General features: G+C 71.9%; 96 protein-coding genes and 5 pseudogenes (2 of these 101 only partly in view). 40 read left to right on the top strand and 61 right to left on the bottom strand.

Annotation, left to right across the window (positions count from 1 at the left end; genetic code table 11):
* Together ACFZBB_RS06485 and ACFZBB_RS06480 are read left to right on the top strand one after the other, a co-directional pair.
* On the top strand, nt 1-248 hold the final stretch of the coding sequence (locus ACFZBB_RS06485; RefSeq protein ID WP_391118410.1) for a ricin-type beta-trefoil lectin domain protein. 1,066 nt of this gene lie to the left of the window's left edge; the window shows 248 of its 1,314 coding nt (coding positions 1,067-1,314); its start codon lies off the left edge, out of view; the stop codon is at nt 246-248.
* 455 nt (nt 249-703) lie between these two features.
* Entirely contained in the window at nt 704-1,858 is a 1,155-nt protein-coding gene (locus ACFZBB_RS06480; protein WP_391118408.1) for a cytochrome P450, read from the top strand.
* A gap of 58 nt (nt 1,859-1,916) precedes the next feature.
* On the opposite strand, the gene ACFZBB_RS06475 is transcribed toward ACFZBB_RS06480, so the two are convergent.
* Together ACFZBB_RS06475 and ACFZBB_RS06470 are read right to left on the bottom strand one after the other, a co-directional pair.
* Entirely contained in the window at nt 1,917-3,284 is a 1,368-nt protein-coding gene (locus ACFZBB_RS06475; protein ID WP_391118406.1) for an ATP-binding protein, read from the bottom strand.
* The gene (locus tag ACFZBB_RS06470) at nt 3,281-3,979 is read right to left on the bottom strand and encodes a response regulator transcription factor (RefSeq protein ID WP_355348469.1); all 699 of its coding nucleotides are present in this window, start codon (nt 3,977-3,979) and stop codon (nt 3,281-3,283) included. Before ACFZBB_RS06470 ends, ACFZBB_RS06475 begins: the two co-directional genes overlap by 4 nt.
* A gap of 35 nt (nt 3,980-4,014) precedes the next feature.
* Here ACFZBB_RS06470 and ACFZBB_RS06465 point away from each other — a divergent pair, with 35 nt between their 5' ends.
* Together ACFZBB_RS06465 and ACFZBB_RS06460 are read left to right on the top strand one after the other, a co-directional pair.
* The gene (locus ACFZBB_RS06465) at nt 4,015-4,578 is read left to right on the top strand and encodes a hypothetical protein (protein WP_391118404.1); all 564 of its coding nucleotides are present in this window, start codon (nt 4,015-4,017) and stop codon (nt 4,576-4,578) included.
* Between the two features lie 275 nt (nt 4,579-4,853).
* Nucleotides 4,854-5,636 (top strand): CAP domain-containing protein, encoded by a 783-nt coding sequence (locus ACFZBB_RS06460; RefSeq protein WP_391118402.1) that lies wholly within the window; start codon nt 4,854-4,856, stop codon nt 5,634-5,636.
* Nucleotides 5,637-5,777: 141 nt separating this feature from the next.
* Here ACFZBB_RS06460 and ACFZBB_RS06455 read toward each other — a convergent pair whose 3' ends face one another.
* From ACFZBB_RS06455 to ACFZBB_RS06435, 5 genes are all read right to left on the bottom strand, one after another.
* The gene (locus ACFZBB_RS06455; RefSeq protein ID WP_391118400.1) at nt 5,778-6,317 is read right to left on the bottom strand and encodes an FAD-dependent oxidoreductase; all 540 of its coding nucleotides are present in this window, start codon (nt 6,315-6,317) and stop codon (nt 5,778-5,780) included.
* 176 nt (nt 6,318-6,493) lie between these two features.
* Entirely contained in the window at nt 6,494-8,650 is a 2,157-nt protein-coding gene (locus tag ACFZBB_RS06450) for an ATP-binding protein (RefSeq protein ID WP_391118398.1), read from the bottom strand.
* Between the two features lie 154 nt (nt 8,651-8,804).
* Entirely contained in the window at nt 8,805-9,944 is a 1,140-nt protein-coding gene (locus ACFZBB_RS06445; protein WP_391118396.1) for a glycosyl hydrolase family 18 protein, read from the bottom strand.
* Nucleotides 9,945-10,039: 95 nt separating this feature from the next.
* Nucleotides 10,040-10,873, bottom strand: a complete 834-nt coding sequence (locus ACFZBB_RS06440; protein WP_391118394.1) for a UTRA domain-containing protein — start codon at nt 10,871-10,873, stop codon at nt 10,040-10,042.
* A gap of 163 nt (nt 10,874-11,036) precedes the next feature.
* Nucleotides 11,037-11,429 carry a DUF5997 family protein gene (locus tag ACFZBB_RS06435; RefSeq protein ID WP_391118392.1) on the bottom strand — a complete coding sequence of 131 codons (393 nt, stop codon included), beginning with the start codon at nt 11,427-11,429 and terminating at the stop codon, nt 11,037-11,039.
* Nucleotides 11,430-11,488: 59 nt separating this feature from the next.
* Between ACFZBB_RS06435 and ACFZBB_RS06430 the strand changes: the two genes are divergently transcribed.
* Nucleotides 11,489-12,295: a LysR substrate-binding domain-containing protein gene (locus tag ACFZBB_RS06430; RefSeq protein ID WP_391118390.1), complete on the top strand. Its 807-nt coding sequence runs from the start codon at nt 11,489-11,491 to the stop codon at nt 12,293-12,295.
* 105 nt (nt 12,296-12,400) lie between these two features.
* Here ACFZBB_RS06430 and ACFZBB_RS06425 read toward each other — a convergent pair whose 3' ends face one another.
* Entirely contained in the window at nt 12,401-13,009 is a 609-nt protein-coding gene (locus ACFZBB_RS06425) for a malectin domain-containing carbohydrate-binding protein (protein ID WP_391118388.1), read from the bottom strand.
* A gap of 190 nt (nt 13,010-13,199) precedes the next feature.
* Here ACFZBB_RS06425 and ACFZBB_RS06420 point away from each other — a divergent pair.
* Nucleotides 13,200-13,519 (top strand): annotated as a pseudogene (locus ACFZBB_RS06420) (DUF6191 domain-containing protein).
* Between the two features lie 28 nt (nt 13,520-13,547).
* Here the strand turns inward: ACFZBB_RS06420 and ACFZBB_RS06415 are convergent.
* The 10 genes from ACFZBB_RS06415 to ACFZBB_RS06370 all read right to left on the bottom strand — a co-directional run bounded on the left by ACFZBB_RS06415 (nt 13,548) and on the right by ACFZBB_RS06370 (nt 26,280).
* Nucleotides 13,548-14,447, bottom strand: a complete 900-nt coding sequence (locus ACFZBB_RS06415; RefSeq protein WP_391118386.1) for an aldo/keto reductase — start codon at nt 14,445-14,447, stop codon at nt 13,548-13,550.
* Nucleotides 14,448-14,495: 48 nt separating this feature from the next.
* Nucleotides 14,496-15,710, bottom strand: a complete 1,215-nt coding sequence (locus ACFZBB_RS06410; RefSeq protein WP_391118384.1) for an amidohydrolase family protein — start codon at nt 15,708-15,710, stop codon at nt 14,496-14,498.
* A gap of 60 nt (nt 15,711-15,770) precedes the next feature.
* Nucleotides 15,771-16,757 (bottom strand): succinylglutamate desuccinylase/aspartoacylase family protein, encoded by a 987-nt coding sequence (locus ACFZBB_RS06405; RefSeq protein WP_391118382.1) that lies wholly within the window; start codon nt 16,755-16,757, stop codon nt 15,771-15,773.
* 100 nt (nt 16,758-16,857) lie between these two features.
* Nucleotides 16,858-17,637, bottom strand: a complete 780-nt coding sequence (locus ACFZBB_RS06400) for an IclR family transcriptional regulator (RefSeq protein ID WP_188284723.1) — start codon at nt 17,635-17,637, stop codon at nt 16,858-16,860.
* 62 nt (nt 17,638-17,699) lie between these two features.
* Nucleotides 17,700-19,349: a gamma-glutamyltransferase gene (locus ACFZBB_RS06395; RefSeq protein ID WP_391118379.1), complete on the bottom strand. Its 1,650-nt coding sequence runs from the start codon at nt 19,347-19,349 to the stop codon at nt 17,700-17,702.
* Nucleotides 19,346-20,941, bottom strand: coding sequence for a DUF885 family protein (locus ACFZBB_RS06390; RefSeq protein ID WP_391118377.1), 1,596 nt, complete (start codon nt 20,939-20,941; stop codon nt 19,346-19,348). The genes ACFZBB_RS06395 and ACFZBB_RS06390 overlap by 4 nt, the downstream gene beginning before the upstream one ends.
* 88 nt (nt 20,942-21,029) lie before the next feature.
* Nucleotides 21,030-22,823, bottom strand: a complete 1,794-nt coding sequence (locus tag ACFZBB_RS06385) for an ABC transporter permease subunit (protein ID WP_391118375.1) — start codon at nt 22,821-22,823, stop codon at nt 21,030-21,032.
* A gap of 132 nt (nt 22,824-22,955) precedes the next feature.
* Entirely contained in the window at nt 22,956-24,137 is a 1,182-nt protein-coding gene (locus tag ACFZBB_RS06380; protein ID WP_391118373.1) for an extracellular solute-binding protein, read from the bottom strand.
* Nucleotides 24,138-24,236: 99 nt separating this feature from the next.
* Nucleotides 24,237-25,313 (bottom strand): ABC transporter ATP-binding protein, encoded by a 1,077-nt coding sequence (locus tag ACFZBB_RS06375; protein WP_355348415.1) that lies wholly within the window; start codon nt 25,311-25,313, stop codon nt 24,237-24,239.
* Between the two features lie 313 nt (nt 25,314-25,626).
* On the bottom strand, nt 25,627-26,280 hold the full coding sequence (locus ACFZBB_RS06370) for an FCD domain-containing protein (protein WP_391118371.1): 654 nt from the start codon (nt 26,278-26,280) through the stop codon (nt 25,627-25,629).
* Nucleotides 26,281-26,720: 440 nt separating this feature from the next.
* Between ACFZBB_RS06370 and ACFZBB_RS06365 the strand changes: the two genes are divergently transcribed.
* The 5 genes from ACFZBB_RS06365 to ACFZBB_RS06345 all read left to right on the top strand — a co-directional run bounded on the left by ACFZBB_RS06365 (nt 26,721) and on the right by ACFZBB_RS06345 (nt 31,695).
* Nucleotides 26,721-27,629 (top strand): dihydrodipicolinate synthase family protein, encoded by a 909-nt coding sequence (locus ACFZBB_RS06365; RefSeq protein WP_391118369.1) that lies wholly within the window; start codon nt 26,721-26,723, stop codon nt 27,627-27,629.
* A complete protein-coding gene (locus tag ACFZBB_RS06360) occupies nt 27,626-28,627 on the top strand; it encodes a proline racemase family protein (protein ID WP_391118366.1) in 1,002 nt (333 codons plus the stop codon). The genes ACFZBB_RS06365 and ACFZBB_RS06360 overlap by 4 nt, the downstream gene beginning before the upstream one ends.
* Nucleotides 28,628-28,707: 80 nt before the next feature.
* The gene (locus ACFZBB_RS06355) at nt 28,708-29,949 is read left to right on the top strand and encodes an FAD-dependent oxidoreductase (RefSeq protein WP_391118364.1); all 1,242 of its coding nucleotides are present in this window, start codon (nt 28,708-28,710) and stop codon (nt 29,947-29,949) included.
* The gene (locus ACFZBB_RS06350; RefSeq protein ID WP_391118361.1) at nt 29,933-30,229 is read left to right on the top strand and encodes a 2Fe-2S iron-sulfur cluster-binding protein; all 297 of its coding nucleotides are present in this window, start codon (nt 29,933-29,935) and stop codon (nt 30,227-30,229) included. The genes ACFZBB_RS06355 and ACFZBB_RS06350 overlap by 17 nt, the downstream gene beginning before the upstream one ends.
* Entirely contained in the window at nt 30,226-31,695 is a 1,470-nt protein-coding gene (locus ACFZBB_RS06345; RefSeq protein WP_391118359.1) for an FAD-dependent oxidoreductase, read from the top strand. The genes ACFZBB_RS06350 and ACFZBB_RS06345 overlap by 4 nt, the downstream gene beginning before the upstream one ends.
* Nucleotides 31,696-31,761: 66 nt before the next feature.
* Here ACFZBB_RS06345 and ACFZBB_RS06340 read toward each other — a convergent pair whose 3' ends face one another.
* Nucleotides 31,762-32,724, bottom strand: coding sequence for a helix-turn-helix domain-containing protein (locus tag ACFZBB_RS06340; protein ID WP_391118357.1), 963 nt, complete (start codon nt 32,722-32,724; stop codon nt 31,762-31,764).
* A gap of 119 nt (nt 32,725-32,843) precedes the next feature.
* Nucleotides 32,844-34,355, bottom strand: coding sequence for a glycoside hydrolase family 3 N-terminal domain-containing protein (locus tag ACFZBB_RS06335; protein ID WP_391118355.1), 1,512 nt, complete (start codon nt 34,353-34,355; stop codon nt 32,844-32,846).
* A gap of 569 nt (nt 34,356-34,924) precedes the next feature.
* Between ACFZBB_RS06335 and ACFZBB_RS06330 the strand changes: the two genes are divergently transcribed.
* From ACFZBB_RS06330 to ACFZBB_RS06305, 6 genes are read left to right on the top strand one after another with little or no spacing between them, the layout of a single operon-like run.
* On the top strand, nt 34,925-35,986 hold the full coding sequence (locus tag ACFZBB_RS06330) for a phytanoyl-CoA dioxygenase family protein (protein WP_391118353.1): 1,062 nt from the start codon (nt 34,925-34,927) through the stop codon (nt 35,984-35,986).
* Nucleotides 35,968-37,287, top strand: a complete 1,320-nt coding sequence (locus ACFZBB_RS06325; RefSeq protein WP_391118351.1) for a DUF6271 family protein — start codon at nt 35,968-35,970, stop codon at nt 37,285-37,287. The genes ACFZBB_RS06330 and ACFZBB_RS06325 overlap by 19 nt, the downstream gene beginning before the upstream one ends.
* Before the next feature lie 8 nt (nt 37,288-37,295).
* Nucleotides 37,296-38,507: an alanine racemase gene (locus ACFZBB_RS06320; protein ID WP_391118349.1), complete on the top strand. Its 1,212-nt coding sequence runs from the start codon at nt 37,296-37,298 to the stop codon at nt 38,505-38,507.
* Complete coding sequence (locus ACFZBB_RS06315) at nt 38,504-39,106, top strand: GNAT family N-acetyltransferase (RefSeq protein WP_391118346.1); 603 nt, start codon at nt 38,504-38,506, stop codon at nt 39,104-39,106. Before ACFZBB_RS06320 ends, ACFZBB_RS06315 begins: the two co-directional genes overlap by 4 nt.
* 5 nt (nt 39,107-39,111) lie before the next feature.
* Nucleotides 39,112-40,329: an MFS transporter gene (locus tag ACFZBB_RS06310; RefSeq protein WP_391118344.1), complete on the top strand. Its 1,218-nt coding sequence runs from the start codon at nt 39,112-39,114 to the stop codon at nt 40,327-40,329.
* 60 nt (nt 40,330-40,389) lie between these two features.
* The gene (locus ACFZBB_RS06305; protein WP_391118342.1) at nt 40,390-40,830 is read left to right on the top strand and encodes a GNAT family N-acetyltransferase; all 441 of its coding nucleotides are present in this window, start codon (nt 40,390-40,392) and stop codon (nt 40,828-40,830) included.
* Here the strand turns inward: ACFZBB_RS06305 and ACFZBB_RS06300 are convergent.
* Nucleotides 40,806-41,402, bottom strand: a complete 597-nt coding sequence (locus ACFZBB_RS06300) for a GNAT family N-acetyltransferase (protein WP_391118340.1) — start codon at nt 41,400-41,402, stop codon at nt 40,806-40,808. The genes ACFZBB_RS06305 and ACFZBB_RS06300 overlap by 25 nt on opposite strands.
* Nucleotides 41,403-41,551: 149 nt before the next feature.
* Here ACFZBB_RS06300 and ACFZBB_RS06295 point away from each other — a divergent pair, with 149 nt between their 5' ends.
* The gene (locus tag ACFZBB_RS06295) at nt 41,552-42,454 is read left to right on the top strand and encodes an oxygenase MpaB family protein (protein WP_391118338.1); all 903 of its coding nucleotides are present in this window, start codon (nt 41,552-41,554) and stop codon (nt 42,452-42,454) included.
* Nucleotides 42,455-42,529: 75 nt separating this feature from the next.
* Here the strand turns inward: ACFZBB_RS06295 and ACFZBB_RS06290 are convergent, their stop codons facing one another.
* The 8 genes from ACFZBB_RS06290 to ACFZBB_RS06255 form a co-directional block, all read right to left on the bottom strand.
* The gene (locus ACFZBB_RS06290; RefSeq protein ID WP_391118336.1) at nt 42,530-43,786 is read right to left on the bottom strand and encodes a peptidase S8; all 1,257 of its coding nucleotides are present in this window, start codon (nt 43,784-43,786) and stop codon (nt 42,530-42,532) included.
* 264 nt (nt 43,787-44,050) lie between these two features.
* On the bottom strand, nt 44,051-47,002 hold the full coding sequence (locus ACFZBB_RS06285) for a trehalase family glycosidase (RefSeq protein ID WP_391118333.1): 2,952 nt from the start codon (nt 47,000-47,002) through the stop codon (nt 44,051-44,053).
* 348 nt (nt 47,003-47,350) lie between these two features.
* Nucleotides 47,351-47,533: a hypothetical protein gene (locus tag ACFZBB_RS06280; RefSeq protein WP_391118331.1), complete on the bottom strand. Its 183-nt coding sequence runs from the start codon at nt 47,531-47,533 to the stop codon at nt 47,351-47,353.
* A 131-nt stretch (nt 47,534-47,664) separates the two neighbouring features.
* On the bottom strand, nt 47,665-47,925 hold the full coding sequence (locus ACFZBB_RS06275) for a DUF5133 domain-containing protein (RefSeq protein WP_355349105.1): 261 nt from the start codon (nt 47,923-47,925) through the stop codon (nt 47,665-47,667).
* Nucleotides 47,926-48,050: 125 nt separating this feature from the next.
* Nucleotides 48,051-48,788 (bottom strand): GPP34 family phosphoprotein, encoded by a 738-nt coding sequence (locus ACFZBB_RS06270; RefSeq protein WP_391118328.1) that lies wholly within the window; start codon nt 48,786-48,788, stop codon nt 48,051-48,053.
* Nucleotides 48,789-49,035: 247 nt separating this feature from the next.
* Nucleotides 49,036-49,776, bottom strand: a complete 741-nt coding sequence (locus ACFZBB_RS06265; protein ID WP_391118326.1) for a hypothetical protein — start codon at nt 49,774-49,776, stop codon at nt 49,036-49,038.
* Between the two features lie 521 nt (nt 49,777-50,297).
* Nucleotides 50,298-51,224 carry a hypothetical protein gene (locus ACFZBB_RS06260; protein WP_391118324.1) on the bottom strand — a complete coding sequence of 309 codons (927 nt, stop codon included), beginning with the start codon at nt 51,222-51,224 and terminating at the stop codon, nt 50,298-50,300.
* A 204-nt stretch (nt 51,225-51,428) separates the two neighbouring features.
* The gene (locus tag ACFZBB_RS06255; protein ID WP_391118322.1) at nt 51,429-51,671 is read right to left on the bottom strand and encodes a hypothetical protein; all 243 of its coding nucleotides are present in this window, start codon (nt 51,669-51,671) and stop codon (nt 51,429-51,431) included.
* A gap of 773 nt (nt 51,672-52,444) precedes the next feature.
* Between ACFZBB_RS06255 and ACFZBB_RS06250 the strand changes: the two genes are divergently transcribed.
* The 3 genes from ACFZBB_RS06250 (at nt 52,445) to ACFZBB_RS06240 (ending at nt 54,706) form a co-directional block, all read left to right on the top strand.
* Complete coding sequence (locus ACFZBB_RS06250; protein ID WP_391118320.1) at nt 52,445-52,810, top strand: alpha-L-rhamnosidase C-terminal domain-containing protein; 366 nt, start codon at nt 52,445-52,447, stop codon at nt 52,808-52,810.
* A gap of 127 nt (nt 52,811-52,937) precedes the next feature.
* Nucleotides 52,938-53,975: an alcohol dehydrogenase catalytic domain-containing protein gene (locus ACFZBB_RS06245; protein WP_391118318.1), complete on the top strand. Its 1,038-nt coding sequence runs from the start codon at nt 52,938-52,940 to the stop codon at nt 53,973-53,975.
* A 278-nt stretch (nt 53,976-54,253) separates the two neighbouring features.
* A complete protein-coding gene (locus tag ACFZBB_RS06240) occupies nt 54,254-54,706 on the top strand; it encodes an aldo/keto reductase (RefSeq protein WP_391118507.1) in 453 nt (150 codons plus the stop codon).
* Between the two features lie 48 nt (nt 54,707-54,754).
* On the opposite strand, the pseudogene ACFZBB_RS06235 reads toward ACFZBB_RS06240, so the two are convergent.
* Nucleotides 54,755-55,126 (bottom strand): annotated as a pseudogene (locus tag ACFZBB_RS06235) (DUF2255 family protein).
* A gap of 412 nt (nt 55,127-55,538) precedes the next feature.
* Between ACFZBB_RS06235 and ACFZBB_RS06230 the strand changes: the two are divergent.
* The 3 genes from ACFZBB_RS06230 (at nt 55,539) to glgX (ACFZBB_RS06220) (ending at nt 62,612) form a co-directional block, all read left to right on the top strand.
* Nucleotides 55,539-59,174, top strand: coding sequence for an alpha-N-acetylglucosaminidase TIM-barrel domain-containing protein (locus ACFZBB_RS06230; RefSeq protein WP_391118316.1), 3,636 nt, complete (start codon nt 55,539-55,541; stop codon nt 59,172-59,174).
* 93 nt (nt 59,175-59,267) lie between these two features.
* Complete coding sequence (locus ACFZBB_RS06225) at nt 59,268-60,311, top strand: alcohol dehydrogenase catalytic domain-containing protein (RefSeq protein ID WP_391118313.1); 1,044 nt, start codon at nt 59,268-59,270, stop codon at nt 60,309-60,311.
* Nucleotides 60,312-60,497: 186 nt separating this feature from the next.
* Nucleotides 60,498-62,612, top strand: coding sequence for a glycogen debranching protein GlgX (gene glgX, locus ACFZBB_RS06220; protein ID WP_391118311.1), 2,115 nt, complete (start codon nt 60,498-60,500; stop codon nt 62,610-62,612).
* 101 nt (nt 62,613-62,713) lie between these two features.
* On the opposite strand, the gene ACFZBB_RS06215 is transcribed toward glgX (ACFZBB_RS06220), so the two are convergent.
* Nucleotides 62,714-64,243, bottom strand: coding sequence for an AMP-binding protein (locus ACFZBB_RS06215; RefSeq protein WP_391118309.1), 1,530 nt, complete (start codon nt 64,241-64,243; stop codon nt 62,714-62,716).
* Between the two features lie 294 nt (nt 64,244-64,537).
* Here ACFZBB_RS06215 and ACFZBB_RS06210 point away from each other — a divergent pair, with 294 nt between their 5' ends.
* The 4 genes from ACFZBB_RS06210 (at nt 64,538) to ACFZBB_RS06195 (ending at nt 70,085) form a co-directional block, all read left to right on the top strand.
* Nucleotides 64,538-66,223 carry an NAD(P)-binding domain-containing protein gene (locus ACFZBB_RS06210; RefSeq protein ID WP_391118307.1) on the top strand — a complete coding sequence of 562 codons (1,686 nt, stop codon included), beginning with the start codon at nt 64,538-64,540 and terminating at the stop codon, nt 66,221-66,223.
* Nucleotides 66,220-67,299: an alpha-hydroxy-acid oxidizing protein gene (locus ACFZBB_RS06205; protein ID WP_391118305.1), complete on the top strand. Its 1,080-nt coding sequence runs from the start codon at nt 66,220-66,222 to the stop codon at nt 67,297-67,299. The genes ACFZBB_RS06210 and ACFZBB_RS06205 overlap by 4 nt, the downstream gene beginning before the upstream one ends.
* On the top strand, nt 67,293-68,735 hold the full coding sequence (locus tag ACFZBB_RS06200) for a cytochrome P450 (RefSeq protein WP_391118303.1): 1,443 nt from the start codon (nt 67,293-67,295) through the stop codon (nt 68,733-68,735). Before ACFZBB_RS06205 ends, ACFZBB_RS06200 begins: the two co-directional genes overlap by 7 nt.
* A 63-nt stretch (nt 68,736-68,798) precedes the next feature.
* A complete protein-coding gene (locus ACFZBB_RS06195; protein ID WP_391118295.1) occupies nt 68,799-70,085 on the top strand; it encodes a cation:proton antiporter in 1,287 nt (428 codons plus the stop codon).
* A 36-nt stretch (nt 70,086-70,121) separates the two neighbouring features.
* Here the strand turns inward: ACFZBB_RS06195 and ACFZBB_RS06190 are convergent, their stop codons facing one another.
* Nucleotides 70,122-71,594 carry a serine hydrolase gene (locus ACFZBB_RS06190; protein ID WP_391118293.1) on the bottom strand — a complete coding sequence of 491 codons (1,473 nt, stop codon included), beginning with the start codon at nt 71,592-71,594 and terminating at the stop codon, nt 70,122-70,124.
* A gap of 848 nt (nt 71,595-72,442) precedes the next feature.
* Nucleotides 72,443-73,321 carry an SMP-30/gluconolactonase/LRE family protein gene (locus ACFZBB_RS06185; RefSeq protein WP_391118291.1) on the bottom strand — a complete coding sequence of 293 codons (879 nt, stop codon included), beginning with the start codon at nt 73,319-73,321 and terminating at the stop codon, nt 72,443-72,445.
* A gap of 564 nt (nt 73,322-73,885) precedes the next feature.
* Between ACFZBB_RS06185 and ACFZBB_RS06180 the strand changes: the two are divergent.
* Nucleotides 73,886-74,970, top strand: a pseudogene (locus ACFZBB_RS06180) (UxaA family hydrolase).
* 21 nt (nt 74,971-74,991) lie between these two features.
* Here ACFZBB_RS06180 and ACFZBB_RS06175 read toward each other — a convergent pair.
* The 6 genes from ACFZBB_RS06175 to ACFZBB_RS06150 all read right to left on the bottom strand — a co-directional run bounded on the left by ACFZBB_RS06175 (nt 74,992) and on the right by ACFZBB_RS06150 (nt 81,212).
* Nucleotides 74,992-75,393 (bottom strand): MarR family transcriptional regulator, encoded by a 402-nt coding sequence (locus ACFZBB_RS06175; protein ID WP_391118289.1) that lies wholly within the window; start codon nt 75,391-75,393, stop codon nt 74,992-74,994.
* 133 nt (nt 75,394-75,526) lie between these two features.
* The gene (locus ACFZBB_RS06170) at nt 75,527-76,429 is read right to left on the bottom strand and encodes an STM4011 family radical SAM protein (protein ID WP_391118287.1); all 903 of its coding nucleotides are present in this window, start codon (nt 76,427-76,429) and stop codon (nt 75,527-75,529) included.
* A 10-nt stretch (nt 76,430-76,439) separates the two neighbouring features.
* Nucleotides 76,440-77,927, bottom strand: coding sequence for an STM4012 family radical SAM protein (locus tag ACFZBB_RS06165; RefSeq protein WP_391118285.1), 1,488 nt, complete (start codon nt 77,925-77,927; stop codon nt 76,440-76,442).
* On the bottom strand, nt 77,924-78,730 hold the full coding sequence (locus ACFZBB_RS06160) for an STM4013/SEN3800 family hydrolase (RefSeq protein WP_391118283.1): 807 nt from the start codon (nt 78,728-78,730) through the stop codon (nt 77,924-77,926). The genes ACFZBB_RS06165 and ACFZBB_RS06160 overlap by 4 nt, the downstream gene beginning before the upstream one ends.
* A gap of 40 nt (nt 78,731-78,770) precedes the next feature.
* Nucleotides 78,771-80,132: an STM4014 family protein gene (locus tag ACFZBB_RS06155; protein ID WP_391118281.1), complete on the bottom strand. Its 1,362-nt coding sequence runs from the start codon at nt 80,130-80,132 to the stop codon at nt 78,771-78,773.
* A 117-nt stretch (nt 80,133-80,249) separates the two neighbouring features.
* Entirely contained in the window at nt 80,250-81,212 is a 963-nt protein-coding gene (locus ACFZBB_RS06150; protein WP_391118279.1) for an STM4015 family protein, read from the bottom strand.
* A gap of 195 nt (nt 81,213-81,407) precedes the next feature.
* Here ACFZBB_RS06150 and ACFZBB_RS06145 point away from each other — a divergent pair, with 195 nt between their 5' ends.
* Both ACFZBB_RS06145 and ACFZBB_RS06140 read left to right on the top strand, forming a co-directional pair.
* Nucleotides 81,408-81,734 (top strand): hypothetical protein, encoded by a 327-nt coding sequence (locus ACFZBB_RS06145; protein ID WP_188280697.1) that lies wholly within the window; start codon nt 81,408-81,410, stop codon nt 81,732-81,734.
* Between the two features lie 91 nt (nt 81,735-81,825).
* Nucleotides 81,826-82,848, top strand: coding sequence for a DUF6745 domain-containing protein (locus ACFZBB_RS06140; protein ID WP_391118505.1), 1,023 nt, complete (start codon nt 81,826-81,828; stop codon nt 82,846-82,848).
* A gap of 14 nt (nt 82,849-82,862) precedes the next feature.
* On the opposite strand, the gene ACFZBB_RS06135 is transcribed toward ACFZBB_RS06140, so the two are convergent.
* A complete protein-coding gene (locus ACFZBB_RS06135; protein ID WP_391118277.1) occupies nt 82,863-83,273 on the bottom strand; it encodes an SsgA family sporulation/cell division regulator in 411 nt (136 codons plus the stop codon).
* Between the two features lie 201 nt (nt 83,274-83,474).
* On the opposite strand from ACFZBB_RS06135, the gene ACFZBB_RS06130 reads away from it, so the two are divergent.
* Nucleotides 83,475-83,852: an MmcQ/YjbR family DNA-binding protein gene (locus ACFZBB_RS06130; RefSeq protein ID WP_391118275.1), complete on the top strand. Its 378-nt coding sequence runs from the start codon at nt 83,475-83,477 to the stop codon at nt 83,850-83,852.
* Between the two features lie 41 nt (nt 83,853-83,893).
* On the opposite strand, the gene ACFZBB_RS06125 is transcribed toward ACFZBB_RS06130, so the two are convergent.
* The gene (locus ACFZBB_RS06125; protein ID WP_188283018.1) at nt 83,894-84,085 is read right to left on the bottom strand and encodes a DUF4236 domain-containing protein; all 192 of its coding nucleotides are present in this window, start codon (nt 84,083-84,085) and stop codon (nt 83,894-83,896) included.
* A 335-nt stretch (nt 84,086-84,420) separates the two neighbouring features.
* Between ACFZBB_RS06125 and ACFZBB_RS06120 the strand changes: the two genes are divergently transcribed.
* From ACFZBB_RS06120 to ACFZBB_RS06110, 3 genes are all read left to right on the top strand, one after another.
* Entirely contained in the window at nt 84,421-84,768 is a 348-nt protein-coding gene (locus ACFZBB_RS06120; RefSeq protein WP_391118273.1) for a chaplin family protein, read from the top strand.
* A gap of 319 nt (nt 84,769-85,087) precedes the next feature.
* Nucleotides 85,088-85,354, top strand: coding sequence for a GlsB/YeaQ/YmgE family stress response membrane protein (locus ACFZBB_RS06115; protein WP_391118271.1), 267 nt, complete (start codon nt 85,088-85,090; stop codon nt 85,352-85,354).
* 228 nt (nt 85,355-85,582) lie between these two features.
* Nucleotides 85,583-87,454 (top strand): RecQ family ATP-dependent DNA helicase, encoded by a 1,872-nt coding sequence (locus ACFZBB_RS06110; protein ID WP_391118269.1) that lies wholly within the window; start codon nt 85,583-85,585, stop codon nt 87,452-87,454.
* Here the strand turns inward: ACFZBB_RS06110 and ACFZBB_RS06105 are convergent.
* A complete protein-coding gene (locus ACFZBB_RS06105) occupies nt 87,435-87,734 on the bottom strand; it encodes a WhiB family transcriptional regulator (protein WP_391118267.1) in 300 nt (99 codons plus the stop codon). The genes ACFZBB_RS06110 and ACFZBB_RS06105 overlap by 20 nt on opposite strands.
* A 344-nt stretch (nt 87,735-88,078) precedes the next feature.
* Between ACFZBB_RS06105 and ACFZBB_RS06100 the strand changes: the two genes are divergently transcribed.
* A complete protein-coding gene (locus ACFZBB_RS06100; RefSeq protein WP_355348990.1) occupies nt 88,079-88,474 on the top strand; it encodes a YkvA family protein in 396 nt (131 codons plus the stop codon).
* A 126-nt stretch (nt 88,475-88,600) separates the two neighbouring features.
* Here ACFZBB_RS06100 and ACFZBB_RS06095 read toward each other — a convergent pair whose 3' ends face one another.
* Both ACFZBB_RS06095 and ACFZBB_RS06090 read right to left on the bottom strand, forming a co-directional pair.
* Nucleotides 88,601-89,686, bottom strand: a complete 1,086-nt coding sequence (locus ACFZBB_RS06095; protein ID WP_391118265.1) for a substrate-binding domain-containing protein — start codon at nt 89,684-89,686, stop codon at nt 88,601-88,603.
* Between the two features lie 312 nt (nt 89,687-89,998).
* Entirely contained in the window at nt 89,999-90,274 is a 276-nt protein-coding gene (locus ACFZBB_RS06090; protein ID WP_391049864.1) for a GlsB/YeaQ/YmgE family stress response membrane protein, read from the bottom strand.
* Nucleotides 90,275-90,595: 321 nt separating this feature from the next.
* Between ACFZBB_RS06090 and ACFZBB_RS06085 the strand changes: the two genes are divergently transcribed.
* The gene (locus ACFZBB_RS06085; RefSeq protein ID WP_391118263.1) at nt 90,596-91,879 is read left to right on the top strand and encodes a glycosyltransferase; all 1,284 of its coding nucleotides are present in this window, start codon (nt 90,596-90,598) and stop codon (nt 91,877-91,879) included.
* Nucleotides 91,880-91,969: 90 nt separating this feature from the next.
* On the opposite strand, the gene ACFZBB_RS06080 is transcribed toward ACFZBB_RS06085, so the two are convergent.
* The 6 genes and pseudogenes from ACFZBB_RS06080 to ACFZBB_RS06055 all read right to left on the bottom strand — a co-directional run bounded on the left by ACFZBB_RS06080 (nt 91,970) and on the right by ACFZBB_RS06055 (nt 99,429).
* Nucleotides 91,970-93,088, bottom strand: a complete 1,119-nt coding sequence (locus tag ACFZBB_RS06080) for a P1 family peptidase (RefSeq protein ID WP_391118261.1) — start codon at nt 93,086-93,088, stop codon at nt 91,970-91,972.
* 227 nt (nt 93,089-93,315) lie between these two features.
* Entirely contained in the window at nt 93,316-95,493 is a 2,178-nt protein-coding gene (gene glgX / locus ACFZBB_RS06075) for a glycogen debranching protein GlgX (RefSeq protein WP_391118259.1), read from the bottom strand.
* Between the two features lie 246 nt (nt 95,494-95,739).
* On the bottom strand, nt 95,740-96,231 hold the full coding sequence (locus ACFZBB_RS06070; protein ID WP_391118257.1) for a DUF5709 domain-containing protein: 492 nt from the start codon (nt 96,229-96,231) through the stop codon (nt 95,740-95,742).
* Nucleotides 96,232-96,354: 123 nt separating this feature from the next.
* Complete coding sequence (locus tag ACFZBB_RS06065; RefSeq protein ID WP_391118255.1) at nt 96,355-97,395, bottom strand: alpha/beta fold hydrolase; 1,041 nt, start codon at nt 97,393-97,395, stop codon at nt 96,355-96,357.
* Between the two features lie 171 nt (nt 97,396-97,566).
* Nucleotides 97,567-97,855, bottom strand: a pseudogene (locus ACFZBB_RS06060) (YfcC family protein); the annotation flags it as partial.
* Between the two features lie 218 nt (nt 97,856-98,073).
* Nucleotides 98,074-99,429 (bottom strand): M20/M25/M40 family metallo-hydrolase, encoded by a 1,356-nt coding sequence (locus tag ACFZBB_RS06055; RefSeq protein ID WP_391118253.1) that lies wholly within the window; start codon nt 99,427-99,429, stop codon nt 98,074-98,076.
* 535 nt (nt 99,430-99,964) lie between these two features.
* Here ACFZBB_RS06055 and ACFZBB_RS06050 point away from each other — a divergent pair.
* Nucleotides 99,965-101,791: a glycoside hydrolase family 76 protein gene (locus ACFZBB_RS06050; protein WP_391118251.1), complete on the top strand. Its 1,827-nt coding sequence runs from the start codon at nt 99,965-99,967 to the stop codon at nt 101,789-101,791.
* 47 nt (nt 101,792-101,838) lie between these two features.
* Here the strand turns inward: ACFZBB_RS06050 and ACFZBB_RS06045 are convergent, their stop codons facing one another.
* Nucleotides 101,839-102,078 carry a nuclear transport factor 2 family protein gene (locus tag ACFZBB_RS06045; RefSeq protein WP_391118249.1) on the bottom strand — a complete coding sequence of 80 codons (240 nt, stop codon included), beginning with the start codon at nt 102,076-102,078 and terminating at the stop codon, nt 101,839-101,841.
* 336 nt (nt 102,079-102,414) lie between these two features.
* On the opposite strand from ACFZBB_RS06045, the gene ACFZBB_RS06040 reads away from it, so the two are divergent.
* Nucleotides 102,415-103,545: a nitric oxide synthase oxygenase gene (locus ACFZBB_RS06040; RefSeq protein ID WP_391118247.1), complete on the top strand. Its 1,131-nt coding sequence runs from the start codon at nt 102,415-102,417 to the stop codon at nt 103,543-103,545.
* A gap of 7 nt (nt 103,546-103,552) precedes the next feature.
* Here the strand turns inward: ACFZBB_RS06040 and ACFZBB_RS06035 are convergent, their stop codons facing one another.
* The 6 genes from ACFZBB_RS06035 to ACFZBB_RS06010 form a co-directional block, all read right to left on the bottom strand.
* On the bottom strand, nt 103,553-104,299 hold the full coding sequence (locus ACFZBB_RS06035; protein ID WP_391118245.1) for an RNase H family protein: 747 nt from the start codon (nt 104,297-104,299) through the stop codon (nt 103,553-103,555).
* A gap of 64 nt (nt 104,300-104,363) precedes the next feature.
* The gene (locus tag ACFZBB_RS06030) at nt 104,364-104,867 is read right to left on the bottom strand and encodes an N-acetyltransferase (RefSeq protein WP_391118243.1); all 504 of its coding nucleotides are present in this window, start codon (nt 104,865-104,867) and stop codon (nt 104,364-104,366) included.
* Between the two features lie 93 nt (nt 104,868-104,960).
* Nucleotides 104,961-105,539: a hypothetical protein gene (locus ACFZBB_RS06025; RefSeq protein WP_391118241.1), complete on the bottom strand. Its 579-nt coding sequence runs from the start codon at nt 105,537-105,539 to the stop codon at nt 104,961-104,963.
* 130 nt (nt 105,540-105,669) lie between these two features.
* Nucleotides 105,670-105,987, bottom strand: a complete 318-nt coding sequence (locus ACFZBB_RS06020) for a hypothetical protein (RefSeq protein ID WP_391118239.1) — start codon at nt 105,985-105,987, stop codon at nt 105,670-105,672.
* A 353-nt stretch (nt 105,988-106,340) separates the two neighbouring features.
* Nucleotides 106,341-107,105 (bottom strand): G1 family glutamic endopeptidase, encoded by a 765-nt coding sequence (locus tag ACFZBB_RS06015; RefSeq protein ID WP_391118237.1) that lies wholly within the window; start codon nt 107,103-107,105, stop codon nt 106,341-106,343.
* 299 nt (nt 107,106-107,404) lie between these two features.
* Nucleotides 107,405-110,131, bottom strand: a complete 2,727-nt coding sequence (locus ACFZBB_RS06010; protein WP_391118235.1) for a ricin-type beta-trefoil lectin domain protein — start codon at nt 110,129-110,131, stop codon at nt 107,405-107,407.
* 443 nt (nt 110,132-110,574) lie between these two features.
* Between ACFZBB_RS06010 and ACFZBB_RS06005 the strand changes: the two genes are divergently transcribed.
* The gene (locus ACFZBB_RS06005; protein ID WP_391118233.1) at nt 110,575-111,468 is read left to right on the top strand and encodes a helix-turn-helix domain-containing protein; all 894 of its coding nucleotides are present in this window, start codon (nt 110,575-110,577) and stop codon (nt 111,466-111,468) included.
* 31 nt (nt 111,469-111,499) lie between these two features.
* On the opposite strand, the pseudogene ACFZBB_RS06000 reads toward ACFZBB_RS06005, so the two are convergent.
* From ACFZBB_RS06000 to ACFZBB_RS05985, 4 genes and pseudogenes are all read right to left on the bottom strand, one after another.
* Nucleotides 111,500-111,784, bottom strand: a pseudogene (locus ACFZBB_RS06000) (transcriptional regulator); the annotation flags it as partial.
* Nucleotides 111,785-111,908: 124 nt separating this feature from the next.
* Nucleotides 111,909-112,250, bottom strand: coding sequence for a DUF5713 family protein (locus tag ACFZBB_RS05995; RefSeq protein ID WP_391118231.1), 342 nt, complete (start codon nt 112,248-112,250; stop codon nt 111,909-111,911).
* A gap of 316 nt (nt 112,251-112,566) precedes the next feature.
* Entirely contained in the window at nt 112,567-113,595 is a 1,029-nt protein-coding gene (locus ACFZBB_RS05990; protein ID WP_391118229.1) for a polysaccharide deacetylase family protein, read from the bottom strand.
* A gap of 121 nt (nt 113,596-113,716) precedes the next feature.
* Nucleotides 113,717-113,875: the final stretch of a glycoside hydrolase family 11 protein gene (locus tag ACFZBB_RS05985; RefSeq protein ID WP_391118503.1), read on the bottom strand. Its footprint extends 861 nt past the window's final position; 159 of the gene's 1,020 nt are visible here — the last part of the coding sequence; its start codon lies off the right edge, out of view; the stop codon is at nt 113,717-113,719.

The raw sequence follows: 113,875 nt of genomic DNA, 5'->3' as shown, positions 1-113,875 counted from the left end.
GGACGGTACGGGCGCTGGGCAAGTGCCTCGACGTGGACGGCGGTTCGACGGCGGACGGCGCGGCCGTGCAGCTCTACACGTGCAACGGCACCAAGGCGCAGCAGTGGAAGTACACCGACGCCCACGACCTGACGAACACGGGCGCGGACAAGTGCCTTGACGCGAAGGACAATTCGTCGGCGGACGGGACGCGGTTGCAGACGTGGACGTGCGGCGGGGCCGCCAACCAGAAGTGGATCTTCGGCTGACCCCTGGTCCGACGGCGTGGGGCGTGCCCGGTCCACCGGGCGCGCCCCGCGCCGTCTTTGGCCGGTTTCGGCGGTTCGCCCGGTTCGCTCGTGGGAGTACCGTCACATTCCGGGAGCACCGACCGACAAGGAGTACGCCATGTCATGGGTGACCAGCGGCCTTCGGGCGCTCAGCGGCGAGATGCGCGCACGGTGGCACGGGTACTTCGTCGGCTACGGGCAGCAGGACTGACGCCCGCAGCCGGACCGGGCACCACTCGGACCGACAAGGAGGACGGCCGCGATGTCATGGATCGTCAGGAGCCTTCGCGCGCTCAGCGGGGAGGCGCGTGCGCGGCGCAACCAGTACGGCGACAGGTACGGGCACAACGCCTGACGTCTTCTCCGCGCGGGGGCGGGACGGGCGGCCGTAGGCGGCGCGCGTTCCGTCCCGTTTCCTATAAGGCGGGCGACCCGTGTTCCTCGACAGGAAGAGTCTGTGGCCGGACCTGCGGCGGTGGGAGGAGCAGGCGGCGGGCCGTGACGGGCCGTTCCGGCTGCGCTTCGGCACCCTGTTCGTGGCCGACGCCGAGGCCGCCCGTGACGTGCTGGTCGAGCAGGCGGGCGACTATCTGTCCCAGTCCGGATTCTTCCGCCTCGGGCCGGAGTCCCTGCCCCCGGCGGTCAGGGGCGAAGCCTCGCGTGAACTGCTCAAGGTCCTGGCCCGGCACGATCCCGCCTCGTCCTTCGACCTCGGCGCGGCCCTCGGCGAGGTCCGTGACGGTCGCGGCCGTCTGCGGCACCAGCGCTGGGGCGTCGAGGTGGTCCGGCGGTACTTCGCCCCCGTCATCGCGGACCGGAGCCGCACCGCGATCAACGCGCTCGTCGACACGTATGTGACGTCGAGTGTGGTCGCCGACGACATCGTGGGCCATGTGCTGAGACGCTCGCACCGCACGGTGCCCGCCGTCCGGGCCGGGCTCGCCGAACAGTTCGGGCGGCTGTCCGCTCAGGAGGACGGAGCGCGGGATCTGGTCGACCTCGTGCTGGGGCTGCCCGGCGAGCTGTCGACGGCCGATTGCGCGCAGGTACTGCAACGCCTCGTGCTGTCCACGGTCGGCTTCACCGGCGTGACGCTCGAATGGGTGGTGCTGCTCGGTGTCCGGCACGGCTACAACACCCCGACGGTGCGGCGGGAGCAGGTCCACCACCTGGTCAGGGAAGCGCTGCGCCTGTATCCGACCGCCTGGCGGCTGATGAGAGTGGCCGCCGCGGACCACGAGATCGCCGGGGCCGAGGTCCGCGAGGGCGAGCACGTCCTGATCGGCACGCACGCGATCCACCGGTCGGCGGCCGTCTGGGAGGCGCCGCTGGACTTCCGCCCCTCGCGCTGGGAGCGGCCGACCGATGAACAGCGGCGGTCCTACCTGCCGTTCGGCAAGGGCGAGGGCATGTGTCCCGCGAACGGCTTCGCCGTCAGGGCGCTCGAACACCTCGGCCACCTCATCCTGAGCGGCTACCGGGGCGAGGTGCGGCTCCGCGCGCGCAGGCCGCATGTCCGTACGCTTCTGGCGCCGCCCGCCGGCTGGACCCGGCTCACCGCGCGGGCTGGACCGGCTCCCGAGCGCTGAATCGGCCACCGCGGCCCACGCCCTCGGCCGCGGGCAGGACTCCTTCGTGGCCGCCGCGTCAGACCGGCGACTTGCGCAGGCGGGCCCGCCTGCGGTGCAGCGGTCCGCGTTTGGGCGGCGGTGAGGCGAGGCCGAAGCGGACGGCGACGCGGGTGCCGCCCATCGGTCCGCGGTCGATGTCCAGCGCGCCGCGGGTCGCGGCGGCGGCGCGGCGGGCGATGTCGAGGCCGAGGCCGGTGGACGCGGTGCTGGCGCCGCGGACGAGGGCGTCGTCGGGGTCCGGGATGCCGGGGCCCGCGTCCTCGACGGTGAGGGTGACGGACTGGGCGGCGCGCACCAGGCGCAGCGCGAAGGCGGTGCCGGGCGCGGTGTGCCGGAAGACGTTGCCGACGAGCGCGTCGATGACGGCGGCGAGGTCGTCCTCCGGCAGGTCGATCAGGGCGTCCTCGCCGGTCACTTCCACCAGGCAGGGGCGGCCCTGCTGTTCCGCGAGCGTCGTCCAGAATCCGGCGCGGCGGCGGACGATCACCGTGGCGGCGCACAACACCTGCTCGGGCCGGGCGAGTTGGGGTGCGCCCATGTGTCCGACGGCCAGCGGTGTACGGGCCGCGGTGATGACGGCGTGCAGTTGTGTTTCGAGCTGGGCGACCGCGGCGGCCACGGGGGCGGCGTCCGGTCCCGTACCCATGCGTTCGGTGGCCAGTTGGAGGGCGGTCAGGGGTGTCCTGAGGCGGTGGGACAGGTCGGCGACCAATTCCCGCTCGACGGCGAGGAGTTCCAGCATGCGTTCGGCCATGGCGTTGAACGCCTGCCCGGCTTCGCGCAGTTCCGGCGGTCCCATGGGGTCGACGCGGGACTCCAGATCGCCGCGGCCGAGCGCGTTGGCGGCGCAGGAGAGGTTGCGGGAGGACCGTACGACGCGGGAGGCGAGGCGGTCGGCGACCAGGACGGAGCCGACGACCAGGCCGACGGCGAGCAGCGCCATCACGGTCAGCGACGCGTTCACCCCGCGGTTCAGTTCGGCTTCGGGGACGAATTCCTCGACGACGGCGACGCGGCCCTGCGGCAGCACGACCGGCTGGAGGTAGACCCAGCCGCCGCCCGGCAGGTCCTGCGCCAGTGACTCGCCGTCGTGCTGTGCGCGCACCAGCAGGGAGTGGGGTGCGTGGCCGGCGCCGATGGAGCGGCCGTCGGGCTGGTGGACCGCCAGGTTTCCCGACGGGTCGAGGCCCGAGACGGCCTGCCGTACGGCGGCCGGGTCGTCGGTGAGCGTGAGGACCGGCGCCAGCGCGGCGGCGCGCTGCTCGGCGGCGGTGATCGCCTGGTTGCGGGCCTCGGAGCGGACCAGCAGGCCCAGCGGGATGAGGAAGGACAGGGCCACCATCGAGGTGACGGCCAGGGCGACCCTGGCCAGGGTCCCTCTCACCGCGGCGTCACCAGTTTGATGCCGACGCCGCGCACCGTACGCAGCAGGCTCGGTGCCGCCGCGCTCTCGCCGAGTTTGCGGCGCAGGGAGGACAGGTGGACGTCGATGGTCTGGTCCTCGACGTAGGGGTCGCGCCAGACCTCGGTGAGGATGTGGCGTTTGGACACGACGGTGTCGGCGTTGGCGGCGAGGAAGGACAGCAGGTCGAACTCGCGGCGGGTCAGGGGGACTTCGTGTCCGTGCAGATGGACGGTGCGGGGTCCGGGGTCGATGCGCAGCGGCCCGAGGGTGACGGGCTCGCGCAGATTGGGGGCGCCGGTCCTGCCGTCGGGGCCCGCGGAGCGGCGCAGGACGGCGCCGAGGCGGGCGGTGAGCTGTCCGCCGGAGAAGGGTTTGACCAGGTAGTCGTCGGCGCCCGCGTTGAGGAGCCGGATGATCTCGGCTTCGTCGTCCCTGGCGGTGACGATCAGGACCGGTACGCGGGAGATGCCGCGGATCATGCGCAGCGCGTCGCCGCCGTCGAGGTCGGGCAGTCCGAGGTCGAGGATCACCGCGTCCAACGGCGTTCTGGTCGCCTCGCGCAATCCGCTGAATCCGTCGGCGGCGCTGCGGACTTCGTGCCCGTCGCGGGTGAGTATCCCGATCAGTTCGGCACGTATGCCGGGATCGTCTTCTACGACAAGGACGCTCGCCATGCGGCACACCGTAACGGATCGGCCATGATGGCCCGGTGCCCCGGTCCTTGCGCCATTTCCTGATCTGGCTGTCGTGCACGGTCCTCACCGTCACGGCGGTGTCGTTGACCGTGCGCTTCGTGGTGGGTTCGACGGCGCCGCTGCCGCCGTCCGCGCGGGATGTGGCGGCCGGGATCGCCACCAACTCGCCCAGTTCCGTGGTGATCGGCTCGCCGACGGCCACGCCCCGGCAGTCGCCGACGCGGACCCGCAAGCCCGCGGTGTCGCCGTCCCCCTCGACTCGTCGCCCGACGGCGACCGCGACCAGCCCGTCCTCCGCGCCGGCCCCGCCGCCGTCGACCGCCTCCCGGCCGCCGGACTGCGAAGGGGGCGCCGGGACGCACAGTTTCGAGTCGACCGGTGGTCAGGCGTCGATACGGTTCGGCGCGGACGCGGTGTGCCTGGTCTCGGCGGTGCCCGCGATCGGCTTCACCACGAGCACCCGGCAGAGCGCGCCGGACACCCTCACCATCACCTTCACCGGGGCGCGCCACCGCTCGGAGCTGACGGCGACGCTGCGTCCGCAGGCCAAGGAGGTCACCAGCGAGGTGTCCTGGTGAGGCGCGGTGTCCGCGGTCCTTCGCCGGCCCGGCCGGGGGCGGGGCTCAGCGGAATCTGCGGCTTTCCTTAGGGGAACGTGAAGTTGGGCTCGGGCGGCGGATCGGGCGGCTCCGGCCGCCTAGGGTCGTGCCCGCCGGACCGTTCCTGTGAGCGGGTCCCCCTCACGACACGTCTCCCCCACCACGAGGTGCCAGCGATGAGTTCGTCCCGCCGTGCCCACTCCCGTAATGCCGCCCATGGCCAGCACAGGGCGAGGCGCAAGCCGCGGATACGCATGGCGGTGACCGGAGCCGCGGCCCTGGCCGTACTCGGTGGTGGCACCGCCTTCGCCTGCCTCGGGGCGCCGCATCAGGGGTCGCCCACCGCCGGACACAGCGACTCCGGCTCCGGCTCCGGCTCCGGCGACCCGAGCGCGTCGGCCGGGCACAGGCCCGGCGGCAAGCCGGCCGGTTTCCGGCCCACCGCGCCCGCCGCGACCATCTCCACCACGCACCGCCCGCGCCCCGGACGGCCGAGCCCCAAGCCGACGGCCACGCCAACCGGCGCCCCGGTGACCACCGCGCCCACGGCGGCGGCGCCCAGCCCCTCGGCGACGACTCCCGCGCCGCCCGCCACGACGAACCCGCCGAGCGCCGGGGACGCCGTGCAGCAGGTGCTCGACCTGATCAACCGCAACCGCGCCGCCGAGGGCCTCGCCCCGTACACGCTGCTCGAAGGGCTCAACAAGAGCGCCGCCGCGCACAATCAGGTGATGGCGTCCGGCTGCGGCCTGTCCCACCAGTGCCCGGGCGAACCGGCCTTCGGTGACCGCGAGACGGCCGCCGGGGTGCACTGGACGTCGGCGGGCGAGAACATCGGCGAGGGCGGCGGCGTGGGCTCCTCCGCCTCCGCGATCGCCGCGAGCGCCGTCGGTCTGACGCAGATGATGCTGGACGAGAAGGCCCCCGACGACGGCCACCGCCGCAACATCCTCAGCAGCGGCTACACGCACATCGGCATAGATGTCCACCGCGACGGTTCCGGCACGGTCTGGATGACGCAGGACTTCTCCAACTGACCGTCGCCGCCGCGTACTTCCTTCCCGCCCGGTGCCGCGAACCCCACAGCGCGGCACGTTCCCGTCGGCCGGGGCCGACCTCCCCCCGGCCCCGGCCGACGGATGTCCGGCCGGCGGCGCCGTTCCCTCGCGGGCCTCCTCTCAGCCCAGGACGGTGCCGGTCGTGGCGGTGGGCGGCCGTTCGCGGGAGAAGGCGCCCAGATCGATGACATGACCGGTGTGTTCGCGGGTGGGCCGGACCGGCGCCGTGTCGTGGGTGTGGCCCGCCTCCACCCGGTGCAGCAGGTCCGCCATGAGGCGGCCGACGAGCGGGGCGTTCTTGAACTGGTTGCCGCTCGTGCCGATCGCGACGTAAAAGCCGCCGAGGTCGGTGCGGTCGTACAGCGGGGTCCAGTCGTCGGCCACGTCGTACACGCCCGCGACGCCGCTGGGGCGGCTCGGGACGCGCAGTCCCGGCAGGCGGCGGGCGGCGCGGCTCACCTGGGCGGTGAAGCGGGGCACCGCGGCGCGCGGGTCGGCCGCCTCCGGCGCGTCGAGCCATTCGAGGGGGTCGCACTCCGGCTCGGTGCCGCCGACGAGCAGGAAGTCCCGGCCCTCGGGGCGTAGGTAGGTGCCGAGGTCGAGGTCGGCGATGACCGGGCCGGGACCGCCCGCGCGGCGGTAGCCGGCCGGGGCGGCCACTTGATGGACCTCCTGGCGCACCGGTGATCTATCCGCACGGGCACGGGGTCCGGACGTATGCGGCGCAGATCGACTTCCTCACCCGGGTGATGGACTGGTTCGAGCGCCACATGCCCGCGGTGTGACGGCCGAGGTCCGCGCCGCGCGAGGGTCTCCGGCAGGGGTGAACGGGCCGCTCACGCGGTGTGGTTGTCCGGCTGGAGGGCGGCGGCCAGGGCGGTCGGGCCGTGGGCGGTGGACCCTTGGGTGTACGCGGCGGCGTACGCCTGGTCGCCGAGCGCCGCGCGGGCCGTCTCCTCGCAGCGCTCACGCACCAGTTGGAGTTCCGGAGCGCCGCGCTGCGGGTGGCCGACGCTGCGCCAATAGGCGCCGCCGGTGCCGTAGACCGACGCGGCCTGCTCGGCCCGGCCCTCGGCCGCCAGGGCCGCGGCAAGCAGGTCCAGGCCGAGCGCGATGCCGAAGGCGTCCCCGATGAGGCGTTTGCTCTCCAGCATGGTGCGGGCGTAGCCGATGGCCTCGGTGGGGGCGCCGGAGAAGAGGGCGACGACGGAGAGCTGGTAGTCCAGGTAGGAGCGGGTCCAGACCTCGCCGGTGCGTACGCAGTGCTCGCGCAGTTCGAGGGCCCGCTCGCGGCCTTCGGCGAAGTCCCCGAGGGCGGTGAGGGAGAGCACTTCGACGAGGTTGCAGCGCAGCCGGTCCGGGGAGTCGAAGGCGAAGCCGGGCGCGGCGCCGAGCGCCGCGCGTACCGCGTCCAGTGCCTTGCGCGGCTGGCCCATGAGCAGGCCGAGCAGGCCGGTGAGGCAGGCTGCGGCGATCCGCTCCTCCTGGTCGCCGCCCGCTTCGGCCGCGGCCTCCACCTCGGCGCTGATCTCGGTGGCCAGGGCGTAGTCCCCTTGGAGGGTGACGGTGGCCCCGAGGCCGGTGAGCGCGCGGGCGCGGGCCCGGTCCTGCGCGGTGTGCAGTTCCAGGGCGCGCTCCAGATAGGAGCGGGCTTCTTTGAGGTGGCCGCAGCAGGTCCAGAAGTAGACCAGCAGCCCGGCGAGTTCGGCGGCCTGCGCCGGGTCGTGGACGAGCAAGTGGTCGAGGGCGGAGCGCAGGTCGGGGTGGGTGTCCTCGATCACCCGGTAGCCGAGGAGCTGGCCGGGGCTCGACCAACTCGCGTCCGCCCAGCGGGCGAGGCCGGTGAAGTAGTCGGCGTGACGGCGGGCGGTCGCGGCGGACTCGCCCAGTTCGCGCAGCCACTCGGCGCCGTACTCGCGGATCGTGTCGAGCATGCGGTAGCGCTCGCGGTGTCCTGCGCCGCTCGCCGCGTCGTCGGCGGTGCCCGTCCTGATGATCACCGACTGGGTGACCAGCCGTTCCAGGGTCGGCGCGACGTCAGCGGCGCGCAGCGGGCCGCCGGTGGCGACCGCTTCCGCGGCGGCCAGGTCGAAGGCGCCGCGAAAGACGCTGAGCCGGGCCCAGAGCAGCCGTTCCTGCGGGGTGCACAGCTCGTGGCTCCAGCCGATCGCGGTGCGCAGCGTCTGGTGGCGCCGGGGCCAGACGAAGCCGGTGCGGGACAGGACGTCGAAGCGTGAGCCGAGGCGGTCGGCGATGTCGGCGACGGTGGCGGGGCCGACCTGGGCCGCGGCCAGTTCGATGGCCAGCGGTATCCCTTCGAGGCGGCGGCAGATGGTCGCCGCGGCCTCCGCCGCGCCCGGCTCCGCGAGCGGGGTGTGGCCGAGGCGGCCGGTGACTCGCTGGTTGAAGAGCGCGAGTGCGTCCTGTCCTTCGGCCGACAGCGGTGCGACGTCGATCAGTTCCTCCACGGCGGAGGCCAACGGGCGGCGGCTGGTGGCCAGTACGGTCAGGCCGGGCGCGGCCGTCAGCAATTCACCGACGAGGTGGGTGCACGCCTCGATCAGGTGCTCGCAGGAGTCGAGCACGAGTAACAGGCGCTTGTCGGCGAGCCATTCGCACAGCGCCTCGACGGGCATCCGCGGTGAGTGGTCGGCGAGGTCGACGGCGTCGCTGACGGTGGCGAGCAGCAGGTGCGGGCTGTCGAGGGTGGCGAGGTCGGCCCACCAGGTGCCGTCGGGGAAGCGGGAGGAGTCGGTGTCTTCCGCAGAACCGATTCGCCGGTCCGCGCTCGGCTCCTGTTCCGCGGCGACTTCCACGGCGACGCGGCCGACCGACGCGCGCGCCGCCGCCCGCAGCGCGAGCCGTGTCTTGCCGACTCCGCCGGGCCCGGTGAGGGTGATCAGCCGGCGGTGTGCCAACGCCATGTCCAGCCGCGCGAGTTCCGCCGTACGGCCGACGAAACTCGTTGTCTCCTGCGGAATGTGCCCCTTCATGGCCACAGCCTGACACCGACCGACCGCGGAGGGAAACGGGCCGTCGTGGTGAAGCTCGGCGCGAGCGCCTTATGAGGGCGCGTCAGGCGGCGTACGCGGGACCGGACTCGGGCCGGTCCCGCGGGTCGCGCGCTTCACCTGTACTGACGGAGAGTCACCCGGTGAACCAGGGGTTCCCGCCGCCGAGGGACCAGACCGAGACTTTGGTGACGCCCAGTGAGGTCAGCACCGCCAGCTTGGAGTTGAGCGCGGTGCTGTCCACGTAGTCGTAGAGCTTCCCTCCGGAGACCCAGCGAATCTCTCCGGAGGAGGCGTCGCGACGGGCCGCGATCGTGCTCGGGTCGGTGGAGAAGCCAGGGCTGTGCTTCATGTCGCTGAACTGGATGTTGCCGGTGACCGCGTCCAGGTCGCACGGGTCGGGCGCGCTGATGCCGTACGAGGGCAGGGCGATGACCAGCCGCGACGGGTCCGGGATCTTGCTCTGCGCGTACCGCGTGACCTGCTTGAGCCAGGCGAGCGGGGTGATCGGCAGGCAGCGGCTGCCGGGCGCGGTGTCGAACTCCTCGTCGTACGCCATGATGTCCAGTTCGTCGACGCCCTTGGCGCTGACGGCCGCGTAGTCGTAGAAGGCGGCGTCCTCGGTCATCGCGGGCGCGTCGACCACGAGTTTCTTGCCCTGCGCGTGCAGGGAGGTCGCGAGCTGGCCGAGGAAGGTCTTGTAGTTGGTGAAGTCGGCGGCGCTCCAGGACCAGTAGTCCTCCATGTCGACGTCCACGCCGGTGAGTTGGTTGGTCACCACGAAGGAGGTGAGCTGCGAGACGGCGGCGCTTCGGTTGGTACTGCTGCTGACCAGGGCGTGGACGTCGGCCGTGGTCATGCCGGAGACGGTCGGGTACTGGTAGGCGGAGTGCGCCTTGAGGTCGGCGACGTTGGCGGCGCTGTAGGTGTTGCAGAGCCCGGCGGCCGTGGTCTCCAGGGTGACCTTGCCCTTGCTGGTGACGCTCCAGTACTCGGGTTTGAGCGCGCCGTTCCTGACCCTGTTGTCGGCGTATTCGCTCGGCGCGGTGCAGGTGGAGTCGCCTGCGGAGCCGGGGTAGAGCCAGGTCTGTAGCTGTACGGCGGAGGCGGCGGTACGGGCGGCGGGCTGCCGGTGGGCGGCGCCGCTCGACGCGGCGGCCGACGTACCGGGGCCGGTCGTACCGCTGTCGGTCGTCATGGCGCCCGCGGCCATGGCACCGGCGAGGGCGGCCGAACAGGCGGCGGCCGTGGCGAGGATGAGCCTGCGACGAAGCATGATCCGTCCCTTCGGGGCGTGGAGGTGCACCGCGTCGGCCGGGGGCGGCGGCGCGGGGTGGGGGGTGACGGAGGAGTCGTAGGTGGGCGCGGGGGCTACCCGTTGTCGTTCCAGTAGGGGTCGAGGACCAGGGTGTCGGCGCCCGGTACGCGCGAGGCCGCCGACCAGGAGCCGCCCAGGACGCGTCCGCTGTCGGGCTCGGGGGCGAGCGACAGTTCGGTGAGGATGCGGTACCGGTCGCCCCGGTAGACGGAGCGGGTGAACTCCACGACGCGCCCGTCCGCGTCCCTGGCGGCGCGTTCGAAGAGCAGGGCCGGGGTGTGGACGGGCACGCCGAGCAGTTCGGCCTCGGCCTCGTCCACCACGGTCGGTTCGATGAGCTGTGAGGCGCGGGTGAGCAGGATGCCGTACCGGCTGCCGAGCATGCGGTAGAAGGAGTCGGTCTCCAGGTCGTGGGCGGTGAGGCCGGGGACCAGCGCCAGCGGCACGTGCAGCGTCTCGACGCACATCGGGTCGCCGTCGACCAGCCGCAGCCGGGCGATGCGCAGGATCCGGTCGGCCGGGGCGGTGCCGAGGCGGCGGCCGATCCTGGGTCCGGCGGCCATGGCGGTGAACTCCACGGTGCGGCTGGTCCACGCGCCGTCCACACCGCCGACGCCCATGCTCGGTCCCGGCCCCGCGGCCGGACCCAGGCGCTGGGCGACCTTGTCCTCGGCGACGAAGGCGCCGCGCCCGTGGGCCCGGATCAGCAGTCCGTCGCGCACCAGGTCGTCCATCACCGAGCGCAGCGTCGGGCGGGAGACCTCAAGGGTCTCGCAGAGCTGGCGCTCACCGGGCAGCGGTCGGCCGGTCGCGGTCTCCTCGACGAGGTCGAGGAGGTGCGTACGGATCCGCTGCCGCTTCTCCCAGCGGCTCTCGCTGCTGACCATGGGCCCACCAGTCCTGTCCGCGCGGGGCGGGTGCCGGTGTCTCGGCGTCCGGACGCCGAGGTGTTCGGCGACGCACCGATGATGGACCCCGTTCTTACCACTGGTCAATATGTGGTCAACGAATCCGCGCCGGAGTCAGCGGATAAAGGTCCGCGGACAATGGTCAGCGGGTACGGGCGGCGCGCTCCGCGTTCTTCTCCTTGATCCGCACCGCTTCCTTGCGGACCTCCGCCTGCACGGCGCGCTCCTCGACCAGCCACTGCGGCTGGTCCTGCTTCAGCGCCTCGATCTCCTCGGTGGTGAGCGCCTCGGTCACGCCGCCGCGCGCGAGACCCGCGATGGACACGCCGAGCTTGGACGCGACGACGGGGCGGGGGTGCGGTCCCTTGTGCCGCAGTTCCACCAGCCACTCGGGGGGATCGGCCTGGAGCGCGTTGAGCTCGGTGCGCGAGACGACACCCTCCTGGAACTCGGCGGGTGTGGCCTGGAGGTACACACCCAGCTTCTTCGCCGCTGTCGCGGGCTTCATGGTCTGGGCGGTCTGCTGCGACGTCATGCCCTCAAGGGTAACGAGCGCGTGCGCCACCTCCGACCACCAGCGGATAACCTGCTGGGGTGACAGGTTCGGAAGTATCTCCTTCGTTCCGGCTCGCATACGTTCCGGGCGTGATGCCGACCAAGTGGGTGCGGATCTGGAACGAGCGACTGCCGGAGGTCCCGCTCACCCTGGTGCCGGTGCCCGCCGCCGAGGCGTTCGGCGCGCTGCGGGACGACGGCGGGTCCGGCGCGGACGCCGGATTCGTACGGCTACCGGTCGACGGCGCGGATCTCAGCGCGATCCCGCTCTACACGGAGACGACGGTGGTCGTCGTCCCCAAGGACCACGCGGTCGCGGCGGTCGACGAGGTGTCGCTGGCCGACCTCGCGGACGACATCGTGCTGCGTCCCCTGGACGACACCCTCATCTGGGAGACGCCGCCGGGGCAGCCCGCGAAGGAGCGGCCCGCCACCACGGCGGACGCCGTGGAACTCGTCGCGGCGGGTGTGGGCCTGCTGATCGTCCCCCAGTCGCTCGCGCGACTGCACCACCGCAGGGACCTCACCTACCGGCCGGTCCCGGACGCGCCCGAGTCCCGCGTCGCCCTGTCCTGGCCGCAGGAGGAGACCACGGATCTGGTGGAACACCTCATCGGCATCGTGCGCGGTCGCACCGTCAACAGCACGCGCGGCCGGCCGCTCCCGGAGCGGACCGCACCGGGGGCGAAGGCCGCGAAGGCCAAGGACAAGGCGAAGGACAAGCGCCCGGACAGGGCATCGGAGGCGCGCCGCAAGCCCGCGCCGGGCCGGGGTTCCGGAGGCAAGAGCGGCAAGAGCGGCGGTACGGGTGGCGCGAAGCGCGGCAAGCCTCGCCGTCGCCCGTAGCCGGACCGGGGTCCCGGTCCCCCCGTACCGCAGCGCGGTCGGCCGGACGGCAGCACCGTCCGGCCGACCGCGGTCACGTAGAAGATGCGCGCCGGAGGCGGGTCGTCAGCTCGCGGGCGTCACGACGACAGCGTTGACCTGGGCCTGGTTGGCGGAGCCGCGAGTGAAGTCGAGGGAGACGGTGCCGGAGGCGTCCACGGTGACGGGGAAGTCCTTCTCGACGCCGAAGGCTTCCTGGCCGTCCGCGCCCGCCGCCACGGCCGTGCCGATGATGTCGAAGTCGGTCAGGACCTTGGTGCCGTCGATCGTGACGTCGAATTCACGCTGGCCGGAGTGGGTGTAGTACCAGTCCATGAAGTAGAGGCGGACCTGGTAGTCGGCGCCCGGGGTGAGACCGGGGATGCTGTAGGAGGAGTCCCCGACGCGTGAGGTGTTCCAGATGTCGGCGGGGATCGGGTGGGTGACGGTCCGTCCCCAGTTCGGGAAGCTGGGAGCGCCCGCGGGAATGGTGTCGGGCCTGCCGCCGGTGCCGGTGTCCGCGATGAAGTCGCCGCCGCCCGCGCCGCCGAGGTCGATCGACACCCCTGGCGCCACGTCGGCGTGAGCGGTCCCCGCGGTCACGAGACCGCCCAGCACCATGCTCAGCACGAGGGCCGCGGCGGCGGCCATGCGTGTCCACACCGACGTGGACAGGCCGTTCAGCCTTGAGTTCATGCGTTCTCCCAGGTGTCCGGAGGCCGCTTGGAGAGCGCTCTCCAAGCATCGATCAGTGTCATGTACTCACCACCCTCCGTCAAGGGAGCCTCCCGCCGGGCGCCTTGCGCGGCCGACGCGGTGGCGCGCGGGCCGGACCGGCCCCTGTCGGCCCATGGCTCACCGGCGCCCGGACGACGATACGGGGGGCATGACGTTCGTCGTTTTCATGACCCTGCCCGGTCTGGTCATCCTGCTGACCCTGGTGGCCTTCGCCGATCAGATGCTCATGCGGGCCGGGCGGGCCGGAATCCTGCCGCGGCGCGGTCCTGGCCGCCAGGGGCAGATCTCGTCCACCGGCTTCGAGATGCTGCACGCGAGTTTCTCGCCGGGCAAGCAGAACGAGTTGAAGGAGCGGCAGTCCGCCCCCGTGCTGCGGGACGACGAGGAGGACGGCGCGCCCGCGAACCGTACGACCGTCGATCTCCAGCGGGGACCGCGGTCGTACGGATGGCGCGGCCCCACTCCTGAGGCGCGGCCTTTTCGGAACACCTCTCCCCTAGGACGGCACGCGGCGCGCGACCGCCGCGTCCAGTCGCCTCACTTCGTCCTCCCCCAGGTGCAGTTCGGCGGCGCGGGCGGAGTCGAGGATCGTCTCGGGGCGGCGGGCGCCCGGAATGGGGATGAGAGCCGGGCTGGTGGACAACAGCCAGGACAGCGCGGTGCGTTGCGGGCTGGCGTCGTGGGCGCGGCCGATCTCGGTGAAGGCGGCGGTGAGTTCGTCGTCCTTCGTGCCGATGGTGCCCAACGGCCGCCAGGCCAGGAACGCCAGGCCGAGTTCCTCCGCGCGGCGCAGTACCGCGCGGTGCTGTACGGCGCTGGGTGAGAACTCGTTCTGCACGGCGACGAGGGCGTCACCCAACAGCTCGTGTGCCTGGTCGAGTTCGGCGACGGTGACGTTGGAGACACCGACCGAGGTGACGGTCCCGTCCGCGACCAGCCGGAGCAGCGCCGTCAGCGAGTCGGCGATCGGCACCACCGGGTCGGGGGCGTGCAGGAAGAACAGCTCGATACGGTCCAGGCGGAGCCGGTCGCGGGACGCGGCGGCCGAGCGGACGAGGTGGTCGGGGCTGCTGTCGGTGAGCCACCGCCCGTCGCCCGGTCTGACCCGGCCCGCCTTCGTCACCACCGTGACTCCGGAGGCGTCGCCGTCCCAGCTCTCCAGCGCGTCGGCGATCAGCGTCTCGTTGTGCCCTACTTCGTCGGCACCTGTGTGGTACGCGGAGGCGGAGTCGATGAGGGTCACTCCGGCGTCGAGCGCGGTGTGGATCGTCGCCGTGGCGCGGGCGCGGTCCGGGCGCCCTTCGATGGACAGCAGCATGCCGCCCAGGCCGACCGGGAAGACCTTCGAACTCCCGCACGCGCGGGTCGGGTTGGTGAGGTGCGGTGGGTGGTGCATACGGCTCCCTGTCTCGTGTGATGGTGCTGCCGCGTGCGGCGCCGGGGCCTAGCGGCGTACCGCGAGGCGGCCTCGTGAGAAGACGGCGGCGACCTCGGCCTCCGGGTCCGCCAGCCGCTCGACGTGGACAGCGGGGTTGTGGCGGGTCAGGACGATGTCGCCGCGGGCGCCGGGCGCGAGAACACCGAGTTCACCGGCCGCACCGAGCAGCCGGGCGCCGGTGGTGGTGGCGCTGCGCAGCACCGCCCAGCCCGGCTGCACCCTGGCCCGCAGCGCGAACTCCCGCGACTGGTGGACGTGCATCGCGCCGAGCAGGTCGGTGCCGAAGGCGATCGGGGCGTCGGCGGCGTGGGCGTGGGCCAGCGCGGTGAGGCCGCTGTCCCGGACGGCCGCGACCTTGGCGGTGCTCGCGGGCGGGAGCCCGTGGAGCGGACCCTCCTGCGCCAGCACCGTGTACGTCACCAGCGTCGGCACGTAGTACGCGTCGTGCTCGGCGAACAGGCGGGCCTCGTCCGGGCCGATCAGATTGCCGTGCTCGATGGTGCGTACGCCCAGGCGCAGCGCGCGGGCCACCGCCTCCGGGGTGTAGGCGTGCCCGGCGCAGTAGACGCCCGCCCGCGCGGCCTCGTCGACCGCCGCGCGGATCTCTTCCTCGCTGTACTGCGGCGTGTCGATCCGGTCGGTGGGGCTGGAGATCCCGCCGGAGAGCATGAGTTTCACGAACGACGCCCCGGACCGTACGCCTTCGCGTACGGCGGTGCGCAGTGCGTCGGGTCCATCGACGATCCGGCCGATGCCGGGCACGGCCGGATGGTCGTCGGCGTGGTAGCGGCCACGGGGGCGCAGGTCGCCATGGCCCCCGGTCTGCGACAGCGCCTTGCCGCACACGTACAGCCGGGGTCCGGGCGCCAGCCCCTCGTCCAGGGCGTCGGCCAGCCCGGCGTCGGCGCCGCCCGCGTCCCGGACGGTGGTGAAGCCGCGTTCGAGCATCGCGCGCAGTTCCCGTAGCGCGTGGGCGGTGACGTAACTGGGCGCCATCCCGGTGTCGGCCCACTCGTCGGCGGTCACCGAGGTGACGTGCACGTGGCAGTCGATGAAGCCGGGGACCGCGTACAGGTCGGTGCCGTCCACGTCGCCGGGCGCGAGTGGGTCGGGGGTGTCGGCCGCGACGGCGGTGATCCGGTCTCCTTCCAGGGTGATCCGCCGGTCCCTGAGGATCTGTTCGCTCTCGGGGTCCACCACGTGGACGTGTCTGATGTCCATGCCGGTACGCCGCTCCTCGTCTCCGCTACGCCGGTCGCCTGCTGGCTCGCGCCCCCGCGCTCAGGCGCCGAACAGCTCGTCGACGGTGGTCGTGGTGCCGGCGTTGCCGACCATGAAGCCGTAGTCGCCCGGCGCGGTGCGGGAGTAGCCCTCGCGGCTGAGCACCAGGATGTTGGAGTCGTACGGCGCGACGAGTTGTTCCAGCGTCTCGAAGGTGTACGGGTCCACGACCTCGCCCAGCACCGTGCCGCCCTTGATGACCTCGCCGAGCCGGTCAGGGGTGAAGTGGGAGATCATCGTGCCACCCCTGGTCGGGCGCAGCGTGACGAGTTCGGTCATCACCGTCTGCTGCTCGACGATCGCCTCGGGGGCGCCTTCCAGCATGCCGATGCCCTTGAGCATGTTGCGGCCCTGGCGTACGGCCTTGTCGAGGAAGGCGTCGGTGAGCTGCCCGCCGCCGCCCAATTCGCAGACGGTCGAGGAGATGCCATTCTTGATCGCCCACGCGTTGGAGGTGCCCTCGTAGGGCTCGTGGTGGTAGAGCAGCGCGGCGCCGAAGGACGTGGCCATCTCCCGGCCGTCGTCCATGATGTAGGAGTACTCGACCGTGGAGTACAGGCCGCTGGAGTGGAAGTCCACGAAGTAGTCGGCCTGGAGCATGATCTCGGCAAGCACGGCGGCCAGTTGCTCGGTGACCGAGCCGTTGCGGTCGCCGGGGAAGATGCGGTTGAGGTTGAGGCCGTCCTGCGGGGTGAAGCGGGACATCGCCGCGTACGCGTACGGGTTGGCCACCGGTACGGCGACGATCGTGCCCGCCAGCTCGGCGGGGTCGACCGAGGAGACGAACCTGCGGATCTCCTCGGGTCCCATGGCCTCGTCGCCGTGGACACCGCCGAAGGCGACCAGGGTGGGCCCCGGCCGGGCGCCGGTCAGGCGGTGGACGGTGAGCGCGAGGTCGTGCCCGTTGTCCACGCGGGTGACGGGGACGGTCTCGACGGTGTGGCCGGGCTGCGCGGCCGGGGTACCGGTGGCTGTGGTGTCGCTCATCCGCTGTGTCTCCTTGCTGATACGGGTACTGGTACGGGTACTGGTGCTCGGGTTCTTGTCGTCGCCGGGGCCGGGGACGGTGTCCCCGGCCCCGGCGCGGTCACCGCATGTCGCCGATCGCGGACGCCTCCTGGCGCAGCGCGGGAACGGCTCCTTCGGCGAGGTCGAGGGTGAAGCGGGCGGCGGGTCCGCTGATGGAGAGTCCTGCGACCGCGACGCCGTCGGGGCCTACGACGGCGGCGGCCCGGCAGCGCAGGCCCACGCTGTAGGTCTCCTCGTCCACGGCGTAGCCGCGCCGCCTGGCCTCCTCCAGCTCCGGCTGCATCTTCTCCAGCGTGGCCTCGGGGTCCGCCACGTCGGCGCCGCGCAGCAGCGCGAGCTGCCGGGCGCGGGGCAGCCGGGACATGATGGCCTTGCCGAGCGCGGAGTTGTCGGGCGGTATGAACTCGCCGATGCGGTTCACCGCGCGCAGCGGCTGCTCGGACTCGGTGCGGGCGATGATGAACATGCTGTTCCCGACGATGCGTCCGGCGGTCGTGCTCTCGCCGGTGACGCCGGTGAGCAGCCGGGTGGCCTGCTGGAGGCGGTCGTTGCTGTAGAGGTGTTCGCTGACGGCCGCGGCCATGGCGGCGAGCCGTCGGCCGGGCACGAAGCGGTGCGAGGTGGTCTCGTTGAGGAAGCCCCAGGTGACGAGCTGGGCCGTCAGCCGGGACACGGTGGACAGCGGCGCGTCGGCCGCCGCCGCCAGTTCGGTGAGGGTCAGCGGTGCGCCCTCGGCGACCACGGACTGCTCCAGCAAGTTGAGGATGCGCCCCATGTAGCTGGGTGACTTGGTGTTCTCGGTGGGGGCCGGTACGGGGACTTCGGTGTCCTCTGCCATGGGTACGTGCGTCTCCTGTCGTCCCAAGTCGGTTGCGTTGGGCGGCTGTTCGGGCGGGTCGGTCACCATCCCGTGGCCCGTCCCGGGCGCCGCGGGTCGCAGTATCCGTGGCGGTGGCCGTCCGCGTCGACTTCCACCGCGTGGACGGATCCGAAGTGCCAGAAGTAGGGGGTGGTCAGTCGTACGTCGGCGCCGTAGCGGGTGGCGAGCGCGTCGAGTACCCGCGGGTCGATCCGTGCCTCGACGGTGAACGGCTGGTCGGTCTGGGCGCCTTGGAAGCGCGGCGCGTCGATCGACTCGGCCAGGTCGAGGCCGTATCCGAGGTGGTTGGCCAGGACGATCGCGGTGGCGCGCGCGGACAGGCCCGGTGACCCGAGGGCGAGGTGCGGGGTTCCGTCGCGGGCGACCATGGTGGGCGGGAAGGGCGACAGGACGCGCCGCCCTTCGCCGTCGCCGGTGCCGGGGAAGCTGTTGCCGCTGTTGACGTGGATGCCGTCCACGACCAGGCCGGTGCCGAAGGTGGTGCCGTAGACGCTGTGGGTGAGCGACGCCATGTTGCCCGCGCCGTCCACCGCCACGACGTGGTCGGTGTTGTTGGTGTGCGGCGCGCCGGGCGACCGGACCGTACCGCCGCTCGCGGGCACCGGGTCGCGTCGGGTGTTGCCGCGGATCAGCGCGGCCAGCGACGCCGTGAAGTCGGGCGAGAGGAGTTCGTCCACCGGGACGTCGAAGGACAGCGGGTCCTTCACGAAGCGCTCGGTGAAGAATTCGGCGAACGCCATGGCGCGTCGCAGCACTTCGAGGGCTTCGGCGTCGCGGGTGTAGTGGCCCAGGGCGGGCAGGTCGAAGTGTTCCAGGATGCCGAGCACGAGGCCGATGAGGACGCCCGCGGACGACGGGGGCGGGGCGCCGACGATCTCGTGGTCCCGGTAGGCGCGCCGCACCGGCCGGCTCGCGCGGGCGGTGTAGTCGTCGAGGTCGCGGGCGGTCACGGTGCCGCCGGTCTCGCGGACCGCGGCCACGAAGCGCGACGCCCACGCGCCGCGGTAGACGTGGTCGGGGCCGTCGGCGGCGATCCGCCGCATCGTCTCGGCCAGCGCCGGGCGGACCAGCCGCTCCCCCACGGGCGGTACGTGGCCGTCGGGCAGGAATTCGGCGCGGCCCGAGGGGTGCGCGGCCAACCGGCCCGCGGCGGCCTCGAAGGCCTCGCCGTATAGGAAGGAGTACATCGGGAAGCCGGCGGCGGCGACCTCGACGGCGGGTGCGAAGTAGTCGGCCCAGGGGATGCTGCCGTGGCGTTCCATGGCCAGGTGCATGCCCGCGACCGCGCCGGGGACCGCGACGCGGCGGCCGGAGGAGGCGCCCAGGGCGCCGTCCACCGTCACGTAGTGGTCCCAGGTGGCGGAGACCGGCGGGCTGTCGCGGGTGTGGTCGAGTTCGCCGTCGATGTAGTCGAAAGTGCGCCGGGCGGCGTCGTAGTAGAGCACGGACATGCCACCGGCCAGGGTGGTCATCTGCGGTTCGACCACGCCTTGCAGGGGGACGGCCGTGAGCACCGCGTCCATGGCGTTGCCGCCGCGCCGCAGGACGTCGAGCATCGCGTCGGCGACGGCCGGGTGCATGGCGGAGACCATGGCGGTGCCGCCGTGGGCGGAGTCCTTCCGCCCCTGTTCGAGTGCCTGGTCCACGACCGGCCGCTGGCCCGCCGTCATGCCGGTCCGCTCCCCTGGTCCGCCGGTGCGCCCGCACCCGGCTGCGGGAGCGGCGCCGGGCCGATGCCCATCGCGGAGGCCACCAGGCCGACCGGCGGGGAGCCGAAGGCCATCAGCTCACGGTGGAAGCGTGGCAGCGTGAAGCCGCTGCCCCACGCGGTCTTCGCCTGGTCGCGCAGCCGCCGCATGAGGACCTTGCCCCAGGTGTAGCGGATGTACGTCGGCTCCCACACACCGCGCAGCGCTTCGGCCCGCGCGGCCGGTCCCGCCAGGAACGCCTTGCGTTCGAAGAGGGCGATGGCGTCGTCGAGGGTGAGGGCGCCGGTGTGGATGCCGAGCGCGGCCTGGACGCGGACGACCCGCATCATGGCTTCCTGCGCCATGCCGAACTGGTAGAGGGGGCTGTCGTCCTGGTAGCCCTCCTCCCACATCATCTCCTCGGCGTAGTGCGCCCATCCCTCGAAGAACAGCTCGGACCAGAGCGTCTTGCGGACCGGCCGGTCGACCTTGCCCATCATCAGGGCGTGGCTGCAGTGGCCGGGCCCGATCTCGTGGACGGCCATCACGGCCATCGCGGGCCGGTTGAACCGGGACAGCCACGCGCGGTGGTCGTCGAGCGACCAGTGCGGCGAGGGCCCGGTCACATGGAAGAGCGAGTGGCCGCGCGTCTCCCACGGCGCGGTCCAGCTCACCCGGCCCGCCGCCCAACTCCGCGCGGGCGGGCTGGGTTCGATGACGCACGCCTCGTCGACGATGGGCACCAGTTCGCGCTCGCGCACGAAGCGCGCGGCCAGCGCGACCTGGGCCTGGGTGTCGGCGAGGATCCGCGGGAAGTCGCCGTGGTCGGCGCGCACCCGGGCGCTGAGCCGCCGGGTCCTGGCGGCCGGGTCGTCGGCGCCCGCGGGGTCGAGCCGGGCCGCGGCGTCGTCCAGGATGTCGCTCATCCGCGCGTACTCGCTGTCGGCCATGGCGGCCAGTTCGTCCAGGTCCACCGGGACGCGGTCCTCGCAGCCGAGGAGCGCGGTGAGGTCGGCCCTGCCGAGTCCCGCTGCCGGAGCGGCCTCGCGCGCCGCGCGTTCGAGGTGGGCGGTCAGCCGTTCCAGCGCGGCCAGGGCACGTACGCCGTCCTCGCCGTCGTCGGCGCGGACCTCGGCGGCCATTCCGCGCGCCGCGGGCAGGAACATCCCGGCGACGGAGGACGACAGTTCGTCCAGCGCCTCGATCGCGTTGTCGACGGCGTCCGGCCAGAGCCGCAGGTGGCGGCGCCTGGCCCGCACGCGTACCGCGTCGTCGTCGTAGGGCCGGTCGTACGGCGACAGGTCCAGTGCCTCGATGTGGACCCACGGGTCCCAGCGGTGCTGGCGGATACGGCCGAACCGGGTCCGCATCGCGTTCTCCGTGGCGGCGAGCTGTGCTTCGTCGTGCGCGTCGTCCAGCGCGGGACCGCCCAGCGCGGCCAGTGCCGAGACCACCCCGGCAGGCGACAGGTCGACGATCGTGCCGTCGTACTCGTCGTGCAGTCCTGAGTATTCGCGCAGGTAGGCGGCGTCCAGGTCGCAGACGTGGCGCAGCCGTGGGAACAGCTCAGCCATCGGGGGTCTCCTTGGTGGTACGAAGGCGGGTGGTGTGCGGGTACGCGGACGCGGGTGCGCCGTCGCCCGATGCGGTGGTGGCGGTGGGTCACAACTCCAGTCGTCGGCCGCGCTGGACGACACGCAGGAGCAGCGCGCCGAGTCCGACGACGAGCACCGAGAGCGCGGTCATGATCGTGGACAGGGCCGCGGGGGTCGGGTCCTGGTAGTTGTTGAGGTAGCCGTACATCCACACCGGCAGGGTCTGCTGGTCGGAGGTGAGCAGGAAGATCGACAGGTCGATCTCGTTGAAGCTGACGAGGAAGGCGAAGACGCCGCTGATGAGCAGGGCGGGCGCGATCTGCGGCAGCGTCGTGCGCAGGAAGGCGCGCAGCGGCGAGGCGCCGAGGTCGATCGCCGCGTAGTCCAGGGTGCGGTCGGCCCGGGTCAGGGCGGCGGACAGCAGCACGATCACGAACGGCACGGTCGCCACGGTGTGGGCGAGGACCACCGCCCACCGGCCGGAGGGCAGACCCGCCCGGGCGAGCAGCATGAACACGGCGAAGCCGAAGGCGATCTTGGGCACCACGACGGGCGAGAAGAGCGCCGACTGCACCACCCCGCTGCCCCGGAAGCGGTAGCGGACCAGGGCGACCGCGCCGGCGGAGCCGAGCAGGACGGCGAGCACCGCGACCAGCGCCCCGATCCACAGGCTGCCGACGAAGGCGTCCATGACGCCGTCCTGGTGGTAGAGGTTGGTGTACCAGCGGGTGGAGAAGCCGGGCGGCGGCCATACCCCGTAGGAGACCGACGACAGCGAGCTGATCACGACGATCGCGGCGGGCACGAGCTGGAAGGCGTACAGCACGGCCATCCACACGCCGAGTCCGCGGATGCCACGGGGCGGCGAGGGGCTGATGGTGACTCCGCCCTGGTCGGCCTCGGCGAACCGGCGCTGGAGGAGGACGAACGCTCCGGTGGAGACCAGGGCCAGGATCAGCAGCACCAGGGCGCAGACGGAGGCGCCCGGATAGTCCGTGGTGCCGACCAGGGAGTAGATGCTGGTGGACAGGGTCGCGACCCGCCCGCCGCCGAGGAGGCTGGGGGCGGTGAAGCTGGAGATGGTCAGGGCGAAGGTGAGCTGGCATCCGGCGATCAGGCCCGGCGCGCTCAGCGGCAGGGTGATCGAGCGGAAGGTGCGCCAGCGGGAGGCGCCGAAGTCGTCGGCCGCGTCGGCGAGGGTGCCGTCGATCTGCCGGAAGGTGCTGCTGATCGGCAGGACCATCAGCGGCAGCAGGGTGTGCACGAGGGCGATGACGACGGCGCTGCGCTCGTAGAGCAGATGGACGGGGCCGATGCCGAACAGGCCGAGCGCGGAGTTGAGGAAACCCTCCTGGCCGAGCAGCAGTTGCCAGGCGTAGACGCTCGCGATGCCGGAGAAGACCAGCGAGGAGAAGACCACCGCGTATCCGGCGTTGCGCCAGCCGGTCCGCTTGGTGTGGTGCAGTGCCAGGGCGGTGAGGTAGCCGACGACCGCGGTGATCGCGGTGACCAGCAGACCGACGAGTACGGTCTGCCAGATCACCGACCAGTAGTAGGAGCTGGTGAGGACTTTCGTCCACGTGGCCAGAGTGTTGGTGGTGTTGACGCCACCGGGTTGGTACTTCTGCAGGGAGTACTCGACGAGCGACTCCATGGCGAAGGCGAACACCGCGAGCAGCAGCACGATGCTGGGCGCGAGCAGGAGCAGTGCGGTGCGCCGGTCGCGGCCCTTGCCGGTGAAGGCTTTGGGCTGTCCTCGGCGGGGTCCCGGCTTCTCCGGGGCCGGGCGCTCCGCCGTGGCCGTCGCCGCCCCGCTCACCGGGGCGGCTTCTCGTATGCCGCCTGGAGGGTTGTCCGCCATCGTGCAGGTCCTTCCGGTCGTGGGTGGACGTCGTCGGGGCTGAGCCGTGAGAACTGGGCTGTGGGAACCGGTCCGTGAGAGCTGAGCCGTAAGAACTGGAGCCGTCAGAACTGAGTCGTACGAACGGGGCCGTCAGATCTTGGAGACGACTTCCTCGTTCCACCGCGCGGTCCAGGCGGCCATGTTCTTGCCGACGGTGTCCCAGTCGACGTCCACGAACTTCTGGTCGGGGCCGGCGGCGATGGCCGGGATGGCCTGGAGCTTCGGGGTCAGCTTCGAGGTGCTGGAGGCGGGGATCTCGACCGAGGTGTCCACCCAGCGCTGGTTCCACTTGGGCTGGAGCATCTCGTTGACGATGTCGTAGCAGACCTCGAGCTGGTCGTCGGAGGAACCGGAGTTGATGTTGACGCCGACCGGGTCGAAGAAGGCGCCCTCGGTGGGACGGCTGAAGCCCAGCGGCGCGCCCTGGGCGTGCCAGGCCGTCGAGGTGCCCAGGTAGTGCGAGGTCAGCGGGGCCTCGCTGGTGGAGAGCACGTTGAGGAACTGGGGGTTGGCCGTCACGATCGTGCGGATGTTCTTGGCGTGCTCGATCCACAGCTTGAAACCGGGGTCCATGTTGTCCCAGCCGCCGCCGTTGAGCTTGGCGGCCATGCCGATGGCCCACCAGGGGATGGTGAAGAAACAGAGCTTTCCGCGCTGGTCGGGCGACCACAGGTCGGTCCAGGACGCGAAGCCCTTGGGGTAGGTCTTGGTGTTGTAGACCAGCCCCATCTGGTCGGCGCCGAACACCACACCGCAGTGGTCGCGCTCGACGAACTGGGCATGCAGTTGTGAGGTGTTGGGGATCTTGCTGTAGTCCAGCTTGAGGTACATACCGGTGGCCTTGCCGGTGGCCGTCGCACCGCCGTTGGAGAAGACCAGGTTGTTCAGCGGCTTGTGCGGATTCGCCTGGTAGGCGGCGGTCTGCTTGGCGAGGTTGAGCGTGTCGTCGATCTTGATCTGTACGTTGGGGTGCTTGTCCTGGTACTCCTTGGCGAACTCCCTGGGCATGAGGCCGAGATCGGCGCCCGCGAAGGGGGTCATGGTGATGGTGAGCTTCTTGCCCGCTCCCTTGCCCGCGCCCGAACTCGTCGACGTGCCGGGCTGCTTGTTCGAGGCGCAGGCGGCCAGGAACAGTCCGGCCGCCACCGCGCCGCCGCCGGTCAGCAGCGAGCGCCGCGACACCGGGGTACGGCCGGTGCCTTCCCCTGCGGGCGACGCGGCTCCGGCCGCCGCCGCCTTGTCCCCGTTCGATCTGCCCGTGTTGCTGTGCATGGTCTCTCCCTGGGTGGTCACAGCACTTCTGGTGGTGGGCCCGCGCTCGGCCAGGACTGTCGCGCGGACAGGCCCTGTGGCCCGTCGCGCGGACGAGTCCTAGGAGTCGGCGCCGAGCATGACGGCGGCGTCAGACGGCCAGCCGATCTCGACCTCGTCCCCTGTGGCGATCCCCCGTGCATCCTTGGCGGGGAGTTGTACGACCAGTTCCTGCCTGGAGTCGGCCACGGCCACCTGGAAGCGGATGCTCGCTCCCTGGAAGGTCAGGTCCGTGACGCGGGCGGTGAAGCGGTTGTCGAAGTCGCTGGTCAGCCGGGGCCGCATGGCGATGGCCTCGGGCCGGACCGACAGCGCCGTGCCGGGCCCCGGCGTGCGGCAGGTGAAGCCGTCCGCGCGCAGCACCCGGTCGGCGACGGCGCCGCGGATGATGTTGGTGTCGCCGAGGAACGTGGCGACGAATTCGGTGGCGGGGCGGTCGTAGAGCTCGTCGGGCCGGCCGACCTGCTCGACACGGCCCTGGTTCATCAGGGCGATCCGGTCGGAGATGGTGAACGCCTCGGTCTGGTCGTGGGTGACGAAGACGAAGGTGGTCCCTGACTCCTGCTGGATCTGCTTCAGGGCGCGCTGCATCTGCACCCGCAGCCGCAGGTCCAGCGCGCCCAGGGGTTCGTCGAGCAGCAGTACGGCGGGCTTGTTGGCCAGGGCGCGGGCGATCGCCACCCGCTGCTGCTGGCCGCCGGACAACTGGGCGGGTTTGCGGTTGGCGTAACCCGCGAGGTCGACCAGGTCCAGCATGTCGGTGACGGTCGACCGGATCTCCGCCCGTGACTGGCGGCGTATCTTCGGACCGAAAGCGATGTTTTCGGCCACGGTGAGGTGCGGGAAGAGCGCCAGTCTCTGGAAGATCAGGTTGGTCGGCCGCTTGTTGGGCGGCACTCCGGTCATGTCCTTGCCCGCGATGGCGACGGTGCCTTCCGTGGGCTGTTCGAGACCGGCGAGTATCCGCAGCGTGGTGGACTTGCCGCATCCCGACGGTCCCAGGAGCGAGAAGAACTCGCCTCGCCTGACACCGAGGTTCATGCTGGTCACCGCGGTCTCGCCGCCGGGATAGGTCTTGCTGACATTGGTCAATCGGGCGTCGAGGGCCGACGGATCGTCCGGGTTCACAGCGTTCACCTGAACTTCCATTCATTGGAACTTGGCTTCCACTGGGGTGAGCAGGACGCTAAGTGAGTGACAAGGGTGCGGTCAACGGTCGATCACGAAGTTCTTGAATCGGCGACGACGCACAGGGCACTGTTCAAGCCATCCGACCGGGCTCGCGAGCGGGTCGGGAAATCGTCGCCCGGGCGCTCAACACCCGCCCGCCACCTGCGAGTTGACTCCCCGGGCCGCACGGGGCCGAGCCCGCGCGGAGCGCCGCGGGGGCGGGGAGAAAATTTCGTCCGATCCGCCCGGTAAAACCTGTGTTACGCGGACGGAAGGGACGTCAGCGCGCCGCCCAGAGCCCCCGGACGTGCCCGATGTGCCGGTGCATCATCAGCTCGGCGCCCACCGCGTCGCCGTACTCCACGAAGTCCGTGAGCTGGTGGTGCTCCATCGCCGACTCGACGAGGCTGCCGTCGGCGAGCAGCGGCGCGAGGCCCAGCAGCCGGGTCCGCGCGCGCAGACCCGCGACGACGTTCACCAGGTGCCGGTTGCCGGTGTAGCCCAGCAGTGTGAGGTGGAAGATCCGGTCGGCCTCGATGTATCCGACCAGGTCACCGGCGCGCGCGGCGACGACGATGTGCTCGGCGAGCGTGCGCAGCAGGGGCAGGTCGGCGGCGGGGACCAGCGGGACGACGGCGCGTACGGCGGGCGGTTCGATCAGCAGGCGGACGGCGGTGATCTGGTCCAGGTCCTGGTCGGAGACCTCGGTGATCCGGAAGCCCTTGTTGGGCTGGGCCACCGCGAGCCCTTCCTTGACCAGGTCGAGCATGGCCTCCCGCACCGGGGTGGAGGACACGCCGAAGCGCGCCGCCAGGCTGGGAGCGGAGTAGACCGCGCCCGGGATCAGGTCCCCGGAGACCACGGCGGCGCGCAGCTCGTTGCGCACCCGGTCCCGCTGCGTCTCCCGGCCGTCGGCGCTCTGCCCACCGCTCACGTGCCCCGCCCTTCGGCTCTCCCGCACCCCGCCGCTCGGCCGGCGCATCGTCTGTCCGGGGTCAGGATGACAGCCGGGCGGGGCGCGGCGGCGACAGGGCGGAGGGTCAATGAGGTTTCATTGTGCGGCGCAATGATATCCACGGATGCGCGAGCCGGGAATGAAAGGGGCAAAGGCGCACGTCCCCGCGCTGTTCGCTCGAAGATCCGTCGGGGTCTGGCGTCAGTGCCATTGCACAGCTACTGTGACAGCGCAGCGCCCGCGGTCCCGGCGGCCGGTCCGTAGCCCGTTGCGCACCACCGATCCGGGCTCCCGCAGCGGCGCCCCCGTCAGCTCCAGGCGCCCAACGCGCGGCCCGCGAGCCCTCGTTCGCCCGCCGGGCCCCCGTCGTCCTCGCACCGCCGAGGCGGCGCGTCCGCCCTTCCCGTGAGGAGAACCGCATGCCCGACACCCAGGCGCAGCCCTGGCGCGGGGTCTACGTCGCCACCGCGCTCCCGTTCCGCCACGACGGTTCGGTCGACCTCGACGCGTACGGCGAGCACGTCCGGTTCCTGGCCGACGGCGGCTGCCACGGCGTGTGCCCCAACGGTTCGCTCGGCGAGTACCAGACCCTCAGCATCGACGAGCGGACCCGCGTGATGCGGACCGCGATCGAGGCGGCCCCCGAGGGGTTCGGGGTGATGCCCGGCGTGGCCGCGTACGGGTCACGGGAGGTCTGCGGGTGGATCGAGCGAGCGGCGGAGGCCGGCGCCGCCTCCGTCCTGCTGCTGCCGCCCAACTCCTACCGAGCCTCGCGCTCCGACGTCGTCGCCCACTACCGCGAGGCCGCGCGGGTCGGACTGCCCGTGGTCGCGTACAACAACCCCATCGACACCAAGGTCGACCTCACCCCCGACCTGCTCGCCGAACTGCACGCCGAGAATCTGATCGTGGCGGTCAAGGAGTTCAGCGGCGATCCGCGCCGCGCCTATCTGCTGGCCGAGTCCGCGCCGGGCCTGGACCTGATCGTCGGCGCCGACGACATGGTGCTGGAGCTGGGGCTCGCGGGCGCGGTCGGCTGGATCGCGGGCTACACCAACGCCTTCCCGGCCACCACCGTCGAGATGTTCCGTCTGATCACGTCGGACGACCCCGCCGACGTACCGGCCGGAATCGCCCTCTACCGCTCGCTGCACGCGCTACTGCGCTGGGACTCCAAGACGGAATTCGTCCAGGCCATCAAGCTGTCCATGGATATGGCCGGACGGTACGGCGGCCCCTGCCGTCCGCCGCGCGGTCCGCTGCCCGACGACGTCGCCGCGCGGATCACCGAGCTGACGAAGGCCGCGATCGCGGAGGGCTGCCGATGAGGGCGCGGCGCGTCTTCCACGCCGTCGACTCCCACACCGAGGGCATGCCGACCCGTGTGATCACCGGCGGCGTGGGCGTCCTGCCGGGCAGCACCATGGCCGAGCGGCGTACGTGGTTCATGGCCAACAAGGACGATCTGCGCACCCTGCTGATGTACGAACCGCGCGGGCACGCCGCGATGAGCGGTGCGATCCTCCAGCCCCCGACCCGGCCCGACGCCGACTGGGGTGTGCTGTTCATCGAGGTGTCCGGGGTGCTGCCCATGTGCGGCCACGGCACCATCGGGGTGGCGACCGTGCTGGTCGAGACCGGCATGGTGGAGGTCCGCGAACCGGTCACCGTGATCCGGCTGGACACCCCGGCGGGGCTGGTCACCGTGGAGGTGGCGGTCGAGGACGGCGCCGCCAGGTCGGTGACGCTGCGCAATGTCGCCTCCTACGCGCACGCGCTGGACCGGACCGTCACCGTGCCCGGCCTCGGCGAGGTGGGCTACGACCTCGCCTTCGGCGGCAACTTCTACGCCGTCGTCGACCTGGAGCGGATCGGACTGCCCTTCGACCGGCGGGAGGGCGGACGGCTGCTGGAGGCGGGCCTGGCCGTCATGGCGGCGATCAACGAGGCCGACGAGCCGGTCCATCCGGAGCGCCCTGACATCCGCGGCTGCCACCACGTCTATCTCACCGCGCCCGGCTCCACCGCCCGCCACTCCCGGCACGCCATGGCCATCCACCCCGGCTGGTTCGACCGCTCCCCGTGCGGTACGGGGACCAGCGCGCGGATGGCGCAGTTGCACGCCCGCGGGGAGCTTGCGCTGAACACCGACTTCGTGAACGAGTCGTTCATCGGCACCCGCTTCGTCGGCCGTCTGGTGGAGGAGACCGAGGTCGGCGGCGTCCCCGCGGTGGTACCGACCGTCACCGGGCGGGCATGGATCACCGGTACCGCCCAGTACATGCTCGACCCCGACGACCCCTTTCCCGCGGGATTCCTCCTGTAGTGCCCTGCCGGTGGACCCCGCGTCCACACCCGCCGGTGGACCCCACGCCCCGCCCCTGACCTGCGACCGGGAAGGCCGCCATGCGCACACCGCACCCGCCCGCGTCGCGAACGGCGCCGCGCCCGGCCACGGCGTCCGACACCGCGGACCTCGTCGTCATCGGCGCGGGCGTGATCGGGGCCGCCGCCGCGTACTTCGCGGCGCGCGCCGGTCTCGACGTCACGGTCCTGGACCGCGGTCCGCTGGCGGGCGGCACCTCCAGCGCGGGCGAGGGCAATCTGCTGGTCTCCGACAAGGAGCCGGGCCCCGAACTCGATCTGGCCCTGCTCTCGCTGCGCGTGTGGCGTGACGACCTCGCGGAACACGCCGGCCTGTGGGAGTACGAGCCCAAGGGCGGTCTCGTCGTGGCCGCCACCGCGGAGGGTTCGGGGACCCTGGCCACGCTCGTACGGCATCAGCGCACCCTCGGCGTCGAGGCGGTCGAGGTGTCCGGCGACGAACTGCCCGGCTACGAACCGCTGCTGTCACGGGAGCTGGTCTCCGGCGCGTTCTACCCGCAGGACGCCCAGGTGCAGCCCGTGCTCGTCGTCGCGCACCTGCTGCGCCTGGCCCGTGAGGCGGGCGCGCGGGTCAGGACCGGCACGGAGGTCACCGGTTTCCGCACGTCCGGGGAACGGATCACCGGCGTCGACACCCACCGCGGTCCGGTGCACGCCCCGGCCGTGCTCAACGCGGCGGGCCCGTGGGCGGGCGACGTGGCGGCGCTGGCCGGAGTACGGGTGCCGGTGCTCCCCCGGCGCGGCGCCGTCCTGGTCACCCGGCCGCTCCCCCTCGTCATCCGGCACAAGGTCTACGCCGCCGAGTACGTCGCCGATGTGGCCAGCGGCGACGCCGCACTCCAGACGTCGCCCGTCGTGGAGGGCACCCGCGCGGGCACCGTCCTGATCGGCTCCTCGCGCGAACGCGTCGGCTTCGACCGGCAGCTCTCCCCCGCTGTCCCCGCGGCGCTGGCCCGCAAGGCCATCGCGCTCTTCCCGTTCCTGGCCTCGGTCCCGGCGCTGCGCTCCTACGTCGGCTTCCGCCCCTACTGCCCCGACCACCTGCCGGTGATCGGGCCCGACCCGCGGGCTCCGGGGCTGTGGCACGCCTGCGGGCACGAGGGCGCCGGGATCGGTCTGTCGGCGGGCACGGCCAGCCTGCTCATCGGTGCGCTGACCGGCCAGGCCGTACCGCTGGATCTCGCGCCCTTCGCCCCCGAGCGCTTCGACACGAGCCCGCCCACCGAGGAACCGCAGGAGGAACCCCGTGCCCCCTCACGCTGACGACCTCGCGGCGCCCTGCACCGTGTTCCTCGACGGCCGGCCGGTCCCGGCGCGCGAGGGCCGGAGCGTCGGCTCCGCTCTGATGGCGGCGGGCATCGTCGCCTGGCGGTCGACCCGCGTCGAGGGCCGACCGCGCGGCCTGTTCTGCGGGATCGGCGTCTGCTTCGACTGCCTGATCACCGTGGACGGCCACCGCGACCAGCGCGCCTGCCAGGTGCCCGCGGCCGACGGCATGCGGCTGGAGACGGCGCCCGCCACGTACGAAGGCACCGACCGATGACGCGCGGCGCCACGACGGCGGAAACCGAGGTCGCGCGGGCCGAGGTCGCGGTGGTCGGCGCGGGTCCCGCGGGGCTGGCCGCGGCGGTGACCGCCGCCGAGGCCGGGCTGAGCGTCGTCCTGGTCGACGCGGCGGCGCGCCCCGGCGGCCAGTTCTGGCGGCACGGACCGGCGGGACCGCGCGCCGACGAGGGACACCACCACCTGAGCACGTACGCGGACTTGACGGAGCGGCTGTCCCGAGCCGGGGTACGGACGCTGTACGGCCGGCAGGTCTGGCGGGCCGAGCGCGGGGCCGACGGCTTCACTCTCAGGACCCGGCCCGCGCACGACACGGCCCGCGCACCGGCCGTGACGGTGGCCGCGCGCGCCCAGGTGCTCTGTCCGGGCGGATACGACCGCCAACTACCCATTCCCGGCTGGGACTTGCCCGGTGTCATGGCGGCGGGCGGCGTGCAGGCGCTGCTCAAGGCGGACGGCACCCTGGCCGGGCGGCGCGCGGTGGTGGCCGGGACCGGCCCCTTCCTGCTCCCGGTGGCGACGGGCCTCGCCGCGGCCGGGGCGGAGGTACCCCTGGTCTGCGAGGCGAACGCGCTGCGCGGCTGGCTGCGCGAGGCCGGCGGCGCGGCGCGGGAACCGGCCAAGGCGGTGGAGGCGGCGCGGTACGCGGCGCTGCTGGCGCGCCACCGTATCCCGTACCGGACGAGGACCGTCGTCACCCACATCCTCGGCGGGACGCGCGTCCGCGCGGTCCGGGTGGCGCCGCTGGGTCGCGACGGCCGCCCCGTCACCGCGCGCGCCACCGAGGTCGCGGCGGATCTGGTGGCGCTCGGCTGGGGTTTCACCCCCGCTCTCGAACTGCCGCTGGCACTGGGCGCACGGACGCGGGTGGACGTGGACGGCTCACTGGTCGCGGTGGTGGACGCGTGGCAGCGCGCGAGCGTGCCCGGCGTCTACCTCGCCGGGGAGTGCACCGGGGTCGGGGGCGCCGCGCTCGCCTTGCGCGAGGGCCGGTTGAGCGGCCTCGCCGTGGCCGCCGACCTGGGCCGGTCCTACGACCGCGGCGCCGTACGCCGTCTGCGGTCGGGCATCCGTCGAGGTCGCCGCTTCGCCGCGGCGATGCACACCGCCCATCCGGTCCCGGCGCACTGGACGGCGTGGCTCACGCCCGACACGGTCGTCTGTCGCTGCGAGGAGGTCACCTTCGCGGCGCTCGACGAGGCCCACCGCACGCTGGGCGCGGACGACCCGCGCACCCTCAAGCAGCTCGCCCGCCCCGGTATGGGCATGTGCCAGGGCCGCGTGTGCGGCTTCGCGACCACCGCGATCAGCGCCGCCCTCACCGGCCGCCCCGCCACCGCCGCCGACCACCGCGGCCTGGCCGCCCGCCCGCTGGCCTTCCCCGTGCCGCTGGGCGAGATCGCGGCGGCGGACGGGGACGGCGACGGGAACAGTCCTCACGCGTAAGAGGCGCGCTCAGCCATGGCGTACTCAGGGCATGCGGCACGACATGGTGCCGCCGAGCCCAGCCGTTTACGGTTCGCCGCTCCCCGTCGCGTGGCGGTAGTCGCGGGGCGAGAGGTGGTAGGCGGTGCGGAAGGAGCGGGTGAAGGTGGAGTGGTCCTTGAATCCCCAGCGGGCGGCTATGCGGTGAATGGGGATGTCCTGGAGGGCGGGGTCGCGCAGGTCCCGGCGGGCGCGCTCCAGGCGGAGGCGGCGGATCCAGGCGGCGAGGGTGGTCTCGCGCGTGGTGAAGAGCCGGTGGAGGTAGCCGACGGAGACGTGCAGGGCGTCGGCGATGCGGCTCGGCGAGAGGTCGGGGTCGTGCAGATGCTGCTGGACGAAGGCTTCGACGCTCAGCAGGAGTGTGCGTCGGCGTGAGTCCTCGCGGAGGGCGGCTTCCGCGTCGAGATGGTGGGCGACGACGGCGGTGAGCAGGTCCTCGGATATACGGGCCAGCCGCCCGAGGTCGTCGGGGCGGTAGGCCGCCTGCGTGGTCAGGCCGGTGAGGAAGTGCACGAGCATGCCCGCGAATCCGGCCTGTCCCGGCAGGGGCCGGGCCAGCAGGCGTTCGATCCGGTCGGCGGGCTGTCCGAGCTGTGCGCGCGGGATGTGGACACGTACGAGTGTGGTGGGCTCGCCGCCCGCGCCGAGTTGGAGTCCGAAGGGGCGCGAGCTGTCGTAGAGGGCGATGTCCGTCGCCTCCAGGACCGCCTCGCGGCCGAGCTGGCTCATGACGAGCTTGCCCGTCGCCGCCATGGCCAGGCAGAGGAGTTCCGGATCCGCCTGCCGCACCATCTTCGGCGTGCGGACGACCTGCGAGGGCGAGACCCTCAGCTCGACCACGTTCACCGCCGCGAGGTCGACGGTCCTGGCCGACGCCCCGAAGTCCGCCGCCTCCCGGCTGGACAGGCTCATCGGGTGCTCGCTGGTGACGAACAGCTCATTGAGGGCCGCCAGCCGGTCCGGCGGCGACAGATCGTCACGATCGAACATCGTCCGCATCATGGCTCCCCCTCGGACCGCGGTGACCGCGTCCCGGAGTCTCCGGCCGCGGACCACCTCGGGCCAAGTATCCCCCGGTGGTCGTCGGACCCCGCCGGGGCCCGGCCCGACTACCGCGCGCCCACCAGGACTTCCGCCGCGGCGACTCCGGAGGCGGCCGTCGCGCCGTGGGTGAAGATCTGCGCGGCGCCCTGGACGGAGTCGCCCGGCAGGCCCATCTCGACGACGATCGCGTCCGGGCGTGCCCCGGCGAGTTCGTCGAGCGCGCGGCCCATCCACTTGTTGCGGGAGGCGTCCCTGACGACGACGACCAGCGGGCGCCCGGCGGCGGGCGCGAGCGCGTACGACTCCAGGAGGGCGGCGTCGGCGGCGAGTTCCTGGTGGTGGACGCGGACGAAGGTGGTGCCGGGCAGCCGCTCGCGCAGCGGGGCCGCGACGCCCCACGGGGTCTCCTTGCCGATGGCCAGGTTGGTGGACGGCACCAGTTCGACCACGTGCGGGGGCGCGGTCAGCGGGAGGACGTCGCCCGCGGAGCCGCCGAGGCGTATGGCGCGGCGGGCGGCGACGTAACCGATGTCGCCGCTGACCGGATTGACCGGAACCGCTCGCGCCAGGCCGGTCGACCACTCGGCGAAGGCGCGGACCCGCTCGGACGCCTCCTCCAGCCGCGCCTGCGTGAGGTCGCCCGACCGTACGGCGTCGGCGAGCGCGTCGGTGAGCAGGTCGACGGTGTCGGCCCCGGAGTTCTCGCCGCCGACGCAGACCGCGTCGCAGCCCGCGACGACGGCCTTCACCGTGGCGCCGTCGATGCCGTAGCGGTCGGTCACGGCCCCCATCTCGATGGCGTCGGTGACGATCAGGCCGTCGAAGCCGAGTTCCTTGCGGAGCAGCCCGTCGAGGATGCGGCTGCTGAGGGTGGCCGGAACGTGCGGGTCGTAGGCGGGAACGAGGAGGTGACCGCTCATCACGGCGCGCACGCCCGCGCGGACGGCGGCCTCGAAGGGCGGCAGGGCCTGGGCGGCGATGGTCGCGAGGTCGGCGTCATAGCTGGGCAGGCCGTGGTGGGAGTCGACGGCGACGTCCCCGTGACCGGGGAAGTGCTTGGCGCAGGCGGCGACTCCGGCCGACTGGAGGCCCTGGATCCAGGCGCCCGCGTGCCGGGCGACCAGACCGGCGTCGACGCCGAAGGAGCGCACCCCGATGATCGGGTTGTCCGGGTTGGAGTTGACGTCCACGCTGGGCGCGTAGTTGAGGCTGACGCCGGCGGCGTGCAGTTGGCGCCCGAGGTCGCGGGCGACGGACTCGGTGAGGTCGGGGTCGTCCACGGCGCCGAGCGCGAAGTTGCCGGGCCGGGTGGAGCCGGTCGAGGACTCGATACGGGTGACGTCCCCGGCTTCCTCGTCGATCGCGATGATCAACGCGGGGTTCTCGGCGCGCAGTTGCGCGGTCAGCCGGGCCACCTGCTGGGGCGAGGCGATGTTGCGCGAGAAGAGGACGACGGAGGCCAGGCCGTCACCGATGGCCCGCAGCACCCACTCCGGCGCCTCCGTCCCCACGAAGCCGGGCTGGAGAACGGAGAGCGCGAGTCGTCGCAGCTCCTTGTCGGGCGTGCTGGAGGACATCAACTGGGCCTTCCACGTAGAGCCAACGCATTTGTGACACGGCGGACATTGGTACAGACCATCCGGATACTCGCCCAGCGTGATCTGGGGTGTCAAGTGCCTGACGCGCGCACACCGGCCGCATCGGCCGGGGCGTCCGGGAGACCGCGCCTGACCTGATCCGTCGCCGCCGGGAAGGCCACGTCACCCGTGGTAGGGCCCGGATCGCGCACGGCGACGAGGCGGCCGAATCGCCACCTCCGGACGCCGCGACACGTCAACTCCACGGTTGACATGGGCGGTTGGTCTAATCCATTTTAGTGGGACGCGAGTTCAGCGAGCGACAAGCGCGGCGTAGTGCCATGAATGATGGGCAAGTTGCGAACGTCCGTTGCCGTACGCATCCACTCGCCCACCGACGGCAACGCACGGTTCCGCCGTGCTTTGGCGTAGGCACATGTAGTGGCGGTCGCCCAGAACCACTCTCGGCACCGGACGCGATTGCCTGTCCCCACACGGCCGATCCGTCCCGGCCGAAGGAAAGCCCGGGGGCGATCCGCGTCAGAGAACCGAACCCTGGAGCGACTGCTTTGTCGGCGCCTGATCATTCTTTTCGAGCCTCCTCCGAACGCCCGTACTTCAGCTCGGACGGCGAGACCTACCTCACACCGACTCCGCTGCGGAACCTCCGCAAGACACAGAAACTCCGTGTGCTGTCGGAAGAGGACTTCGCTTTCTGGCAGACCTACGGATACGTCGTGGTGCGGCAGGCGATACCCGCCGTCGCGGCGGACGAGCTGCTGGAATTCGCCTGGAATTTCCAGGGACTTGATCCGGCGCGCCCGGACACCTGGTACGAGGAGCGGGAGTTCCGCTCGGATCTCGACAGGGAACTGCACATCTACGGTTTCGTCGAGGCCTACCAGCACCAGCTCATGTGGGACAGCCGGCAGTCGCAGCGCGTCTATGACGCCTTCGTCGACGTATGGGACTGCGAAGAGCTGTGGGTGACGCTGGACCGGCTCAACCTCAACCCGCCCAACATCAAGAACCGGGACCGCGCCCACATCGCGCCGACCGAGCGCGGCTTCGACATCAAGCTGCACTGGGACATCGACACCACGCTGGAGGTGCTCCCGCAGCGCGTCCAGGGAATCATCGCGCTCAACGACACCAAGCCCGACCAGGGCGGCTTCCAGTGCGCGCCCGACCTCTTCCACCGGTTCGAGGAGTGGAAGGCGCTCCAGCCGGAGGACCGCGACCCGATCCGGCCGAGCGTCGACCACGCCGAATACCCCGTCATCCAGCCCGACCTCAAGGCCGGTGACCTGCTGATCTGGAACGGGCTGCTCGCGCACGGCGTCGCGCCCAACACCTCGGACAGCGGCGTCCGCGCCGCCCAGTACCTCTCGATGATGCCCGCCCTGGAGTCGCACCAGGAGCTGCGGGACTCGCGCGTCAACTCCTGGCGGACGCTCAGCACTCCGGAGTGGAACGGCACGCTGGTCGGCGACGCCACCCGGCACGAGTCCCTGCGGTACGGACCCGCGGAGCTGACCGACCTGGGCGCCAAGCTGCTGGGCCGCGACTCCTGGAAGCAGCCGTCCGCGGACCAGGGGACCGGGGAGCGGACATGCGCCGAATCTGCCTGACGCTTCCCACCAACAGGCCCTGCGCGACAACGATATCGGCGGTGCACGAGGAGGCGGCCCACGCCGCCACGCACTTCGAGGTCGAGGTGCGTCTGCTGGTCCTGGACTCCTCCGACGCCGGAGCCCGCGAGCAGCACGCGCGGGTCGTGCGCGGTCTGCCGGCCGTACCGGGCGTCGTCGTGCACCACCTCGGCGAGGCGGAGCAGCGCGACTTCCTGCGGCGGGTCATCGAGCGGGCCGCGCCTGACAAGCCCGAGTTGATGCTCGATCTGATGCTGCCCGCCGGGCTCTCGTACGGCGCCTGCACCAACCGCGCGTTCCTGCTCGCCGCGGCGCTGGGCTGCGAGTCCGTGCACCGCAGGGACTCCGACAGCCGCTACCAGTCCGTGGACGGTCTGCCGGTCTTCCCCGTCCACCATGAGCTGTTGTCGCTCGGCAAGCGGGCGCGCGACGCGGCGGCCGGGGTGACCGAGACCGATCTGGCGGACGCGCACACCGGCAAGACCGTCTCCATGGTGGGCAGTTCCTTCATCGGCGAGATGTCCGTCGACATCGAGGAGATGCACCGGCTCGACCGCGACGCCTACTACGACGTGGTCGGGCTGTGGGCGCCGGTCCACTGGTCGTCGCGGAAGAAGCGCGAACTGGTCGACGAGTCCTTCAAGGGCGCGGGGCACGAGCCCTTCGCGGGCGACCACTCGACGCTCACCCTGGTCGACCCGATGCGGGTCGACATGTGCAACATCGCCTTCCACGGGGTCCACGAGCAGGTCCCGTTGATGCCCGCGACGGACACGATCGGCAGCGACTACTTCCTGATCCACCTCGTCCACGACGCGACGCTGCCCGGTGTCCTGCACAACCGGAACATCGTCAACTACTACACCGGTGAGCGGAAGACGGACGCCGGGTTCATGGCGTATCAATTGCGCTTCGCCAAATTCTTCCTGTCGATGCTGTATCTCAACGCCGTGTACGACCGGATGGCCGAGGCCGGTTCCGCGCTGCTGGACGACGACCATCGGATACGGGTGGCCGCGGTCGCCGAATTGCTGCGGGACAGCGCCTTGTTGGACCGTGCGGAGAATGTGGAGCGGCTGGACATCCTCGACCGGTCCTACCGCAAGCTCGGCGGCAGGTACGCGGAATTCGCGGACTCGCTCACGGAACGGCGCGAGCGGTTGCTGGACGAGGCCCGCGGGGACATCGAGGAATACGCCCTGTTGACGGAAACGTGGTCGGCGATGATTCGGGCGAGCAGAGAAACGGGTCTCGACACACTCCAGCGGCTGCCTGGCTGACGCCGCACATGACGCACGAGAACGCCTCACTGTTCGCCGCTCTTTCGGCCAGCGCCGAGGACCGGATCGTCTTCGATCTCAGCGGTATCGAGGAACGCTACGATTCCCTGCTGCGCGAGCTGCCGGGAGTCGCGGTGCGCTTCGCCATGAAATCCTGTCCCGTGGACGAAGTGCTCGCCTGTCTTGTCGCGAAAGGCAGCGGATTCGACGCGGCGAGTATCAACGAGATCGAGCAGGCCGTACGCTCCGGCGTCGCGGTCGGGAGAATTCATTACGGCAACACCGTCAAGTCGGACCGGGACATCGCGGCGGCCTATCGCCTCGGTGTCAGGGACTTCGCCACCGACAGCCTGGAGGACGTCGCCGCCGTCGCGGCGCACGCCCCCGGCTCGCGGGTGTTCTGCCGGTTGGCGACCGACGGTGACGGAGCGCTCTGGGGGCTGAGCAACAAATTCGGCTGCTCGGCCGAGGACGCCGTGGCCGTGCTGGAGAAGGCGCGGGAGTCCGGGCTGCGGCCGGCCGGGCTCTCCGTGCACGTCGGTTCGCAGCAGATGACGGCCGAAGCGTGGCAGCGGGCGTTCGAGCAACTGGTCGACACGCTGACCGTGCTCGGCGAGCGCGGTATGCCGCCGCGGTACGTCAATCTGGGCGGAGGCCTGCCCGCGCTCGGCTATCTCGACAAGCGCGGCAGGCCGCTCGACCCGCCGATCGACAAGATCTTCGCCGTCATCCGCGAGGGCATGCAGCGGTGCCGGGAGGCGGCGGGCGACGGCCTGGGTTTCGTGATGGAGCCGGGCCGCCATCTGGTCGCCGACCACGGGGCCGTCCGGGCGCATGTCTCCCGGCTGTCCACCCGGTACACGGCGGACGGCACGGCCCACCGCTGGCTCTACCTGAGCTGCGGGAAGTTCAACGGCCTGTACGAGATGGACGAGTTGCAGTACCGGCTGGTCTTCCCCACCCACCCCGACACCCCGCGCGTCGAGGCCACCGTGGCCGGTCCGACCTGTGACAGCGACGACGCCTATTCGCGCGAGCACAGCCTGGTCCCGGTACCCGAGTCGGTCGAGTCGGGCGACCCGGTGTGGGTGCTGTCCAGCGGTGCCTACGCCGTCAGTTACATGACCCAGGGGTTCAACGGCTTCAGCCCGCTGCCGTACGTGTGCGTACGCGGCGCGGGCGACGGGCCGGCCCGCCCGCGGAAGGAGCACGACAGGTGAGCGACCGCGAGACACCCCGGCGCGCGGTGACGGATCACGCGCGCGTCCGCCCTGTCGGCGACGGCGACTGGGCGGACCTCGTCGCGCTTGAGGCCGCCGCCTACACCTCCCTCGGTCTGTCCGAGGGGCGGGCCGCGCTGGAGTCGAAGGCGTGGGCGTCGCCGACGACGTGCTTCGTCCTCGACGTCGAACAGCGGCTCGCCGGTTACCTGTTGGCGCTGCCGTACCCGGTCTCGCAGGCGCCCGACCTCGCCCGCGGCGAGGAGGTGGTCTTCCGCTCGCGCAATCTGCATGTGCACGACCTCGTCATCGCCGAGGATCTGCGCGGCCGGGGCCTGGGCAAACGCCTGCTGCACCACCTCACCGGGCGGGCGCTCCAGCAGGGGTACGAGCAGATGTCGCTGGTCGCGGTCGGCGGCAGTCACACCTTCTGGGCGGCGAACGGCTTCGCCGCCCAGAAGGAGGTCGTGAACTCCGAGAGCTACGGGGCCGGTTCGGTGTACATGTCCATGGCGCTGCCGACCGCGCCGAACCTCGAGAGTCCGACGCCGACCAGCGGCCTGCTGAGCGGGGCACCAACGCGAAACGAAGTGGGATAACGCCTGTGTTGCACGTTCACGATCCGTTCCGGCGCGGGCAGTTGGCGATCGGGGCGCTCTTCTTCTCGCTGGGCTTCCAGTACGCCACCTGGGCGTCGCGGCTGCCCGCGATCAAGGCGCATCTGGACCTGACCGCCGCGCAGGTGGGGCTGCTGCTGATGGCCACCGGCATAGGCGCCGCCGCCGCTTTCCCGCTGGTGGCGATGCTGATGCGGCGGCTGGGCTCGCGGCTGCTGTCGCTGCTCTCGGCCGTCGGCCTGACGCTGCTGCTCATTCCGCTGTCCGTCATGCCGAACTACCCGGTCGCGCTGCTCATCATGGGCTGTGACGGTGTGCTCGTGGCCTGCCTCAATGTGGCGATGAACGCGCAGGGCGCCGCGCTGGAGGCCGTCCACCGGCGCAACGCCATGGCCAAGCTGCACGCGACCTTCAGCAGCGGCTCGCTCGGCGCGGCCCTGCTCGCCTCCGGCATGAACACCGTCACCTCCACGATGGCGGTGCACTTCGGCGCCGCCGCCGTCCTGTTGCTCCTGCTGACCGCTTACGCCAGGACCGGGCTGCTGACGCGGGAGCAGGTCGCGGTCAAGGACGAGGCGGCCGAGGCGCAGGAGCAGAAGGAGGACGTGGACGCGGTCGCGGTCGCGAAGGAGCGGGGTGCCAAGAGCCGCGGCAAGTGGACGCTGCCCGCCCGTATGACCCTGTGGATGGGCTGCGCGATGGCCTTCGGCACGGTCACCGAGGGTGCGATGAACGACTGGTCGGCGATCTATATGAAGGACGTCGCCAAGGCCTCGGCCGAACTGGCGCCCATGGGCATCGCCGTCGTCTCGGTCATGATGGTGCTCGCCCGGCTCTTCGCCGACGGCTGGCGCAGCCGCTGGGGTGACGGCCTGATCGTCCGCGCGGGCAGCGCCCTGGCCGCGGCGGGTCTGGCCCTCGCGCTGCTCAGCGGCGGCGTGGTCCCGGCGCTGATCGGCTTCGCCGCGGTCGGCCTGGGCATCGCCGCCGTGACGCCGTGCGTGTACGTGGCGGCGGCCGGTCAGGGCTCGGACGCGCTGACGCTGGTCGCGACGATGGGCACGACGGGGCTGCTCGCGGGGCCGCCGGTGATCGGCTTCATCGCCAACGCGACCGGTCTGGTCTGGGGCCTGGCCGCCGTGGCCGCCTCGGCGCTGGTCGTGTCCCTGTGCAGCACGCAGATCCGCTGGACGTCGACCGCCTGAGCCGCGGGCGCACCCCGAATCACGGTTGACGCCTCGGGGCGCGCGCGCTTCGCTGTGCCGGTGAGCACACTTCGCATCGAACGCGTGCGCCCCGACGCCTTCGTCCAGGACTGGCGCGCCGTCCACAACACGGTCGTCCCCACGCATCCGCTGTCCCTGGACGACGTCCGGGAGCGCAGCGGGCGCCACCTCCTGGAGGTCGCCTACCTCGGCGACGTCCTCGTCGGAAACATGACGGTACGGCCACCCACGGAAGACGAGCCGGTGGTCACGGTCATCGCGCGGGTCCTCGCCGCACACCGAGGGCGGGGCTTCGGCCGGGAGCTGTACGCGCGCGGGCTCGCGCACGCGCGGGAGCTGCGGCCGGGCGGCGTCGAGACGGTGGTGCTGGAGTCCAATGAGGACGGGCTGCGCTTCGCGCTCAAGCGGGGCTTCGTCGAGGTCGAGCGGTATCTGCTGCCGGGCGACACGATCCGTTACGTGACGCTGCGACTGCCCTGAGCGGCGTTCTCCGCGCCGCCGCCGTGGCGGCCGGGGCGCAGGTCGAGCATGTGGAACACCTTGTCGTAGCGGCGCGGCCCGACCGCCACGAAGTCCGGCAGGCGGCCGTACTCGCGAAAGCCCAGTGATTTGTAGAGGCCGATGGCGCGGGTGTTGTCGCTACGGGCGTCGAGGGTGAGCACTTCGATCCCGGCCCGCCGGGCGTCGGCGATGAGCGCCGCGGTCAGGGCGCGGCCGATGCCGTGGCCGTGGGCGGCGCCGTCCACGGCGAGCCGCTCCAGGTCGGCGTGGGGGCGGTGGGTGGGGCGGGTGTACCGCAGCCAGTAGCCGAAGCCGACCAGGTCCCCGCCGAGATACGCGGCGCGCAGCGACCCGTCACCGGCCCGTACCGCGGTCAGGACCCGGTCGAGGAGGGCCGTGACCTCGTCGGGGCCGGGCGGCTCCAGCCAGCCGAGCGGAGCCCCGCCCTGGACCAGCGGGGCCAGCAGCGCGTGCGCCGCTGCGGGGTCCAGTGCGCGCGCCCGCTCGATGCGCAGCTCGTCCCCGAGCGCGCCCGCCTCAGCCGTCGTCATCGCGTTCCGCCTCTCCCGCGCAGGTGCTTGCCTCCGTGGGCCGCCGCGCCCGGGTACCGCCGCCCGTTCCCTCCCACATCATCTCCGGCGGGGCTCCGCCGACACCTCCCTGCGGGACCGTGTTCACGCCCGAGTCGTACAGTGGCGATATGGCCGTCAGCATTCTGGACATTCCCGGCGTCGCAGCCGTGCGGCAGCGGTTGCGCGCGGAATTGCTGGCGCGGGTGGCGGGGCCCTCGGGGCCGGAGAACCGGGCGCGGATCCAGGACGCGCGGGGGCCGCGGTGGTTCGGTCCCGAGCGGCCGATCCGTGTGGTGCACGGTGACGCGTCGATGTTCATCGGCGGCTTGCGTGCGCTGCTGTTGCAGTCGCTGCATCCGCTGGCGATGGCCGCGGTGGCCGCGCACTCCGGCTACCGGGGAGATCCGTGGGGCCGTCTCCAGCGCACCAGCACCTTTCTCGCGGTCACGACCTTCGGCACCGCCGAGGACGCCCGGCAGGCCGTCGAGCAGGTACGGGCGGTGCACGCGCGCGTCAGCGGCACGACCGCGGACGGGGAGCCGTACCGGGCGTCGGATCCGCATCTGCTGGGCTGGGTGCACGTCGCCGAGGTGGACAGTTTCCTGCGCGCTCATCAGCGGTACGGGGCGCGGCCGTTGGACGCGGCGGGCTGCGACGCCTACGTGGCGGACACCGCGCGGGTCGCGGAGGCCCTCGGTGTTCTCGACCCGCCGCGCGACCAGGCGGCGCTGACCGCCCGGCTCGCCGCCTACCGGCCGGAGTTGCGGTCCACGGCCGAGGCGCGGGACGCCGCGCGTTTCCTGCTGCTCGACCCGCCGCTGCCGTGGGCCGCCCGCGGCCCGTACGCGATCCTGGCCGCGGGCGCGGTGGGGCTGCTTCCTTCGTGGGCCCGCAGCCCGCTGCGGCTGCCGTATCTGCCGATCACCGAGGCGACCGGCGTCCGGCTCGCGGGGCACGGTCTGACCAGGACGATCCGCTGGGCTATGGCTCCGGAGGCGGCCTGGCGGTCCGACGGGCCGTCAGAAGGCTGACGGGCGGGGCCTGAAGACGGCGCACGGGCGGGGCGGACCGCTGTCGGTCCGCCCCGCCCGCGAGGAACGGGAGGGTCAGCCCGCGAAGGCCGTCGTCCCGATCGGGGTGCCGAGACCGGTAGGACCGTCGTAGCCGGCCTTGCCGGTGCACAGGTAGCTGCCGGAGCAGCTTCCGTTGGAACCGCTGGTCACGTCGTTGAGCGCCGTGGTGTGGGCGTACGGGAAGGACGTCGGGTACGAGCCGGAGGACGGGTTGCCCGCCAGCGCGTAGACCGAGGCGATGATCGGCGAGGAGACGCTGGTGCCGCCGAAGGTGTACCAGCCGGCCGTGACGCCGTAGGAGTCGTAGACCGCGACACCGGTGGCCGGGTCGGCGACCGCCGAGACATCGGCGATGGTCCGCTTGGAGCAGCCGGTGTCCTTCTGCCAGGACTGCTTGGCGTCGTAGGCCGAGCAGCCGGAGCCGGAGCCGGACCAGACCGTCTCCGTCCAACCGCGGGTCGTGGACGACTTCTTGAGGTTGGTGCCGCCGACCGCGGTCACGTACTTCGAGGCCGCGGGGTACTCGGCGCCGTAGCCGGAGTCACCGGCGCTGACGGTGATCGCGACACCGGGGTGGTTGAAGTACGAGGAGTCGTAGCTGGTGTCGGAGGACGACTCGGAACCGCCGTAGCTGTTCGAGACGAACTTCGCGCCCAGGGCGACCGCCTCGTTGACCGACTTGCCGAGGTTGGCCATGGAGGCGGAACTGGCCTCGACCAGAAGGATGTTGCACTTCGGGCAGATGGCGCTGGCCATGTCCAGGTCGAGCGAGATCTCCTCGGCCCAGCCCGAGTCGGCGCTGGGCAGGGACGTGGTGGACCCGGTCTGGCTCACCTTCTTGAAGCAGCCGCTGGCCACCGTGCAGGCGGGCAGACCGTAGTACGACCGGTAGGCGGCCAGGTCACTGGCGGCGTTGGGGTCGTCGTACGCGTCGACGATCGCGACCGTCTCGCCGCTGCCGTTGGTGGACGCCGCCGAAGTGAGGCCGTAGGCGGCGCGCAGGTCGGTGGGACCGTAGCCCGACGGCGTGGCGGCGGTGGCCGCGTCCGGCGAGACCGTGGTGGTCCGCGCGGCGTGCACGGTGCCGCTGGTGACGCGCAGCGCCTTACAGGCCATGTCGCCCGCCTTGGCGGGCGTGGCACAGGCCCGCGCGGTGTGGACGGGCTGCGCGGCGGCCGGCGTCTGCGCGACGGCGGACGGGGTGAGGGCCAGCGCGGAAGCGGCCAGAGCGGCGACCGCTGTGAGGGGTAGACCGGCGTGACGTATCGCCGGATTCAGGGTGATGCGCAACGAACTGCCTCCTGTGGTGGGTTACCTGGGGGCCTGCGGATGCAGTGGTGCCTGCGGTGCCAGGTGGGGTGACTGAGGCACCGAACCGCCACTATGGGTGACGCGGTCACGTCAATACAGGGACGGGGCGAAGTCTCTACCTCCGCTTTGCCTTCGTCAGTTCGCCTTGGGGAAGACGTGGTCGAGAAATGACCGCGCAGGATGCATGGATTCCACTTGCGTGGTTTCGCAACTCCCCTGCGCGGTCCGCCGCTTGGGTTCGCCCTACGAGGTCAGGTAGCAGGATTTGGCGACGTTCGGGATCGGGTCACCGCCGCCGAAGGCCGCGGTGGTGCAGGGCGTGCCCCCGGTGAACGTCGCGTAGAGGTAGTCGCCCGCCGCCCCGTACGCCACGGTCCTGCGGCCGGTGAAGGCGCAACTGCCGTTCTCCGCCGAGCAGATCGCCGGATAGCCGGGCGGGGCGCCCGCGTACGTGTAGCAGCTCTTGGCCACGCCGAAGACCGGGTCGACCCCCATCGTGTCGTTGCCGCAGGTCGTCGCGCCGTTGGAGCGGCCGGTCCAGAACGCGCCCGCGGCGCCGTACGCGACGGGTTGCGATCCGGTGGCCGCGCAGACGGACTTCTCGGCCGCACACTGCGTCCAGTTGCCCGCGGGCGGCCCGGTCGGGGCGGCCCAGCAGCTCTTCGCCGTGTTGTACAACGGGTCGGTGCCGAAGGCGTCGTTGGTGCAGGCGACGCTGCCGGTGACCACCTGGAAGCGGAAGGCGCCGTTCGCGCCGTAGGCGACCTCCCGGGTGCCGCTGACCGCGCAGGTCCCCTTCTCAGCCGCGCACGAGGTGTAGCCCGCGGGGCCGCCGGTTGGGGCGAGATAGCAGGACTTCAGTACACCGTAGGCCGGGTCGGCGCCGCCGAAGGCGGAGGCGGCGCAGAGCGTCGCGCCGCTGACGGACCGGTAGGCGTACGTGCCCGCGCCGTAGGCCATGACCTGGCTGCCGGACGGGGTGCAGGTGCCGCCCTCGACGGCGCACAGGGTGTAGCCGGCCGGCAGCGTCGTGCCCGCGACCGAGGTGGCGAAGGGCACGGGGGCGCCGAGGCCGGTGGCGGACACCGCGTACGTCCCGGCGGGGACGCCCGTGAGATAGACGTAACGGCCGTCGCTCGACCCGCCGTTGATGCCCGCGCCCGCGTGGAAGGCGCCACCGCTCCACACCGTGGCGCCGTTGACGGTGACGGTGGCGTCGGCGGAGCCGTTGGTGGGTACGCCGATCCGGCCGGTGGTCCCCGCCGGGCTCGTCAGCGACTCGGTCAGGGTGCCCGCGGCCGTGTCGCGGTCCCAGGAGCCCGTCACCGTGCCCTGCGGCATGGTGACGGTGCCCTCGGTGTGGGCGAGGTCGCCGGGGTGCGGCACGAAGTCGTAGGCCGCGGTGCCGGTCGGGGACAGGCCCAGCAGATAGAAGGTGAGGGCGGAGGTCGGTCCGGTCCCCCAGCCGTGCGCCAGGCTCATGTACGTGCCGCCGTAGTCGAAGGACCCGTCGGAGCGGAACCCCTCCCAGAACGTACTTCCCGTGCCCGTGGGGCTGCCCAGCATGTAGCCCCACTCGCGGCGGATCAGGGCCAGCGCGTTGATGTCGTCGTCGGCCGCGAAGTGGGCCTGGACCTCCATCGATCCGGGGAAGGTGCCGATGGCGCCGCCGTCCTTCTCTGGGCTGGCCGCGCCGTGGTCGTTCCACCGGGCGGCGAGCGCGTGCGCGATGGCGGTGTCCTTGTCCGCGCCGTCGGTCAGCCCGTACCAGACCGCGAGCGAGTTGCCGTCCTGCGGATAGAGCGTGCTGGTCGGATTGTCGCGGTAGAGGCCGACCGCGCCGTTCCAGAGCCGCTGGTTGACGGCGGACTTCACGGTGGCCGCTCGCTGACGCCAGGCGGTGGCGTCCGCCGTGTCCCCCTCGACGGACGCGAGCGTCGCGCCGCTGGTGAGGGCCGCGTAGAGCAGCGCGTTGGCCTCGATGTTCTCGCCGCCCTGGCCGCCGCGCGCCCAGTCGTTGGTCCCGGTGACGTTCAGCAGGCCGTTGCCGTCGATCTTCGCGGTGATGAAGGACATGCCGAGCCGGTAGCGGCTCCACACCGAGTCCAGCCACGCCTTGTCGGCGGAGTAGGTGTAGTACGACGCCGACCCGATGAGCGTCCACGTGTGATAGGTGTCGGAGCCGTAGAAGTTGACGGCCGGGCCGCCGTACTCCAGCTCCCCGGTCGAGGAATTCTGGTGCTGGTAGAGGCTGTTGAGAGCGTTCTTGGTGGACGCGATGTCATGGGTCGAGACGTATTCGGTGGGCGTCGACACACCGAGGTCGCCGGGCCAGACCGCGCGGTCGCGCTTGGCGCCGTCGCTGAGGATGCCCGCTCCCGTGCCGATCACGGCGTTGTTCTCCCACCCGGAGGCGGGCGGCGGATAGGCGCGGCCGGTGTCGGGCGCGATCGTGTCCATCTGGACGGTGTAGGCCCCGGCGTACCAGATCCTGTTCAGCAGCGGGTCGCTCGAATAGAAGTAGTTGGTGTACGCGGCGGGGTCGCTCATCCCGGCCGCGCCGGTGAACGCCAGCGAGACCCCGTTGAGGTCCACCCAGCCGGACGTCCCCATGAAGACCGTCAAGTAGCGGAAGCCGCCGCGCAGTTTGTCGGTCGGCATGGTGTACGTGCCCGCGCCGTCGACGGTCGCGGTCAGCGCGCCGTCGGTGCCGGAACCGGAGTACACGGTGCCGCTGCTCAGATCGCTGACCGGGCCGACGTACAGCGACGACTCGCTGAAGGCCAGGCCGACCCGCTGCCCGCTGCCGCTCGCCCCGGCGAATCTCAGCGTCACCAGCCCGCCGACCTCCTTGCCGAAGTCGAGGACCAGATACGCGTTCGTCCCGGAGATGCGGGTCGAGGCGCCCGACAGCACATTCCCCGGTGAGGTGACGGACCCGGACGTGCCCTTGATCGCGACCGGGGCGAGCGTCCTGCTGTGCGGGGCGTAGATGTACGCGTCGCCCGCCGACCGGCCGGCGAGCCCGGTGGGGGCGGCGGCGGTAGGGGCATCGGAGGTGCGGGCATCGGCGGACGCGGGCGGCGTGGTCGACAGGCCGACGGCGGCGCACAAGGTCGCGAGGAACAGCGCGACCCTGAAGCGGCGGGACGCGGATAAGGGCGATCGTCGCCCCGGCGGGTGGGGGAAGGACATGGCTCCGGCCTCCGTGCGAGGTGGGGGGTGACTCAACGGCAGACGCGAGTGAATCGTTTCATTCGGACGGTGCGTGGGGAACATATGAGAGCGCTCTCCCGCGCGTCAAGGGATCGGACACGGGGGCGGGCGCGGCCGTCGCGTCAGGGGGTGGCCGCGAGCGTCACGTCAGGGGCGGGCCGGGCTCGTATCGCGGTGGGCAGGACGGCATGGCGGGGCGGGCTGGCGGCCTCCTGATCGGCGCGCGGCATGCCAGGACGCGCGGGCGGCGGCCTGAGACCGCCTTGTCGGCACGCCGGGACGCGGGGGGGGCGGAGCGGGAGGTCCGGGCAGCGCGCCGGCGGCCCTTCACTCCTCGCTGTCGGCCGGGTCCTCGGGGGCCGTGCCGGTGAAGTACGCCATCGCCTCGGGTGCGCCCGGCCGCGGCTCGGTGTCGAAGCATGCCCACGAGCAGAAGGTCGTGGGGTTCCAGTCGCTGGTGCGCCCGCATTCGGCGCAGTCCATCACCGGGTCGTCGTCAAGATCAGCCATGCGGTGAGTGTGCCCCGTCGGGCCGGTTCACAACGGGTTTGGAGCTGGTATGTGCCGGTCCGCGTACCGCCGCCCGTGGGCGCGGGAGGTGACGTGAGGTTCTGGAGGTGACGTGGGGTTCAGGAGGGGCCCTAAGCCGCCGCTTCGAGGGCGGTGGTCGCGTCTCCGGCCTCGTCGTCCAGCGCCTCGGTGTCCCCGGCTTCGGCGAGCAGGGCGCGGGCGGCGGCCAGCGCGGCGCCGATCTCGCCGGTGCCGGTCGCCACGCACAGTGTGTAGGCGGTGTCACGCAGGAGGTCGCGAATCCGCGGCTCGGAGCGGACCTCGGGGCTCTGGGAATTCAAGTGCTCGTACCGCTCGACCAGTTCACGCAGCGCGGCAGGGTGGGCCGACATCGTCACAGCCTCTCGTGGAAAATTGCTCACCCCGTGTCACGGGGCAAGAGTCGCCTACCCCGTAACAGCCCGTCCACTCCCCCGAATCGTGATTGATCGGGAGCGGGTGACCGACCGTCAGACCGTCAGTAACCGCGGCTGCGGTAGGTGGCGTTGGCGCGGTCGAGTCGGGTGGTGCGCAGACGGCGCTCCTCGGCCAACTCCTCGACGGCGTGCCGGAGTGCGCGCAGCACCACCCGCGACGGACTGCCCGTGGGGACCTCGTCCGGCGGCGGCTCGTCGCCCTTGACCCCGATGAGGGTGGCGAGCGCCCTGAGGACCGGCGCGTCCGACGCCCAGTGCTGGGCCGCCCGGCGCCGACCCGGCGTGTCGGCGAGGACGCGTCGGCTGGTGGGGAGCAGGCCCCAGCGCCGGTGCCGCTCGGGAACCAGCGTGCCGTCCTCTTCGAGCGCGGCGATGTACGCGGTCGGCAGGCCCCGGCCCCGGCGCCACAGCCAGTCCTCGACGCGCTCCCCCGAATCGTCGTCCGTGCCGCTCTCCGCGGCCGGTGCCGCCTGCTTGCCCGTCGGCCTGTCCGCCGCCTTATCCGTCGGCCTGTCCGGGTCGCGGTCGGCGGCCTCCGCGGAGCGCGTCGCCGTCTCGTACGCCGTCAGCGCCTCCTCCAGCAGCCGGTCCGCGGTGCGCCGCTCGCCCTCCGGCCGGGGTACGGGCACCACCCGGTCGCCGCGCAGCGTCAGCTCCTTCGCCGCGATGAGGTCGATCAGCTCGGCCCCGGCCAGGGCGAGGGAGAGGTCGCCGCGGTCCACGAGGAGGTCGGGCGGCACGTCCATGGCGACGACGATCAGGTCTCGTGGTGTGGTCATCGCGCGGCTCCGCATCGTGGGCGGCGCGGCCGGGCCGCCGGACGGCGGTCGCCGGCCCGGAGGCGGTCCGGCCTGGACCGCTGTGAAGGACGTGCCACAAAACTACCCAACGCGACCGCGCCCCGGCGGGTACTCCCGCGGCGGGGCTCTCAAGGACACCCGATAGGGGCGAGGGCCCGCGTCGGCGCGACCGCCGCGTCCGCCCCGACTGTCATGTCCGTCCGGGACGTCACCGCCGCCGGGCCCGCTACTTCTGCCCCTTCATCACATTGCGCACCGTGGCGATCAGCGCGGGCTGGTACGCCCGCAGGTCGGTCTCGGAGGTGCTGTCGCCCTGCTGCCCGTCCACGCTGGTGGCGAGGTAGTTGTAGCCGTTGAGGGTGATGGTGAACACCGCGCCGCCGTCGAGGACTTTGAGCTGCTGCGACCCCGCGTTGATGGTGAGGAAGTACGCCTTGTCCCCGAGGTCGGGGACGGATTCGGTGGTCGTGACGGGGATGAGGTCGGCTGTGTCGAGATCGCGCTGGTCCTCGAATTCGGCGGCCGGGTCGGTCGCCTTGTGCAGGTCGATGCCGACGACCACCTCGTAACGCGCCGTGCCGCCGTGCAGCGGAATCGGTGACGTGGTCTCGATCGTGCAGCGGATCTGGTCGAGCGCGGGGCCGAGGTGGACCACCGCGGGTGAGACGGTCTGGGTGTCGGTGGCCTTGAGCGCGTCGGTGAGCGGCTTGAGGGTGAGTCCCGCGCACGGGCTGCCGTGCAGGACGTAGCCGTGCATGTCCGGTGCGCCGCTGTGCCGCGGGCCGTACGCGTACAGGCCGCCCGCCCACGCGGCGGACGCGACGAGGGCGCCGCCGAGGCCGACCGCCCACAGGCGCCTGCCGCCCGGGCCGAAGAGGGCCGGCCGAGGGGCGGGGTCCCCGTCGGAGACCATGTCCGCGGGCGTGGGCTCGTCGAGTCCGCCCGTCAGTTCCGGCTCGGATATCACGGCTGCTCCTCGCGGTGCGCCCGGTCGTGCGTCCGGCGGTGCGCGTTGGTGTGGCCCGTCGTGCGCTGCACACGTCGATCGCCTGGTCAGCAGATTGTCGCCGCCGCCCCGCTCGGCGCACCAGTGACCGTACGCCCTGTCGTGCCCCGGCAACGCCCGAATCGTCCAGGCGGCGCGGGAGGACGGGGAGGACGGGGCGCGGCGGGGGCGCGTGACGGGGCCCGGCGGGGGCCGGGGCGGCAGCACGATGCCCCGGCGCGGGGGCCGGGGCAGGGGTGTGTCGGTTCGTACGCGTATGCGGAGGACGTGCGTCCGCACAGGGCGCGTCCGAGGGCCGTGACGTCGCGTCGCGGGACCCTCGGCACGGACAAGCAAAGGCCCCGCAGCCGGGGGGGGGTGGCTGCGGGACCTCTCCTACCTTGGCACACGTGGCGGCGGCACGCACGCCGACGGGCGAATGACCGCCGCCATTCGTGGCGGCACCGGCCGGGCGTCAGCCCTCTGGCACCGCCTGCGGGCCGTCAGGCGTCGGTCGCGGCGACTGCGGGCTTGTGCCTGCGGAGCAGAGCGGAGCCCGCCAGGGCCGCCGCCACCGCGGCGCAGGCCAGCACCGTTGTGGTGGACCCGGCGAAGGACCGGCCGAGGCTGTCCCTGAGCAGGTGCACGGGCCCGAAGCCGGCGGCGAGCGAGTGGAGCACCACCGTGCCCACGGCCGCGGTCGCGCTGGCCGCCCACGTCCAGACCGTGTCCTGCACGGTCAGCATGACCGCCAGGACCAGGCAGAGGACGGTGATGGCCAGGGATACACCCGCCGCGAGGTCGCCGGCGCGCAGGCCCGCGATGTCGGTGGGCAGGTGGATCGCGGCGACCGCGAGGAGCGCGACGGCGGCGGGCCAGCGCAGGACGGAGGCCAGGGCGGGCGCCGCCCGGCGGGTCCGCGCGGGGCCCGAGCCGGGGCGGCGCCCGGCGAGGCGGCCCGCGCCTGCGCCCGCGGCGGGCGGCTCGTCGGGCCCCTGCCCCTCCCCCTCGGGTCGCTGTTCCGGCCAGGCGTGCCCTGACGTGTCGGGGCCGGTCGGCTCCGGGCCGCGGATCGGCGAGCCGTCGCTCTCCGGGCCGAAGATGGTGACCAGGTGGGCGACGTCCTCGATGGGACGGCCCGTCGCCGCCGCGCGCAGGGTCGTACCGGCCTCGCCGTCCGCGTGCGGCGGTTCGTTGAGCAGGACGACCAACTGCCGTACCTCGTCGACCGGTCGGGACACGGCGGCCAGCCGCAGTGCCTCGTCGGCCGGACTCGGCGACTCGCCGTTCTGCTTGAGGAGGTTGACCAGACTGGCCACTTCGGCCAGTGGGCGGGTGGTCGCCGCGGTGCGGAGCAGGGTGTGCCTGGGCTCGTCGCGCGTGGCTATGGGAGATCGCTCGTCGGGGGATGAGCTGGGATCAGATGACATGGTGCGTATTCCTTTGCCGAACTACCAGGGGTGAGACTTCCCCGGCGGTCGCTGTGCGTCACGAGAGACACACGCTTAGTACCATGACATCCGATATGTCCATATTGCGCCATTTGGGACCGTCCCGGAGCCCGCCGCAGCCGACTTCCAGCACGCTGTTTTCCCAGCTCAGTGGCGGTGCGAACGGTTTCCGCCGGGCTCCCGCTACGGCTTCCAGTACGGGGCGAGCGTGCACTGCATGTAGTGCGTCTGCGCCCAGCGCTGCCAGACCCGCGCGTGGACGGTGCCGGGTCCGGCCGCGTACTTGCCGCATTCGGGGCAGTCGGGCAGGGGTTCCGGCTTGGCGTCGTGGTCGTCGAGCTGGTGAGTGGCCCAACCGTAAAGATACGCACCGGGGTTGACGGTCGACGGATCCCTGAACCGGGCCTCCAGCTCCGCGCACCGCACGCACTCTTCTTGCTCAACACCCGTCAGCCGACTCACGTGTTCGAGACTACGTTCCGCACTGCGGCTCGCGCACGTTTTCCAGGTCGATGTCCCCTGACCGCGTCCGGCGTGCGAATCCGCGAGCGCGGCGCGACGGCGCTGGTCGGCGGCGAGCGCCCCTGCCGGACCCGGCCGCCGCCGCTTCCCGTTCCGTACCGCCCGCGGGCAGGTGTTCCCGGCATCATGGGGCGCGCACCGCTGCGAGCCGCCCCGACTGGCGGGCTCGTGCGCCAGAGCCGGCCGAGGAGGACCCGATTCCCCGCCGGCCGCCCACATGCTCGGTGTCCCCGCGCCCCGGTCATCCGCCCGCCGCCGCCCCGTCGTTGTGTGAGCGCGGCAGCGCGGCCGGGGCGCGGGCATGACGGCCGCGGCGGCCCCGCCGCGGGCCGTGGGCGCGGCGGAGGTCGAGGCACCGACCGTCGAACACCGTCGCGAGCCGTTCGGGACCGGCGAGAGTCGCCCGCGGCTGAGCTGGCGGACGGTCACCGAGCGCCCGGACCGGACGCAGAGCGGATACGAGATCGGGGTCGTCGAGCCCGGCACCCCCCGCGCGGGTGTCGCCGCCCCGACCGCGTACCGCCGCTCGTGGTGCCCGAAGCGCTGCCCGCGGACTTCCCGTCCGACGGGAAGTCCGCGCTGTGGGGCGATGTGGCGGTGCTGCTGCCGTGGACGCCGTATCAGCGGTTCGGCGACGCGGCGTTGCTGCGCGCACGGTGTGGGAGCACTGGGACTCCATGCTTCCGGACGGCTCCGTCAATCCGGGCGGGATGACGTCGTTCAACCACTACGCGCTCGGCGCCGTCGCCGACTGGCTGCACCGCACGGTCGCCGGGCTCGCCACCGCCTCCCCCGGCTGGCGGCACATCCGCCTCGCGCCCGTGCCAGGCGCCGGTCTCACCTGGGCCCCCGCCGCGCACGAGACGCCGTACGGAAGGGCGGAGGCCGGCTGGCGGACCGAGGGCGGCGCCCTCACCGTCACGGCCGTGGTCCCGCCGAACACCCGCGCCGAGGTACGCCTCCCAGACGGCCGGGCGCCCTTCGGCGTGGCTCGGGACGCCATGAGTTCTCGCTCCCGTACTCCCCCCGCGCCCCGGCCATGACCGCTCCCGGCCCTAGGGGGGAGAGATCTCTCCCTGGGCCCGTCCGCGCGTGGGTGCGACGCTGAAAGGGACCTGATCAGCAGGTCTGCGAATGCACCCTTCCAGGCAGAGAGCGAGACGTACCCCCATGCGGGCAACGTTCATGTACAAGGCCGGGGACGTGCGCGTGCAGGACGCGCCGGACCCGACGATCGAGCAGCCCACCGACGCCGTCGTACGCGTCGTCCGTTCCTGTGTGTGCGGCAGTGACCTGCACCCCTTCCACAGCCTGTCCGCCACGGACGGCCCGGTCCCCATGGGACACGAGTTCCTGGGCGTCGTCGAGGACCTGGGCGCCGAGGTCTCGGGACTGAGCGTGGGCGACCTGGTGGTCTCCCCGTTCGCCTTCGCCGACAACACCTGCGAATTCTGCCGCGCGGGCCTGCACACCTCGTGCCCGCACGGCGGCTTCTTCGCGGCGGGCGGCGTCGGCGGCGCCCAGGCCGAGGCGGTCCGCGTACCGCAGGCCCAGGGCACCCTGGTCAAGCTGCCCACCGGAGTCGACACCGCGCTGCTGCCGTCGCTGCTGACGCTGGCCGACGTGTACGGCACCGGCCATCACGCCGCCAAGCAGGCGCGGGTACGTCCCGGCGACAGCGTCACCGTCATCGGTGACGGGGCCGTGGGCCTGCTCGCGGTGCTGTCCGCCAGACGGCTCGGCGCCGAGCGCGTCATCCTGATGGGCCGCCACAAGGTCCGCACCGACCTGGGCCGTGAATTCGGCGCCACCGACGTCGTCGCCGAGCGCGGCGAGGAGGGGATCGCCAAGGTCCGCGAACTGACCGGCGGACACGGCACCCGCGCCGTCCTGGAGGCGGTCGGCCACATGCCCGCGTACGAGACGGCCGTCGGGGTCGTCCGCCCCGGCGGAGTGATCAGCCGGGTCGGCGTCCCGCAGTACGCGAACGCACCGGTCGGTTTCGGCAGCCTCTTCGGCCCCAATGTCACCCTGACCGGTGGCCCGGCTCCCGTGCGCGCCTACATCGAGGAGCTGCTGCCCGGGGTGCTGGACGGCACGGTCGACCCCGGCCGGGTCTTCGACCGGACCGTGTCGCTGGAGGACGTACCCGAGGCGTACCGGGCCATGGACGAGCGCACCGCGCTCAAATCGCTCGTCATCCCGTAGCCGCTCCCCCGCGGGAGCGATGCGGGAGGGACGGAGGGAGGCCGTGTCACGGCCTCCCTCTTCACGTGCTCCGGGTATTCGATGGACCCATGGAGTACACGAACCTGGGAAGCTCAGGACCCAAGATCAGCCGTATCACCCTGGGGTGCAGAGCTTCGGGCGGTCGGGCACCGGCCGCGGCTGGGCGTTGGACGGCCCCGAGGCCTCGATGTGGGCGTGGCAGTTCTCGAAGATGCAGTAACACGGCGCGGGCGCACGGGTGGACGCCGTTCGTGTCCATGCAGGACCAGTACAGCCTGATCGCGCGTGAGGAAGAGCGTGAGATATTCCCGCTGCTGGCCGACGAGGGCGTGGGCTGCCTGCCCTGGTCGCCGCTCGCCGGGGGTCTGGTCACCCGGCCGTGGGGCGACCGGAGCACGACCCGCGGCGGGCAGAACCCGACCACCGACTCCTCGGGCAGGCCGCTGTTCCTCGACAGCGACAAGGGCACGGTCGACGCCGTGCAGACCATCGCCGAGTCCCGCGGCATCTCGATGGCGCAGGTCGCGATGGCCTGGGTCCTGCACAACCCGGTGGTGACCTCGCCGATCGTCGGCGCCACCAAGCCCCACCACCTCACCGACGCGGCCGCCGCGCTCGACGTCCACCTCACCGACGAGGAGGTCACGGCGCTGGAGGAGCACTACACGCTGCGCGAGCCGACGTACTACGGCTCGGCCTCGGGCTACTGAGCCGGAACAGCGTCTCGTGCGAGGCGAGGGCGAGTGCCGGTGGGCCGCTCAGCGCGGTTCGAGGATGAGGGTGGAGGCGCGGGCCCGGTCGGTCAGTACGTGCTCGACGATGCTCGCGAAGTGCCCGTGCTTTTGCCGGTAGGCGGCGTCCACCTCCGCGTACTCGCCGGATTCCGCCTCGTGGAAGGTGACGTCCCTGCGTACGCCACCGGCGTCGATACGGCCCTGGTGCCGGGCCTGGGTCCCCCGGTATCACGGGCCGTCGGTGCCCTTGACCGAGCGGACGTACAGCCGGTCGCCCGAGCGGACCACCCACATGGTCACCGGATCGCGCAGGGCGCCGTCGGCCCGTTCGGAGGCGAGGTTCAGCTCCTCGGCCTCGGCGATCTTCGTCAGATCCGACGCGTTCCAGTCCGCCATCGTCGTTCCCTCTCCGTCACGTCGAGCCGCGCGCCGGTGCTCGGTCCGGCCGAGTCGCCGGCCGTCACGTTCACCGTTCACCGCGCGCGAGGAGCACGCCATCCGAGGAGGGCGCCCGGTCGGACCGACGGGTGCGGGGACGCGCGCCACTGTGGCCCCGCCTCGCCCGCGCCAGGAAGGCCGAGATCTGCCGGGGGACGGCCAGCGGGGGTGCGACAGGGCTCCCCTCCAAGCGCGTGTCACAGCGGCGGGGGAGAGAGACCGGCGACATGGCTCCTGAGCGGCCGTCGCCTACGGCGCGTCAGATCAGCTCCCTGTGACGGAAGTGGTACCTGTTGACGGACGGGCGGGTGGGGAGTTCACTCTGCGAGCGGTTTGCCTACGGTTCCGGTCCTCGACAGGAAAGAGATCCGTGTCCACACGTCTCTTCGCCCCGCGTGCCGTCAGCGGCCGATCCTTACGCGCCAGGGCGTTCCTCACCGTCCTGGCAACCCTCCTGGCCCTCGTGACGGGCGCCGTCGTGGCAGGACCCGCCGCGTCCGCCGGAACGAGCGGGCCGAACGCGTCGAACGGGCCCAGGGAGCTTCCGACCGGGAGTGACGCGACGACGGGGAAGGTCCGGACGGCGACACTCGCCGTGCCCTCCGCCGTCGACACCTCGGTCGCCGAAGCCGCCGTCACGCGGCTGCTCGGCCCCGATCTCGCGCGCCAGATCGACCTGCGGGGCATCGCCGCAGGGTCGGGCCAGGACCGCTATCTGATCGAGGCGGCGGGCGGGCGGGTGCGGATCAGCGGCACCACTCCGGGCACGCTCCTCGCCGGACTCGGCCAGTACCTGCGCGTCGTCGCCCACGCCGACATCTCGCTCAACGGGGAGCAACTGCGGCTGCCCGACCAGCTGCCGCTGCCGTCCTCCCCCATCGGCCGGTCCGCGAACGTCGTCCACCGTTTCGCCCTCAACGACACCGACGAGGGGTACGCGGGCGCGTATCTGACCTGGCAGCAGTGGCAGCGGCGGATCGACGTGCTGGCGCTCGACGGGATCAACGAGATGCTGGTCTACGAGGGGCAGGAGGCCGTCTACGACAAGACCTTCCAGCGCTTCGGCTACTCCGACGCCGAGATGCGCGCCTGGATCCCGCAGCCCGGCCACCAGCCGTGGTGGCTGCTCCAGAACATGTGCTGCGAGAACGGCCCGATCAGCGCGCAGCTCCTCGACCAGCGGGTGACGCTCGGCCGCCGGATGACCGGCTATCTGCGGCAGCTCGGCCTCACTCCGGTGCTGCCCGGCTACTTCGGCACCGTCCCGCCGGGCTTCGCCGCGAAGAACGCGGGAGCCCATGTGATCGCGCAGGGAACCTGGAACGGCTTTCCCCGGTCCGACTGGCTGGACCCGACGACGGCGCTGTTCGGCCAGGTCGCCGACGCGTTCTACAGCGAGCAGAGCAAGCTGTTCGGCGACAGCTCGATGTACAAGATGGACCTGCTGCACGAGGGCGGCCAGGCGGGCGACGTCAACATCGGCGACGCCTCCCGGGCCGTACAGAACGCCCTCGACCGGGCCCACCCCGGAGCGATCTGGGCCATCCTCGGCTGGGAGAGCAACCCGCGCGAGGAGACCCTTCGGGCCGTCGACACCTCCCGCATGCTCGTCCTCGACGGCAACTCCGACACCACGGGCGCGACCGACCGCGATCAGGACTACCTCGGCACCCCGTACGCCTTCGGCACGATCTGGAACTTCGGCGGCAACACCAACATGGGCGCGAGCATGGCGCTGTGGAACACGAAGTTCCATGCGTGGCTCGCCAAGCCCGGCACGGCCCTGAGCGGTATCGCGTTGATGCCGGAGGCGATCGACAACAATCCGGTGGCCGTGGAGTTCTTCGCCGATCTGGCGTGGGAGTCGTCGGCGGTCGACATGGACACCTGGATGGCCGCGTACGCCACGGCGCGCTACGGGGCCGCCGACCCGCACGCGGTGGCGGCCTGGCAGATCCTGGGCCGTACGGCGTACTCGTGGCCGGGCGACACCGGGACCAGGCACACCAGCAGCATCTTCTCGGTCCAGCCCGGTCTGTCCGCGACGGCGGGTTCGGTCCCGTACGACCCGAAGGACGTCCAGCGCGCGTTCGGCGAACTCCTCCAGGTGGGACAGCCGTCGCGCGGCAGCACCGCGTACACGTACGACCTCGTGGACCTCGGCCGTCAGGTGCTGTCCAACGACACCCGGACGCTGCTGCCGCGGATCCGCCAGGCGTACACCGCCCGCGACACGGCCGCCTTCGACGCGCTCAGCGGGCAGTGGATGACCGAGCTGAATCTGCTGGACGCGCTGCTGGGCGCCGACGGCACGTCGCTGTTCGGCGTCTGGCAGAAGGAGGCCGCCGCGCAGGCGCCGACTCCCGCGGAGGCCAAGCGCCTCGAGTACGACCTGCGCACGCTGGTCAGCGACTGGACGGAGACCCATCCGATCCAGGACTACGCGGGGCGCGAGTGGAACGGCCTGGTCGGTGACTACTACGGGGCGCGCTGGCGGACGTTCTTCGACTCGCTTCGCACCGCGCTCAGCACCGGCGGTCCGCCGCGGGCCGTCGACTGGCGCGCCGTCGCCTCGACATGGGTCCACAAGGTGGCGCGCTATCGGAGCACGCCCACCGACGACGCCTATCAGCAGGCGCGGAAGGTCGCCGCGTACCCGGCGGGGCACGTGGACCTGGCAGCGGACCCGAAGGCCGGGCCGCCCGGCGCGACCGTACGGCTGGCCGCGGCCTTCACCAACGACAACGCCCTGTGGCCCACCGGCACCGCGAGCTTCGCGCTGACCGCGCCGGGCGGCTACACCGTCCGCCCGGTCGGCGGTTCCACGCCGTCGGTGCCCGCGGGCGGAACGGTCACCGCCGCCTGGGACGTGACGATTCCGAGTGGCGCCGCACCCGCCGATCTGGCGCGTCTGACGGCGACCGTGCGCTGGTCGTCGGGCGGATCCGACAACGCGGTGTCGGCGACCGCGACCGACACGACCGACGTCCTGGTGTCAGGACCGGTGGCAGAGCCGTATCGCACGGCGTCCTCCGCTGCCTCCGCGTCGATCGCCTTCGCCCAGCACGGCGACGTGTTCGGCATGGCAGGGGGCGGCGCGGACATCGGCGCGTCCACCGACCAGTACGGCGCCGTCTACCGCCCGCGGTGGCTGACGCCCGGGCAGGCCGTCGGCACGGAGGTGCTGGAGCAGGACGACAGCGGCCCCTGGGCGCGGGCCGGACTCGTCGTGCGCGCGGACCTCGCGCGGCCGGGAAGCCCCGGCTACGCCGATCTGGCCGTCACGCCGGAGCACGGCTGCGTGTTCATGTGGGACGCCGACGGCAACGGAACCCTTGAGCACTCCGCGTCGAGCGGCGGATTCACCGGCCCAGTCCACCTGCGGATCAGCCGCGAAGGCGACACCTTCACCGGCTGGTGCAGCCAGGACGGCACCGACTGGACCCGGGTGGGATCGGCGCCGCTGCCCGGCGCCGCGCCCGCCGAGGACGCCGGTCTGCTCTTCTCCGCGGTCAACGCGTCCACCCACCGCCAGGGCGCCGCGCGCTTCGACGGGCTGACGCTGGCACCGTTCACCGCACGGGACACCTCGGGCGACACCGTACTGAGCCTCGGCAGGCCGACGACCGCCCTGTCCTACGAGGCGGGCAGCCCGCCCTCCGCGGCGGTCGACGGCGACCGCACCAACAAGACGTACTGGGCGAGCGCGATGGCCGGCGGCGACACCTGGTGGCAGGTCGACCTCGGCGCGGCCCACGACCTGTCGTCGGTCAACGTCCGCAATTACGTGGACGGCAAGCGCGCCTACACCTATACGTTGGCCGGCAGCGTGGACGGCGTCCACTGGTTCGCCCTCGGTGGCAAGAACACCGCCGCGGTCGCCACGGACGCCGGTGACACGTTCTCTCTCACCGCCGCGGCGCGCTACATCCGTGTCGACGGACTCAGCAACACCGCCAACACCTCCTTCCACCTCACCGAGGTCACCGTCACCGGCGCGGCCTGACGCCCACGGGGTGCGGCGAGGTGCGGCCGTGCGCGAGGGTAGGGCGGAACGGCAGGGCGGAACGACTGATGTGACGGCAAGGTGGTGGCGGGCGTGCGGGCTGTGGTGTTCGAGGAATTCGGGCGGGTGCCGGAGGTTCGGGAGGTGGCCGATCCGGCATGTCCGCCCGACGGGGTGGTCGTACGGGTGGAGGCGACGGGGCTGTGCCGCAGCGACTGGCACGGGTGGCTCGGGCATGACGACGGGATCACGCTGCCGCATGTGCCGGGTCATGAATTCGCGGGCCGGATCGAGGAGGTGGGTCCCGGGGTGAGCCGGTGGCGGGTCGGCGACCGGGTGACCGTGCCGTTCGTCTGCGCCTGCGGGAGCTGCGGCGCCTGCGCCCGCGGGGATCAGCAGGTGTGCGAGCGGCAGGAGCAGCCGGGCTTCACCTACTGGGGCTCCTTCGCGGAGTACGTCGCCGTCCCGCACGCGGACGTCAACCTGGTGGGGCTGCCCGACGCCATGGCGTACGCGACCGCCGCGTCCCTCGGCTGCCGCTTCGCCACCGCGTACCGCGCGGTGGTCGCGCAAGGCCGTACGCGGCCGGGCGAGTGGGTGGCGGTGATCGGCTGCGGCGGGGTCGGCCTGTCGGCGGTGATGATCGCGGTGGCCTGCGGGGCACGCGTGGTGGCGGTGGACACCTCGGCCCAAGCCCTCGGCCTGGCACGGAAGTTCGGTGCCTCGGTGGGTGTCGACGCCTCGCGGTCCGATGTCGACACGGCGGAGGCGGTCCGCGCGGCGACCGACGGCGGGGCGCATGTCTCGGTCGACGCGCTCGGCTCCCCCGGCACCTGTGCGGCCTCCGTGGCGGGGCTGCGGCGGCGGGGCAGGCATGTGCAGGTCGGGTTGCTGCCGTCGGGCGGTGTCGCCGTCCCCATGGACCGGGTGCTCGCGCTCGAACTGGAGATTCTGGGCAGCCACGGCATGGCCGCGCACGCGTATCCGGAGATGATGCGGCTGGTCGCGGCCGGGACGCTCCGCCCCGATCTGCTGGTCGGCTCGGTCATCGGCCTGGACGCGGCGCCGGGCGCGCTGGCCGCCCTCAGCGACGGGTCGGCCGGCGGCGTCACCGTGATCACGCCACAGAAGAAGTGAGCGCGGACGCGGTGGGCCCGGGCTCGGCGGGTAAGGGCGCGACGCTATAGGCACGGGCTCGGCGGAATAGGCGCGGGCGCGGGCTCATAAGCGCGGGCTCGGCGTTATGGGCGCAGGCGCGGTGTCACCCGTACGGACGCGGCGTGCGTCGGCGCCGTCGTGCCGCGGAGCGGTTAGCTTCGGCGAATGCAGAAATGGTCCGGACTTCCGTATCCCCTGGGCGCGACCTATGACGGCTCAGGCACCAATTTCGCCCTCTTCTCGGAAGTGGCGGAGAAAGTCGATCTGGCCGTCATCGACGCGCGCGGGCGTGAACAACGCACCCCTCTGGCGTCGGTGGACGGATCGGTCTGGCACGCGTATCTGCCGGGCGTCGGTCCCGGCCAGGCGTACGGATATCGCGTGCACGGCCCGTACCGGCCGGACAGCGGGCACCGGTGCAATCCGGCGAAGCTGCTGGTGGACCCGTACGCGAAGGCCATCGACGGCCAGCCCGACAGCCACCGGTCGCTGCTCGGTTACCGCGACGACGGCTCGGACGAGCCCGACACCGCCGACAGCCTCGGCCACACCATGCTCTCGGTGGTCGCCGACCCGGCGTTCGACTGGGGCGAGGACCATCTGCCGAAGCGGCCGTACCACGAGTCGGTGCTGTACGAGGCGCACGTCAAGGGCCTGACGGTACGTCACCCGGCGCTGCCGGAGAAGCTGCGCGGCACATACGCGGGAATGGCGCATCCGGCGATCGTGGAGCACCTGACCGAACTGGGGGTCACCGCCGTCGAATTGATGCCGGTGCACCAATTCGTGCAGGACGGCCATCTGCGCGACCGTGGCCTGTCGAACTACTGGGGCTACAACACCATCGGCTTCTTCGCGCCGCACAACGCCTACTCCTCCAGTGGCACACGCGGTCAACAGGTCACCGAATTCAAGGAGATGGTCAAGGCACTTCACCAGGCGGGCATCGAGGTGATCCTCGATGTGGTGTACAACCACACCGCCGAGGGCAGCGAACTCGGCCCCACGCTCTCCTTCCGCGGTATCGACAACGCCTCGTACTACCGGCTGGTGGACGACGACCCTCGGCACTGCTTCGACACGACGGGCACCGGCAACAGCCTGCTGATGCGGCACCCCAATGTGCTGCAACTCATCATGGACTCGCTGCGCTATTGGGTGACCGAGATGCACGTCGACGGTTTCCGGTTCGACCTGGCGTCCGCGCTGGCCCGGCAGTTCCACGAGGTGGACCGGCTGTCCGCCTTCTTCGACCTGGTGCAGCAGGACCCGGTGATCAGCCGCGTCAAGCTCATCGCCGAGCCCTGGGACGTCGGCGACGGCGGGTACCAGGTGGGCAACTTCCCCGCCCTGTGGAGCGAGTGGAACGGCAAATACCGGGACTCGGTACGGGACTTCTGGCGCGGCGCCCCTTCCACCCTGCCGGAGTTCGCCTCCCGGCTGACCGGTTCCTCCGACCTGTACGAGGGCAGCCGCCGTCGCCCGCGCGCCAGCGTCAACTTCGTCACCGCCCACGACGGTTTCACGCTGCGCGACCTGGTCTCGTACAACGACAAGCACAATGAGGCCAACGGCGAGAACGGCAACGACGGGGACAGCAACAACCGTTCGTGGAACTGCGGCGCCGAGGGCCGGACGGAGGACAAGGAGATCCTGGCCCTGCGGGCCCGGCAGCAACGCAATCTCCTCGCCACGCTCTTCGTGTCCCAGGGCGTGCCGATGCTGGCCCACGGCGACGAGTTGGGACGCACCCAGCTCGGCAACAACAACGTCTACTGCCAGGACAACGAGATCGCCTGGGTGGACTGGGACCTGGACGAGCCCCGGCGGAATCTGCTGGCGTTCACCCAACGCGTCATCGCCCTGCGCTCCCGGCATCCGGTGCTGCGCCGACGGCGCTTCTTCCGCGGCGGGGACGGCAAGGGCACGCCGGATCTGGTCTGGTTCCGCCCGGACGGCCGCGAGATGGAGGAGGCCAACTGGCTGCGTGAGGACGCGCACGCGGTGGGCGCCTTCCTCAACGGCGACAGCATCCCCGAGCCCGGCCCGCACGGCGAGCGCGTCACCGACGACTCCTTCATCGTCCTGGTCAACAGCCATGACGAGCAGGTGGACTTCACCATCCCGGCCGGTGCCTTCGGCGACGGCTGGCAGATCGTCGTGGACACCACCGTCGAGTCCGACACGGGCGGCCCGGACGGACCGAGCATCCCGGCGAACGCGGTGGTGCCGGTGCACGCGCGGTCGATGACCGTACTGATGCGTCCGCGCACCGACTGAACCGACTGAGCGGCGAGCCGAACGGGCGGCTGGGCGGGCTGACGGCCGGCCGGGCGGGCTGACAGCCGGGTGAACTGACGGCTGGGCGGGCGCGAGTCCGCTCAGCCGGTCGTCGTCACCGGGGCGCCGGGCGGACCCGAGACACCGTGCGCACCGGGGAGGAGCGCCAGCAGGGCCCGCTTGTCGGGTTTGCCGCTGGGTGCGACCGGCATCACGTCCAGCACGGTGACGGTGGCGGGCACGGCCGCCTCGCCCAACTCGGCGCGTACGGCGCCGCGCAGGACGTCGGCGGTCGGCGTGCGCCCCACGACGGGTACGACGAAGGCGTGGGCGGCCTCACCGGTCGTCTCGTCGGGAGCCCCGACCACATAGGCCTGGTCGACGTCCGGGTGGGCGGCGAGCGCGGACTCGATCGCTCCCGCGTAGTGCAGGATCGCGTTGACGAAGATGACGTCGCGGGCGCGGCCGACCAGGCGCAGGTAGCCGTCGTCCGCGAGGGTGCCGAGGTCGCGGGTACGGATCCAGCCGTCGCTCACCACCTCGCGGGTCTGTTCCTCGTCCTGCCAGTAGCGCGACATGGCGCCCGCGCTGCGGACCCAGATCTCGCCGGGTGTGCCCGGCCGCACCGGGCGCCCCTGGGGATCGCGCACGCTGACATCGACGCCGGGCATCGGCCGGCCGACGGAGTCCATCACCTGGGCCGGCCGCTCGGCCAAATCCTCGGGGGTGAGGAGCGCGAGCATGCCCGTCTCGGTCTGCCCGTACCCCTGGTGGACGGCGGGGCCGAGCCGGTCGGCGGCCTCGGCGAGCCGGTGCGGCGGCAGCGGTGAGCCCGCGACGAGCAGGACGCGCAGGCTGCTGGTGTCGATGTCCTCGGTGCGCAGGGTGTCGAGGATCTGGTAGAGCCGGGGGACGGTGCACAGGCAGGCGGTGATGCGGTGGCGCTGCCAGATCTCCGGGAAGGTGAGCGGGGGTTCGGGGATCACGGCGGTGCCGCCGTCGAGCAGGCACAGGGAGAGGTGTTCGAGCATGACGGCGCTGGTGAGGGTGCCGAAGACGAGGTAGCGGCGGTATCCGGCGGCGAGTCGGGCGGTGGTCGCGCTCCACCGCGCGGGCTGCCACGACCAGTGTTCGCTGAGCGCGCGGTAGGTCTGGGCGCAGCCCTTGGGGTGGCCGGTGCTGCCGCTGGTCAGGGTGATGAGGCCGATGTCGTCGGGGCGGCCGTGCGCGGTCAGGGCGTCGGGCGATGTGTCCGCCGGTGCGGCCGACAGGTCGCGGTCCACGTCGAGTACGGGGCGGGTGCCCGCCGCCGCCAGGAGCGCGGGGGTCGCGGTCGAGTCGTCGGCGACGACCGCGTCGATTCCGGTGGACAGCACATGGGCGAGCTGGCTCGGCGTCAGTCCGGGGCGCAGCCCTGTGACGCGGCATCCCAGCAGGTGAGCGGCGATCTGGGCGGCGAAGCCCCGCGGGGTGACGGCGGTGGTGACGGCCACTCCCCCGCCGGGTCCGAGTCCGGCCGCCCGCAGTCCCGCGACGCAGCGGCGTACGAGGTCGAGCACCTCACCGCGGCTGACGGGATGTGACCGGAATTCGAAGGCCGGGGCGCCCGGATCGCGCAGGAAAGCGTCCACGAGTGGCTGGGGAAATACCGATTCGGCCGGATTGTTCACGGCGCTCTCCGATCCGGTGGGGCGGTCACGGGGTCGCGTTTCAGCCGCGGACAACTGCAATGCCGGGAGGGAAACCTCGGCGGGCATATGTGCGCACGACTCACACGGCACACGTCGGGCACTTGCGCCGAAGCTGAAATTATCCGCCCGAACACCAAGGGTCGCGGTGTGATATGGATCACACCCCTACCTATAGATGTCTCCTTTAACTCTCAACTACGGTGACTCCGTCCATCTCAGGAGCCGGGAGGCCCAGTGTCCGGAGAAGAGCGGATCGATTACCTCGTCGTCGGTGCGGGACCCGCGGGAATCCAGGCGGCATATTTCCTGGAACGCGCGGGACGCGACTATCTGGTCGTCGAGGCCGACGCGGCTCCCGGAAGCTTCTTCACGAGGTTTCCCAGACACAGGAAACTCATATCCATCAACAAGGTGCACACCGGCTGGGACGATGCCGAGCTGAATCTGCGCACCGACTGGAACTCACTGCTGTCCGACGAGGGCTCGCCGCTGTTCACCGCGGTCACGCCCCGGTACTTCCCCGACGCCGACGACATGGTCGGCTATCTCGCCGACTTCGCCGGCACCCACCGCCTGCGGATCCGCTACGGCACGCGGATCACCCGTATCACCCGGCGACCGGCGGAGGACGGCGGCCCGCGCGGGGACTTCGAGACCGTGGACCAGGACGGCACCGTCCGCAGGGCCCGGCGGCTGATCATGGCGACCGGCGTGTCCCGCCCCTACATCCCGCCCATCGAGGGCGTGGAACTGGCCGAGCGGTACGACCTGATGCCGGTCGACCCGGCCGGGTTCACCGGGCAGCGGGTACTGATCATCGGGCGGGGCAATTCGGCCTTCGAGACCGCCGACAACCTCATCGAGACGGCCTCGGTCATCCACGTGGCGGGACCCGGCTCACTGCGGCTCGCCTGGCAGACCCATTTCGTGGGGCATCTGCGGGCGGTGAACAACAATTTCCTGGACACGTATCAGCTCAAGTCACAGAATGCCCTGCTCGACGGGGAGATCATGCGCATCACCAGGGACGGCGAGGACGGCCCCTACCGGGTCCCGGTGAAATTCGCGCGGGTGAACGAGGTGGTCAAGGAGATCACCTACGACCGGGTTATCCTTGCCACCGGTTTCCGCTTCGACGCCTCGGTCTTCGCCGAGGAATGCCGCCCGGAGCTGACCATCAAGGACAGATTCCCGGCACAGACGGACGCCTGGGAATCCCCGAACGTACCCGATCTGTATTTCGTCGGCACGATCACCCAGGTGCGTGATTTCAAGAAATCCACCAGCGGTTTCATTCACGGCTTCCGCTACGGTGTCCGCGCGCTGCACCGCATCCTGGAGCAGCGTTACCACGACCGGCCGTGGCCGCGCCGGGAACTGGCCGCCGGTCCCGCCGGTCCCGCCGACCGCATCGAACGCACCGACCCCGCCGGACTCCCCGGGACGATCGCCGAAGCGGTGATCGAGCGGGTGAACCGCAGTTCCGCCCTGTGGCAGCTCTTCGGTTTCCTCGGCGACGCGGTCATCGCCTCCCGAGGACCGTCGGGCGAATCGGTCGGCTATCACGAGGAGGTGCCGGTCGACCATCTCCACCAGGCGGTCGGCGACGGCGTCTTCGGAGACGTCGGCCGCTATCTGACGGTCACCCTCGAATACGGCGCCGATCACGACAAGGTGAATCCGTTCGACATCTCCGTGGGCCGGGTGTCGCAGCAGGCGACCGCCGGGCTCGACGGCCGCTATCTCCACCCGGTGGTGCGGCTGTTCGAGAACGGCAAGCCGGTCGCGGAGCACCACATCACGGAGAATCTGGAGAACGAGTGGGACAGCGAGGAGGTCCACCGCGCCCCGCTCGTCCGCTTTCTGACGGACCATCCCGTCACGGGTGACGTCCCCGTCCCCGCCGCCGACCCGTCGTGAACGGGGTGCTGTCGGCGCTGCGGGACAGAGCCCGCGCCCGACTCGACCCGGTCCACTGGGACTTCTACCAGGGCGGCGCGGGCACCGAGACCGCCCTGGCCGAGAACGAACGCGCCTTCGCCCGGCTGGCCTTGCTGCCGCGGGTGCTGACCGGCACGGGCCACCCGGACACCAGCGTGTCGCTGCCCGGCGGCCGGGCGTCGATGCCGGTGGTGGTCTCCCCCACCGCCTTCCACCGGCTGGCCCATCCTGACGGCGAACGCGCCACGGCCCGCGCTGCCGCGGCGGCCGACACCGTACTGATCACCTCGCAGGCGGCCACCACCGCCGTGGACGAGGTCACCGCCGCCGCCCGCTCGGTGCGGTCCGACGCCGTGGTGTGGTTCCAGCTCTATCTCCAGCCGGAGGCCGAGGTCACCGTCGCGCTCGTCCGGCGCGCGGAGAAGGCGGGCTGCACGGCGCTGGTGGTCACGGCGGACTCGCCGGTCTTCGGCCGCCGCGGCCGGGACGAGCGCAACGGCTTCCACGACCTGCCGCCAGGACTGGCCGCCGAGAACATGCGGGATCTGCCCGGCGCGCCCCCCGGCCGCACCCGCGACATCGCAATGTCACCGGCCCTGTCCTGGGACGACCTGCGCCGCCTGCGGGACGTCACCGGCCTGCCGGTCGTGCTGAAGGGCGTCCTGCACCCCGCCGACGCCCGGCGCGCGGTCGACGAGGGCGTACAGGCGCTGATCGTCTCCAACCATGGCGGCCGTCAGCTCGACGCGGCACCGGCCACCGTCGAGGCGCTGCCCGCGGTGGCCGACGCGGTCGGCGGGCGCGTCCCCGTGCTGCTGGACGGCGGGGTGCGCGGCGGCTCCGACGTGGTGGTCGCGCTGGCGCTCGGCGCGGCGGCGGTCGGCATCGGCAGGCCCGTGCTGTGGGGCCTCGCGGCGGACGGCGAGGCGGGCGTGACCGCCGTACTGGAGGAGTTGCGGGCCGAGTTGGCGCATGTGCTGACGCTCTGCGGCAGCGCCGACTGCCGCGGCCCGGCTCGCGATCAGGTCGTGGCGCGGGGGGCGAGGGCGTGCTGAGGCGCGCCGGGGCGGTGGCGCTCGCGCTGTCCGTCCCCTACTGGCTGCCGCGGACCGTCGTCGCCCTGCGGGTGAGGGTCTTCGCCCGGATCAACGGCCCGGAGGGCGTGGTCGTCCCCAACGCGGAGGTGGCCGCGGACCGCTTCACCGAGTTGTACGAGCATCCGGCCGCCAGCGGTCGCAGCAAGGGCGCGGCGCTGTCCGACCTGTTCTGGTACTGGCTCTCCCCCGGTCCCGAGGTCCACCAGGAGCATCTGGAGCCGGGGCCCCGCTACGACGCCGTCGCCCGGACCACCGCCGCGATCCTCGCCGGGACCAGCACCGAACTCGCGGCGGCCGCGGCCCGGCGGACGGCGCGGGTGCTGGACGAACTCGTGCCGGGCGACGCCGCGTTGGTGCGGCTGCGGGATCTGATGATGCCGGTCTGGGCGGAGTTCTTCTACGGCCTGGTCTTCCGCGAGCCGTGCCCCCCGCACGCGCGCAGACTCATCGTGGCCAATGCCGAGGACGTCATCAACTCCCTGAAGAACACCCGCCTTCGGCACATGCGGCGGCGCGAGCGGCTGACCCGCTACCTGCTGCGCAGGCTGGCCGCGGGGGACGTACCGCACGCGCTGCCGCCGGAGTTGGCGTCGCCGAAGGACCGCGCGCACTACCTCCAGGGCACCTTCTTCAACACCGCGGTCGTGCAGATGTCGGAGGCCATGGCGCATCTGCTGCTGATGCTCGCCGCGGAATCCGACGTCCAGCAGCGGCTGGCTGACCACCCCGAGGACGACCGGTACCTGTCCCACGTGATGAACGAGACGCTGCGGATGTACCCGCTGTTCGGCATCGCGCACCGCGTCACGGCCGAGGAGATCGACCTCGGCGGCGGCGCGCGCTATCCGGCGGGCACAGTGCTGTGCTTCGACTATCCCGCCTACCACGCGACGGGGTACGCCGATCCGGACACGTTCGACCCGGAGCGGTGGAATCGAACGTCCGCCAAGCACGCGCACCACATCCCCTTCGGGGTGGCCGCGAACCGGCCCTGCCCCGCCTGGCGGCTCGCCCCGCTGATCATGCGGGCCGCGACCCGCGAGGTGCTGGCCCGCTTCACCCTGCACACCGCCGTGTCGCACACCCGCTCCATCCCGCACCGCGCGCCCTGCCTGCTGGTGCGCCGCGACCGGCCGCTGCCGCGGTACGGGATCGCCGCCGTCCGGGCGTTCCTGCGGGTCCGCGACCGCTGGGAGGACGTCGGCCGCAGTCTGCTCCAACTGGCCTTCGGCACCTGGATGGTGCTGGACGCGCGGCGGCAGCGGCCGACAGAGCGGTGGTTCGCCGCGCACGACACACAGGGCCGCCCGCTGACCGACGCGCGTCCGGGCGGTCACGGCCCGGACGGCGACGCGCCCGGCGGGCCCGCGGACCGCTGTCCTCACCCCCACTGACCCCGGCAGTCACAGGCACTGCCTCCCCCCCATGAATCCGCACCCGCCGAAGGGCAGCCCGCCATGTCCGCGACCGCGCTCGGCCCCGCCTTCCTGCTCGCCGTCGTCGTCATCCTCCTCACCTGCCGGATCGCCGCCTGGGCGCTGCGCCCGCTCGCCCAGCCGCCCGTGGTGGCCGAGATGATCGCGGGTGTGCTCCTCGGTCCCTCCGTACTCGGCCTCGTCGCCCCCTCGTGGGAGCACGCCGTCTTCCCCGCCGACCTGCGGCCCGTGCTGTACGTGGCCGGGCAGCTCGGTCTGGTGCTCTTCATGTTCCAGGCGGGGTACGAATTCCGCGTCGACCGGATCAAACCGGTGGCCAGACCCGCCGCGCTGATCTCGACGGCCGGGATTCTCGTACCGCTGGCGCTGGGCACCGCGCTGGTGTGGGCCGTGCGCGATTCGGTGCACACCGCTCCCGCCGGTGTGCCGATGTACGTGGCCGCGCCCTTCGTCGGCGTCACACTGTCGATCACCGCGTTCCCCATGCTGGCCAGGATCATCACCGAACGCGGCCTGACCGACACGGCGTTCGGCACCATCTCGCTCGCCGCCGGCGCGCTGGACGACGTCGTCGCGTGGATTCTGCTGGCGGGCGTCCTCAGCCTGTCGCGCGGCACCTCCGGGCCCGTCGTGCTCGCGGTGGCGGGCGCGGCCGGTCTCGCGGTGGTGCTGTTCGCACTGGTTCGGCTGCGCGGTCCCGCGATCCGGATCGCGGAGCGGCTGCCCTCGGATCAACTGCTGCTGGTGACCTTGCTGTTGCTGTGCCTGGCGGCCTGGTACACCGACCGGATCGGCCTCTACGCGGTCTTCGGCGCTTTCAGCCTGGGCGTCGCGTATCCGAGGGCGCCGAGGATCGACCGTACGCTGGAGGCCGCGGCGCCGGTCAGCCGCGTCCTGCTGCTGCCGCTGTTCTTCACGTACTCCGGGCTGAACACCGACACCGGCCTGCTGACCGACCCGGCGCTGCTGCTGTTCGCCGCGGGCTGCACGCTGGCGGCCGTGGTCGGGAAGTTCGGCGCGTGCTGGCTGGCCGCCAGGCTCGCCGGACAGAGCGGTCCCGTGGCGCTGCGGGTCGGCACGCTGATGAACGCGCGCGGTCTGATGCAGCTCATCGCCATCAACGTCGGCCTGGCGGAGGGCGTGGTGACGCGGTCGATGTTCACCGTGCTCGTCCTGGTCGCGCTGGTGACCACGGTGATGGCCACGCCGCTGCTGGCACTGTGGGACCGGCGGGACGGCGGCGTCCCGGACGCGCCCGCCGTCCCCGCCGCCCCGCCTCCGTCGAAGGTCTCCGCCGTCAGCGAGTGAGGACGTGGCCTCGCCGCCGGGCCGGATGCGGCGCGGTCAGCGGGGCACGCCGAACGAGCTGAGCGGCGTCGGACGCAGCGGCTTCCCGTGCCAGGCCGCCGTGAAGTCGCGGGCGGCGAGCGAGCACGTGAGCGTCAAGTGATGCGGGGTCTCCAGGAATCCCAGCTCGGCGACGAAGGTGTCGGCGTCGGTCCAGCCCGCGCTGACCGCGGTCGGTACGGGGACGGCGGGCCGTTCGGCGACCGCCCAGCCGGTCCCGGCGAAGCGCAACGCGAACGGCGGCTCGTCCTCGTTCTTCGCCTGGTCGAGCGTGAGAATCCAGCCGTCGCCGTCAGCCGTCAACTCCACCGCCGTCAGGCTCGGTTGGGCCTCGGCCTCGCCGTCGCGCGGCGCGAACCGCACCCCGGACCACGCCTCGGTGTCGGCGGGCGCCGCCTCCCCCTCTACCGTCGGGAGGACGAGCCGGGACAGCCGCTCGCGCAGCGCCGCGTCCTCGGCGCTCTCCTCCGCGTCCTGTCCCGCGGCGCTGACCGGCTCCGGCCCGAAGGCGGGCAGCAGGTGCTCCCAGATCATGTCCATCACGGACTGCATGAGATCGGTGTTCGCGGTGATCGCGATCACCACGTCCTGCTCGGGCAGCACGACGCAGAACTGCCCGACCGCCCCGTCACCGCGGTAGCCGTGGCGCGACATCCAGAACTGGAAACCGTATCCCTGCGCCCAGTCCGAGTTCCGCGCCTCGGGTGAGCCGTCGCTGTTGTCGACGTGCGCGCGGGTCGCCTGTGCGACCCAGGACGCCGGAAGGAGCTGTTCGCCCTCCCACACGCCCTTGTCGAGGTAGAGCTGGCCGAGCCGGGCGACCGCGTCGGTGGCGGCGTGCAGCCCGCTGTAGCCCAGCTCGCGGCCCGCCCTGTCGCGCTCCCACAGCGTCTCGCCGATGCCGAGCGGATCGAGCAGCCGGGGCCGCAGATACTCGGTCAGCGTCTGCCCGGTGGCGCGCTGGATGATGGCGCCGAGGGTGTACGTGGTGGGCTGGTTGTACGCGAAGACCGAGCCCGGCTCGCGGTCCGGCGGGATCAGCAGGAAGCCGCGGACGGGCTCCTCCGCGTCGATCGCGTGCGCCTGGACCACGGTCTCGGACAGGTGGCCGCTGGCCATGGAGGCGATGTGCCGCACCTTCATGGCGCGGCTTCGGGGGTCGGTGATGTCGGCGTCGAATTCGGGAAAGTAGGAGACGACCCGGGCGTCCAGGTCCAGCAGTCCCTCGTCGATGGCGAAGCCGACGGCCGATCCGGTGAAGCTCTTGCTGATCGAGTAGAGCCGGTGCGGCCGGTCGGCGGTGAAGGGAGCCCACCAGCCGGAGGCGACCACGCGGCCGTGCCGCAGGATCATCAGGCCGTGCGGTTCGACACCGGGCGCCGCCTCGATCGCGTCGAGGAACGCCTGGACGCCGCGGGCGTCGACGCCTTGCGCGGCCGGGCTGCTGACGGGCAGCGGGTGAGCGGTCATCGGGCTTCCTCCTGCTGCTGGATCTTCGACGGCCATCCTCGCCGCGCCCCGGCGCAGGTGTCCAGAGGGGGTGTCGTCGGCGGGCCGCCAGCAGGTCCGCGCGCGGGGCCGCCGCGTCCCCTCCGCCGGGTCCCGTACGGCCCCGGTGACGCGAAACGGTCGCGCCGAATAGCGGGCATTCCGCATTCCGAATGGCCGCCATTCGCATAACGGGTGCGGATTGTCGGCGGCCCGGCCGTCGAGAACTCCTGCTATTCGTCCCGCAGATGACCGCCTTCCGAAAGACGCGATCGACGCAGATGGGAGGCGTCGATACGTTCATCCCCAACTTGTCGACGGCGCGTTGCCGCCCACGTCGGGCCGTGTCCGGCCAATTCGCGCCACGCCGGAGAGGACGTCATGTCACCCCCACCCCATGGTGATCGCACCCGCTCCACCCCGTATGAGCCGCCGTCCGCTGACCTGGGTGCTGACCGCCCTGGCCATGCTCACCGTGGTCCCGCTGATGACGGTGGCCGCCGCGACATCGGCCACCGCCGCCGAAACCCTCCTCAACCCCAGCCAGTTCCACGGCGTGCACCGGTCACGCCTCGGGGACAACTTCACCTTCGACAGGCTCGTGCGCCAGGGCCTGTCGGCAAACGACGACTACAACCCGGCTGCGCGATGTCGGGTACACCGCGTGCCTGTTCTGGCCCCGCCGACGGTCGAGCACCGCGGCCGTCTGCGTCTTCCTCAACGCGCAGGGCCGCACGCCGCTCCCGGCGAGCGTACGGCCCCCTCCGCCGACGGCCTGAGCCGGTCGCCCGGACGCCGCCGCCGTACGCGCCCGGAGTGGCCTTCCCGTCTCAGCCGCGGAAGGCCGCCACGGGTACGCCCCGCGTGTCCGTGGCGACGACGAAGACCGAGCCGGACAGTGGGGAGCGCTCCAGATCCTCGGCGGACAGGCCCTCGCGCGCCGAGGTGATGTACAGCCTGCCGTCGGTGCCGAAGGCACAGCTCGTGGGCTGCGGGACGGGCACCGGTACGCGTCCGGTCACACGGCCCGCCGGGTCGTAGCGCCGTACCTCGGCGCCGCCGTGCATGGCTGTCCAGAAGCAGCCGTCGACGTCGACCGCCAGGCCGTCGGGGACCCCGGAGCCCTCGGTCTTCGTCAGGACCTCAAGGCCGCCCAGTTCCCCGGAGTCGGCGTCGAACGCGCTGCGGTAGAGCAGTCGGGCGTAGCTGTCGGCCAGGTACATCACGGTGTTGTCGGCGTTCCAGCCCAGTCCGTTCGGCAGGACCAGCCCGTCCGCGACGACGACGCTCGGGGCGTCCCCGTCCCAGCGGTGGAGCCGTCCCCGGCCGGGGGCGAACCGCATGTCGTTGCTGCCCGCCCAGAACCGTCCGCGGGCGTCCACCTTGCCGTCGTTCATCCGCAGGTTCGGCTCCGGCAGCACCGGGTCGACGACGGTGGTCACGCCGTCGACGACGAAGCCGAATCCGCCGGCCACGGCGGCGGCGAACCCGTCGCCGCGGGCCCGCGGCGCGACCGCGCCCACCATGACACCGACCTCCGTCACGGTCTGCCGCCCGGTGGCCAGGTCGTCCTCGTAGACCGTGCCGCCGTAGATGTCGACCCACACCAGCCGACCGGTCCTGGGGTCAAAGACAGGGCCCTCCCCCACCTCGGAGGTGTCGCTGCGCACCGCGACATCCAGATCGGTGTAGGTCCGCACACTGCCCATCACGACTCCGTTTCCGCGTACTCTTCGGCCGCCTGCTCTTCCGCGTGCTCTTCCGGGCGGTCGCGACGGCCCCTGCCGGACAACCTCGCCCGCGGCGATGGCCACTGTCAACGGCGGATAACGGATGGCCGGGATCCGGGCTGCGAATGGGTCGTTTCCCGTGGCCGCGCACGGCCCAATTCACAACGGTGGCACGGCGATCGTTCCCTCCGGCCGGGGTGCGTGCAGCACGGCCCTGATGAAGGCGCGGGCCGCCGCGCCCAGCGGCCGTTCGGAATGCCACCAGAGCCCGATGTCCCGGTACCGGTGGAGATCGCGGATGAAAGCGGATTCCCATGCCTTCGCGCCGCACCATCACGGCGCCCGGGTAGTTGATGACGCCGAGACCGTGACCGGCGCGTACGCGGGCGCCGTCCACAATCTCGGCCTCGGCGAGGCCACCGCCCGCGCGGGGGCGCCGCGGCCCGCTCCCCCGGCCTGGCGGCCCCGGCCAAGGCCACCCGCGACCACTTCCTCGGCTACCGGCGCGCCGACGGCCGTGCCGCCACCCGCAATTACCTGGCCGTGCTGCCGGCGGTGAACTGCTCGGCGACGGTGGCCCGGATGATCGCCACGGCCGCCAACGACCGCCACGCCGGGGCGCCGGGCCTGGACGGCTGCGGCATGGCCGAGGGCGACGACCTGCTGCGGCGCACCCTGCGCGGCTACGCTCGCCATGTGAACATCGCCGGTGTGCTGACGGTCGGTCTCGGCTGCGAGGTGAACCAGCCGGAGAACGTCTTCGGCGACGACCCGGCCGTGCGCACGCTGACCATCCAGGCGCTCGGCGGCACCGCGGCGACCGTGAACGCCGCCCTCGACCGCGTCGCCGAGAGGGTCGGCGGCCTGGCGAAGCTGTCCCGCGAGCCGATCGGCCTGCACGAACTCACCCTCGGGCTCCAGTGCGGCGGAAGCGACGCCTATGCGGGGCTGACGGCCAATCCGACGCTCGGAGTCGCCGCCGATCTGCTGGCCGCCGCGGGCGGGCGGGTCGTCCTGGGCGAGACCCCGGAGATCTACGGCGCAGAGCACCTTCTGCGCGACCGCGCCGCCACACCCGCGATCGCCGAACGGCTCGACGAGTTGATCGCGTGTGGCAGCGGTACGTCACCCGGCACGGCGCCGCGCTGGACAACAACCCCTCCAAGGGCAACCGGGCCGGGGGCATCACCACCATCTGGGAGAAGTCGCTCGGGGCGGTGCTCAAGAGCGGGAGCAGTCCGCTCAACAGAGTCGTCGGCTACGCGCAGCCGGTCACGGCGCCCGGTCTGACGTTCATGGACACGCCCGGACACGACCCCGTGTCGGCCACCGGCATGGTCGCGGGCGGGGCGAATCTGCTGGCCTTCACCACCGGTCGCGGCTCGCTGTTCGGCTCACGGCCCGTGCCCTGCCTGAAGATCAGCACCACCAGTCGGCTCTACCAGCACATGAGCGGCGACACGGACTGCGACGCCGACCCGGCGATGTCCCGCGACGAGCATGTGCGGTACGGCACCCGGCTCTTCGAGACGCTGGTGGACATGGCCTCCGGCGCGCCGAGCAAGTCCGAGGCGCTCGACTTCGGCGCCGAAGAGATCGTGTCGTGGCGCATGGGGGCCGTGCTGTAGGAGCCGAGCCCCGGCGGCGGGTCAACGGTCGCTGACCGCCGGGCGGTTCATGATCTCGGCCGCTTTCAGCAGCGTCCTGCGCTCGTCGGCCCGGAGCAGATCGCGTACCGCCTCCAGCCAGGCTTCCCGGACGGCGGGGATGGTCTCGACGGGCGCCCGGCCCTCGGCCGTCGCGTGCAGGAGCGTCTTGCGTCCGTCGGCGGGGTCCTTGCCCGAGGTGATCAGGCCGACGTCGCGCAGCGCCGCGAGCGTCTCGGCCATCGACTGCCGCCGTACGTGTTCGGCCGCGGCCAGATCGCTCGCCGTGGTGGGGCCCTCGTCCACGATGCGCCCCAGCGTGGTGATCTGCGACCAGGTCCAGCGCATGTCGTCCGTCGCCGACTCGGCCCGCAGCCGGGCCCGGAGCCAGATCGTGGCCTTCATCAGATCAGCGGCCGTTCCGGCCTGCGGTCTCGGTTCGCTGCCCGCCGCCCAAGACTATCCGGCGCGCGGCCCACCTGCCCGTTCTCCCCGTGGGTCCGCCGCCGTCCCCCGCGGCCTCCGAGGGTGACGGCGGTCAGATCAGCGGCAGCAGGGCTCTGCCGCCTACGGCGCCCGCTTCCGGCGCGGCGGCCGTGCGGGCCGCGGGAACGCGCTCCAGGACGCCGCCCGCGAAGACATCGTAGAGCGGCAGCGACTCCAGGTGGACATAGCCGATGTGGCAGTCGCACACGGCCAGCGGGCAGGGGCGGGGGGCGAGGGCGGCCCGGTAGGAGCCGTCGTAGAGATTGCCCAGCTCGGCGCGGACGAAGTGGCAGCGGCGGACCGTACCGTCGCCGTCCACCGAGAGGACGGACTCGCCGGTGCGGCAGGGCAGACCGGCCGAGCGGTGCGGGTTGCGGCTGAAGGGAAAGAGCGGGTCGAGGGCCGTCCAGGCGTCGGCTTCCGCGTCGGTGTAGGTGTGGCCCTCTGCGGCGTTCACCCACAGGTAGACGTGGCCGGGCAGTGCGGCGCGCAGCCGGGCGGCGTCCGCGAGGTGTTCCGGCAGGCCGACGACGCCGACGCTGAACCGGACACCCCGGTCGGCCACTTCGCGGGTCTTGCTCAGGAAGCGGTCGTACGGGGTCTGGCCGGGGTGGTAGGTGCACCACAGGGCGAGGGTGTCGGGGTCGGCGTCCGCGAGCCAGTCGGTGCGGCAGCTCAGATTCGTTTGGATGGCGACCCGGTCGATGTGCGGCTCGTGCGACAGCTCAGCCAAGGTGTTCCGGTACCAGGAGCGGACCAGGCCCTCGCCCCACGGGGTGAACAGCACGGACAGCCGGTCGCCCCGCTGCTCTCGCGCCCAGCGCGCGAAGCGGGCGAGCGCCGCGCGGTCGGCGCGCAGTTGCGCGGGGCTGTCGCGGCGCTTGGCGAAGGGGCAGTAAGGGCAGTCGTAGTCGCAGGAGGCGAGCGGGCCGCGGTAGAGCAGCGTCAGATCCATGGCGGCGTTCTCACTTCAGCTCGTACGCGGCCATCGCCGCCCGGACCAGGGGTGAGAACAGTTCGGGGCCGAGGGCGTCGCAGTGGGCGAGTCCTTCGGGGGACAGCCGTATACGGCCGGTCGCAGGGGCCTGGTCGTCGAGCCAGCCGCGGGCCGCGAAGCGGTCGATCTCGGCGGCGAAGTCGGCGTGGGCGTCGGTGCCGAAGCGGTCGCGGTAGTCGGCCAGGGACATGCCGTCGGCTTGCAGAAGCGACTGGAGCAGGTGTCTGCGGCGGGCCTCGTCGGCGTCGACCCGGCGGCCGTGGGCGGCGCGGGTGAAGTCCTTGGTGGTGGTGTACTCGTCGATGATCGCGCGGATCTCGCGCATGTCGACGGCATAGTCGAAGGAGTAGTGCAGCGTGGAGGTGTAGGAGCGGGCGCCGCAGCCCAGGCCGATCATGCCGTCGGTCTGGCAGGCGTGGTCGTCGGGCCCCTGGGGCGCGGCGTCGGCCCGGCGGAACATCCGCATGGAGACCTGTTCGTAGCCGTGCGTCAGGAGGTGGTCGCGGCCCTGTCGGTACAGCCGGAGCCGCTGCTCGTCCCAGGCCGGGTCGCTGACGGCGGTGCGGCTCTCCAGGCCGGTCTTCGGCCGTACGTACAGCGGGTAGAGGTACAGCTCCTCCGGCCGCCAGCGCAGCGCGGCGTCCAGCGAGGTGCGCCAACTGGCCGGAGTCTGGCCGTCGATGCCGTAGATGAGGTCGATGTTGAGAATAGGGATACCGGCGTCGCGGACGCGGGCGAGCGCGGCTTCGACATCGGCGCGGCGCTGGGGCCGTACGGCGGCTTTCGCCTCGTCGTCCACGAAACTCTGCACGCCGAGGCTGAGCCGGGTGGCGCCGCGGTCGGCGAGGACGGCGAGCCGGTCGGCGGTGGCGGTCGCGGGCGACGCCTCGACGGAGAGCGGGATCGCGCGCAGGTCGGCGCCCATCCGGCGCTCGGCGATGTCGCAGAGCCGTTCCAGCTCGGCGGCCGTCAGGAAGGTGGGGGTGCCGCCGCCGAAGGCCGCGGTGGCGAACCGTAGCGGCTCGGTGTCGCCGAGCGCGTCGCGGACGGCGGTGGCCTGCCGGTCGAGCGCGTCGAGATAGCGGGTGGTCAGCTCGCCGGGCGCGCCGATGCGGGTGAAGAGGTTGCAGAATCCGCAGCGGACCTCGCAGAACGGGATGTGCAGATAGAGCGAGAGCGCGTCCTTGGGCTCCGCCTGCCACAGGCCGCTCAGCGCTGGCCGGTCGGGCAGCGGGCGGTAGGCGGTCTTGTGCGGATACGCGTAGACGTAGCTCTGGTAGGGACTGTCGGTGGGGGGTGCGGGCTGGGCCGGGGACGGCGCGTCGGCGGGCGTGGCCGTGGAGACCGGTGTGGCCGTGCTGGTCGGCGCGGTCGGTGTGGTGGTGCTGGTCCGCGCGGTCGGTGTGGTGGTGCTGGCCGGCGCGGTCGGTGTGGTCGTGGTGATCGGCGCGTTCATGAGGACGGCTCCAGGAAGAAGTGGGCGTAGGGCACCGTCCAGACCGCCTCGTGGCCGAGGCGGTGACCTGTGTAGCCGTCGTCTCCGTAGGTGGTGCCGTGGTCGGAGCAGACGATGGCGAAGCAGCGACGGCGGGCCGCCATGGCGTGGAAGAGACGTCCGATGTGCCGGTCGATGTACTCCAGCGCCGCCGCGTGCGTGGCGCGGGTGTCACCGGCCTCGCGGGTGGCGCCCGGTGTGTGGAACCAGTTGGGCTGGTGCAGCGCGGACGCGTTGAGGAAGAGGAACAGCCGCTGGTCGGTGGGCAGTTCGGCGACGACCTGCTCCGCGCGCTCGACCTGCGCCTCGAAGGAGGTGGGCGAGGCGACGCCGAACTCCGGCTCCCAGTGGCTCTCCTGGAACAGTCCCGGCAGGACGTCGCCCAGCGCGCCGCGCTTGTTGAAGAAGCCGACGCCGCCGATGCAGACGGTGCGGTATCCGGCCGCCGCGAGCCCGGACACCAGCTCGGGCGTGTCGAAGACGTACGTGCCCGCCTCGGTGGTCTCGCTCCCGGCGAAGCGCGCGGCGAACAGCCGGGGGTGCGGTCCGGGCGCCGCCGGGGTCGGCAGGAATCCGGCGAAGATCGCCTGGTGCGAGGCGTAGGTGAAGCTGCCGGGCGCGTGCCGCTCCTCCCAGCGCCCGCCCGGCAGATGGCGCGCCAGATGCGGGATGCGGCCGGCCGCGGCCAACTCGGCCGCGACGTCGTGGCGGAGCGTGTCGAGGGTGATCAGGAGGAGGTCGTCACGGCCCACGACCTCGTTCATGTCCGGGCCTCCGCCGTCCAGAAGGGCGGGCGCGGACGCGTCAGAGGGTCGCATGTCGGGTCCAGGGCGCTTGGTGGGGCGTCGGTTCGTGGCCTGCTGGTACGTGCCGCGTCGCGTCGTGCGGCGCCGGTACGGGTGGGGCTTGTTCGTGCGGCGCCGGTACGGGCGCGGCGGATTCATCGGCGGCCAATTCGTACGCGGTCCGTTCGTACGCGGCCAATTCGTACGCGGTCCGTTCGTACGCGGTCCGTTCGTACGCGGTCGGTTCGTACGCGGTCGGTTCGTACGCGACCGATTGGTACGGCGGTCGGACTCCGGTCGGCGACGCGGCGCGGGCGCGTACGGCGGCGATCTGGGCGGCGTAGGTGTCCAGGCCCTCCGCTCCGCTGCCCGGCAGTCCGGTGAGCCTCGGCAGCAGGTCGCCGAAGGCGTTGACCTCGCCGACCGCGAAGCGCCGCCAGCCGATCGCGGGGAGCAGGTCGACGCCGACGCACAGCGTGCCGGGGAAGCAGGCGGCGGCCCGCTCGCAGATCTCCAGCGCCTGCTCCCACCGGACGCCCGCGGCCTCGATCGCGGCGCCGAGGTCGCCGCGCGCGCCGCCCAGGTGGAGGTTGGTGAGCGGCGAGCGGCTGGTGCGCACCACGGCGTGCGTGGCGCGTCCGTCGACGACCACGATCCGCAGGTCGGCGACGCGCCCGTGCAGCGACGCCTTGGGCAGCCAGCGCTCGATGTGCAGGCCGTCGGCTGCGAGCGCGTCGACCAGGGCGGCGATCTCGGCCTCGCGGGTGATACGGCGCACCCGCAGCGAATTGTGCAGGCGTCCGTCCGCCGACTCGACGGACGTGGTGGCCTGGACGCGCCCGCCGCCCGCCGTCTCCACGGCGAGCACCCCGGAGGCCGACGATCCGTGGGCGAGTTTGACGAAGGCGCGCGGCATGGCGTGCTCGCGCATCAGCGCCCGTACGTCGGCCCAGCCGCGTACCGCGGGGGCGGCGGCACCCGAGGTGGGCGAGGCGGGCACGGGCACCCCGGCCTCGGCCAGCCTCCGGTGGCAGCGCCGCTTGTCGAACAGCACCGCCAGTTCGTCCGGGTCGTCCAGCCGCCTGCCGCCGTCCAGCGTGCGGACGGCGGCGGTGAAGCGGGCGTACCAGCGGGCGCTGCCCTCCACCCGCGTGGGGTCGTCCATGTCCCGCAGCGCGCGGTCCACTTCGGCGTCCTCACCGGGCGAGTCGAGGCGTACGACCTCGTCCGCCGCGAAGGTCGCGCCGCCCTCGCGCAGGACGTCGCGCCACGGCACGACGCGGGGCGCGGGCAGCCCGGCCTCGGTCGCGGCGCGCGCGAAGAGACCGACCCGCCGGTTCTCCGGGTTGCCGACGACCGCGAAGCGCGGTTCGTCTCTCACGTCACCTTCCCCCTCTCCCCTGGTCGCCCACGTGCCCGGCGCTGATGGACGGTCACCGGTCCACGGTCCGCGGCCGGCGGTGGTCATCGGCCGGTCGACAACCGGCTGGACGACTTGCTACTCGCCGACGGCGACGAAACGCCACACGGTCTCGTCGTCGTCATCGACCTCCTCGTCGGCGTCGTCGCGGTCCAGTTCGACGTGGACGCCCGACGGTTCGAGGGCTTCCCGCAGACGGCGGGCAACGGGCGAGGTGAGGTAGTTGTGGTGCAGGTCGAGGGCCTTGAGGTGGGTGAGGGGCTGGCCCGCGAGCAGCGCCGTGGCGCCCTCGTCGGTCAGCACGCCCATCGACAGGTCGAGGGTCTCCAGCCGGGCCACGACGGGCGCGGAGGCGAGGGCCGCGGCGATCTCGTCCTGCATCTCGCTGTTGCGCAGGGCCAGCGAGCGGAGCTTGGGCAGCAGCGCGCCGGTGAGGAACGGTGCCAGGTCGGTGATCTCGCTGTCCCCGCCGTACTCGGAGGTGCCGAGCCACAGGTCGAGGTGTTCCAGCGCGGGCAGGTCGCTGGCGGCGATTCCGCGGACGGCCTGCGCGGGCATGCCGCCGGTCTCGACGGTGAGCGAGCGCAGCCGGGCGTGCGTCACGGCGGGGAAGGCCAGGTCCTGTCCGCCGCGTACCCCGAACGACTCCAGTTCGGGGAAGCCGTCGAGCAGCGGGGTGACATCGCCCTGGTTGATCCAGGAGATCTCGCACTCCTCGCCCACGATGTCGCCGAAGAACAGGGCCCGCAGCGCGGGCAGTCGGTCCTTCACGGACAGGATGGCCGCGATCAGCGGTTCCGGTCCGCTCTCGTAGGCGTCGCTCCAGGAACCGACGATCAGCGCGCGCACCCGCGTGATGTCGACGGCCTGTGTGAACCGGGCGAAGGCGTCCTCCCACTTCTCCTCGCTGTCGTAGGAGTCGACGCCGATCCGCCAGGCGGCGGCGTCCGCTTCCGGCAGTTCTGTGCCCGTGTCGTCGGGTCCGGGGAAGTCGAAGGCGGGCAGGCCGTGCAGCTCCCGCATGTGGTTCCCGATGGTCATGTCCGCCTGCTCCTGACGTTCGACATTCGACGGCCGTACGAATTCGGCCGCGGCGATCACCGGCCGATGTGTGAGCAAGTTCTACCAAGCCGCACTGACAACGGCTGCGGCCGGGCCGACTCTGAGCCGTTGTCAGACCCCGCGCCTACGGTCGGTCTCGACGCGGTGCACGGAGCGCCGCGCGGAGGGAGAGCGATGTACCGGCAGGGTGATGTGCTCATCGCGCCGACCGAGGAGTCGGCGCTGCCGCCGCACATGGACGACGCGCCGCAGGAGCCGCGGGACGCGCGCGGACGGCTCGTCCTCGCGCTGGGCGAGGTGACGGGCCACGCGCACGCCGTCATGGGACCGGGACGGCTCTTCAGCCCGCCGGCCCCGTTCGCGCCGATGCTGCTGCATCTGCCGGACGGCGGACGGGTCGTGCACGAGGAGCACGCGGCGATATCGCTGCCCAAGGGCTGGTACCGCGTGGTGCGGCAGCGGGAGTACGTACCGGGCTCGGTCCGCGTGGTCGCCGACTGAGCGTCCCGCGGCGGCGCCCGGGGTCCGGGCGCGCGGGCACGGCAGGACAGTACGTCGAGGGCAGGGAGCAGAACTCATGGGAGGGGACGGCATGTCGACCGTCGAGCAGTGGAGGCAGGCCGCAGTGGCCACCGGGTCCGCGGACCGCGCGGCGGCCGAGGCGGGGGTGCGGCTGGCGTACCGGCGCGCGGGGCTCGCGGAACCGGAGCGCATCCGTTGGGCGGGGTCCCCGCGCGCGGCCGTGGCGATGCTGCGCGCGGAGGCCGCGCTTCAGGGGACGCGCGGCAAGGGCTACAGCGTGCGGGACGAGGTGCGCGGACGGCCGTGGGCCGCGGAGCGGGCCCGGCTGCACGCGGCGCTCGGTCCCGCGGGCTGGAGCGAGCGGTGGAACGCGACCGGGGCGCGGCTGTGGGAGGGGACGCAGGCGCTGGCGGGCCGGATCAGGGCCGGTGTGGTCGAGGAGTTGGCACGGGGGCGGAAGGAGGAGCCGGAGATCCGGCTGCTGCTGCTCGACGCGGTCCTCGGTCAGCACGAGGCGGCCTGGCTGTGCGCGTTCGACACGCAGGAGGGCTCCCCGCTGGACGGGCTGGCGGCGGTCGCCCGCTCGGCGGGCTGGTGGTGGCCGTACGAGCGGGTCGCGATCGTCTGCGAGCGCCCCGCCGAGCTGCACCGCGACGAGGCGGGCCGCCTCGACCGGGCCGACGGTCCCGCGCTCGCCTTCCCGGACGGCTTCGCGCTGCACGCCTGGCGCGGTATGCCGGTCCCCGCCGAGTTCCTGCGTGAGTTGGGCACCCTCACTCCGGAGCGGATACGCGGCGAGGAGAACGCGGAGCTGCGCCGCGTCATGCTGGAGCACTACGGCTACGACCGCTATCTGACCGAGTCCGGCGCGGTCCCCGTGCACCGGGACGAGACCGGCGTCCTCTGGCGGATCGCGCTGACCGGCGACGAGGACGTGACGATGGTCGAGGTCGTCAACTCCACGCCGGAGCCGGACGGCACGAGCCGTACGTACTGGCTGCGGGTGCCGCCCGGCACCAGGACGGCGAAGGAGGGCGTGGCCTGGACCTTCGGCCTGACCGCCGACACCTACGTGCCGCTGCGCCAGACCTGACGGGGCGACACGTGCTAGGCGCGCTCGACGATGCGGGAGAGCTCGGCGTCCAGGGCTGACCGGACGGTCCGGGTGTCGAGCGGGGCGCGCTCCTGGGCGAAGGAGACGAAGCGGCGTACGGGGGCGACGTCCAGTTCGACGCGGGCGTCCTCGCCGGGGCGGCCGAGGCGGATCAGCAGCCGGGAGCCGGTTCCGGCCGAGGGCGTGACCCGGACGTCGCCGAGGCCGACGGCTCCGGTCAGACCCCTGGCCAGCAGGTCCCAGGCGAAGATCCAGGTGGCGGTCTCGGGGCCGCCGAGGCCGAAGGTCATCCGCACGGCCAGGCAGTCCTGCGGGTCGTAGGCCATCCACGCCGGAATCCGCAGCCGGTGGCCGCTGGGCAGCGGCATCGACGCCGTCACCGCGTGGCAGCAGGAGTCGGGCATCGAGTCTCTTTTCGCTGAACGACGGGACGCGGCCGGTGGCGGTACTACCGGACAGGCCCTCGACCTCTGAGGCTCCGTGTGCCCCCGCCCGCGGATCACATGCCGCTCACATACCGGCCGCCGGTACGCCGCCCGGCGGATTTCCCGGCGGGGCATGGCCACCACGGGCGCGGGCACCCGCATTCCATGGAGGATGCGGAGATGGCTGATCATCACGATGTGCGCCGGATCGCGTTGACCCTGCCGGAGGCGGTGGCGGCGGACGACGGGATGTCCGTGTCGGTGCCGAACGGCGGCAGGCACAAGAAATTCGCCTGGGTGTGGCTGGAGCGGACCGACCCGAAGCAGGCCCGCGTACCGCGGACCGACGTGGTGGCCGTCCGGGTCGCGGGCCAGGAGGAGAAGGAGGCGCTCCTCGCCGCCGACCCGGCGAAGTTCTTCACCGAGCCGCATTACAACGGATTCCCCGCCGTGCTCGTACGGCTCAAGGCCGTCGCCGAGGACGAGCTGCGGGAGCTGCTCGTCGGCGCCTGGCGTTGCCAGGCGCCGCGAGCCCTCGTGCGGGATTCCGGTCTCTGAGACGGGTCTCCGAGAAGGGCGGGGCGGGTCGCCCGCGCGGGTCACTTGCGCCGGTCGGTGTGCCGGTAGCCGAAGGGGCCCGGCAGGTCCGCGGAGGTCGTCCGCCGTCCCGTGGTCGACCATGTGCGATGCGCGCCGCCCCTGCGTCCGAGCGTGAGGGACAGCGACTTCCGGTTCACGTTGATACGTACGCCGGGAAATATGTGGAACGACTTACGGAACGTCAGCGGCATGATGCCCTCCGGTGGTTGGCCTGTCGGCTCGTCTGCCCAGCTGACACCGCCTCACCCCGCCGACTCCTGAACCGTCGCCGTCCGCCCGCGTTCCGACCGTTCGATACGGCCGAGGCACCGGGCCGAGGGGTTCGGCAGAGCCGTCCGGCGCAGTCGGGCCGCGGGCTCACCCGGGGAGCGGTGTTCGCTGCCGTCCGGACGAGTGACTTGCGGGCGCGGCAGCGACCGAGCCGACGACGGGTGGCGAACTCTGAGTGCGGACACCGGCAAGGCGGATGATCACACTCCGCATGCCGGTGGGCTCAGTGCAGACCACCAGCACCAAGGGAGTACCCATGAAGCTCATGCGCAACGGCGCCGTTCTGGCCGCGCTCGTCGGCGGGATCATGCTGGCCGGTGGCGGCGTCGCCGCCGCCGACGCCGACGCCACCGGCGCGGCCATCGGCTCGCCCGGCGTCCTGTCGGGCAACCTGATCCAGGTCCCGATCGACGTGCCGATCAACGCCTGCGGCAACTCGATCAACCTGATCGGCGCGCTGAACCCCGCCTTCGGCAATACCTGCTACAACGGCGGCGGTCACCGCGAGAGCGCCGACTGGGACGGCGCGAACCACGACGGCATGGGCCACTGGGGCCACGAGGGTCACGTCTGGCACCCCGAGGCCAAGGACGACTGCAAGTAGTCGGACCGCTTCCTGAGCACCCCGTCCCGGCCGCCGCCCGCAAGGGCCGGCGGCCGGGACGCTCCATGCCGGGACGCTCCATGCCGGAACGCTCCATGCCGGAACGCTCCATGCCGGGACGCTCCATGCCGGAACACCGCACGCCAGAACGCTTCACGCCGGGAGGCCGCGGGCCCGAACCCCTCGGACCGGGCCGCGCGAAGCGCCCCTTTCGGCCCAACTCCCCCTCGCCCGGGGTCGAGTGCGTGTTCGTGTCCTTCAAGGGCAGACGACCCCCGTGAACGCACGTGGGTGGCCACGTACGACAAGAAGGGACGTCATGGAGATCTCCGGCATCATCAGTGCCATCATCATCGGCATTATCATTGGCGTGCTCGGTCGGCTCGTGGTCCCCGGCCGTCAGCACATCGGCGTCATCTGGACCATTCTGATCGGCATCGTGGCGGCCTTCATCGGAGCCGCCATCGCCCACGGTCTCAACGTGGACGACACCAGCGGAGTCGACTGGATCGAGTGGCTCATCCAGATCGGTCTGGCCGCTGTCGGTATCGCCGCTCTCGACAGGTCGAGCCCGCGCCGTCGGTGATCCATGAGTCCTGATCCCGGCCGCACCCGGCACCCGGATGGTATGAACGCAGGCGCCTTTCCTTGAGGAGTTCCGCATGGAACCCGACCCCGGGAAGGGCGCCTTCCGTCTGCCCGATCGCGCCGCAGACGGTCACCCGCACCCACGACACCGCCCCGGCGCCCTCCCCCTTCAACACCCGACCTTCATCGACCGACCGCCTCAAGCACCACGACCGCAGGGAGCAGCATGTTCGGATCGACCGCCCGTCGGCTACGGCGCTGCGCACGTGACGTGTTCGGCTGGCCGAGCCTGCGTCCGCCGCAACTGGAGGCGATGAAGGCGGTGATGCGGCACAAGGACGTCATCGTCGTGATGCCGACCGGTGCCGGGAAGTCGGCGGTCTACCAGGTGCCGGGCGTCCTGCTGAAGGGGCCGACGGTCGTGGTGTCCCCGCTGATCGCCCTCCAGCGGGACCAGGTCGAGGGGCTGCTCAAGCGCGAAGGACCGGGCGCGGCATCGGTCAACTCCACGCACCGCGACGCGGAGAACGCGCAGACCTGGGACAGGGTGGAGAGCGGCGACCTGGATTTCATCTTCCTCGCGCCCGAGCAGCTGGCCAGGGAGGACGTCATCCTGCGGCTGAAGCAGGCCCGTCCCGCGCTGTTCGTGGTGGACGAGGCGCACTGCGTCTCCTCCTGGGGCCACGACTTCCGCCCTGAATACCTGCGGTTGGGCGCCGTGCGCGAACGGATCGGCCGCCCGCCGGTCCTGGCGCTCACCGCGAGCGCGGCGGCGCCGGTCCGCGCGGAGATCCTTCAACTGCTGGGCATGCGCGGCGCCCAGGAGGTGATCGCCGGGTTCGACCGGCCCAACATCCACCTGGCGGTCGGCTACTTCCAGGAGGAGAAGGCCAAGCGGCGCGCGGTCCTCGACCGCGTCGGCGCCGAGACCGGCTCCGGCATCGTCTATACGGCGACCCGGCGCGAATCCGAGTCGTACGCCGAGGAGTTGCGGGAGGCGGGGGTGTCCGCCGCCGCGTACCACGCGGGGTTGCGCGCCGCGGAGCGGTCGTCCGTCCAGGACCGTTTCCAGCGCGGGGAGTTGGCGGTCGTCGTGGCCACCTCGGCGTTCGGCATGGGCATAGACAAGCCCGATGTGCGGTTCGTGGTGCACGCCTCGGTGCCGGGATCGCTCGACGCGTACTACCAGGAGATCGGCCGCGCGGGCCGCGACGGGGAACCGGCACGGGCGTACATGGCCTACCGGCCACAGGACTTGGGGCTGCGGCGGTTCTTCTCCTCCGGCCGCCCGGACGCCGACGCCCTCACACTGGTCACGGAACGGCTCGCCGGGCAAACAACAGGCAAGTCCGCCGGGAAGAAGTCGGCCAAGGAGCCCGCCGCGGTCTCCGTGACGGCGTTGCGCGGCGACACCGGCCTGACGGCGAGCCGGTTGACGGGTGTCCTCAATCTGCTGGGGCAGGCGGGCGCGGTCCGTACGGCGGCGGACGGGAAGGTGTCGCTGACGCTGGAGTGCGCGACGGCCGCGGCGCGCAAGGCCGCGGTGGAGCGGGCGCTGGAAACCGCCGACAGCCACCGGCAGTTGGAGCAGTCCCGCGTGGACATGATGCGCGGCTTCGCGGAGACCGACGGCTGTCGGCGGGCGTTCCTGCTGGGATACTTCGGCGAAGCGCTCCCCGGAGGCTGCGGCAACTGCGACACGTGCGGTTCGGCGGCCGGACCCGGCGCCCCGGCCTCCGGAAGGGACCGTCACGCGGGTGTTCTGCGCGGTACGGGCTCGCGGGGCGCCTCCCGCCAGGACGCGGAATCCGGTTCCGGCGGTCGGGAGTCAGCCGCGGCAGCCGCGCAGGGCGCGAGCCGGGCACGTGCCTGGCGCCGCGACCGCGGACGGCCGGACGCCGGGGGCACGGCCGCTTCGCACGGCCGGTACGCGCCCGGCGCCCGGGTTCTGCACGACAAGTGGGGTCAGGGCGAGGTGATGGGCGTCGCGGACGACACGGTCACCGTGCTCTTCGAATCCGCCGGATACCGGACCCTGTCGCTGTCCGTCGTCCTGGAGCGGGATCTGCTGAGGCCGGTCAAGGGGCGCGGTGCGTGACATGCGGCTCCGCGGTGCCCGCCGACGTACGGGCCACCGCGGCCTGCTGCCGAGACCTCCGACGTTTCAGGGTGCGGCGTTCCTCCTCGCTGGTGCCGCCCCACACGCCGAGGCTTTCGCCCATGTCGAGGGCGTAGCTCAGACAGGTCTCCCTGACCGGGCAGTCCGCGCAGACCCGTTGGGCCTTCTGCACCTGGAGTTTGGCCGGTCCGGCGTTGCCCACGGGGAAGAAGAGTTCGGGGTCCTCGGTGCGGCATGCGGCCTGGTGTTGCCAGCTCACGGAGACACCGCCTTTCGTCGGGTGCGGATTGTCGGGCCCACGTACCGGGCCCATGGGTACTCGCCTGCCCCGGCGGTGGGCGCTCAACGTGAGGAGTTTGTGAGGGCGGCGCCCGAAGCCTTACGGACATCCGACAACCCGATCACCCGATTCACTCTCGGACGCCGCCCGTCGGGCGTGGCGGCGTCACGCACGGCCGGATCGGGGGTAGGCGGTGACAGTGAGGCCGTGAGGTCTCCGCCCAACCGGAGGCCGTGAGGTCTCCGCCCAACCGGAAACCGTCAGGTCTCCACTCGACCTCGCCCGTATCCCATGTCCGTCCGTACGCCGAAGGAGCCGCCGCCATGGCCAGAAGCGACCGCAAGCCGAGCAGGGCGCCCGTGCCGCTGCGCACCGGCCGCTCCGCGTGGGGCCTGTACCGCGAGACGCGCCGCCCGGGCGAACCGGGCCTGTTCCGGCGGCTGGTGGCGACACCGCGTCTGGTCAGCGCGGTACTGCACCGCCGCTATCCGGGCCTGTCGCGCGCCAAGCTGTTGGCCTTCACGGTCCTGGCGGCGATCTACGTGGTCTCGCCGCTGGACGCGATCCCGGACGTCATCCCGGTTCTCGGGTGGACGGACGACTCGGCGGTGGTGCTGTGGTTCATGACCGGTCTGGTCCGCGAGTCGGGGCGCTTCGTGAGCTGGGAATCCGACGGTCCGCGCGGCGGCGCGCTGCCCCCGAAGGGTTCGGCGGTGTGACCACCGGCCGGGCCGAGGGATACGGCGTACGCGGTACGCGCCCCTGACCCGGCCGGTCGAAACCACTGCGGACGTTTCTCGCCGGACGCGTCATCCGTTGGATGCGCGTCCCGCTCGAAGCGTCTCCTACTGAATGCCAGCGTCCTTGCACGCCTGGGCGAATTCGGCGGTGCAGATCTGTGCGGTGGTGTAGAGACCGTCCTTGATGACCGTGTCCTTGATGTTCTCCTTGGTCACCGATATGGCGTCCAGCAGCTTCGCCGGGACATCCTGGCCGGAACCGCTCTTGGCGGTGCCGTCGGCCACGGACTTGACGTCCTTGCCGTTCAGCAGGTCGATCGCGATCTGCGCGGTGGCGTCCGCCTCCGGCTTGTACGCCTTGTAGACGGTGCTGGTCTGAGTGCCCGCCAGAATCCGCTGGATCGCGGTGAGTTCGGCGTCCTGACCGGTGAGTGGCGGGTTGATGCCCGCGCCCTTGAGGGCGGTGGCGATACCGCCCGCCATGGCGTCGTTGGCGGAGTAGACACCGGCGATAGCGGCTTTGCCGAGCTGGGTGATCGCCGCGGTGACCTTCTGGTTGGCGACGGTGTCCTTCCACAGACCCGACTGCTCGTAGGCGATGTTCACCTTGCCGTCGAGGATCTTGTGCGCGCCTTCCTTGAAGGCGGCGGCGTTCGGGTCGGCCGGGTCGCCGTCGATCATCACGATCTTCGAGGTGGGAAGGGCCTTGGGACCCATGGCGTCCAGTAGCGCCTGCCCCTGCAACTCGCCGACCTTCTCGTTGTCGTAGGAGACGTAGGCGGACACAGGACCCTGCGCGAGGCGGTCGTACGCGACGACCTTGATGCCCTTGTCGACCGCGGCCTGCACCGAGGACTGGATGCCGACCGAGTCCTGCGCGTCCAGGATGAGAACCTTGACGCCCTTGGCGATCATGCTGCTGACCTGCTGCGCCTGCTTCGTCGGGTCGGCCGAGGCGTTGTCGTAGCTGACCTTGCAGTCCGAGCACAGTTCCTTGATCTTGGCCTCGATCAGGGGACGGTCGAATTTGGCGTACCGGGTGGTCGTGGTGTCCGGGAGCAGCAGACCGATCGTCTTGTCCTTGCCGCCGCCTGACGACTTGTCATTGGTTTTGCCGCAGGCGGCCAAGGTGGTGAGCGCGAGCGAAACGGCGGCGGTTCCGACGATGAGCCGTCGCGTCATTGCCTTCATGCGCGGTTGCCCCTCCCTGACTGGGCCGCAACACCGCGACCCGGGTGCAGGCGAGTCAACTCTCGTGACGCTCCGTACGTCAAGAAGTAAACATCGGATCGATTCATTGAATCGATATTGGGCTCTCCTGTCGTCGCCTCATGAGGCAACGCCTACAACATGTGAATCCGAAGTCGGGCGTTCGGGGCAATGCGCTTTCACGGGCCGGATACGTGTCATACCGCTCACGACAGGTCTGGGGCGCACGGCCGGAGGGCGGCACCCCCACCACGGGGGTGCCGCCCTCCGGCCGTGCGCCCGGGTGACCTGCGGTCAGCGCCTCGCGTCCCGCGAGTCGCCGAAGAAGATGCGGTAGAGGATGAGCAGCACGAGCGCCCCGCCGATCGCCGCGCCCCAGGTGGCGGCGTCGAAGAAGTGGTGCTGTACCGGCTTGTCGAGGATTTTGGCGGACAGCCAGCCGCCGACGAACGCCCCTGCGACGCCGATCAGGGTGGTTCCGATCAGGCCGCCCGGATCGCGACCGGGCAGCAGAATCTTCGCGACGGCCCCGGCGAGCAGACCGAGGATGACCCAACTGATGATTCCCATAGGGGCCGTCTGCCCTGTGATCCGAGGGTCACACACACGATCACGCGCCGCCCGCGGGGGTCAACACCGGGCGGGGGCACCGGAGTCGGGGCACACCGTCCGGCCCGGCCGCGTGGAATACGGCACGGTTATCGCCCGGCCCGCCGGGCGCCCCCCGGTGTGCATATTTCCATATCCGCACCGCACGTTACAGAAAGCGTCACTCCGTGAAATCTGGAATTCACACGCGCGCAAGTTTTAGGTGGTCCCATCGCGGCTAATCCGCTGGTCAACCAGGTTTGTCGATTTCCCGCAGAGCGGGACCTGCGATGGGTGCGCGTCATGAACGAACTGCGTGTGCTGTCGATCTACGAGGGCTTCTTTTCCGGCGGTGCGAGGATTCTGCACAGCGACGTCGTGCGCGGTCTCAGCGGCGGCGCGCAGCGGCACACGGTGCTGAGCATCGAGGGTGAGATGCACCGCGAGGCGACCAGGCAGCCGATGTCCGAGGACGCCTGCTACCGGGCGCTCACGGCGGCGGGTGTACCGGTGTCGGCCCTGCGCGACCGTTTCGGCGGCGAAGGGCGGGCGGACGCCGAGGAGGGCAGCCGTGAGGGCGGCCACGAGAGCGGCGGCGGCGTGTTCAGCCGGGCGGAGCTCGCGGCCACCGCCAGGGCGACGGCGGCGGCCGACGTACTCCTCTCGCTCAAGGAACAGCCGCTCGCGCTGCTCAACCAGGCCGGGCTGCCGTACCGGCCGGTGGTGGTGTGCCTGCACAGGTCCGATCCGGAGAATCAGGGCCCCGCGCTGGACGCGCTGCGCGCCGCGGTGGCGGCGGGCCGGGTGCGGGCCTGCGTCTGCTGCGCGGAGTCGACCAGGGCCGCGTACGTGGCCGCGGGCATCCCTGCCGAGCTGATGCACGTCATCCCCAACGGCGTCGATCTGCTGCGGTTCCGGCCCGACGCGGTCCGCAGGGCCGCGATGCGGTCCTCGCTCGGCATCGCGGCGGACGCGCCCGTCACGGTCTTCGCGGCCCGCTACGCGGAGATGAAGAACGTGCCGCTGTTCCTGCGGGCGGCCAGGATCCAACTCGGGCGGGACCCGGGCGCGCACGTCCTGATGTGCGGCGCCGGGATGACCGCGGAGAACCCGGAGCTGACGGCGGACATCACGGCCGCCTTCGGCGACGCTCCCGGCCTGCTGCGGCGGCTGTCGCTGCTGGGCGTGCGGCACGACATGGAGACGGTGTACGCCGCCGCGGACGTGGTCTCGCTGACGTCGTCGTCGGGTGAGGCGGCGCCGCTGTGCCTCATCGAGGGCATGATGTGCGGCGCGGTGCCGGTGGCCACCGATGTCGGGGACTGCGCGGAGCTGGTCGCCGGGCACGGCTTCCTCACCCCGGCGGAGGCCGAGCCGATCGCCGCGGCCTGGTCGCGGGCGGCGGCGCTGGCCGCCGACTTCGCCCCGGCGCTGGCCCGCAGCCGCGAGCGCTTCAGCCAGACCCGCATGGTGACCGCTTACGGCGCGCTCATCGAGCGGGTGCACCAGGACGCGGTGCGCGCGGTCCGCCCGGCCCGTCGCAGGACCAGGACCAGGACCCGCGCGGGGGCCCCGTACGGCGCCTGAGCCCGCCAGGACGGCAAACCGGAGTACGCGGTACGGCGCGGCGGGAGCCCCACCGCTCCCCCGCGCCGCGCCGAAGCCGTACCGAAGCCGTCAGGCGCCGTAGTACGCGTCCAGGTATGACGGGAAGAGGCCGCCCGGTCCGTCCACCGTCTCGGCGGCGAGGACGGCGTGCAGGAGGGCCCGGGTGAGCGCGTCGGCACCCGCCTCAAGGACGGCGTTCAGCGCGCCCGCCTCGATGTGCACGCCGAAGGCGGGGTCGGCGGCGTCGGCCGTCCCCGGCGGGACGAGGGGGCGGCGGCCGGTCGCCATGGCGAAGACGGTGTCGCCGTCGGACAGGGAGTGGGCGGGGCGGACGGCGCGGGCGAGTCCGTCGTGCGCGGTGCCCGCCAGCTTCTGCGCCTGGGCTCGGGTGAGGACGGCGTCCGTCGCGACCACGGCCAGCGTGGTGTTGAGCGGGTGGGTCCGCCGCTCGGCGTTCTCGGCGGCAGCGGCGGCCATACGGCGTCGGGCCCGCTCCAGGGCGTCGGCCGCGACGGGCGGGCCGTACGGGGCGAATTCCGCGGCGGCAGGGCCCGGCCTCGCGCCCCAGAGCGCGCCCGTGTCCGGGTCGACCACGGAACCGGCCGCGTTGAGCACCGCGAGCGCGGCCACCGTCACGCCGGACTCCAGGACCGTGCTGGCCGTCCCCACCCCGCCCTTGAGGCCGCCAGCCACCGCGCCCGTACCCGCGCCGACGCAGCCCTGCGGCACCGGCGCACCCTCCGGGGTCGCCGCCGCGGCGCGTACGGCCGCCAGGCCCGTCTCCGCTCCCGGTCGCGCCGTCCACGAGCCGCCGCGGCCGAGGTCGAACAGCGCGGCGGCGGGAACCACCGGCACCACCTGGCCGGGGCCGCCGACCCGGAAGCCCCGGCCCCGCTCCTCCAGCCAGCCGACCACGCCGCCCGCCGCGTCGAGCCCGAAGGCGCTGCCTCCGGTGAGCACCACGGCGTCGATGTACGGCACGAGATTGCGCGGGTCGAGGGCGTCGGTCTCGCGGGTGCCGGGGCCGCCGCCGCGTACGTCAACCGCGGTGACCGCGCCGCCCTCGGGGGCCAGCACCACCGTCGTCCCGGTGAGCCAGCCGTCGCCGGTCCGCTGGGCGTGCCCGACGCGCACTCCCTCGACGTCGGTGAGGCCGTTGCCGGGACCCGGCCGTGCGCTGCCACTCATGTCGTCCTCCGTGAGGTAGCCACGATCACGCGGGCCTGCCGCCATCCGCGTACTCGCGGCCCGCCCCCTCACCGTACGAGACCGCGGCCGAACGGCGGTGTGCTCCGGCGCGTGTCAGGGCGCGCCGGAGCAAGGGGTATCCCATCAGAAGAACGACGTAAACTTCAATGTTTTTTACGCAACAAGTTGACCGAAGAGTGAAATCAACGGTCACTGCCGCCTCGGCGTCAGGTGCGCGCTCCTCGCCGTCTCGGCAGCCGGGACGCCTTGATGGCGCGCCGCAGGCGACCGCCCGTGGGCCGCTGTACGGCGATCAGCACGATCATGCCCCGGTCCTGGACCCGGATCCGGCCGCCGGCCTTCACCTCGGACTCGTCGGTGCCGTCGGCCTCGGCCGCGGTGTCCACGGCGACCTGCCACAGGCCGCCGTACTCGCGCTCGGGGATCACGAAGTCGAGCGGTTCGTAGTGGCTGTTCAACAGGATCAGGAAGGACGTGTCGGAGATCCGGCCGCCCTGCGGATCGGACTCGGTGATGGCATCGCCGTTCAGCAGCAGGGCCACGGCGCGCGCGTCGCCGCGGTGCCAGTTCTCCTCGCACATCTCACCGCCGTCCGGCCGGAACCACACGGCGTCCGCGACGGCCGATCCCCCGGTGTCGCCGCGGAAGAACCGGCGGCGGCGCAGCACCGGGTGCTCCGCGCGCAGCTTGATCAACCGCCTCGTGAAGTCGAACAGTTCGCGCTGCTCGGCGTCCAACGTCCAGTTCACCCAGGCGGTTTCGTTGTCCTGGCAGTAGACGTTGTTGTTGCCGCGCTGGGTGCGGCCCATCTCGTCGCCGTGCGCGATCATCGGCACGCCCTGCGAGACCAGCAACGTCGTCAGCAGATTGCGCTGCTGTCTGGCGCGCAGCGCGAGCACGCCGGGGTCGTCGGTCTCGCCCTCGGCTCCGCAGTTCCACGAACGGTTGTGACTCTCGCCGTCGTTGCCGTCCTCGCCGTTGGCCTCATTGTGCTTGTCGTTGTACGAGACCAGGTCGCGCAGCGTGAAGCCGTCGTGGCAGGTGATGAAGTTGATCCCGGCGCGCGGGCGGCGGTTGTCGTCCTCGTAGAGGTCGGAGGAGCCGGTGAGCCGGGAGGCGAGAGCGGGCAGCGTGCCGTCCTCGCCGCGCCAGAAGTCCCTGACGGTGTCGCGGTATTCGCCGTTCCACTCGCTCCACAGGGATGGGAAGTTGCCCACCTGGTAGCCGCCCTCGCCCAGGTCCCACGGCTCGGCGATCAGTTTGACGCGGCTGACCACCGGGTCCTGTTGCACGAGGTCGAAGAAGGACGAGAGCCGGTCCACCTCGTGGAACTGCCGGGCCAGCGTGGCCGCGAGGTCGAAGCGGAAGCCGTCCACGTGCATCTCGGTCACCCAGTAGCGCAGGCTGTCCATGATGAGCTGGAGGACGTGCGGATGCCGCATGAGCAGGCTGTTGCCGGTGCCGGTGGTGTCGAAGTAGTGCCGCGGGTCGTCGTCCACCAGCCGGTAGTACGAGGCGTTGTCGATGCCGCGGAAGGAGAGCGTCGGCCCCATGTGGTTGCCTTCGGCGGTGTGGTTGTAGACCACGTCGAGGATCACCTCGATGCCCGCCTTGTGCAGGGCCTTCACCATCTCCTTGAATTCCGTGACCTGTTGGCCGCGTACCCCGCTCGACGCGTACGCGTTGTGCGGCGCGAAGAAGCCGATGGTGTTGTAGCCCCAGTAGTTCGACAGGCCACGGTCGCGCAGATGGCCGTCCTGCGCGAACTGGTGCACCGGCATCAACTCAATTGCCGTCACCCCCAGTTCCTTCAGGTGCTCGATGACCGCCGGGTGCCCGACTCCCGCGTAGGTGCCGCGTATTCGCTCCGGCAGGCCGGGGTGGGTCATCGTCAGACCCTTCACGTGCGCCTCGTAGATCACCGACTCGTGGTACGAGTGACCCGGCGCGCGGTCGTCCCCCCAGTCGAAGGACGGATCGGTCACCACCGACAGCATGGCGTGGCCGAGGCTGTCCATCGTGTTCTGCTCTTCGGGCGCGTGGAAGCGGTGGCCGAACGCCGACTCGTCACCGTCGACCTGGCCGTCCACGGCCGTGGCGTAGGGGTCGAGCAGCAACTTCGCCGGATTGCAGCGATGCCCCTCGTCCGGCCGGTACGGGCCGTGCACGCGGTAGCCGTAACGCTGGCCGGGGCCGACGCCGGGCAGATACGCGTGCCGGACGAATCCGTCCACTTCGGTCAGCGTGAGGCGCTGTTCCCGTCCCGCGTCATCGACGAGGCACAGCTCGACCTTCTCCGCCACCTCGGAGAACAGGGCGAAGTTGGTGCCCGAGCCGTCGTACGTGGCTCCGAGCGGATAGGGACGACCGTTCCACTGCTGCATTCACTGACCCTCTCGACCCTGCGTGAGCGACGATCCGACGTCCTCCCACTCATACCCCGTTGATCTCAGGCCATGGGTTCGTGAAGTGAACGGTCGGAGAAGGCCCGTGCGGACCGGTCGCGGACCGTACGACAGCGACCTCCGGCGGTGGCCGGAGGTCGCTGTCGCGAGCCGCGTCGGGCTCGGGGTGTCGCGAGGGTTCGGGTGTCGAGGGGGGAGGCGTCGGGATTCAGGCGCCGGGGGATTTCAGGCGTCGTCGCCGGGCAGGGCCTCCGGGTCGTCCAGGAGGTGCACGGCGGCCTCCTCCGCCGAGGCGGCGCCGCCGTCGATGCCGACGTCGTCGGCCACGCCGTCCTGGACCGGGCTGTCCACCCACTGCTCCGGGCTGGTCAGCCGGCCCGCGCGCAGGTCGCCCGCCTCGGGGTCGAGCAGTTCCCCGTCGGTGTCGGTGGCGTCGCCGAGGCCGTCCCCGTCGGGGAACTGCGGGGAGTCGGGGCGCTCCCTGGCCAGCCGCTGGTCGAGTGAGTCGCCGTCGTGCTGCTCCTCGGCCGTGGTGCCGTTCTGCTCGACGGCCAAGGGCCGCTCGGGCGGCGAGTACCCCTCGTCCAGGACGTCCTCGACGCCCCGGTCGACCAGGGTGTCCTCGGGCTCCAGCGGGCCCGCGTCCTCCTGGATCTCGCTCCCGTCCGGCTGGTAGACGTCGTCCCCCATGCCGTCGTCCGTCATGCGGTCGGACATCGTGTCCTCTTCCTGGTCGGTCGGCGGATTCGCGATGCCGGTGGTGGCATCACGGACGGTCGCCTGCCCGTGGTGCGGCGGCGGAAACGGTGGACATCCCACCGCGGCCGTGCGGCGTACCCCTCAATCCTCGCGCGGTGCGGGCAGCGCGGCCAGCCAGTCGGTCAGCAGGCCGCTGACCTCCTCGGCGCGCTCCTGCTGGATCCAGTGCCCGCAGCCCTTGAGGATGTGCGAGGAGACCAGTCCGGGCAGTGTGCTCGGATACGCGTCGATGGCGCCGGCCATCCATGTGGTGGAGGCGTCGAGGTCGCCGCCGATGAACAGCGAGGGCTGCCGGATCGGCGCGCCGTCCCAGGGCGCGAGGTCCGCCCAGTCGCGGTCGACGTTGCGGTAGCGGTTGAGCGCCCCGGTCAGTCCGGTCCGCTCGAACTCGCCCGCGTAGAAATCCAGGTCCCGCTCGGTCAGCCAGCCGGGCAGCCGTCCGGTGGGGAAGCGGTCGGAGAGCTTGGCGGCGGGCGGTACGAAGTGCGGGTCGCTCTCCCCCGCCGCCGGCATCGTGTCGGCCGAGAGCGCCGCGTAAAAGCCCGCGAGCCAGCCGCGCACGTCCTGTTCGATCTCCGCCTCGGCCCGTCCGGGCTCCTGGAAGTAGCTGACGTAGAACTCCTCGTCGCCGCCGATCGCGCCGAACGCCTCGGTGGGCCGGGGGCCGCCGCGCGGCGCGTAGGGCACGCTGAGCAGGCCGACTGCGCTGAAGACGTCCGGCCGCAGCAGCGCCGAGTTGGCGGCGACGGGTGAGCCCCAGTCGTGGCCGACGACCGTCGCGGTCCGCTCGCCGAGGGCGCGGACGACCGCCACGTTGTCGGCGACGAGCTGGAGCATGCGGTACGCCTCGGGCTCCGCGGGCTTCGACGAGCGGCCGTAGCCGCGCACGTCGACGGCGACGGCGCGGTAGCCCGCGGCGGCGAGGGCCGGGAGCTGGTGCCGCCAGGAGTACCAGGACTCGGGGAAGCCGTGCACGAGCAGGACCAGCGGTCCCGCGCCCTGCTCGACCAGATGGATCCGGCCGCCGGGCACCTCGACCAGCCGGTGCCGCGCGGCGGCCGCGGGGTCCTCGGTGGCCGCGGGATGCGGACGGGTCGGCTGTGGACGGGTGGGCTGCGCCATTGCTTCCTCCCGGAGCTTCGGGCCGCGCTCGCGGCGGTCTGACCTGCGGCGTACGTCGTACACGGGCCGGGAGACCCGGCACGCCGTGAGCCGTTGCCGCGAGTGTGCGGGCGCGGCCGGAGCGCAGGCCAATTCCGTTGCCGTTCCGGCAAAACGGCGTCCCGCCGGGCGTCAGGTGACGACCGCGCCGACGGCGACGAAGCCGCAGATCATGACAAAGAGGATGGCCAGCAGCGGCCAGATGAAGCGCAGGTACTGGTCGTAGCGGACCTTGGCCAGGGCCACACCACCGATGGTGACGGCGGTGGTCGGCACCCAGAGGTTCATCCAGCCGCCGGCCGGCTGCCCAGGCGGTGACGACGACCGATCGCGAGACCCCGGCGAAGTCGGCCAGCGGGGCCAGGATCGGCACGGCGAGGGTGGCGTGCCCCGAGGTGGACGGGATGAGGAAGGCCAGCGCCCACACCGCGAGGGTGACCAGGGCGAGGATGGTCAGGGCGCTGGGGAAGGTTAATTCGTGCTTCTTGGGCGGCTGTTGGCCCGGGTCGCCGTCGCCCGTGGTGCCGGCGCCGGAGCCTCCGGCGGAGTCCCCGGCCGTGGTCCCCGCCGTCCCGGTCTCCCGGTACGCGGTGGTTCCGTTGGCGTCCGCCGCGTCGGCGCCCGGCGCCGTATCACCGCTCACCGCGCACCGCCCGCCGCGCGGAAGTCCGCCGCGTACTCCCGCAGGAAGGCCGCCTCCGCGATGACGGCGCCGCGCAGCTCGGAGAAGAGCACCCGCTCATTGGGGGCGTGCAGATTGCACATGCTGTCCTGGGCTCCGAAGAGCAGCACCTCCGCCTGGGGTACGGCCTTGGCGAGGCCGTTGACCAGCGGGATGGAGCCGCCGCTGGCGGCGAACCGGGCCTCCTCGCCCCAGCCCTCGCGCAGCGCGGTGCGGGCGGCGCGGTAGGCGGGGCCGTCGGTGGCCGGTTCGAAGCCGGGGCCCGCGTCGCTGGGGGTCACGGTCAGCTCGATGCCGAAGGGCCGGTGCTCGCGCAGGTGCCTGACCAGCGCGTCGGTGGCCTCCTTCGGGTCCTGCAAGGGGTGCACGCGCAGGTTGAGCTTGGCGCGCGCGTACGGCACCACGGCCGACGCGGCGCCGTCCACGGCGGGGGTGTCCATGCCGATCACGGTGACGGCAGGGCCGCTCCACAGCCGCTCACCGAGGCTGCCGGTGCCGATCAGCGGTGTGCCGTCGGGTACGGTCGCCAGCTTACGGAACTCCTCCTCGGTGTACGAGGCCCCGTCCCACGGCTCGCGGCGCAGCCCTTCGACCGTGACGTCACCGGCCGCGTCGTGCAGCGAGGCGAGCGCCTGGATGAGGGCCAGCAGCGCGTCGGGCGCGGCGCCGCCGAATTCTCCGCTGTGCCGGGCCTCGGCGAGCGTCCGCACCTCCACGACGACCTCGGCGACTCCGCGCAGACCGGTGGTCAAGGTGGGGGTGCCGGGCCGCAGATTGCCCATGTCGGCGATGACCATGGCGTCGCAGGCGAAGCGCTCGGGGTCGGTCGCCGGGTAGTCCTCGAAGGCGCTGCCGTACTCCTCCTGACCCTCCAGCACGATCTTGATGCCGGTCGGCGGCCGGCCGCCGTACGCGCGCAGGACGCCGAGGTGGGCCATGACGTTCGACTTGTCGTCGGCGATGCCGCGGGCCCGCAGGCCGCCCTCGATGGGCGTGGGCTCGAAGGGCGACGACCGCCAGGCCGACTCGTCGCCGGACGGCTGGACGTCGTAGTGCCCGTAGAGCAGTACGGTCGGCGCGTCGGGGGTCGGCGGCGGGATCTCGGCGTAGATGACCGGTGAGGTGTCGGGCAGGTCGATCCGCTCGATGTGCTCGACCCCGGCGTCCCTCAGGAGCTCGACCAGCAGGTCGTGCGCCCGGTTCACCTCTGCGGCGGAGTAGCCCGGGAAGGCGATCGAGGGAATCTCGGCGAGCCGCACCAGGTCGGCGGTGAGCTGTTCCATCAGACTGTCGACGGTGGCGGCGAGATCCATACCGGCGTGCTCCTCATCCCGAGTTCTCTGTCTTCCGACCGCTCCGTGGCGCGGTCACGCTGTCGTGCGATCGCTCCGTGGTCCGACGCGCCCCGCCGTCCGAAATCCCCGGTGCGGTCAGGGCCATGACGGCCCTTTCGAGCACTCTGTCGACTGTCCGGGTGACGCGCAGCCGTTAATGGGCCGGACGGGCCACGGTGGCCGCGGCGGACGGTTGCCGTGAGACGCGGGTGACCCAAGGGGTTGACTGTGCATGACAACGCTGTCTCAATGTGGAATTGCAACGTGAGAAACGGTGAAGTGCCCACGCTTCAACCGGAGTTGCCGTGCCGCGCGGTCGAGCGCGGCGTGACCCGTTCCGCCCGGTCCCGGACAGGGGTGTCGTGTGAGCAGACGGTGGTTGTGGCGCGTTCTTCTCCTCGCCTTGCTCGTCCTGGCCGCGCAGCCGGGCATCGCGTCGGCCTCGCCTTCGGGTCGCTCGTCGCCCTCCGCGGCTGCGGGGTCGTCGCACACGAGGTCACCGTCTACGGGATCTTTGTCCACGGAGCCGTCATCCGCGGAGCCGTCGCTTACGGCGTCGCCGGTCGCGCTCGCCGCGCCGAGCGACGCCACGACCGTGTGCGCGGTCTACTGCGACACCCGCGACCCGTCGCTGGCAGGGCAGGAGACCTTCCCGGTGGCGGACAAGACCCTCAACGGACGCCGGGTCTCGCTGCACGTCTCGGACGCCGACGGCATGGCCTGGGCGTCCATCGACGTGGGGCAGCTCAACGACTCGGTGTGGCTGGACCGCTCGTGGGACGGCGGGACGACCTGGGACGGGCTGCTGGGCAAGGCCTCGATCCCGTCGACCTGGACCGGCACGCGCACCCTGATGTACAACCTCTACGACCCCACTCACCACCGGCGCGCCGTGCTGCGGGCGTGCGGTGACGCGCAGGGCGTGGGCTGTACGGACTGGGCGCGGCTGAGCGTGTGTGCCGCGCGCTGCGACGGCGCCGATGTGTCCACGGGCACCGGTGACACCCGGCCGGTGGCGGACGCGACGCTCAGCGGGCGGACCATCGCGCTGCACATGGACAACTCGGGGATGGCCTGGGGCACGGTCTCCGGCGGCGCCGCGGGCGACGAGATCTGGCTCGACCGCTCGTGGGACGGCGGCGCGAGCTGGCCCGACGGATCGTCGAAGGGGCGGACATCCGTGCCGTCCGGCGCGTCGGGCACCAGGACAGCGGAGTTCAACACCTCCGATCCGCTCGGCAAGCTCTACGGCGGCGCGGTGCGCGCCTGCGGCCGGGCCGTCGAGGGCCAGAACGGAAGCTGCACCGCGTGGGCGCGGCCGACGACGGTCCGCAGCGCGGCGGCGGCCGACGCCCTCATGTACTCCTACGACCCGAACACCGCCTACTGGCCGTCGAGTTGGTGGAATTCCGCGGTGGCGCTCAGCACGGTGATCGACTACATGCGGCAGACCGGCGACACCCGCTATCTGTGGGTGGTGGCGCGCACCTTCCAGGTGAACAAGGCCGCTTTCCCCGCCGGGGCCCGCAGTTCCGACCCGATCGACGGCGACTTCATCAGCCGGGCCACCGACGACGCCGAGTGGTGGGCCCTGGCCTGGATCGACGCCTACGACCTGACCGGAAACGTCACGTATCTCAACGAGGCCGTCACGATCGCCACGTACGTCAACGGGCTGTGGGACACGAGCACCTGCGGCGGCGGGGTGTGGTGGGACCGCGAGCGGACGTACAAGAACGCGGTGACCAACGGGCTGTACGTGCGGTTGACCGCAGAGCTGCACAATCGGATCAGCGGGGACACGACCTGGCTGGGCCGGGCGACCACGTCCTGGAACTGGTTCAGGAACAGCGGTCTGATCAACGCGTCCGGGCTGGTCAACGACGGGCTCACCGGCGGCTGCGCCAACAACGGCCAGACCGTGTGGAGTTACAACCAGGGCCTGGCGATCGGGGCCGCGGTGGAGATCTGGCGGGCCACGGGTGACGGTACGGCGCTGACGAAGGCGCGCCAACTGGCCGACGCAGCGGTCTCGGCACCGTCGCTGGTCACCTCGGGGCTGCTCACCGAGCAGTGCGACGCGCTGAGCGCGACCTGCGACGACAACGCCAAGCAGTTCAAGGGCGTCTTCATGCGCTACCTCCAGGACCTCAACGGCGCGGCGGGCGGCGCCTATCGCGGCTTCGCCACCACCCAGGGCGACTCGATCTGGTCGGCGGACCGCGATTCGCTCAACCGTCTCGGCGAGCGGTGGTCGGGCCAGGGCAGCACGGACCATCCCAATGTGCGCGACTGGCGCACACAGGCCAGTGCGCTCAGCGCGCTGCTGGCGGCGGGCTGAGGCGGCGCGGGCCTCAGGCTCCGGGCGAGGTCGCGGGCACGGTCGTCTCACGCACGGTCGTCTCGCGCACGGTCGTCCCTGGCCCGGTCGTCCCGGTCGAGCGTGAGCGCCGCCTCCCGGACGGCCGCGACGCCGACGAGCGCTCCGCCGCCGTAGTCGCACACGTCGTAGACCACGTCGGCGGTGAACAGCTCGTCCAGCCGGTCGAGTTCGCCGCCGTCGAAGAGGTGGCCGTGCAGGTGGATCAGCTCGGTGACGGCGATGCGGTCCTCGGTGGTGAGCGGCAACGGGACTCCTCTCGGGCCGGGCCCGTCCCGACCGGTCTGCCGGCGTAGTGCGCACGCGACCGCCGCCGTACGGTCCGGCGGCGGTCGGACCCGGACGTGTCGGCGGGCAGAAGGCGACGCGGTTCGGACGGAGTCCGGCCAACTGTGATCACTGCCGACGGTCGTGTCACACCGGGAAGTGAATTCCGGGACCGTCGATCGAGGTCAGCCCTTCGTCGATCCGAGGTGCCTGTGATACTCAGAATCCTGAACAGACCGGGACTCCGGCAGCGCGACACGGCAGGGCATGACGACGCGGGGGGCGAGCCACTGCCGCCGACGGCCCCCGTGGACGTGATGGCGGCGCGCACGAAGCTCAGGGCGGCGCGTGAACTCGGGCGCAAGGCCGAGGAGTTCCTGCGGCTCTACCACGGCGAGGAGCCCGCCGCGGGCGACCTGGACGCCAGGCTCACGGCGGTGCGCGCGGAGATCAGCGACACAGGCACGTATCAACACACCTCGGCGGAGCTGGCGTTCGGCGCGCGGGTCGCGTGGCGCAACAGCAACCGCTGTATCGGGCGGCTCTATTGGCGGTCCTTGCAGGTGCGCGACCTGCGGCACGTCACGGAGGCGGAGGAGATCGCCGAGGAGTGCGCGACGCATCTGCGCATCGCCACCAACGGCGGCCGGATCAGGCCCTTGATCTCGGTCTTCGCCCCTGACACTCCCGAGCGGCGCGGCCCGCGGATCAGGAACGAGCAGCTCATCCGCTACGCCGGATACCGGGCGGCCGACGGCACGGTCACCGGTGACCCGCGCACCGCGGACCTCACCGGCCTCGCGACCCGGCTCGGCTGGTCCGGCGGCCCGCGCACCGCCTTCGACGTGCTCCCGCTGATCGTCGAGGGCGTCGACGACAAACCCCTGCTGTTCGACCTGCCCTCCGACGCCGTCCTGCACGTGCCGCTCGACCACCCCGAGCGCCCGTGGAGCGCCCAGTGGGGACTGCGCTGGCACGCGGTCCCCGCCGTCTCCGACATGTTCCTGGAGATCGGCGGCGTCTGCTACGGGGCGGCGCCCTTCAACGGCTGGTACATGGGGACGGAGATCGGCGCCCGCAATCTGGCCGACGTCGACCGCTACGACCTCCTGCCGCGCGTCGCCGACAGTCTCGGCATCGACACCGGCAGCGTCCGCTCCCTGTGGAAGGACCGCGCCCTGGTCGAACTCAACCGCGCCGTCCTGCACTCCTTCGACCGCGCCGGAGTCACTCTGGCCGACCACCACACCGAGGCGGAACGTTTCCTCCAGCACCTCGACCGCGAGCGGCGCAAGGGCCGCGAGGTCCAGGCCGACTGGGCCTGGATCGTCCCGCCCATGTCCGGCGCCACCACCCCGGTCTTCCACCGCACCTACGACGACCGCGTCCTCAGCCCCGGCTTCGTCCGCCACCCGCGGGAAGGGGCGGACGGCGCCTCGTACGCCTGATCCGGCGCTACCGCGTTCCGTCCTGGTCGCGGCACTCCGGGTGGCCCCAGCCGTCGGGGTTCTTGGCGATCGGCTCGCCCGCGGCGTAGGAGCGGCCGCAGCGGCAGCGGCCGGGGAATTTGGCGTTGCGGGTGCGCGAGGAGGCGGACTTGGTGCCGGTGGCGCCGCTCGCTGTCCCGGTCCCGCCGCCGTTGCCGGTTCCGCTTCCGGCGGGCTTGCGCTTGGGGGCGGACGAAGCGCGGGGGGTGTCGGGGTTGTGGGGCGGCGGCGGGGAGCCGTACCGGGTGCCCGAGGCTTGCTGGGTGATGGCGGTGTTGCTGGCGGCGCGGTCGGCGTAGTCGTTGAGCCGGTCGCCGTCGACCTGGTGGGCGGCGACGTACTTGAACTCGATGTCACGGCCGGTGAGCAGCGCGTCGATGCCCGCGACGAGTTCCTGGTTGGCGACGGGCTTGCCCGCGGCGGTCTTCCAGCCCTTGCGCTTCCAGCCGGGCAGCCAGGTGGTGACCGCCTTCATCGCGTACTGGGAGTCCATCCGGATCTCCATCGGCACGGCGGGGTCGACGGTCTCCAACAGCCGGAGCAGGGCGGTGAGTTCCGCGACGTTGTTGGTGGCCGTGCCCAGCGGGCCCGCCTCCCAGCGGTCGGGCTCCCCCGTACCGTCGGCGATCACCCAGGCCCATGCGGCCGGTCCCGGATTCCCCTTCGATGCCCCGTCACACGCGGCGATGATGCGTTCTGCCATGCCAGAGATCATGCCAGCCCGCGGGCGGGCGTACGGCCCCGGCCCGAGGAGGCGCCCCGGCGGGGGCGAGGCGGGGCTACGGCTCGGGCGAGTGGTCCGGCAGGGCGAGCCACTCCTTCCACGACAGGTCGTGGCCGATGTGGCGCGGGCGCTCGAAGGGCCAGTCCTCCGCGATCCAGCGCGGCACCAGGGCGTCCAGCGCCCGCTCCAGGTCGGTGCCCACCCGGTCGTCCACCACCCACCACGAGATCTCGGCGTCGGCGCCCGCCTTCTCCGGCGGGTCGATGTAGACACAGCCGAGCAGGGCGGTGTTCGCGTCGTCGAAGAGCGCGTAGTTGAAGGACTGGTGCGCGGCGATCTCGGTCTCGTGCCGTTCGAGGTCGGCGAGGTCGGCCTCGTACGTCATGTCGGCGGGCGGCCAGCCCCAGGCCGGGCCGAAGATCGACCAGAGACGGTCGCGCGAGCCCATCACCGCGGGGTAGTCGAGCGCGGTGTCGGATCCGGCGATCGGGCGCAGATGGTGGCCGCCGGGCAGGGGGACGCGGACAGGGTGGACGAAGTCAGCGGGCAGCCAGGTCATGCGGCGGAGGCTAACGCGGTGGAACGTCGCACCGCACCGGATTTATCGCCGCCGCGACATGGCGGCGGACGGTCCGCGAAGGCCCGTCGGCGATCAGTGACCGCCCCTCGGCTGCCGGCAGCCGGTGCCGTCTGCGTAACCGGCGAAGGCGTCGACCTCGGTGACGGCCGTGTTCAGCGCGCCCTTGAGACAGACCGGGGTGTGGTCGACGACGAAGCCGACATAGGTGGAGCCGTAGGCCGAGACGCTGACCGACTCGGGGGCGTAGCCGAGGGCGACGAGGCCGGCGCGGACCCGGCCGGCACTCAAGTCACCCTTTTTTCGGAGAGGTTCGAGGGCCGCGGTCACCCGGCGGACCTCGGTCAGGCCGTCGCAGCGGCGCTGACCGTGCAGCGGCAGGGGCATCATGAAGCCGTGGTTCTCGGCGTAGTGGCCGTTCTCGGGGTTCTCCGTGACGGCCGGGGCGGTGGGCGTCGGCTTCGGGGTCTCGCCGGGGCAGAGCGCGTCGGCCGGCGAGGCCGAGGTGACCGCCGCGGTGGGCCGTCCGGACGGCGCCTCGGCCCCCGTGCTGTCCACGGTCCGCGTGCCGCAGCCGGTCAGCGCGAGCGCCGCCACGGCGGTCAGCGACGGCGGGAGGACAAGGGCGGCTCTGCGGCCTCGGGCTCGGGTCATGCCCACGATCATGCCCGCCGGGCGGTGGCGGGCGCGTGAGTTCCCGTACTCAGATCCGCGGGCGGGCGGGCGGGCGGACAGCGGCGGCGGACCCTCGTCGGGGACCGGTCCGCCGCGCCCGCGGCGCCGTTCACTCCGCGTCGATGCCGGTGATGACGGGGTCGCCGAGCCGGGCGGTCTCCTCGGTGAAGCCCGCGACGCCGAGCGCGTCGTTGACGAGGTCACGCGCGGCCCCCTCGGCGGCGGGCGGATTGTCGGCGTCGACCGCGACGCGCACGCTGAAGGCACTGGAGTCGCCGTACATCGTCAGGATGTCCAGCTCCTCGTCCTCGCCGAAGTCCGTGCTCTGCGGGTCGACGGGACGCAGAGCACGTACGAGCGCCGAGCGGGCCTCGGCGGTCGGGGCGTCGAGGAAGGTGCCGGGGACGGTCACAACATAGGTGGTCATGAGGGTTACGTCTGCCCGTTCCGCCGCCCACCATCCCACCCGTGAGGCGCCCGGCCTGCCGGCGTGCGGCGTGTCGGGCACCTCGCGGTACGGCTGACGTGGGTACGTCATCCGGACGGAGGAGCCGCGCGCGGTGCCGGATTCCGTACGGCGCGGTCACCTGCGCGGTGGGCCTCCGGAGGCGCTGGGTTAGGGCCTGTCCGGCGGATCATGGGCGGTCCAGGCGGCGCCTGGCGCGTGCGAGCGCAAGGCGCCGGGACGGCCTCATAGCGGAGCTATTCGGGTATTCCGGCAACGCGGCGGGCGTGCGTGCCAGGCGCCGAAGGGGCCGTTCGTGATCCGTCGGACAGGCCCTAGCTGTGGTTCCAGGTGACGCTGAAGGCGTTGCCGCCGGAGAGCGCGGAGGTGGTCGCCTTGGTGGTGCTGCCGGAGGCCATGTTGATCTTGTCGGGGCCGTAGGTGCCGATCGCCTGGCCGTTGGCGGTGGCGTTGGTGAAGGACGCGGTGCTGAAGTGCGCGAGCGGCAGGACGCCGGTGGAGCTGGACGGCGCCTCGGCGATGATCTCTGCCGAGGCCAGGGAGGCGCCCTGGAGCGTCTTCGTGGTGGTCTTCGTCCAGTTCTTGGTGGTGTCGCTGAGGGTGAGCGTGAACGAGCCGCTGCCGTTGGTGGAGACCGTCGAGGTGAAGTGGTCGCCGGGGCTCACCGCGTTGGAGTAGTTCACGGGATAGGCCGGGTACATCTCGTACCACGAGGAGTACACGGCGCGACCGCCGGAGCAGTCCGCCTCGGTGCCGGTCTGCTCCACGGAGTTGCTGCCGTCGCCGTCGAGACCTATCCAGAACGAGGAGTACGTGGTGGCGCTGGTGCAGGTCACCGACGGCTGGACCCAGCTCGCGGAGACGCTGGTGAAGGTGGAGCCGGTGGCCGCGTAACCGGCCCAGTTGGAACTGGTGCTGTGCACGATGCGGCTGTTCGGGCCGATCAGGCGGTGGCTGCCCATGGGGGTGAGGCGGACCGATGAGTCGGCCGAGGCGACCGCGGACGGCGCGGTCGCGAGGGCGGACAGGACTGCTGCGGCCACGGCGGATACGGCGGTGATGCGCGTTGTTGCCGACATGCTGCTCCTTCTCGCGGGTCTCGCGGTACAGGTGTCACCGGCGCGACCGGAGGGGTGTGTGACCCCTGAGGGGTGCGTGGCACCAGTGGTGCTTGACAGTGTGCTGACAAGCGCGGCGAGTAGGTGCAGGCGGAATCAAACGATCGGCAAAACTCACGCCAAGTCGCCTTGTGGGCACGTCCAGTTGATCTCCACGGCACTTGAACAGGGGCAAAAAGGGGCCGTCCCGGCGTCCGGGTGTCGGACGCCGGGACGGCCTCACGCGCGGCGGACCGGCGAGAACCGGCCTCGGGCATCGCTCAGTTGCGCGCCCACTTCTGATTGCCGCCGTTGTTGCAGGTCCAGATGTCCAGCGGCGTGCTGTTGGCCGTCCCCGCGCCGATGGCGTCCAGGCAGGTGCCGGAGGCCACGTTGACGACCGTGCCGTCGGAGCGGACCCGCCACTGCTGGGCGGCGCTGCCGTCGCACGCGTTGATCTCCAGGCCGGTGCCGTCCGCGGTGGCGTGGCCGATGGTGCCCAGGCACTTGGTGTCGTAGACGGTCAACTGGTTGGTGGCCGTGGACGTCCAGGTCTGCTGATTGCCGCGGTTGCAGTCCCACAGCGCGGGTTTCGTGCCGTCGGCCTGGCTTGCGGCGGGTACGTCCACGCAGCGGCCGGAGTCCTGACCGGTGAGGGAGGCCGCGACGGCGCCGCGGTCCCACTTCTGGTTGGCGCCGTTGTTGCAGGTCCACAGTTCGAGCGGGGTGCTGTTCGCGGTCCCGGCGCCGGTCACGTCGAGGCACTTGCCCGAGCCGACGTTGACGACGCTGCCGTCCGCGTTGACGTTCCACTGCTGACCGCCTCCGCCGGTGCAGTCGAAGATGTCGACGGCCGTGCCGTCCGCGGTGCCGCCGCCCGCCGCGTCCAGGCACTTGGTGCCGTAGACCATGAGCTGCTTGGCGGGGGTGGCGGTCCAGGTCTGGTTGGTCTCCCCGTTGCAGTCCCACAGGGTGACCACGGTGCCGTTGGCCTGGCCGCGGGCGGGCACGTCGGCGCAGATCCCGGAGTGCCGGTCCTTGAGGAAGCCGCTGACGTTGCCCGCGGCCTTCGGGGTGATCGAGAGGTTGTCGAACTGGTCGGTCTGGTAGCCGACGACACCGAAACCGACCTGGCCGCTGGTGTACGAGCTGTCGTTGACGGTGCCCAGGGTGGCGCCGTCGAGGGTCGCGGTGATCTGGTCGCCGGAGAAGCCGATCGTCACGGTGTGCCAGGTGTTGAGCGCGAGCGCGGCGTGGCTGCCGGACGTCAGCGTGCTGAGGTTGCCCGCGCTGGTGCTCTTCGCGATCGACCAGGCTCCGGTGTTGGAGAGCCGCAACTGGTAGGCGGCCTGGTGGCTCTGGGGCCGCGACTGGGTACCCGCCCGGCCCAACAGGGTCACCGTGCCCGCCTGTTGGAGGTTGACGTCGACCCCGGCCGTGTAATTCGACCAGGTCGTGTCGCCGAGGAGGGTGAACGCGTCGGAGTCCTCCTGCCATTCGATCGGCTTGACCGGCGCCACCTGCTGCACGCACTGCCCCGACCGTCCGCCGGCGCAGGGCCGCGCCTCGAAGGAGCCCTGCATGTCGGAGAGATACCGGGCCTCGGTGTTGGTGGCGACGGCGTCGAAGGGGTCGGAGTACGGCAGCGGCAGCGCGTGCGCCGCCGGGCCGGTGGCGGTGCCCTTGCCCTGGCCTGTGGTCGTGGTGACCGTGTAGACGTAACCGGGTTGCAGCGTCAGGGAGTACGAGCCGGCCGACGGGGTGACGTCCTGCGTGTGGACGAAGGAGGTGGCCGCGCTCGGCGCGTTCACCTGGGTGGCCCAGACGTGCACGACGCCGGTGGACAGGCCGCCCTGGACGTGGAGGTTCACGGTCTGCGCGGCGGTGGCGGTCGTGGTCTCCAGCACGGTGGAGTAGTCGGAGGTGGTGTTCGACTTGATCGTCACGTAGGTGCCGTTGGACTCGGCGCCGCCGAGGTAGCCGGAGGCGGAGTCGATAAACTTCCAGCCGGGCTGGGTGAATTGGGTGACCTGGGCGGTGGCCCAGGTGCTGGCGCCAATGGTGTAGTTCCCCGACCAGGGCGAGTTGGCGGTGGCCAGGCCCACGGTGTTGTACGGCAGATTGGGGTAGATCGCGGCGAGCAGCGGCCAGTTGAAGTAGCTGACCATCTTGGCGTCGGTGTAGCCGCGGGTGATGGCCCTGATCAGGGCGGGGGCTCCGGTGTTCATGTCCTGCGAGCCGTTCTCGCTGTCCCACAGCGGCTTGCCGTTGTTCTGCGCGGCGGCGGTGCTGCTGCACATGTCGGCGCCGCCGCCGTCGCCGCCCGCGCAGGAGTAGTGCGTACCGATGATCGAGACGGCGTTGTTGAACGCGGCGTTGTTCGCCATGTCGTCGGCCACGCCCCAGCCGCTGTCGTCGGCGACGAGGTGCACACCGGAGTATCCGGCGGTGTTCAGCGCCGCTCGCAGTTGCACGTACCAGTTGGCGTCGTGCCCGCGCTCGTTCCAGCCGCCGAGGTACTTGATCGTCAGGCCGTGCTGTTTTGCGCAGCCGAGCCAGGAGATCAGGTAGTTGATCGTGTCGGTGGACCAGAAGCCGCCGTTGATCCAGCCGGGCGCGGCCCAGGCGAGGCCGTAGAGACCGATGTTCGGATTGCGGGCCTTGGCCTGTTCCGCGAGCCAGAATTCGTATCCGGCGTCGCAGTTGATCTGGCCTTTGACGTGTTCGATCGACGGTTCCGAGCCGTCGGTGGAGTTGGCGTCGCCGCCGATCTCCAGTTTCAGCAGTTGCAGATTCGCGCCGTAGCCGGGCTTGAACAGGTAGTCGAGGATCTGCGCCTGTTGCGCGGCCGGATAGTCCGTCAGCAGCCGGGAGTTGCCGCCTCCGCCGCTGATCGCGCCGATGCCGTCGAAAGTCCGGCCGCCCTGTGTCCCGTCCACCGTGATCGTGGTGGTGGCCGCGTTCGCGGGGGCGACGCCGACGGTCAGCAGTGCGATGAGCAGCCCCATGACCCACAACGGGGCAAATCTCCATGTTCGTAACATGACTGAACCCTTCACCGTGGGGGGATGGCGTTCAGTGTGTTGTCATGTTCACTTCTTGGTCAATATGACGAACGAAGAAAACAGAAACAAACGTCAACAGTCGTCGTCAGCGGCCCCCGGCTCGTCGCACCGCGCTCGAAGTGGATCATCGGCGGGCGTGAGCGGTGAGGGCGGAAGTGGCGAAGGCGGGAGTGGCGAAGGCGGGAGTTGATCAGCGCGGCCCGGTCGGCCGGGGAAAGAGCATTCGGCACCCTGTGATCGGCTGTCCCACCGCCGCGGCCATTCGACGGCCGCGATCACATTCCTCACGGGAATACGAAAAGGGAGCGCCGGCTCACGGGAAGAGAACATCCGGGGAGGAAACTCTCCCCCTCACGCGGCAGGCCGCCGGTGCGACAATGGCTGGCATGACCGGCGACGCGCACATGAATGAGCTGGGCGAGTTCCTGAAGGCCCGGCGGGCGGAGCTCGGCCCGCGCACCGTTGGGCTGCCGGACCCCGGTACACCTCGGCGGGTTCCCGGGCTGCGCCGGGAGGAAGTGGCACAGCTCGCCGCGATCAGCACCGACTACTACACCCGGCTGGAGCAGGGCCGTATCCATGCCTCGGTGTCCGTGCTGGCCGCCCTGGCCCGGGTGCTGCGGCTGGACGACGACCAGCGCGACTACCTCTTCGGGTTGGCCGGGAAGACACTCGTGCGACCGCGCCGCCGCACCCGGCAGAAAGTCCAGCCACAATTGCGACGGCTCCTGGACGACCTCGGTGCGACCCCCGCCATTGTCATGGGCCGTCGCATGGACATCATCGCGTGGAATTCACTCGCGGCGGCGCTCATCACCGATTTCTCGGCCATCCCGGAAAAGCACCGGAATTACGTGCGGATCATCTTCACCGATCCGTCGATGAAATCGCTCTACGCGGACTGGGAGAAAGTGGCGCGCACCTGCGTGTCGCAGCTGCGGATGGAGGCCGCCAAGTACCCCGACGACCCGGGGCTCGTCGAACTGGTCGGTGAACTGTCCGTGCAGGACGAGCAGTTCCGCCAGTGGTGGGCCACCCATCAGGTCGCCCCGCTCAGCGTGGGCACCAAGGCCCTGCGCCATCCCGTCGCCGGGGAGCTCAGTTTGGACTGGGACACCCTGACCGCGAGCACCGACCCCGACCAGCAGCTCATCGTCTGGACCGCGGAGCCGGGCAGCCGTACCCACGAGGGCCTGCGCTTCCTCGCCTCGTGGGCCGCGTCCCACCTCCCGGCCGGTGACACCCCCGCATCGGCCGCTGAGGAGCACCCGCTCGGATGACCGGCCGGCCCGCACGCGGCCGGGCGGTGGCTCAGCCGGTCACGTCCATGCGCTGGGTGCCGATGACGGACAGCAGCCGCAGCGCCTTCTCGGACGGCGAGCCGGGCGGCGCGGTGTAGATCACGACCTGCTGGTCCCGGTCGGTGATGTCCAGGACGTCGCAGTTGACGGTGACCGGCCCGACCAGCGCGTGCTGGAAGGTCTTGCGGAGGGTGGGCTCGCTGCGCACGTCGTGAGAGGCCCACCGCTCGCGGAATTCCGTGCTCCCGGCCCGCAGCTCGGCCACCAGCTCCGTCACCTCGGGGTCGTCGGGTAGCGGGCCGCGCGTCGTACGTGACGGGCCGTTCTGCGGGTGGACGGCGGCGCGGCGGCCTGAGCCGCGCCGCCACCGGTCGTCGGCGGGCGTCAACGGTCGTCGGCGGCCGGCGCCACTCGCGCCGTCACCACTCGCGGGCGGCGATCAGTTCCTCGACGTCCGCGTCCTCGAAGCCGTAGGCCGTCGCCACGAACCAGATGTCCCCGCCTATCTCCTCCCGTGCCACGGTCTCGATCTCGCTGCCCGCGGCGTCGAACTCCGCCTCCAGAGCGTTGAACCGCTCCGTCGCGACCGCCGTCAGCGCGTACAGCGTCTTCAGGTCCGCGGGCCGCTCCGCCTCGATCCGCTCGCACAGGTCCAGCAGGATGGCCTTCCCCTTGTCGAGGACGTGGTCGGGAAAATACTCGTCCTCGTACAGCACCTCGAGGAACGCCCGTTCCTTGACCTGCTGGTTGGTGATCGTCATGGCGACGCCCTCCCCTTCTGCCCTGGATCAGCCCCGCGTCCAGTGTGGAATGTCCGACGTCCCCGATCTTGCACCACCCCACTGACAACGCCGGTGGCGGGGGGGGGGGGGGGCGGCCCCCCCCCCCGGGGGGGGGGCCCCCCCCCGGGGGGGGGGGGCCCCCCCGGCCGCGCCGGGGGGGGGGGGCCCCCGCCCCCCCCCCCCCCCCCCCCCCCCCCCCCCCCCGGGGGGGGGGGGGGCGGGCGCCCCCCGCGCCCCGGTGCGTGAGCCCGCGCTTCAGCGCGGTCCGGCGCCGCTCGTCGCGGGCTGGCTCAGGTCAGCTCGGACTGCACGACACCGTCGGCCACGTCCAGGCGCCGTTGGTCTGGATCGTCACGCCCCAGTTGTTGCCGCTGCCGTTCGGCTTGGCGGTCAAGACCTGGGCACTGGGAAACGTGGCGTTGATGTTCCACGTCGCGATGATCTTCTCCGGCGCCGGAACGTTCATCGTCACCGTCCACGAACTCGACCCGGACACCGCCACGTTCAGGTTGTACCGGTCGCTCCACTGCTGACCGGCGGAGAGGGTCGCGGTGCAACTGCCCCCGCCACCGCCCCCGGTGGTGCCGCCAGTGGTGCCGCCGGTGCCGCCGCCGCTCGTACCGCCGCCGTCGGGGGCGACGGCGCGGCCGGTCTGCGGCGAGATCATGCCCGCGCACAGGCCGCGGCTCGCCAGGCCCTGCGCGATCCGCGGGATCGCGGCGAGCGTGTTGGCGGGCCACTCGTGCATGAGGATGATCTGGCCGTTGGTGAGCCGGGCGTTGGCCTGCACGATCGCGTCGGTGCTCGCGCCGTTCCAGTCCTGCGAGTCGACGTCCCAGATGATCTGGGTCAGACCGTACTTGGCCTCGACCGACTGCAAGGTCGCGTTGGTCTCGCCGTACGGCGGACGGAAGAGTTTCGGTGTGCCGCCGCCCGCCGCGGCGATGGCCTGCTGGGTCCTGGAGACCTCCGAGTCGATCTGCGCCTGGCTCTCCTGGATCAGGTGGGGGTGGGTGTAGCTGTGGTTGCCGACCCACATCCCCGCGTTGATCTCGGCCTGGACCTGGGACGGATAGGACGCGGCGAACTGTCCCTCGTTGAACATCGTGGCCCGCAAGCCGTTCTGCCGAAGGGCGTTGAGGACGCTCGGGGTGTGGTCGTTGGACGGGCCGTCGTCGAAGGTGAGTCCGACGTACCCGTTGCAGGTGGCGGCGTGCGACGGGGTGGCGTCGACGGTGAAGGTGACGACGCTCGCCACCGCCGTGGCGGCGACGGCAAGTCCCGTGATCAGGGACCGCAATGACATGTGCGGCCTGGTTCGCATGTGGGGGGCCTCCTTGTGGTGGCGTTGCGAACTCCGTGGGGGGATGACGGGGACACGCGGTACCGGGAAACGCGGTCCGGGGATACGGGCGTACGGGCTACGCGCGTGCCGGCGTACGGCGTCAGCTCGGACTGCACGAGACAGTCGGCCACGTCCACGCGCCGTTGGTCTGGATCGTCACGCCCCAGTTGTTGCCGCTGCCGTTCGGCTTGGCGGTCAAGACCTGGGCGCTGGGATACGTGGCGTTGATGTTCCACGTCGCGATGATCTTCTCCGGCGC

This window comes from Streptomyces sp. NPDC008139, from assembly GCF_042957025.1.
Taxonomy (GTDB): Bacteria; Actinomycetota; Actinomycetes; order Streptomycetales; family Streptomycetaceae; genus Actinacidiphila.
Note: the sequence above shows the minus strand (reverse complement) of the source record. Positions and strands in the feature narration are given on the sequence as shown.

Coding starts and splice junctions, on each gene's coding strand:
- ACFZBB_RS06460 (WP_391118402.1), top strand. CDS start 4,854: ATGGCGGTGACCGGAGCCGCGGCCCTGGCCGTACTCGGTGGTGGCACC.
- ACFZBB_RS06410 (WP_391118384.1), bottom strand. CDS start 15,710: ATGGACATCAGACACGTCCACGTGGTGGACCCCGAGAGCGAACAGATC.
- ACFZBB_RS06125 (WP_188283018.1), bottom strand. CDS start 84,085: ATGCCGCTGACGTTCCGTAAGTCGTTCCACATATTTCCCGGCGTACGT.
- ACFZBB_RS06345 (WP_391118359.1), top strand. CDS start 30,226: ATGACGCGCGGCGCCACGACGGCGGAAACCGAGGTCGCGCGGGCCGAG.
- ACFZBB_RS06250 (WP_391118320.1), top strand. CDS start 52,445: ATGCTTCCGGACGGCTCCGTCAATCCGGGCGGGATGACGTCGTTCAAC.
- ACFZBB_RS06065 (WP_391118255.1), bottom strand. CDS start 97,395: ATGGCGCAGCCCACCCGTCCACAGCCGACCCGTCCGCATCCCGCGGCC.
- ACFZBB_RS06110 (WP_391118269.1), top strand. CDS start 85,583: ATGTTCGGATCGACCGCCCGTCGGCTACGGCGCTGCGCACGTGACGTG.
- ACFZBB_RS06080 (WP_391118261.1), bottom strand. CDS start 93,088: ATGAGTGGCAGCGCACGGCCGGGTCCCGGCAACGGCCTCACCGACGTC.
- ACFZBB_RS06435 (WP_391118392.1), bottom strand. CDS start 11,429: ATGACGTCGCAGCAGACCGCCCAGACCATGAAGCCCGCGACAGCGGCG.
- ACFZBB_RS06325 (WP_391118351.1), top strand. CDS start 35,968: ATGCGCCGAATCTGCCTGACGCTTCCCACCAACAGGCCCTGCGCGACA.
- glgX (WP_391118259.1), bottom strand. CDS start 95,493: ATGCAGCAGTGGAACGGTCGTCCCTATCCGCTCGGAGCCACGTACGAC.
- ACFZBB_RS06055 (WP_391118253.1), bottom strand. CDS start 99,429: ATGGATCTCGCCGCCACCGTCGACAGTCTGATGGAACAGCTCACCGCC.
- ACFZBB_RS06335 (WP_391118355.1), bottom strand. CDS start 34,355: ATGTCCTCCAGCACGCCCGACAAGGAGCTGCGACGACTCGCGCTCTCC.
- ACFZBB_RS06450 (WP_391118398.1), bottom strand. CDS start 8,650: ATGAAGGGGCACATTCCGCAGGAGACAACGAGTTTCGTCGGCCGTACG.
- ACFZBB_RS06280 (WP_391118331.1), bottom strand. CDS start 47,533: ATGGCTGATCTTGACGACGACCCGGTGATGGACTGCGCCGAATGCGGG.
- ACFZBB_RS06360 (WP_391118366.1), top strand. CDS start 27,626: ATGAGGGCGCGGCGCGTCTTCCACGCCGTCGACTCCCACACCGAGGGC.
- ACFZBB_RS06140 (WP_391118505.1), top strand. CDS start 81,826: ATGTCGACCGTCGAGCAGTGGAGGCAGGCCGCAGTGGCCACCGGGTCC.
- ACFZBB_RS06395 (WP_391118379.1), bottom strand. CDS start 19,349: ATGACGGCGGGCCAGCGGCCGGTCGTGGACCAGGCACTCGAACAGGGG.
- ACFZBB_RS06445 (WP_391118396.1), bottom strand. CDS start 9,944: ATGCTTCGTCGCAGGCTCATCCTCGCCACGGCCGCCGCCTGTTCGGCC.
- ACFZBB_RS06025 (WP_391118241.1), bottom strand. CDS start 105,539: ATGACCCGAGCCCGAGGCCGCAGAGCCGCCCTTGTCCTCCCGCCGTCG.
- ACFZBB_RS06120 (WP_391118273.1), top strand. CDS start 84,421: ATGAAGCTCATGCGCAACGGCGCCGTTCTGGCCGCGCTCGTCGGCGGG.
- ACFZBB_RS06260 (WP_391118324.1), bottom strand. CDS start 51,224: ATGTCATCTGATCCCAGCTCATCCCCCGACGAGCGATCTCCCATAGCC.
- ACFZBB_RS06085 (WP_391118263.1), top strand. CDS start 90,596: ATGAACGAACTGCGTGTGCTGTCGATCTACGAGGGCTTCTTTTCCGGC.
- ACFZBB_RS06015 (WP_391118237.1), bottom strand. CDS start 107,105: ATGTCGGCAACAACGCGCATCACCGCCGTATCCGCCGTGGCCGCAGCA.
- ACFZBB_RS06320 (WP_391118349.1), top strand. CDS start 37,296: ATGACGCACGAGAACGCCTCACTGTTCGCCGCTCTTTCGGCCAGCGCC.
- ACFZBB_RS06340 (WP_391118357.1), bottom strand. CDS start 32,724: ATGTTCGATCGTGACGATCTGTCGCCGCCGGACCGGCTGGCGGCCCTC.
- ACFZBB_RS06095 (WP_391118265.1), bottom strand. CDS start 89,686: ATGAAGGCAATGACGCGACGGCTCATCGTCGGAACCGCCGCCGTTTCG.
- ACFZBB_RS06170 (WP_391118287.1), bottom strand. CDS start 76,429: ATGGATCTGACGCTGCTCTACCGCGGCCCGCTCGCCTCCTGCGACTAC.
- ACFZBB_RS06365 (WP_391118369.1), top strand. CDS start 26,721: ATGCCCGACACCCAGGCGCAGCCCTGGCGCGGGGTCTACGTCGCCACC.
- ACFZBB_RS06020 (WP_391118239.1), bottom strand. CDS start 105,987: ATGACCACCTATGTTGTGACCGTCCCCGGCACCTTCCTCGACGCCCCG.
- ACFZBB_RS06150 (WP_391118279.1), bottom strand. CDS start 81,212: ATGACCATCGGGAACCACATGCGGGAGCTGCACGGCCTGCCCGCCTTC.
- ACFZBB_RS06090 (WP_391049864.1), bottom strand. CDS start 90,274: ATGGGAATCATCAGTTGGGTCATCCTCGGTCTGCTCGCCGGGGCCGTC.
- ACFZBB_RS06425 (WP_391118388.1), bottom strand. CDS start 13,009: ATGAACTCAAGGCTGAACGGCCTGTCCACGTCGGTGTGGACACGCATG.
- ACFZBB_RS06415 (WP_391118386.1), bottom strand. CDS start 14,447: ATGCACCACCCACCGCACCTCACCAACCCGACCCGCGCGTGCGGGAGT.
- ACFZBB_RS06245 (WP_391118318.1), top strand. CDS start 52,938: ATGCGGGCAACGTTCATGTACAAGGCCGGGGACGTGCGCGTGCAGGAC.
- ACFZBB_RS06405 (WP_391118382.1), bottom strand. CDS start 16,757: ATGAGCGACACCACAGCCACCGGTACCCCGGCCGCGCAGCCCGGCCAC.
- ACFZBB_RS06100 (WP_355348990.1), top strand. CDS start 88,079: ATGGCCAGAAGCGACCGCAAGCCGAGCAGGGCGCCCGTGCCGCTGCGC.
- ACFZBB_RS06005 (WP_391118233.1), top strand. CDS start 110,575: ATGACCGGCGACGCGCACATGAATGAGCTGGGCGAGTTCCTGAAGGCC.
- glgX (WP_391118311.1), top strand. CDS start 60,498: ATGCAGAAATGGTCCGGACTTCCGTATCCCCTGGGCGCGACCTATGAC.
- ACFZBB_RS06010 (WP_391118235.1), bottom strand. CDS start 110,131: ATGGGGCTGCTCATCGCACTGCTGACCGTCGGCGTCGCCCCCGCGAAC.
- ACFZBB_RS06130 (WP_391118275.1), top strand. CDS start 83,475: ATGGCTGATCATCACGATGTGCGCCGGATCGCGTTGACCCTGCCGGAG.
- ACFZBB_RS06240 (WP_391118507.1), top strand. CDS start 54,254: ATGCAGGACCAGTACAGCCTGATCGCGCGTGAGGAAGAGCGTGAGATA.
- ACFZBB_RS06145 (WP_188280697.1), top strand. CDS start 81,408: ATGTACCGGCAGGGTGATGTGCTCATCGCGCCGACCGAGGAGTCGGCG.
- ACFZBB_RS06470 (WP_355348469.1), bottom strand. CDS start 3,979: ATGGCGAGCGTCCTTGTCGTAGAAGACGATCCCGGCATACGTGCCGAA.
- ACFZBB_RS06355 (WP_391118364.1), top strand. CDS start 28,708: ATGCGCACACCGCACCCGCCCGCGTCGCGAACGGCGCCGCGCCCGGCC.
- ACFZBB_RS06295 (WP_391118338.1), top strand. CDS start 41,552: ATGGCCGTCAGCATTCTGGACATTCCCGGCGTCGCAGCCGTGCGGCAG.
- ACFZBB_RS06390 (WP_391118377.1), bottom strand. CDS start 20,941: ATGGCTGAGCTGTTCCCACGGCTGCGCCACGTCTGCGACCTGGACGCC.
- ACFZBB_RS06300 (WP_391118340.1), bottom strand. CDS start 41,402: ATGACGACGGCTGAGGCGGGCGCGCTCGGGGACGAGCTGCGCATCGAG.
- ACFZBB_RS05995 (WP_391118231.1), bottom strand. CDS start 112,250: ATGACGATCACCAACCAGCAGGTCAAGGAACGGGCGTTCCTCGAGGTG.
- ACFZBB_RS06040 (WP_391118247.1), top strand. CDS start 102,415: ATGGCGGCGCGCACGAAGCTCAGGGCGGCGCGTGAACTCGGGCGCAAG.
- ACFZBB_RS06380 (WP_391118373.1), bottom strand. CDS start 24,137: ATGCACAGCAACACGGGCAGATCGAACGGGGACAAGGCGGCGGCGGCC.
- ACFZBB_RS06030 (WP_391118243.1), bottom strand. CDS start 104,867: ATGACCTGGCTGCCCGCTGACTTCGTCCACCCTGTCCGCGTCCCCCTG.
- ACFZBB_RS06385 (WP_391118375.1), bottom strand. CDS start 22,823: ATGGCGGACAACCCTCCAGGCGGCATACGAGAAGCCGCCCCGGTGAGC.
- ACFZBB_RS06440 (WP_391118394.1), bottom strand. CDS start 10,873: ATGGTCAGCAGCGAGAGCCGCTGGGAGAAGCGGCAGCGGATCCGTACG.
- ACFZBB_RS06400 (WP_188284723.1), bottom strand. CDS start 17,637: ATGGCAGAGGACACCGAAGTCCCCGTACCGGCCCCCACCGAGAACACC.
- ACFZBB_RS06165 (WP_391118285.1), bottom strand. CDS start 77,927: ATGAACGCGCCGATCACCACGACCACACCGACCGCGCCGGCCAGCACC.
- ACFZBB_RS06115 (WP_391118271.1), top strand. CDS start 85,088: ATGGAGATCTCCGGCATCATCAGTGCCATCATCATCGGCATTATCATT.
- ACFZBB_RS05990 (WP_391118229.1), bottom strand. CDS start 113,595: ATGCGAACCAGGCCGCACATGTCATTGCGGTCCCTGATCACGGGACTT.
- ACFZBB_RS06270 (WP_391118328.1), bottom strand. CDS start 48,788: ATGACCACACCACGAGACCTGATCGTCGTCGCCATGGACGTGCCGCCC.
- ACFZBB_RS06285 (WP_391118333.1), bottom strand. CDS start 47,002: ATGTCCTTCCCCCACCCGCCGGGGCGACGATCGCCCTTATCCGCGTCC.
- ACFZBB_RS06195 (WP_391118295.1), top strand. CDS start 68,799: ATGTCCGCGACCGCGCTCGGCCCCGCCTTCCTGCTCGCCGTCGTCGTC.
- ACFZBB_RS06175 (WP_391118289.1), bottom strand. CDS start 75,393: ATGAAGGCCACGATCTGGCTCCGGGCCCGGCTGCGGGCCGAGTCGGCG.
- ACFZBB_RS06190 (WP_391118293.1), bottom strand. CDS start 71,594: ATGACCGCTCACCCGCTGCCCGTCAGCAGCCCGGCCGCGCAAGGCGTC.
- ACFZBB_RS06135 (WP_391118277.1), bottom strand. CDS start 83,273: ATGCCCGACTCCTGCTGCCACGCGGTGACGGCGTCGATGCCGCTGCCC.
- ACFZBB_RS06070 (WP_391118257.1), bottom strand. CDS start 96,231: ATGTCCGACCGCATGACGGACGACGGCATGGGGGACGACGTCTACCAG.
- ACFZBB_RS06275 (WP_355349105.1), bottom strand. CDS start 47,925: ATGTCGGCCCACCCTGCCGCGCTGCGTGAACTGGTCGAGCGGTACGAG.
- ACFZBB_RS06035 (WP_391118245.1), bottom strand. CDS start 104,299: ATGATCTCTGGCATGGCAGAACGCATCATCGCCGCGTGTGACGGGGCA.
- ACFZBB_RS06160 (WP_391118283.1), bottom strand. CDS start 78,730: ATGAACGAGGTCGTGGGCCGTGACGACCTCCTCCTGATCACCCTCGAC.
- ACFZBB_RS06185 (WP_391118291.1), bottom strand. CDS start 73,321: ATGGGCAGTGTGCGGACCTACACCGATCTGGATGTCGCGGTGCGCAGC.